The organism is Streptomyces sp. CB01201 (assembly GCF_002803085.1).
In the GTDB taxonomy this organism is placed as follows: Bacteria; Actinomycetota; Actinomycetes; order Streptomycetales; family Streptomycetaceae; genus Streptomyces; species Streptomyces hundungensis.
Map to the genome: position 1 here is coordinate 384,952 of NZ_NNBJ01000003.1, position 92,481 is coordinate 477,432.

Consider the following 92,481-nt stretch of genomic DNA (forward strand, 5'->3'; position numbering starts at 1 on the left):
TGAACAACCTCGTCAAGGACCAGGGGGGTGACTTCAAGAAGCTCGACAAGAGCCTCCAGGACCTCCAGACCAAGGCCCGGGACCTGGCCGCCAAGGCGCCGCACCTGGCCGGCGACTTGAACAAGCAGGTCGCCGACGTCAACAAGCTCAACAAGGGCGCGCACGACGTCGCCAAGGGCGCAACCGACATCCACACCGGCCTCGGCACCGCCAAGAAGGGCTCCACCGACCTCGACACGGGCGTCGGCAAGCTGGAGAAGGGCGCGGGCGACCTGGACGGCGGGATCGTGAAGCTCTCCGACGGCTCGGTCAAGCTGTCCGACGGCCTGCACGACGGCGTCGGGAAGATCCCGGACTACGACAAGCAGCAGCGCGACCAGCGCACCGAGGTGATGGCCGACCCCGTCAAGCTGGCCTCGCAGGCGATGCACAAGGCGCCCAACTACGGCACCGGCTTCGCCCCGTACTTCATCCCGCTCTCCCTGTGGGTGGGCGCGATGGTCGCGTACATGCTGATCCAGCCGCTCAACCGGCGCGCGCTCGCGGCCGGCGCCTCGGCCTGGCGGATCGCCTTCGCGGGCTGGCTGCCGGTGGCGGCCATCGGGCTCGCCCAGATCGCCGCGCTGATGGCGGTGCTGCACTTCGGGCTCGGCCTCGAAATGCAGCGCACGGCCGGGACGCTGGGCTATCTGGCCCTCACCGCCTGCTGCTTCACGGCGATCGTGCAGTGGCTGAACGCCAAGTTCGGGGCGGCCGGGCGCATCCTGGTGCTGGCCGTCCTGATGCTCCAGCTGACGTCGGCGGGCGGCACCTACCCCGTCCAGACCAGCCCGGCCTTCTTCAACGCCATCCACCCGTACCTGCCCATGAGTTACGTCGTGGACGGCCTGCGCAGGCTCATCAGCGGCGGCGACCTGGGCGTGGTGTGGCAGGGCTGCGCGGTCCTGACCGCCTTCACCGTGGGCGCCCTCGCGCTGACCGCGCTGTCCGCCCGGCAGAAGCAGGTGTGGTCGCTGGACCGGCTGCACCCCGAGCTGAGCCTGTGAGAATCGACGCCATGGAGAGCAGCAGCACCAGACGGCAGGCGACCCGGCAGAAGCTGTACGAGGCAGCCGTGACGCTCATCGCCGAACAGGGCTTCTCGGCCACCACGGTGGACGAGATCGCCGAGCGGGCCGGGGTCGCCAAGGGCACGGTCTACTACAACTTCAAGAGCAAGACCGAGCTGTTCGAGGAGCTGCTGCGGCACGGCGTGGGGCTGCTGACCGCGTCCTTGCAGGCGGCCGCGGACGAGACCGACGAGCGCGGCGGCACCAAGGTCGAGGCCCTGGACGCGATGATCCGGGCCGGCCTGGACTTCATCCACCGCTACCCCGCCTTCACCCAGCTCTACGTGGCCGAGCTGTGGCGCACCAACCGCGCCTGGCAGTCCACCCTCCTGGTGGTGCGCCGCGAGGCGGTCGCCGTCGTGGAGACGGTGCTGCGGGACGCGGTCGGCGCGGGCGAGCTGAGCGAGGAGATCGACATCCCGCTGACGGCCGCGGCCCTGGTCGGGATGGTCCTGGTGGCCGCCCTGGACTGGCAGGCCTTCCAGAGCGAACGCTCCCTGGACGACGTCCACGCGGCGCTCTCCAGGCTGCTGCACGGCAGGGTCAGCGGGCGCTAGCGGCGCTCGGCCCCCGACACGGGCGGGCGCGGCGCACGGCCGGAAGCGGAAGCACGCCGGGCCGGTGCGGCTCATTCCCCCATGAACCGCACCGGCCCGGCGCTTCCCCCGTACGTCCCCCCGTACCTCATCACGTTCGGGGAGCCGCGCCGGTTCCGCCACCCCGTGTCGGCGGTACCGGCGCCGCGCCCCTTCCGTGGTCTCCACCTTCCCGTCCCCGCAGGTGGAAGCCCATCCGCTCAGGTACTCATCTCACGTCCTGAGTACGGATACTCATACCTCCGCGGCCAAGCTCATTCGGGGGCGGCCCGATCTGGTTACCATCGCGATCGTGTCCGTACTCCCCCTCGTGTTCACCAGCGGCTGGGCGAGCGGGGTCAACGCGTACGCGGTGGTCCTGCTGCTCGGCCTCTTCGGCGCCACCGGCCTCAGCGACCAGGTGCCCGCCGCGCTTGAGCGGCCCGATGTCCTGATCGCGGCCGGCGTGCTGTTCCTGTGCGAGGCGGTCGCCGACAAGATCCCGTACGTCGACTCGGTCTGGGACTCCGTGCACACGGTGATCCGGCCGATCGCGGGCGCGGTCGTCGGGGCGCTGCTCGCCGGGCAGAACGGTTCGCTGCCCGATCTCGCGGCCGGTGCGGTGGGCGGCTCGACCGCGCTGCTGAGCCATCTGGTCAAGGCCGGGACCCGGATGGCGGTGAACACCTCGCCCGAGCCGTTCAGCAACATCGCGCTGAGCACGGCGGAGGACCTGGGAGTCGCCGGGCTCATAAGCTTCGCGATCTTCCATCCGCTCGCGGCGGCCGTGATCGCGGGCACCCTGCTGCTCATCGGCCTCGTGATACTGGTCGTCCTGTGGCGGAAGATCCGCCGGTTCAGGCGGCGCAGGGCACAGCGCCGGGAGGAGAAGCGGCTGGCGGCGGGGGTTCCGCGCCCGCCGGAGTGAGGTGTCAGTGGCGGCGGATAAAGTCGCCGGCATGGCACGGATTGCGGTGATCGGCGCCGGTGTGGGCGCCATGGCGGCTGCTGCCCGGCTGGCCGTGGCAGGCCACCGGGTGACGGTGTACGAGCGCTCGTCGACGTACGGCGGCGCGCTGGGACGGTTCGAGCGGGACGGTTTCGTGTTCGACACCGGCCCCGGTCTGCTGCGGCTGCCCGCGGTCTACCGGGACCTGTTCGTGAAGACCGGCAAGGAGCCGCTGGAGAGCGTCGTCGAGCTGGCTCCGGTCGACCCGGCCGCGCGCCACGTCTTCCCCGACGGCAGCGAGGTCACGCTGCCCAACGCCTCGCGCGCGGGCGTGATGTCCGCGTTGGACGAGGCCTTGGGCGAGGGCGCGGGCGAGCGCTGGGGAGCCTTTTTGATCCGCGCCCGCGAGGCCTGGGACCGCACGCGCAGGCCCCTCCTGGAGGAGCCGCTGTGGCCCAACTGGGAGGTGCTGGCCCGCGAGCCCTACCCCGCGCCCAGGCAGCGCAGGCTGCTGCGCGCGCCCCGGCAGGCGGCGACGCTCGGCGAGGTCGCCGCGTGGGAGCTGGGCGGCGGCCGGCTCGGCGCGCTCCTGGAGGGCTGCGCCCTGGAGTACGGCCTCGATCCGCGGACGGCTCCGGCGGCCGCGGCCGTGCTGCCGTACATGGAGCAGACCTTCGGCAGTTGGTATGTGCGCGGCGGCATGCGGGAGCTGGCGCGTGCGGTGCACGAGCGGTGTGTGGCCCGCAGGGTCGCGTTCGTCTTCGGCGCCGAGGTGCGGCGGATCGTGGAGAAGGACGGCCGGGCGGCCGGGGTGGAGCTGGCCGACGGCACCGTGGCGCAGGCGGACCACGTGGTGTGCGGCGCCGACCCGCGCGGGCTCGAACGGATGCTGCCCGGCCGGGAGTTGTGGGCGGCCGGCACGGTCCGTCCGGCCGCCGGGGTCCGGCCGAGCCGTTTCACGGTGCTGCTCGCCCTGCGCGGCGCCCGCCCGGCCGGCGCCGCGCACCGCACGGTGGTGCACTCGCCGGACGCCCCGGCCGAGGCCCGCGCGGCCTTCGCGGGCCCGCAGCACGCGCCGCCCACGGTCACGGTGCTGCGCCCCGACGACCCGGCGGTGCGCCCCGACGACGACCACGAGGCGCTGACGCTGACGGCGACGGTCGCGCCGCACGGCCCGGTCGACTGGACGGACGGGGCCCAGGTGCGGCGCCGCACCGACGAGCTGATCGCGGCCGCGGCACGGGCCGTGCCCGATCTGCGTGAGCGCCTCCTCTGGCACGAGTCCCGCACCCCGGCACACCTCGCGGACACGACCGGCGCCGAGGGCGGCTCGGTGCCCGCGCCCTCCCTTGCCGGGGCCGGGGCCGCGTTCCTGCACCCGTCCAACACCACCGCCCTGCCGGGGCTGCACCTCGCGGGCGGCTGGGCGCACCCGGGCGGCGGGCTCGCGCACACCGGGATGTCGGGCGCTCTCGTGGCCGGCCTGATCGTGGAGGGGGACGACTTCCGGGGCTCGCAGTGAGCCGTGCACCCCGCCCGGCCAACGGTCAGTAGCGGTAGGGCTGTTGCTCGGGGTGCTGCGGCGCGTCCGGGTGGTTCTGGTGGTTCTGCTGGTGGTTCTGCCGGCCCGCGTGGTTCGGGTCGTACGGCGGCTGGGCCTGCTGCTGCTCGTAGGGCGGGTAGTCGCCGTCGCGCTGCTGCGGCACCCAGACGCCACCGGGCGGGGTGTCCGTCCCGTACTGCGCGGCGAGCGGATCGGGGTAGGACTGCTGGCCGCCGAAGCTGTCGTAGCCGGTGTAAGCGCCGTACGCCTGGCCGCCGTTGCCGATGTACGGGTCCGAGTAGGCGGCGTACTGCTGCTGCCCGGCACCCGTCTCGTCGTACTGCGGGGCGTACGGGTCGGCGTACGGCTGCTGCGGGTCGTAGGCGCCGTACTGGGGCTGGGCCTCGGGCTGCTGAGCGGCGCCGTAGATGCCGTACTGGCCGGTGTCTTCGGGCACGGGCAGCGGCGCGTAGACCGAATCGGCTTGCGCCGCAAGGTCGTTGGCGTCCAGGGGGGCCGCCTCGGTGGCCTCCTCGTACTGGAGGTCCGAGACCTCCAGGACCGGCTCCGCCTCGGGGGCGCCCCGGCGGCCCGCCCTGCGGCGGCGGCTGGCGCCGGGCCGGCCGCCGATCGCCCAGCCGGTGGAGAAGCCCTTGCGGAAGGACAGGGTCACATACGCCTGTCCGACGGCGAAGGCGATCGCGCCCAGGATGATCACGAAGACGGACGGGACGAGGACGCCGACGACCACGCCGAGGAAGCCGGTGAAGGCGAGCAGCCGCCAGCGCAGCCGCGCCTTGTACTGCAACAGCACCTCGCCGAGCAGCCACAGCGCCACGATTCCGAACGCGATGTAGAGGACCGTCCAGCCCATGTACGCCCCTCATTCTCCTGCCCCGGGTACAGCTGTCCCCTGACCCGGGTACCGGTTTCCGGCTACGCCTGCTGGTGCAGGCCGAGATTCTCGTAGATTTCGAGCGTCGCCGTGGAGTTGTTGAGGGTAATGAAGTGCAACCCGGGAACGCCATCGGCGAGCAGCCGCGAGCAGAACTCGGTGGCGAACTCGATGCCCATGGAGCGTACAGCGGCCGGGTCGTCCTTGGCCGCAAGCATCCGGTCCCGGAGCTCCGCCGGGAAGACCGCGTTGCTGAGCTGCGGCAGTCGCCCCAGCTGCTTCACGCTGGTCACGGGCAGGACCTCGGGGATGATCGGGGTCTCGCAGCCGGCCGCCGCGACCCGGTCGCGCAGCCGGGAATAGTTCTCCGGCTCGAAGAACATCTGCGTGATGGCGTAGTCCGCACCGGCCCGGCATTTGTCCACGAAGTTCCGGATGTCGGAATCCCAGTCCGCGGAGCGGGGGTGCATCTCGGGGAAGGCCGCGACGCCGACGCAGAAGTCGCCCGACTCCCGGATCAGGGAGACCAGTTCGGCCGCGTAGGTCACGCCCTCGGGGTGCTTGACCCATTCGCCCATCGGGTCGCCCTTCGGGTCGCCGCGCACCGCGAGGATGTTGCGGATCCCGGCGTCGGCGTACTGCCCGACCGTGTGGCGCAGCTCGGCGACCGAGTGCCCGACGGCGGTGAGGTGGGCGACCGGCGTGAGGGTGGTGTCCTCGGCGATCTGCTGGGTGGCCTCGACGGTCCCGGTGCGGGTGGTGCCACCGGCGCCGTAGGTGACGGAGACGAAGTCGGGAGCTACCGCCTCGACCCGACGCAACGCGTTCCAGAGGTTCCGCTCGCCCTTCTCCGTCTTGGGCGCGTAGAACTCGAAGGAATACGTGGTCTCGCCGGTCGCGAGCATGTCGCGCACGGTGCGCGCGCGATCAGTCCTGGTGGAAGCAGTGCCTAGGGCCATACTGGCAGGTTAGCCACGGGGGCCCGGCACCCCAACCACGCGGGGGTGAATTGTCTCGATTGCCGGACTTCTGTCCACCCCTCGGACGGCGGACCGCTCAGCGGGCGCCGAGGCGCTCCCGGACGCGCTGCGCGAGGTCGGCGGCGGCCGCGGCCGGGTCGTCGGCCTCGGTGATCGCCCGCACCACGACGACCCGGTCCGCGCCCGCGTCCAGGACCTCGTCCAGGTTGGCCGCGTCGATCCCGCCGATCGCGAACCAGGGACGGTCCGTCGCGAGCGAGGCCGTGTAACGCACCAGGTCGAGGCCGGGCGCGTGGCGGCCGGGCTTGGTGGGGGTGGGCCAGCAGGGGCCGGTGCAGAAGTAGTCCACGCCGGGCTCGACGGCGGCCGCGGCGGCCTCCGCCTCCGCGTGCGTGGAGCGGCCGATCAGGACGCCTTCGCCCAGGATCGCGCGGGCGGCGGGCACCGGCAGGTCGCCCTGGCCCAGGTGCAGCACATCGGCGCCGATGGCGTGGGCCACGTCGGCGCGGTCGTTGACCGCGAGCAGCTTGCCGTGCCGGCGGCAGGCGTCGGCCAGGACGGCCAGGTGCTCCAGCTCCTCGGCGGCCTCCATGCCCTTGTCGCGCAGCTGCACGATGTCGACGCCGGACGCGAGCACGGCGTCCAGGAAGGCGGGCAGGTCGCCCTGGCGCTTGCGGGCGTCGGTGCACAGGTAGAGCCGGGCATCGGCGAGCTGCTCACGGGCCGTGGGCATGGAAGGTCCCCCGTTGTGGTCGTCTTCGGCCGGGCCGCGCGGTGTACGGCCGGGTGGACCGGACCGTACACCGCGCGGCGTTCGGCGCTGTCGGGTGGGCTCGGCTCAGAGAGCGAGCGCCTGGGCGCGGCGCTTCACCTCCGTGCCGCGATTCTCGCTGAGGGCCTCGGCGGGGGTGCCGGGGAGCGTCGGATCCGGAGTGAAGAGCCACTCCAGCATCTCCTCGTCGGAGAAGCCGTCGTCCCTCAGCAGCGTCAGCGTCCCGGTCAGGCCCTTCACCACCTTGTCGGTGTCGATGAAGGCGGCGGGCACCTGGAGCGCCCTGTTCTCACCGCGGCGTACGGCGATGAGCTGGCCCTCCTTGACCAGCTGCCGTACGCGCGTCACCTCCACGTCCAGCATCTCCGCGATGTCGGGGAGGTGGAGCCAGGCGGGGACGAGAGCATCAATCTTTGCGTCAATCTCGGTCACGGTCCAAGCGTGCCACCTCGCACGGGCACTCGGTACCGGGGTGACCCCTCGGGGGCTGTGCCCCCGCGCCCCTTCCTGGGGGCGGCGCCCCCAGGCCCCCGCTCCTCAGGCGCCGGAGGGGCTCCATCCGGTTCTGGCTGCGGATCGTGCGTGGTTGCTCGCGCAGTTCCCCGCGCCCCTGTAGGTGACCCGGGACCCTTGCTCGCGCCCACCGTGGCGGAGCCACGCAAATGTCACAGCCCCGCGCCCCCAACCCCCTTTCCGCTGCGGACCGTGCTCGCTTCTCGCGCCGTTCCCCGCGCCCCTGTAGGTGACCCCGGGTCCCGTTACGTCAGCGTGGCCGACTTCAGGGGGATCGATGGATCCGCCGTCTTCGACGGGTCCATGCGGGTGCTCGCGGCGATCAGTTTGCGGCCCTGGGCCAGGTCTCGGGGGCGGCCCACCGCCAGGAGCGCCACCAGGGCGCCGTCCCTGAGCCAGCAGACGGACCAGGGCGTCGAGGACGGGTCGCCGCGGTGGATCAGTTCGTCCGTGTCGGTGTGGTGGCCCGCGTACTGGACGAAGCGGCCGAACTGCTCGGACCAGAAGTACGGGACCGGGTCGTAGTCGGTGGGGGCCTCGCCCACGATGTCGGCGGCGACCGTGCGCGGGCCCTGGAGCGCGTTGTCCCAGTGGTGGACCAGGAGGCGCTCGCCGAAGCGGGCGGAGGGGAACGAGGCGCAGTCGCCGACCGCGTACACATCGGGCAGCGAGGTGCGCAGGCGGGCGTCCGCGGTGATCGCGCCCTCGGGGCCGAGCGCGATGTCCGAGCCGGCCAGCCAGCCGGTCGCGGGGCGGGCGCCGATGCCGATGACGACCGCGTCGGCCGGCAGCCGGCGCCCGTCGGCGAGCAGCACCTCGCCCGGCACGACCGCCTGGACCCGGGCGCCGGTGACGAGTTCGGCGCCGGACTCGGTGTACCAGCCGGTCATCGGGGCGGCGACCGCGGCGGGGAGCACCTCGGCCAGCGGGCGGTCGGCGGCCTCCACGACGGTGACCTCGCAGCCCGCGTCCCGCGCGGCCGTCGCGAACTCCGCGCCGATCCACCCGGCGCCCACCACCACGATCCGGTGGCGCTGGTCGAGGACCGGGCGGAGCCGGCGCGCGTCGTCGAGGGTGCGCAGCAGGTGGACGCCGGGCACCCCCTGGCTGCCGGGCAGGGTGAGCGGCTCGGCGCCGGTGGCGATGACGAGGGTGTCGTACGCCACCTCGCCCGCCTCGGTCACCACGCGGTGCTCCTCGGGGCGCACCCCGGTGACTTCGAGGCCCAGGCGGAGATCGACACCGAGTGCCTCGAAGTCCACCTCGAAGGCCGAGCCCTCGGCCTTGCCGAGCAGGACGGCCTTGGACAGCGGGGGCCGGTCGTAGGGCTGGTGGGGCTCGGCGCCGATGAGGGTGATGGCTCCGGTGAAGCCCTGTTCGCGCAGGGCCACCGCGGTCTGCACGCCGGCCATGCCCGCGCCGACGACGACCACGTGCCGCGCTTCGGATTGCGTCTGCTGTTCGCTCACCCGATCACCATAAGCAGCTGACTATTTGTCAGGTAAGGGGCCGGGCCGCGGCGGACGCCTCCCGGGCGCCCGGACGCTCCCTTACTGCACGCCGGGGGCTCGGGCTATGGTGGCAGGCGTAAAGCACTCGCGGGAGCCCGGACGCACCGGGCTGAGAGGGAGGCTGGGCGGCCTCCGACCGTACGAACCTGATCCGGGTCATGCCGGCGAAGGGAGGGGCTGGACGCCCATGCGTTCTTCACAGCGAGGGCCCGGGAACGGGTCCGACGTCCTCGTGGTCGGGGGCGGCATCATCGGGCTCGTCACCGCGTGGCGGGCCGCCCAGCGCGGAATGAGCGTCGTGCTCGTCGACCCCGAGCCGGGCGGCGGGGCCGCCCAGGTCGCGGCCGGGATGCTCGCCGCCGTCACCGAACTCCACTACGGCGAGCAGACGCTGCTCGCCCTGAACGTCGAGTCCGCCCGGCGCTATCCGGCCTTCGCGGCCGAGCTGAGCGAGGTCACGGGCCTCGACACCGGTTACCGCGCCTGCGGCACCCTGGCCGTGGCGCTCGACTCCGACGACCGCGCCCACCTGCGCGAGCTGCACGCCCTCCAGGTCCGCTGCGGCCTGGAGTCGGAGTGGCTGTCCGGACGCGACTGCCGCCGCCTTGAGCCCATGCTCGCGCCCGGGGTACGCGGCGGGCTGCGCGTGGACGGCGACCACCAGGTCGACCCGCGCCGCCTGGCCAAGGCCCTGGTAGCCGCCTGTACGGAGGCCGGGGTGCGCTTCGCGCACGGCTGGGCCGAGCGGCTCACGGTGGTACGGGAGCGGGCGGCGGGAGTCGTCCTGGCGGACGGCACCGGGCTCGCCGCCGGCCAGGTGGTCCTCGCCGCGGGCAGCCTCAGCGGGCGCCTCGCGGGCGTACCGGAGGAGCTTCTTCCGCCCGTCCGCCCGGTCAAGGGCCAGGTCCTGCGCCTGACCGTGCCGCCCGCCTGCGCGCCGTTCCTGTCCCGGACCGTGCGGGCGGTGGTGCGGGGCAGCGATGTCTATCTCGTACCGCGCGAGAACGGCGAGCTGGTCGTCGGCGCCACCAGTGAGGAACTCGGCTGGGACACCACGGTCACCGCGGGCGGGGTCTATCAACTCCTGCGCGACGCACATGAGTTGGTGCCCGGGATCACGGAGCTTCCGCTCACCGAGACCCGCGCCGGGCTGCGTCCCGCCTCCCCCGACAACGCGCCCCTGCTCGGCCCGACCGCGCTGTCCGGGCTGCTGCTCGCCACCGGTCACTACCGCAACGGCGTGCTGCTCACGGCGGTCACCGGCGATGTCATGGCACATGCCCTGGCCACCGGTGAACTGCCCGACGAGGCACGCCCGTTCACCCCACGACGCTTCACCTCCGCACCTCGGGAGCTGACGACCGCATGACCATCTCCGTCAACGGCGAGCCCCGTGCGCTCGCCTCCGGGACCACCCTCGACCTCCTCGTCGCCGCCCTCACCCCGTCGCGCTCCGGGGTCGCCGCCGCCGTCAACGAGACGGTCGTGCCGCGCAGCGCCTGGCCGACGACCACGCTCGACGACGGCGACCGCGTCGAGGTCCTCACCGCCGTGCAGGGGGGCTGACCATGGCCGACGACCTGCTGACCATCGCCGACACCACCTTCGACTCCCGGCTGATCATGGGCACCGGCGGGGCGCCCAGCCTCGACGTCCTGGAACGCGCCCTCGCGGTCTCCGGCACCGAACTCACCACCGTCGCGATGCGCCGCCTCGACCCGAGCGTGCAGGGCTCGGTGCTCTCCGTCCTGGACCGGCTCGGCATCCGGGTGCTGCCCAACACCGCGGGCTGCTTCACCGCGGGCGAGGCCGTGCTCACCGCGCGCCTGGCCCGCGAGGCGCTCGGCACGCACTGGGTGAAGCTGGAGGTCGTCGCCGACGAGCGCACCCTGCTGCCCGACCCGATCGAACTCCTCGACGCCGCCGAGGTGTTGGTCGACGACGGGTTCACCGTCCTGCCCTACACCAATGACGACCCCGTCCTCGCGCGCAAGCTGGAGGACGTCGGCTGCGCGGCGATCATGCCGCTCGGCTCCCCCATCGGCTCGGGCCTCGGCATCCGCAACCCGCACAACTTCGAGCTGATCGTGGACCGGGCGAACGTCCCGGTGATCCTCGACGCGGGCGCCGGCACCGCGTCCGACGTGGCACTGGCGATGGAACTCGGCTGCGCCGCGGTGATGCTGGCCTCGGCGGTGACCCGGGCCCAGGAGCCGGTCCTGATGGCCGAGGCGATGCGGCACGCGGTGGAGGCGGGCCGGCTCGCCCACCGCGCGGGCCGCATCCCGCGCCGCCACTTCGCCGAGGCGTCCTCGACGATGGCCGGGCGGGCCGCACTCGACCCCGAGCGGCCCGCGTTCTAGCCGCGTTCCGGGAGTTCCTCGTCACAGCTCGGCTTCAGTAGGGCCCCCGGAACGCACGCGGCGTGAAGGGGGCCGGGCGGCGCTCGTAAACTCTCCTCCGTGGATACGACCCTTCATGACCCCCTCGTCGGGCAGGTGCTCGACGGCCGCTACCGCGTCGACGCGCGCATCGCCGTCGGCGGTATGGCCACGGTCTACCGGGCCGTCGACACCCGCCTCGACCGGGTACTCGCCCTCAAGGTGATGCATCCGAGCCTCGCCGCCGACGCCTCCTTCGTGGAGCGCTTCATCCGGGAGGCCAAGTCGGTGGCCCGGCTCGCGCACCCCAATGTGGTCGGCGTCTTCGACCAGGGGGCGCAGGACCAGTACGTGTACCTGGCGATGGAGTACATCGCGGGCTGCACCCTGCGCGATGTGCTGCGCGAGCGCGGCGCGCTCCAGCCGCGCGCGGCCCTCGACATCCTGGAGCCCGTCCTGGCGGCCCTCGGCGCCGCGCACCGGGCCGGGTTCGTGCACCGGGACATGAAGCCCGAGAACGTGCTGATCGGCGACGACGGCCGGGTCAAGGTCGCCGACTTCGGCCTGGTCAGGGCGGTCGACTCAGTCACCAGCACCACCGGCTCGGTGCTCGGCACGGTCTCCTACCTCGCCCCCGAGCAGATCGAGCACGGCACCGCGGACACCCGCGCCGACGTGTACGCCTGCGGCGTGGTCCTGTACGAGATGCTGACCGGCGCCAAGCCGCACGTCGGGGACACCCCCGCCCAGATCCTCTACGCCCACCTCCACGAGGGGGTGCCCGCGCCCTCCGCGGCCGTGCCGGGCCTCGCCCTGGAGCTGGACGAGCTGGTCGCCTCCGCGACCGCCCGCAACCCGGAGGTCCGCCCGCACGACGCGGTGGCCCTGCTCGCCGAGACCCTCACGGCCCGCGCGGCCCTGGGCGAGGAGCAACTGGACGCCGTCCCGCCGGGCGCCCGTCCCGCCGCCGGTGAGTCGGGCGCCGAGGACCGGACGAGCGTGATCCCGCGCGCCCTGCCGACACCGGCCACCGCGGCGCCCGGCGCGCTGCCCGCCGACGCCGTGCCGGGCCAGGACGCCCACCGCACGACCCGGCTGCGGACCGACGAGCCCGTCAACCGCACCAGCCGGCTGATCATGCCGCAGCGCATCGACGACGAGCCGGAACCGCGGGGAGCGCGCCGAGTGCGCGAGCGCCTCGGCAGCCGGCGTGGCCCGGTCGCGGTGGTGGCTGCGCTGCTCCTGATCCTCGGGGTCGGGGCCGGGGTCTGGTACATCAACTCCGGCCAGTTCACCCGGGTTCCGGCCCTCATCGGGCAGACCGAGGACGCGGCGAAGAAGAAGCTGTCCGGTGCCGGACTCGACGTCAAGAAGGTCGACCGGCAGTTCAGCGACACCGTCGAGCGGGGCCAGGTCGTCTCGACCGATCCGGCGACCGGCGCCCGCATCCGCGGCAACGGCGCGGTGACCCTGGTGATCTCGCGCGGCCCGGAGACGGCCCAGGTGCCGAAGCTCGACGGGATGCCGCTCGACCGGGCGAAGGACGAGCTCCAGAAGGCGGGCTTCGCGCCGGGCGACACCTCCAGCGAGTTCAATGACAGCGTCGCGCAGGGCTCGGTGATCCGCACCGACCCGGCCGCGGGCATCAAGCGCCACACGGACACGGCCGTCTCCCTCGTCATCAGCAAGGGCGCCCCGGTCGATGTGCCCGGGGTCGTCGGCGACTCGGTGGCCGATGCCACCGCCGCGCTCCAGGACGCCGGGCTGAAGGTCACCGTCTCGCCCGACCAGGTCGAGTCGCAGCAGGACGCGGGCAAGGTCGCGGCCCAGTCCGCCGCCGAGCACGCCCAGCTCGCCCAGGGCGACAGCGTGACGCTGACCGTGTCCAAGGGCCCCCGGATGGTCACCGTGCCCAAGGTGACCGGCGAGAAGTCCGGGGACGCGCAGAAGGATCTGGAGAAGGCCGGCTTCAAGGTGAAGGTCGACCGCAGCTTCCCGTTCCTCAGCGACGAGGTGTCGGGTCAGTCCGTCGCCGCCGGCGCCCAGGCACCCGAGGGCTCCACCATCACCATCACCACCAAGGGACTGTAGGTAGCCACCCCATGCGCAACCCCATCGGCGGCCACGTCCCCGTGGCCGGCGGCCTCGCCACGGTCGGCCTCTCCTACGCGCGCGAGATCGGCGCCGAGACCGTCCAGGTCTTCGCCGCGAATCCGCGCGGCTGGGCCACCCCCACCGGGAACCCGGCCCAGGACGAGCAGTTCCGGGCCGAGTGCGCCGAGGCGTCGATACCGGCGTACGTGCACGCTCCGTACCTGATCAACTTCGGCTCGCACACCGGGGCGACGGTGGAGAAGTCGGTGGAGTCGCTGCGGCACTCCCTGCGCCGGGGCCGTGAGATCGGCGCGCTCGGCGTGGTCGTGCACACCGGCTCGGCGACCGGCGGGCGTCCGCGCGCGGAGGCGCTCGCCCAGGTCAGGGCGCATCTGCTGCCGCTCCTGGACGAACTGACCCACGACGACGACCCGTTCCTGCTCCTGGAGTCGACCGCCGGGCAGGGCTCCTCGCTGTGCTCGCGCACCTGGGACTTCGGCCCGTACTTCGAGGCCCTGGACTCCCACCCCATGCTGGGCGTCTGCCTGGACACCTGCCACATCTACGCGGCCGGGCACGACCTGGCCGGGCCCGGCGGGATGAAGCAGACCCTGGACCTGCTCGTGGACACCGTCGGCGAGGGACGGCTGAAACTGATCCACGCCAACGACTCCAAGGACGTGGCCGGCGCGCACAAGGACCGCCACGAGAACATCGGCTCGGGACACATCGGCGAGGAGCCGTTCCGCGAGCTGCTCGGGCATCCGGCGACCGAGGGCGTACCGCTGGTGATCGAGACGCCGGGCGGCAAGGAGGGGCACGCCGCCGACGTGGCCCGGCTGAAGTCGCTGCGCGTCTAGGCGCGGGGGCTGTTCAGCGGGCGGAGCTCAGAGCTCGGGGCCGTCCCCGGGCTCCTCCTGGTAGGAGTAGCGCTGCTCGCGCCAGGGGTCGCCGATGTTGTGGTAGCCCCGCTCCTCCCAGAAGCCCCGGCGGTCCGCCGTCATGTACTCGATGCCGCGGACCCACTTGGGGCCCTTCCAGGCGTACAGGTGCGGCACCACCAGGCGCAGCGGGAAGCCGTGTTCGGCGGTGAGCAGGTCACCGCCGTTGTGGGTGGCGAAGAGCGTGCGGTCGGAGAGGAAGTCGGCGAGCCGCAGGTTGGAGCTGAAGCCGTATTCGGCCCACACCATCACATGGGTGACATCGGCGGCGGGTGGCGCGATCCCGGCTATCGTGCGGGCGCCGACCCCGCCCCATTCGGCCCCGAGCATCGAGAACTTGGTGACACAGTGCAGGTCGGCGACCACGGTCTCGAACGGCAGCGCCGAGAACTCCTCGTGGTTCCAGCAGTGCTTCTCGCCGTCGGCGGTGGCCCCGAAGACCCGGAACTCCCAGCGCTCCGGCTTGAACTTGGGCACCGGTCCGTAGTGGGTGACCGGCCAGCCGCGCTGGAGGCGCTGCCCCGGCGGAAGCTCCGTGTGCGCTGCTCCCTGCCGCTCCCGGCTCTCCGGCTGACCCATGACTCCATGGTGACAGACCCCGGGGGGTGGTGTTGACCAGGGACGTCTCTATTCGGGCAACTCCTACTAAGCATGCACTTACTGGACGGGTCCTGATCACGGTGCGAGGATGCGCGCAACTTGCCCAGTAACCGCTTGGAAGGAGCCTCTGCGATGCAGGGCGACCCCGAGGTCATCGAATTCCTGAATGAGCAGCTGAGTGCCGAGCTGACGGCGATCAATCAGTACTGGCTGCACAGCGCGATGCAGGCCAACTTCGGCTGGACGAAGCTGGCCAAGTACACGCGTCACGAGTCGATCGACGAGATGAAGCACGCGGAGGTGCTGACCGACCGGATCCTGTTCCTGGACGGTCTGCCGAACTTCCAGCGGCTCTTCCATGTGCGCATCGGGCAGACGGTCACCGAGATGTTCCAGGCGGACCGGCAGATCGAGGCCGAGGCGATCGACCGCCTCAAGCGCGGCATCGAGGTCATGCGCGCCAAGGGCGACATCACCTCGGCGAACATCTTCGAGTCGATCCTGGCCGACGAGGAGCACCACATCGACTACCTGGACACCCAGCTGGAGCTGGTGGAGAAGCTCGGCGAGGCGCTCTACATCGCGCAGCTCATCGAGCAGCCGGAGAGCTGACGGACACCGTCGGCCACCGGGGCGGCCGCCCGGGGGCGGGCGGCCTCGTGTCAGGCGGCCTCGTCGAGCGCCGTGGCGGCGAACTCCGGCTCCGGGGCGACGGCGGTGAGCGCGGGCCTGCCCTGCTCCACCAGCTCGCGCCGGGGGCACGCGCCGCGTCCGAGCAGCGACTGGATGCGGCGCACGCAGGAACCGCAGTCGGTGCCGGCCTTGGAGGCGGACGCTATCTGGCGGGGGGTGCACGCACCGCCCTCCGCGTGCTTCTTGACCTGCTCTTCGGTGACACCGAAGCAGTTGCACACGTACACGCGGTTCACCTCCCGAGGTGATCGACACGGGGTCGATGGACATGCCGTCCCGAGCGACCGATTCCCGTTTCGTCGGTGAGGCAACCCTAACCTTACCCGGCACCCCGGAAGCGCGACAGCCCCGGTACGCCAGTGGGGCGCGGATCACATGGATCCGCGCCCCACTGTCCTGCCCCGGGGAATTACTGGTCGCGGTACATCTCGGCGACCAGGAACGCCAGGTCCAGGGACTGGCTGCGGTTCAGGCGGGGGTCGCAGGCCGTCTCGTAGCGCTGGTGCAGGTCGTCCACGAAGATCTCGTGGCCGCCGCCCACGCACTCGGTGACGTCGTCACCGGTGAGCTCGACGTGGATGCCGCCCGGGTGGGTGCCGAGGGCCTTGTGGACCTCGAAGAAGCCCTTGACCTCGTCCAGGACGTCGTCGAAGCGACGCGTCTTGTGGCCGGAGGCCGCCTCGAAGGTGTTGCCGTGCATCGGGTCGGTGACCCAGGCGACGACCGCGCCGGAGGCGGTGACCTTCTCGACGAGCTCGGGCAGCTTGTCCCTGACCTTGTCCGCCCCCATGCGGACGACGAAGGTCAGCCGGCCCGGCTCGCGGTCCGGGTCGAGGCGGTCCACGTAGGTGAGCGCCTCGTCGACGGTGGTCGTCGGGCCGAGCTTGATGCCGATCGGGTTGCGGATCCGGGACGCGAACTCGATGTGCGCCCCGTCCAGCTGCCGGGTGCGCTCGCCGATCCACACCATGTGGCCGGAGGTGTCGTACAGCTCGCCGGTGCGCGAGTCGGTGCGGGTCAGGGCCGACTCGTAGTCGAGGAGCAGCGCCTCGTGGGAGGCGTAGAACTCGACGGCCTTGAACTCGGCCGGGTCGGTGCCGCAGGCCTTCATGAAGTTGAGCGCGTTGTCGATCTCGCGGGCGAGCTGCTCGTAGCGCTGGCCCGAGGGGGACGACTTCACGAAGTCCTGGTTCCAGGCGTGCACCTGGCGCAGGTCCGCGTAGCCGCCGGTGGTGAAGGCGCGCACCAGGTTGAGCGTCGAGGCGGACGCGTTGTACATCCGCTTCAGGCGCTCGGGGTCGGGGACGCGGTCCTTCTCCGTGAAGGCGAAGCCGTTCACGGAGTCGCCGCGGTAGGTCGGCAGGGTCACGCCGTCGCGGGTCTCGGTGCCCTTGGAGCGGGGCTTGGAGTACTGGCCGGCGATGCGGCCGACCTTCACCACGGGCACGGAGGCCGCGTAGGTGAGGACGGCGCTCATCTGGAGGAGGGTCTTCAGCTTGGCCCGGATGTGCTCGGCCGAGACGGCGTCGAAGGCCTCGGCACAGTCGCCGCCCTGGAGCAGGAACGCCTCGCCCTGGGCGACGGCTCCCAGGCGGGCGCGCAGCTGGTCGCACTCGCCCGCGAAGACGAGCGGCGGATACGATTCGAGGTCCGCGATCACATCGCGCAGAGCCTCGGCATCGGGGTACTCGGGCTGCTGCGCCGCGGGAAGGTCACGCCAGGTGTTTACGTTCACGGTCACCGGACCCACATTACGGGGTCGGCCAAGCCGTCCACCCCAGCGACCACCAAATGAGACACCGGCCACGCGGACACGGGCCCGAGGACCGCGAGGGCAGTCATCCCGTCCGGGCGGTCCTGAGCGTGACCGTTCATGATCATCTCCTGTTAATCTCACGCCAGTTACTGAATTGCGGACAAAGGTGACCAGGGGTGGGCGTGAGCCGAAGCGTGACCAGCAGACAGCGGAAACACACGAAGAGGAAGCTTCTCGGGTACGGGGTGGCCGGGGCCCTCGCCCTCACCGCGCTCGGCCCGCAGGCGCTCGCGGCGCCCGCCGCCCCGCCGGCCGACGGCCCGGCAGCCTCGGGCCTACAGGGCCAATTCGCCCGCGCGGCGCGGGAGTTCAAGGTTCCGCAGAGCGTCCTGATGGCGGTCTCCTACCGCCAGACGCGCTGGGAGGACCACAACGGCGAGCCCAGCACCTCGGGCGCGTACAACGTGATGGGCCTGACCCGGGTGCTGCCCGGCGACGTCGAGCGGCCCACCGCCCAGGACCGGCTCGCGCATCTCAACCTGAGCGGCGACCCGGCCGTCATGAAGCGCTTCGACGCCAGGAAGGCGCCGGCCGCCGAGCCGTCCGTCGACACCGGCGACCCGCGCCTGCACACCCTGGACGAGGCCGCCAAGCTCATCGGCGAGCCGGTGGACACGGTCCGCACCGACGCCGGGCAGAGCATCCGGGCGGGCGCGGCCCTGCTCGCCCGCTACCAGCGCGCGGCGACCGGCTCGCTGCCGGCCGACCCGGGTGCCTGGTACCCGGCGGTGGCCCGCTACAGCCAGGCCCCCGACGCCAAGGGCGCCGACGCCTTCGCGGAGCGGGTCTTCGACTCGGTGCGCTCGGGCGAGAGCCGGGTCACCGCCGACGGCCGGCGCCTCGCGCTGCCGGCCGACCCCGGGGTGAGGCCCGCCGGGCCGACGGCGAAGGCGACGAGGGCGGCGGTCGCCCCGACCGCCTTGACGCCCGAGTGCCCCGCCGGGCTGAACTGCGACTACAAGCCGGCCGACCCGAACAACTACAACGTGGCGAACCGGCCGGACAACGGCTACGACATCCGGCAGATCGTGATCCACGACACGGAGGGGACCTACGAGGGCTCGATCAACACCTTCCAGGACCCCAAGAGCTCGGCCAGCACGCACTACATCGTCAAGGACGACGGCAGCCTGGTGACCCAGGTGGTGGCGACGAAGGACGAGTCGTACCACGCGGGCAACAAGACGGTGAACATGCACGCGCTCGGCATCGAGCACGTGGGCTTCGCGATGAAGACCGGCAGCTGGTACGGCGAGCCGCTCTACGACGCCTCGGCGACGCTGGTGAAGTACCTCGCCGACCGGTTCTCCATCCCGCTGGACCGCGAGCACATCATCGGCCACGACGAGGTGCCGGGCCCGCTGGACGGCTATGTGGCCGGGCAGCACTGGGACCCGGGCCCGTTCTGGGACTGGAACCACTACATGTCCCTGCTCGGCGCCGACGACTGCACCGGCGGCCGGATGCCCGCCGCCGGGCAGGTCGTCAAGGTCGTCCCGCCGTTCACCCCGCGCACGACGACGTACTACGACCCGGCCACCAAGACCCGCACCACCTTCGACGAGCCGGTCAACTTCGGCTATCTGTACGCCGCCCCCGCCCTGGACGCCGCCGCGCTGAGCGACCCGTACCTGGGCGAGCAGGTCGCGACCGAGGGCCCGAACTGGGCCAACAAGGTCGTGGCGGGCGACCGGTACGTCGTCGCGGACCGGCAGGGCGACTGGACCGCGATCTGGTACGGCGGGCAGAAGGCCTGGTTCCAGAACCCGGGCGGCCGCTACACCTCGGTCGTGGCGCGCTCGGCGGCCCCGGTCGTCCTGAAGGCCAAGGGCACCGCGCCGGTGCAGGTCTACGGGCGGTCCTACCCCGAGGACGCGGCGTACGCGGGCACCGGCGTGCCGGTGCAGGGCAGCAACTCGGCGTCCCTGACGAAGTACAGCATCCCCGCCGGGCAGGCCTATGCGGCCGCCGGCGACCCGGTCGCGGGCGACTACTACTACGGCGGCACCACGCTCGGCACCCTGGTCAAGGGCGCCCAGACCTTCTACCCGATCCGGTACAACCACCGGATCGCCTGGGTGAGGACGGCCGACGTCCAGGTGGTCACCCCGGAGACCCGCTAGCCATTCTCCCGATGGCACCGCCACCGGCGGTGCCATCGGGTAGAGTGCGCCGCATGTTCGCGCACTCGATCCAGAACTGGTGGTGGACCGCTCATCCGGCGGCCCGCTGATCTCTGCGCTTACACAGACTCGCGAAGGCCGCCCCGAGGGGCGGCCTTCCGCATTTCCCGGGCCGTTCCTCCCGCTCACACCGCCGGAAGGAATTCCAACTCGTGCTGATCCAGAGGCTGTTGGACGAGAACTGTCCGCCGTTCGCACTGCTGCGCCGGCGCACCCCGGGCCGCGACCACGAGGTCGTCGAGCTCCTGATCGGCGAGGTCCACGAGGCCGAGCACCTCGCCGACCTGCCCGTCCGGGACCTGCCCACGCTCGCCCTGGTGCCGTTCCGGCAGATCCGGGAGCGCGGCTTCGACGTCCGCGACGACGGGACCCCGCTCTCGGTCCTGGTCGCGGACGAGGCCCACGAACTGCCGCTCGACGAGGTGCTCGCACAGCTGCCCGCGCACGAGGTGCGGGTCGAGGGCGGTTCCTTCGACGTCGCCGACGAGGAGTACGCGGGGATCGTCCGGCGGGTGATCGACGACGAGATCGGCAGCGGCGAGGGCGCCAACTTCGTCATCCGGCGCACCTTCACCGGCGAGATCCCCGGCTTCGGCCGGGCCGACGCGCTCGCCCTGTTCCGCCGGCTGCTCGCGGGCGAGCGGGGCGCGTACTGGACGTATGTGGTGCACACCGGTGAGCGCACCCTCGTCGGCGCGAGCCCCGAGGTGCATGTGCGGATGTCCGGCGGCACCGTCGTCATGAACCCGATCAGCGGGACCTACCGCTATCCGGCCGGCGGCCCCACCCCCGAGGACCTGCTGACCTTCCTCGCCGACCGCAAGGAGACCGACGAGCTCTCCATGGTCGTCGACGAGGAGCTCAAGATGATGTGCACGGTCGGCGACATGGGCGGCGTGGTGATCGGCCCCCGCCTCAAGGAGATGGCCCATCTCGCGCACACCGAGTACGAGTTGAGGGGCCGCTCCTCGCTGGACGTGCGCGAGGTGCTGAGGGAGACGATGTTCGCGGCGACGGTCACCGGCTCGCCGGTGCAGAACGCGTGCCGGGTCATCGAGCGGTACGAGGACGGCGGGCGCGGCTACTACGCGGGCGCGCTCGCGCTGCTCGGCCGGGACGCGGGCGGCGCCCAGACCCTGGACTCCCCCATCCTGATCCGCACCGCGTACGTCTCCCCCGAGGGCCGCCTCACCGTTCCGGTCGGCGCCACCCTCGTCCGGCACTCGGACCCGGCGAGCGAGGTCGCCGAGACCCACGCCAAGGCGGCGGGCGTGCTGGCCGCGCTCGGGGTGCGCCCGGGGCGCCCGGCCGTCGAGTCCGTACGGCCCCGGCTCGCCGACGACGCCCGGGTGCAGGCCGCCCTCGACGCCCGGCGGGCCGACCTCGCGCCGTTCTGGCTGCGGATGCAGGACCGGCCGGCCGAGCCGAGCGGATCGGCCCTGGTGGTGGACGGGGAGGACACCTTCACGGCGATGCTCGCGCATGTGCTGCGCTCGGCGGGCCTTCAGGTCTCGGTCGTCCGCTACGACGCACCCGGGCTGCGCTCGCGGGTGCTGGGCCACGAGGGCCCGGTGATCCTGGGCCCCGGGCCGGGCAACCCGGTGGACGCGGCCGACCCGAAGATGCGGCTGCTCCGCCCGCTCGCGGCCGAGCTGCTGCGCTCGCACCGGCACGGGCTGCTCGGCGTGTGCCTGGGCCATGAGCTGATCGCGGCGGAGCTGGGCCTGGAGATCGTGCGCAAGCGGGAGCCGCACCAGGGCGCACAGGTGCGGATCGACCTGTTCGGGCGCGAGGAGACGGTCGGCTTCTACAACAGCTTCGCGGCGCGCTGCGAAGGCGAGCTGCCCGGCGTGGAGGTCGCCCGCGACCCGGTGACGCACGAGGTGCACGCGCTGCGCGGTCCCGGCTACGCGGGCATCCAGTTCCACCCGGAGTCGGTGCTGACCCTGCGCGGTCCGGAGGTCGTCCGGGATCTGCTCGCGGGGGTCGCGGCGCTCCGCTGAGGCCGCCGCCCGCTCACTGAGCGGCGGGGACCAGGACGTTCTCGGTGTGGCGGCCTTCGGCGTAGGCCGCCACGTTCTCCACCGTCGCCTCGACGATCTGGGCCACCGCGTCCTGGGTGTAGTACGCCTGGTGCGAGGTGACCACCACGTTGGGGAACGTCACGAGGCGGGCCAGGGTGTCGTCCTCGACGGCCTCCAGGGACTTGTCGAGGAAGAACAGGCCCGCCTCGGCCTCGTACACATCCAGGCCGACCCCGGCGAAGCGGCCCTTGCGCAGCTCGCCGACCAGCGCGTCCGTGTCGACGAGCCCGCCCCGGCTGGAGTTGACCAGGATCGCGTCGTCCTTCATCGCGGCGAGTTCCTCGCGCCCGACGATGTGGTGGGTCGAGGGCAGCAGCGGTACGTGCAGGCTGATCACGTCGGCGCTCGCGAACAGCTCGTCCTTGTCGACGTACTTCATCCCGAGTTCGACGCAGGCGGGGTTCTGTGCCACGTCCCAGCCGAGCAGGTTCATCCCGAAGCCGTGGGCGATCCGGGTGAACGCCTCGCCGATCTTGCCGGTGCCGAGCACCCCGACGGTGCGGCCCCGCAGATCGCGGCCGAGCAGTCCGTCCAGGCGGAAGTCGAAGTCGCGGGTGCGGTTGGAGGCCCGCACGATGCGGCGGTTCACCGCCATCGCCAGGGTCCAGGCGAATTCCGCGACCGAGTACGGCGAGTAGTAGGACACCCGGGCGACGGTGAGCCCCAGGCGGGCGGCCACGTCCAGGTCGATGTTGTTGAAGCCGGTGGAGCGCTGGGCGATCATCTGCGTGCCGCCGACGGCCAGGCTCTGGAGCACCTGGGCGTTGAGGTTGGCGTTGACGCTGGTGGAGATCACCTCGTACCCGGTGGCGATCGGCGCGGTGTCCTCGGTCAGGAAGACGTCCAGGCAGCGGACCTCGTGGCGGCCCTCGAAGGCCTTCTCGATCAGCGGCTTCTCGTCGGCCTGCACGCCGAATGCCAGGATTTCCACGACTCTCCCCTTCAGGGCGCTCTCTGGCGTTCGCGCCAGATATGAGGGCTATGGGCCGGATATCGCGAATATACGGCCCACAGCCCCGCCCCGCCCGGCCTGCCGACCCGGGTCGGCCCGGGACGGCAGGGGTCGGACCGAATCGACGGACTCAGCCGAAGAAGACGCCCACCTCGGCGTAGAGCGCCGGGTCCACGGTCTTCAGCTTCGCGGTGGCCTCCGAGATCGGCACCCGCACGATGTCCGTGCCGCGCAGCGCGACCATCTTGCCGAAGTCCCCGTCGCGCACCGCCTCGATGGCGTGCAGCCCGAAGCGGGTCGCCAGCCACCGGTCGAACGCGCTCGGGGTGCCGCCGCGCTGCACATGGCCGAGGACGGTGGTCCTGGCCTCCTTGCCGGTGCGCTTCTCGATCTCCTTCGCCAGCCACTCGCCGACGCCGGAGAGCCGGACGTGCCCGAACGAGTCGAGCGTGCCGTCCTTGAGCACCATCTCGCCGTCCTTGGGCATGGCACCCTCGGCGATGCAGACGATCGGCGCGTACGAGGCCTTGAAGCGGGAGGTGACCCAGTGGCAGACCTGGTCGACGTCGAAGCGCTGCTCGGGGATGAGGATGACGTTGGCGCCGCCGGCCAGGCCGGAGTGCAGGGCGATCCAGCCCGCGTGCCGGCCCATGACCTCGACGACCAGGACCCGCATGTGGGACTCGGCCGTGGTGTGCAGCCGGTCGATGGCCTCGGTCGCGATGCCGACGGCGGTGTTGAAGCCGAAGGTGTAGTCGGTGGCGGACAGGTCGTTGTCGATCGTCTTGGGTACGCCGACGCAGTTGATGCCGTACTCGTCGCTGAGCCGGGCCGCGACACCCAGGGTGTCCTCGCCGCCGATCGCGATCACGGCGTCGATCTCGTACTTGGTGAGGTTCTCCTTGATGCGGCGGACGCCGTGCTCCGCCTTGAGGGGGTTGGTGCGCGAGGAGCCGAGGATGGTGCCGCCGCGCGGCAGGATGCCGCGCACCGCCGGGATGTCGAGCTTGACGGTGTCGCCCTCAAGGGGCCCGCGCCAGCCGTCCTTGAACCCGGTGAACTCGTAGCCGTACTCCTGCACACCCTTGCGGACGATGCCCCGGATGACGGCGTTGAGCCCGGGGCAGTCACCGCCTCCGGTCAGTACTCCGACCCGCATGGAATGGTCCCTTCACCTGGGAGTGACGTACGCGGTCCACGCTAGTGGTGACGTACGTCACTCCGGGATGGGGCGAAAGGTCAATTCCCTTCACAGGAAAGGGAGTTGATTGAGCGTCGTTCACTCGTACGGGGGATGGCTCGCTCAGGCGTCGTCCAGGCCGCGCTCGATCGCGTACCGCACCAGCTCCACCCGGTTGTGCAACTGGAGCTTGCCCAGGGTGTTCTGGACGTGGTTCTGCACGGTGCGGTGCGAGATGACCAGGCGCTCGGCTATCTGCTTGTAGCTCAGGCCCTTGGCGACCAGGCGCAGCACCTCGGTCTCGCGCTCGGTGAGCTGCGGGGCCTTGGGCTCGTCCGCGGCGGCGGGCGCCGGGTCACTGGCCAGCCTGCGGTACTCGCCGAGGACGAGACCGGCCAGGCCCGGGGTGAACACCGGGTCACCCACGGCGGTACGACGCACGGCGTCGATCAGCTCCTCGGCGCCGGCCGACTTGAGGAGGTAGCCGAGCGCGCCGGACTTCACCGCTTCCAGGACGTCCGCGTGCTCGCCCGACGCGGACAGGACGAGCACCCGCAACGCCGGGTTGGCGGCGACCAGTTCCTTGCAGACCTGGGCGCCGGACAGGCCCGGCAGGTTGAGGTCGAGGACCAGGACGTCGGGCGCCGCGGCCTGGGCGCGGCGGACCGCCTGCGGCCCGTCGCCGGCGGTGGCCACGACGTCGAACCCGGCGGCCGCGAGGTCACGGGCGACCGCGTCGCGCCACATCGGGTGGTCGTCGACCACCATCACCTTCACCGCCGCGTCCGCCCGTTCCCCGTGCTGTTCCGTCATCCGTGCCGTCCTGCCTTCCCCCGTGGAACCTTCAGTTCGACTTCCGTGCCCTGGCCCGGCACGGAGACCAGCTCCGCGGTGCCGCCCAGGTCGCGCAGCCGGCCCCGGATCGAGAGGGCGACGCCCAGGCGCCCCTCCCCCTCGGCCTGGTCGAGCCGGCCCGGCGGGATTCCGGGCCCGTCGTCCCGTACCGTCACGATCACTTCGTCCCCCCAGTCCTCGATCAGGATCCAGGCCTGCGCCGAATCCCCCGCGTGCCTACGGACATTGTCCAGGGCGGCACTGACAGCGGCCGCCAACTCCCCGGCCGCGACGGGTGCGAGCGGGACCGGGGCGCCCGGCTCGGCGAAGGAGACCTTCGATCCGGCGTGCCGGGCGAGCAGCGAGCGCAGGTCGACCGAGCCCGTCCCGCCCGGCTCGTCGTCGACCTCCACCGCCCTTACGACGGCGCCGTTGGCGACGTCCTCGGAGGCGCGGGTGGGCGGCACCAGGCCGCTGGAGACCAGGGTGCGCAGCGCGACCTCCTGCTCGCCCGCCATCCGGCCGAGCTCCGCGGCCTCGCCGCCGAGCGCGCTGCCGCGGCGCTGCACCATGGCGAGGACCTGGAGCACGCTGTCGTGGATGTCCCGGGCCAGGCGCTCGCGCTCGCGGGTGGCCGCCTCGATCTCCAGCGCGCGGGCGAGCGTCGCCTCGCTGGCCCGGGCCACCTCGACGATGTAGCCGATCGCGATGGAGGCGATCCACACCAGGAGCACGTTGTGGAAGGTGTCCCGGGTGGGGTGGGCGCGCTCCACGATGTTGGCGACGGCCACCAGCGAGGAGGCGAAGGCGGCCCAGCGCCAGCCCCCCTTGATCGCGAAGGCGAGCACGGCCCCGGCCGTCGCTATCGTCGGCAGCGTCGGGCCGTCGACGTGCTGCGCGTCCATGTCGGCGAGCGGGGTCAGCAGGATGCCGGTGAGCACCACGGTGAGGTCGGCGACGAGGAAGCGCTTGGTGCAGGCGGCCGCGTTCGCGACCCGGGGCAGCGTCGCGAAGTTCCACACCACGAGCACCGCCAGGTACCCGATGCCGACCCAGGGCCGCTCGAACTTCTCGTAGCCGCTGGCGAAGATCGCGAGCGCGTAGAGCGTGGTGAGCACCCGGTAGCCGGTCAGCGCCCGCCACAGCGGCAGCTCCACCGACATCCGTACGACACGTTCGCGCTTGGCCATCTCCCCCACCCCTGACCGGCCCCCCGGACCGGACGCCTAGGCTCCGGGCTGTTCCGCCCGCTTGGCCTGCTCGGCCTCCCGGGCCCGCTCCGCCTTCTCGGCGGCCTTCTGCTCGTCCGCGACGCGCTTGGCCTCGTCGGCGATCTGCCGCTTGGCGGCGGTCGCGTAGATGTCGACGTACTCCTGGCCGGAGAGCTTCATGATCTCGTACATGACCTCGTCGGTCACCGAGCGCAGGATGAAGCGGTCGCCCTCCATGCCCTGGTAGCGGCTGAAGTCGAGCGGCTTGCCGATCCGGATGCCGGGGCGCATCAGCTTCGGCACCACCTTGCCGGGCGGCTGGATCTTCTCGGTGTCGATCATCGCGACCGGGATCACGGGGGCGCCGGTGGCCAGTGCGACCCGGGCCAGGCCGCCCGGCTTGCCGCGGTAGAGGCGGCCGTCGGGCGAGCGGGTGCCCTCCGGGTAGATGCCGAAGAGGCCGCCGGCCTTGATGACGTCGATGCCGGCGTTGATCGCGGCCTCGCCGGCCCCGCGGGCGCCCGAGCGGTCCACCGGGAGCTGGCCGACGCCCTTGAAGAACGCGGCGGTCAGCTTGCCCTTGACCCCGGGCGAGGTGAAGTACTCGGCCTTCGCGATGAAGGTGACCTTGCGGTCCAGGACGGCCGGGAGGAAGAAGGAGTCCGAGAACGAGAGGTGGTTGCTCGCGAGGATCGCCGGACCCTCGGCGGGGATGTTCTCCAGGCCCTCCACCCACGGCCTGAAGGCGAGCTTCAGCGAGCCGCCGATGGAGAACTTCATAGCGCCGTAGATCAACTCGGATGCCTTCCTGTGCTTGTCGAACAGACCTTAACCCGTGCCGGGCCCGGCCTCCCGCGCGACGGCCCTGGTCGGTGTCGGTCCGGTCGCGTACCGTGAAGTAGGACTCCCCCGCACAACCCCCGCCCCTGCTCATGAACAGGAGACCCCTGGTGCCGGTCCTCCCTGGAGCCGAGCCGTTCCGCCACGAGGGCGGAGAGGTCGGCGTCCTCCTCTGTCACGGTTTCACCGGTTCCCCGCAGTCGATGCGGCCCTGGGCCGACCACCTCGCGGAGCGCGGCCTCACGGTCTCGCTGCCGCTCCTTCCCGGCCACGGCACCCGGTGGCAGGACATGCAGCTCACGGGCTGGCAGGACTGGTACGCGGAGGTGGACCGGGCCCTGCGCGAGCTCCGGGAGCGGTGCACCCAGGTCTTCGTCTTCGGGCTCTCGATGGGCGGCGCCCTGGCGCTGCGGCTCGCCGCGAAGCACGGCGACGCGGTCAGCGGCCTGGTCCTCGTCAACCCGGGCAACAAGGTGCACGGCGCGGCCGCCCACGCGCTGCCCGTGGCCCGGCACTTCGTACGGTCCACGAAGGGCATCGCGAGCGACATCGCCAAGGAGGGCTCCACGGAGGTCGGCTACGACCGGGTGCCGCTACACGCGGCGCACTCGCTGCGCAACTTCTTCAAGCTCGTGGACGGTGAACTGCCGCAGGTGACACAGCCGTTGGTGGTTCTGCACAGCCCCCAGGACCATGTGGTGCCGCCGGTCGACTCGGCCCGGATCCTCAGCCGGGTCTCCTCCACGGACGTCGAGGAGATCCTGCTGGAACAGAGCTACCACGTGGCGACGTTGGACCACGATGCGGAGCGGATCTTCGAGGAGAGCTACTCGTTCATCGGCCGCCTCGCTCCGAGCGTCGGGAAGAAGGGGAGCACGACCGGTGGCTGAGCACGACGCGGACCGCGAACCGCAGCCGATCGACGAAGAGGCTGCCTGGGCGGCGATCGTGGCGGGATACGGCGAGGAACCGGCCGATCCGCCCGGCACCAGACCCTTCAGACCGGTGGAGGACCTGGACCTGGACGTGGCCCTGACCAAGGACGAGCCGGGTCCCGGGACGGGGACCGGGACCGGAGCGGACGGCAAGGGTGGCGGGCCGGCGACACCCGGGCCCGGCTCCGGCGGCGAGCAGGACGCCGGCGAGGGGCCTGACAAGGGGCTCGACAAGAGCGCCGGCGCCGGGTCCGACAGGCCCGCGCTCGGCAGCTCGGTGGTGTTCGCCCCCGGCGTGGGCGGCCCGCGCGACTACTCTCCCGCCGACTCTTCGGACCCCTCCGACCCCTCCGACGAAGGTCACTTCGTGCCGCCCGAGCCGCCGCCGCTGCCGGAGGCGGACGCGGCGGCCAAGTTCGCCTGGCTGGGCGTGATCGGCGGCCCGCTGCTGCTGATCCTCGCCGCGATCTTCGGCTGGGACATCACGTGGTGGCTCACCCTGCTGGGCGTGGGCGGTTTCCTGGGCGGCATCGCGACGCTGTTCGCGCGCATGCAGCCCGATGAGGAGGACGACGATCCGGGGCGCGGCGCGGTGGTGTGACCCGGGTTCGCTGCGCTGGGCTTGCGGAGTGCGGCCCTGCTCCGGCTCCAGGCGTGCCTTTCCCCGCGCCCCTGACCCCGCCTTACGCTGCGGGCCGTGCGCGGTTGCCCGCGGCCCTGACCCTGCTTTCGGCTGCGGGCCGTGCGTGGTTGCTCGCGCAGTTCCTCGCGCCCCTGATGCCGCTTTCGAGCGGGCCCCGCGCAGTTCCCCGCGCCCCTGACCCCACCCTCGTCCGCCGACCGTGGTCGCTCCTCGCGCAGCTCCTCGCGCCCCTGAAAGCCTCGGTGCCGGCCCGCATGGGCAACCCCAGCCCGTCCGGCGATTGAGGACGAGCGCCGTTCAGGCGCGAACGGGGTCCGGGGCGGAGCCCCGGGGGCTCTCCTACGGGTGCGGGCCGTGGGCGGCGCTACCCGCGCAGTTCCCCGCGCCCCTGAAAGACTCGGTGCCGGCCCGCATGGGCAACCCCAGCCCCTCAGGGGGTCGGGGTGGGGAGTCGCAGGGCGGCCAGGACCGGCAGGTGGTCCGTGGCGGTGAGCAGGTCGGCCGGCGCGGCGAGGCCCAACGGCACACCGCAGCCCAGGACTTGGACACCCCGCGTGGCGAAGATCGCGTCGATCCGCTGATGCGGATCACGCGGCGTGGACGTGAACTCGCCACCCCACGGCGCCACTTCATGGCAGTCCTGCAACGCCCCGGCGAGCCGGGCGAAGGCGCGCCCGCCGGGCCGTTCGTTCAGGTCGCCGCCCGCGACCGCGTGCTCCACGCCCATCCCGGCCAGCCGGTCGAGCAGCGCCCCCGCCTGCTCGTACCGCTCGGCCGCCTGAAGGCTGAGGTGGGCGCTGAGCACCCCGAGCCTGGCCCCACCGACACGTACCACCGCGGTCGCGAAGCCGCGCCGGTGCAGCCCGGGGGTGAGCGGGAGCAGCACGTCCTCGGTGCGCTCCACGATCGCCCGCAGGGAGCACAGCAGCATCGGGCCCGCGGCCGTGGCCCCACCGCTCAGGACCACCAGATCGGCCGCCGCCGCGAGGCGGGCCGCGGCCTTGCGCCAGCGGAAGAAGCGGGGCGCCTCCTGGATCAGTACCAGGTCGGGCTCGCAGGCCCGGATCACCCGGGCCAGCGCCGCGTTGTCGTCGCGCATCGAGCGGATGTTGTAGCTGAGGACGCGGATCACGGCCGAGGCGTGGTCGGTCGCGGACGCGGGCAGCCCGTCGGCGGGGGTCGTCATGGTCCACAACGTATGACAGCGCCCGCCGGTCCGGGGAGGACGCGGCGGGCGCTGTCGGTGGTGCGTGCGTGCGTTGCCCGAGGCGCTACATGATCGGGTCGGGCTGGCGGGCGAGGTCGGCCGCGCCGACCAGACCGGCCTTGTTGCCGAGCTGGGCCGCGATCACATCGGCGACCGGGCGCCAGTTCCCGCCGACCAGCCAGCGCCGGTAGGACTTGCGGATCGGGTCGAGCACCAGCTCGCCCTCGTCCGAGAGCCCGCCGCCGACGATGAACGCCGACGGGTCGAAGAGCGAGGCCAGGTCGGCGAGACCCGCGCCCGCCCAGCGCGCCAGTTCGCGGTAGGAGTCGACCGCGACGGGGTCGCCCTGGCGGGCGGCCATCGAGATGTGCTTGCCTTCGATGCCGTCGGGGGTGCCGTCACCGAGCCCGAGCAGGAACTCCGCGCGCTCGGGGGTGGCGTTGGCACGCTGCTTGGCGTAGCGCACCAGGGCCCGGCCGGAGGCGTACTGCTCCCAGCAGCCCTGGCTGCCGCAGCCGCACAGCAGGCCGTCCGGCACCATCCGGATGTGGCCGAACTCGGCGGCCACGCCGAAGTGGCCGCGGCGCAGCTTGTTGCCGATGATGATGCCGCCGCCGAGGCCGGTGCCGAGCGTGATGCAGATGACGTTCCGGTGGCCCTTGCCTGCCCCGAAGCGGTACTCGCCCCAGGCGGCCGCGTTGGCGTCGTTCTCGACGACCACCGGGAGGCCGACGCGCTGCTCGACCTTCTCCTTCAGCGGTTCCTGGCGCCAGTCGATGTTGGGCGCGAAGTAGACGGTGGACCGCTGCCGGTTGACGTAACCGGCGGCTCCGATGCCCACGCCCACGATCTCGTGTCCGGCGCGTGCGCCGTCCACGGCCGAGGCGATCGCGTCCACGATGGCATCGGGCGTGCCGGGCGTCGGCACCTTGTGCGTGGAGAGGATGTTGCCGTCCTCGTCGACCACGCCCGCCGCGATCTTCGTGCCGCCGATATCGACACCGATGGTGAGTCCCATGAATCCCTCAGTTCGGTCGAGCCCCGCTACGGCCAACCGTACCCGAGCCGGGGCGCCGCCCAGCGTGCCGAGCCCCCGTTCGTCCCAGAGGTCGGACGGCGGTCGGCGCTTTGTCCGCACCGGTCCGGGTCCCACGCCTCCCGGCTCCGCGCACGGCCGGCCGCGGGCCGGATCTCAGTCGTCGAGGTCGATGTGCTCGGTGGGGCCCGGCCCCTCGTCGCGCTTGCGGTCGTCGTCGGACGTCCAGCGGCGCTCGTGGCCCTCGACGGCCGAACGGTAGGCGGCGAGCAGCTCGCCGCCGGCCGCGGCGAGGTGGTCGAACACCTCGGGGTTGCGCTCGATGACGGGCTCGACGGCCGACTTCGCCTGGCTGATCAGCTGCTGCACGGCACCCTGGGCCGCCATCCCGGACAGCCCGGCGGGCCCCTCGAAGAGGCCGGACACCTTGTCGGTGACGGCTTCGAACAGCTTGCGCAGTTCCTCGGCGGCGGAGCCCGGTGGCGTTCCGTACTGCTCGCGGCGGCGCGCCTTCTCGGCGGCCAGGTCCTCTGCGCAGGCGTCGGCCCAGGCATCCGCGTCGGGTGCGGGGCGCTCGGTGGCTTCGCTCATGGCCAACTCCAGCGGCTGGTTTTCCTACGGGTCTGTTTCCTTCGACGTTACCCGAACGGGGGTACCCCGTTCAGCGGCCGCGAGGCCACAGCTCGGGATCGGGCGCGAACCGGACGTCCAGGACGCCGTCGTTGAGCCCGGCCCCGGTGACGGTGCAGCGGCGCAGCGCGGAGGGCAGCGGCACGATCCGGCGGAACGGGCCGACGGTGAGCAGGAGTTCGTCACCGCGCCGCACCAGCGCGAGCCCGTCCTTGACGGCGCCGGGCAGGGGCAGGCTCCACACCAGGACGTCGTCCTCGGCCAGCCGGTCCTCGATCTCCCACCGCGGGGCCGGGGCGGCAGCCGGGCCGGGGCCCATGACCAGGCGCTCCAGGTCGTCGTCGCCGCGCGGATCGCGTCCCAGGTGGGCCACCTCGCGCAGCACGGGGAACTCCTGCGCCAGCTCGTCCAGGTACTTGCGCTGCTGGGCGACCAGTCCGGCCAGCCAGGGATCGGGGGTCTCGGCGGGCAGCAGCCGGTTGGCGATCACCGCGTCGAGGGCGAGCCCGTGCACGGCGACGCCGAGCCGGGCGGTGCGCAGGGCTTCGGCGGCGGCGGGGCCCGGGTCCGCGACCAGCCGTACGGTCGTGCCCGGGTCCTCGACGACGGCCTGGACGGCGGCCAGTTCGAGGTCCCAGCGGGCCGCGGTCTCGTACAGCCACTGCGCGGGCATCGGCACCCCGGCGAGCTGGGCGAGGACCGGGCGCAGCGAGCGGGCGGCCTGGCGCTCGGGCGGGAGCAGCCGGCGCAGATAGCGGCGCAGCTGCTCGGGCAGGGCGAGGGTCGCGAGCGCCCGGTCGGCCGGCGGGAGGTCGACGACGAGCAGGTCCGGCCGGTCGGCCGCGGCCTCGCGCAGGGCGCTGAGCAGGGCGAGCTGTTCGGCGCCGGGGAGTTCGGTCAGCTCCTCGGCGTCCAGGCGGGAGGCGCCGAGGAGGTCGAGGGCGGCGCCCGCGCGGTCCTGGAAGGCGAGGAGTTCGGCGCGGAAGTGGGCCGCCGAATCGATTCGCCGGACGGTGACCCCGTCGAGTTCACCGGGCAGCCGGTCCGAGGTCAGCAGGGTGACCCGGGTACCGCGGCGGGCCTCGGCGAGCGCGGTCGCCGCCGCGATGGTGGTGCGGCCCGCGCCGCCGGGGCCGGTGACCAGGACCGTACGCACGGCTAGAGCTTCTCGGCCCCGTCGGCGGAACCGGTCGCGGCCTCACCCGGACCGCTCTCGACGCGCTTCTTCAGACCGGCGAGGGCGCGGTCGATGATGACCTTCTCCGCCTTGCGCTTGATCATGCCGAGCATCGGGATCTTGACATCGACGGTCAGCCGGTAGGTGACCTCGGTCCGGCCGCCGGGGGCGTCGACGAGGGTGTACGAGCCGTCGAGGGTGCGCAGCATCTGGGACTTGACCAGGGTCCAGCTGACGGTGTTGCCCTGCCAGGTGTAGGCGAGGGTGTGGTCGTCCTTGATGGCGCCCGCGTCGAGCAGCAGCCGCACCTTCTCGGCGTGCCCCTGGGCGTCGGTGGCGAGCACCTCGGCCTCCTTCACCTCGCCGGTCCACTCCGGGTAGCGGGCGAAGTCCGCGATCACCCCCATGACGTCGGCGGGGGCCGCCTCGATGGTGATAGACGAGCTGGTGTGTTCCGCCATCGTCGTGGCTCCTCCAGTGCGCGGTCCGGTGGGTCTGGGTCTCCCCGCCCGGCGCGGCCGGCAGCGGTGGAGGTGCCCGTGCAGGCTATCGCGTACGGGCCGGTCGCCGGTCCAGTGGCCTGATCACCACTCCAGGGCGAACGGCCGGGAGGTGGCCGCGAAGTGGCCGACGTTGACGCACTCGGTGCGCCCGATCCGCATCCGCCGGGCCAGCGGCTGGTGCACGTGGCCGAAGAGGGAGTAGCGGGGCCGGGTCTTCCGGATGGCCGCGAGCAGGGCGCGCGAGCCGCGCTCGAAGCGGCGGGCGACGGTGTCGTACACCAGCTCCGGAACCTCGGGCGGGATGTGCGTGCAGAGCACGTCGACCTCGCCGAGCGCCTCGACCTTGGCGGCGTACTCCTCGTCGGAGATTTCATAGGGCGTTCGCATCGCCGTGCGCAGCCCGCCGCCGACGAAGCCGAAGACCCGCCCGGCTATCTCGATCCGCCGGCCGTCCAGGACGGTGGTGCCCGGGCCCGCGTACTGCGACCACAGGGCCGGCATGTCGACATTGCCGTACGTGGCGTACGTCGGGGTGGGGAAGGCGGCGAACAGCTCGGCGTACTGGCGGCGGACCGCGGCCTCGATCGCGGCCTCCCGGTCGAGCCCGGCCCACAGCGACCGTCCCAGCTCGCGCGCCTCGTCGAAACGGCGGGCGGTGCGCAGGGCGACCAGGCGGTCGGCGTTCTCGACGCCGAAGAGGTCGGGGAAGATGCCGCGCGAGTGGTCGGCGTAGTCCAGGAAGAGGACCAGGTCACCGAGGCAGATCAGGGCGTCCGCCCCGTCGCCCGCCCTTGCCAGGCCCTCGGCGTTCCCGTGCACGTCACTGACCACATGAACTCGCATGGGGATCACCCTAGGCCGTCGGACCTGCGGTTACTTCCGAGTCCTGAAAGCGGTGGACTATCGTGCGCGAAGCAGTGTCAAAGATGTGTGACGCACCGAACATCTGGCCGGAACCCCCTATCCGGAACCGCCTACCCATGGGTAACGTCCGGGCAGTCCAGTCGTGCTCGTCAGTTCCGCCCCCCACGGATCCGCCGGGCACCTGCCCGATCTTGGACCGCAGCCGGTGCGTCACACAGAGCCGTGGCACCGGCGCCCGATGAGGAGCAGCAGTCTTGCGCGAGTTCAGCCTTCCGGCCCTGTACGAGGTCCCTTCGGACGGCAACCTGACGGATCTGATCCGCCGCAATGCCGCTCAGCACCCCGATGTCGCGGTGATGGGCCGCAAGATCGCGGGTGCCTGGGCCGATGTCAGCGCCCGCCAGTTCCTCGCCGAGGTTCGTGCCGTCGCCAAGGGCCTGATCGCCACCGGTGTCGAGGCCGGCGACCGGGTGGCCCTGCTCTCGCGCACCCGCTACGAGTGGGTGCTGCTCGACTTCGCGATCTGGAGCGCGGGCGCGGTCACCGTGCCGGTGTACGAGACCAGCTCCCCCGAGCAGATCCAGTGGATCCTCGGCGACTCCGCCGCCACCCTCGCGATCGTCGAGTCCGAGGCACACCGTGCCTCCGTGGCCTCGGTCCAGGACGCGCTGCCCGGCCTCAAGGCGATCCTGAGCATCGAGACGGACGCCGTGGCCGGGCTCACCGCGTCCGGCGCGGACGTCTCCGACGAGCTGCTCGACGCCCGGATGTCCTCCGCGCACGCCGACGACCCGGCGACGATCGTGTACACCTCGGGCACCACCGGCCGCCCCAAGGGCTGTGTGCTGACCCACCGGGCCTTCTTCGCGGAGTGCGGCAACGTGGTGGAGCGGCTCAAGCCGCTCTTCCGCACCGGCGAGTGCTCGGTGCTGCTGTTCCTGCCGGCCGCCCATGTCTTCGGGCGCCTGGTCGAGGTGGCTTCGGTGATGGCGCCGATCAAGCTCGGCTGCGTCCCCGACATCAAGAACCTCACCGATGAACTCGCCTCGTTCCGGCCGACGTTGATCCTCGGGGTGCCGCGCGTCTTCGAGAAGGTCTACAACTCGGCGCGCGCCAAGGCGCAGGCGGACGGCAAGGGCAAGATCTTCGACAAGGCCGCGCACACCGCGATCGCCTACAGCACGGCGCTCAGCACGGACGCGGGGCCGTCGATCGGCCTGAAGATCAAACACAAGGTCTTCGACAAGCTGGTCTTCAGCAAGCTGCGGGCGGTGCTCGGCGGGCGCGGCGAGTACGCGATCTCCGGCGGGGCGCCGCTGGGCGAGCGGCTCGGCCACTTCTTCCGCGGCATCGGCTTCACGGTCCTGGAGGGGTACGGCCTCACCGAGTCCTGCGCCGCGACCGCGTTCAACCCCTGGGACCGGCCGAAGATCGGCACGGTCGGGCAGCCGCTGCCGGGGTCGGTGGTGCGCATCGCCGACGACGGCGAGGTGCTGCTGCACGGCGAGCACCTGTTCCGGGGCTACTGGAACAACGAGGCCGCGACGGCCGAGGCGCTGGCCGACGGCTGGTTCCACACCGGTGACATCGGCACGCTCGACGAGGACGGCTACCTCGCGATCACCGGCCGCAAGAAGGAGATCATCGTGACGGCGGGCGGCAAGAACGTCGCCCCCGCGGTCATCGAGGACCGCATCCGTGCGCACGCGCTGGTCGCGGAGTGCATGGTCGTCGGCGACGGACGCCCGTTCGTGGGCGCGCTGGTCACCCTTGACGAGGAGTTCCTCGGCCGGTGGGCCGAGGAGCACGGCAAGTCCGTTGCCACGGTGGCCGCGCTGCGCGAGGACGCGGAGCTCCTGGCGGAGGTGCAGCGGGCGGTGGACGACGGGAACGCGGCGGTCTCCAAGGCGGAGTCGGTCCGCAAGTTCCGCGTTCTGGGGGCGCAGTTCACGGAGGAGGCGGGGCACATTACGCCGTCGCTGAAGCTGAAGCGGAATGTTGTGGCGAAGGACTTCGCGGACGAGATCGAGGCGATCTACACCCGCTGAGCCGCAGCGGCCCCGGCCTCGGATACGCCACCCTGCACTCCCGGCCCCCGGGGCTCCGCCCCGGCCCCCGGCCCGTTTGCCCACCCGCCCGCCCCTTGCCCGGGGTTGGTTGGTTTCGGTTCCCCCTGGGGCTCCGCCCCAGGCCCCGATCGCGCCTGAACGGCGCTCGTCCTCAAACGCCGGACGGGCTGAGGATGCCCGATGCGGGCCAGCACCGAAGCATTCGGGGCCACCTACAGGGGCGCGGGGAACGGCCCGAGCAACCACACACGGCCCGCACCCGAAAGCGCCCCCAGGGGCGCGGGGAACTGCGCGACCAGCCACGCACGGCGGACGGACAAAAACGGGATCAGGGGCGCCAGGAACGGCGCGAGCAACCACACACGGCCCGCACCCGAAAGCGGCCCCAGGGGCGCGGAGAACTGCGCGACCAGCCACGCACGGCGGACGGACAAGAACGGGATCAGGGGCGCGGGGAACTGCGCGAACGGCCCCCGCGGCCCGCGGAGGAAGGCCGGTTTCAAGGGGCGCGGGGAACTGCGCAAAGGCTCGCAACCGGCCCGCACCCATCCACGCACCCCACGCACCCACGCACCCACGCACCCCAGGGGAAAGCACGCACCCCCAGGGGAAAGGGGGTTAAAGCAGACCCCGGAGCTTCTCCGCCAGAAGGTCCCAGCGCCATTTCTCCTCGACCCAGGCCCGCCCCCGCTCCCCCATCCGCTCCCGAAGGCCGGGATCCTGCAACAGGGTCACGATCCGCTCGGCCGCGTCCCCGGGGGAGTCACCCCGGACGACCCAGCCCGTCTCGCCGTCGAGGACGGCGTCCGGCGCGCCCCCGGAGTCGCCCGCCACCACCGGCAGTCCCGTCGCGGAAGCCTCCAGGTAGACGATGCCGAGGCCCTCGACGTCCAGGCCGCCGCGCCGCGTGCGGCACGGCATCGCGAAGACGTCCCCCGCCCCGTAGTGCGCGGGCAGCTCCGCCCACGGCACCGCCCCGGTGAAGCGGACGGAGGCGGAGACCCCGGTGTCGGAGGCGAGCTTGCGCAGGTCCGCCTCGTACGGCCCGCCGCCCACGACGAGCAGCACCGCGTCCGGCACCCGTGCCAGGATCGCCGGGAGGGCGCGGATCAGCGTGTCCTGCCCCTTGCGCGGCACGAGTCGCGAGACGCACACCACGACGGGCCGGTCGGTGAGCCCGAGCCGGCTCCGCACCGCGTCGCCGCCCGAGCCGGGGTGGAAGGTCTTCTCGTCGACCCCGGGCGGCAGCTGGACCATGCGGGCCGCGGCCTGCTGGGTGAGCGCGCCCGCGATCCGCGAGCGGGTGTACTCGCCGAGGTAGGTGATCGTGTCCGTGCCCTCGCCGATCCGCCTCAACAGCTGCCGTGCGACGGGGAGTTGGGCCCACCCCGCCTCGTGCCCGTGCGTCGTCGCCACGATCCGCTCCGCACCCGCCCGGCGCAGCGCGGGCCCCATGAGGCCGAGCGGCGCGGCCGCCCCGAACCACACCGAGGAGCAGCCGTGTTCGCGCAGCAGGCCGACCGCGCGCCGGGTGACCCGCGGGGTGGGAAGCAGCATCGTGCTGCGGTCCCGTACGACGGTGAACGGCTGCTCGGCGTCGAACGCCGCCGTCGCCTCCACGCCCTCGCGGCTCCGCTTCCACGTCGAGGCGTACACGACGATCCGCTCCGGATCGAGGCGCAGGGCCATGTTGTGGAGGAACGCCTGGATCCCGCCCGGGCGCGGCGGGAAGTCATTGGTCACGATCAAGGTCTTGTGCATCGCCGCCGACAGTACCGAACCCGGGGCGCGCGGCCGAGGCGAGCCCGCCGGGCGGCGCCGCCGGAACGGAAAGGCCCGGCCCCGCCTTGCCGCCAACACGCCGGGGCACCCGGCATCATGGCTGGCTCCGGCCCCCGAAACGAGGACGAGACGGACATCATGCGCACCTCACGGCGCCCCTTCCCCGTGGCGGTCACCTGGGCCGCGACCCGCTATCTGCTGCTGCTCTGCGTCTTCAAGGTGCTGACCGTTCCCGGCCCGGACGTCACCAGCGACGTCCATGTCATCTACCAGGGCTGGTCGCAGGTGCTGTGGACCGGCACCTATCCACTGGACGACGTGACGTGGCAGTACCCGCCGGCCGCCGCCCTCGCGATCCTCTCCCCCGCCGCGCTGCCGTTCCTGCCGTACGCGTCGGCGTTCTTCGTACTCGTCCTGCTCGCGGACGCGCTGGTCTTCGCGCTCCTGATGTACGCGGGCGGCCGGCCGGGCAAGTCCCTGAACGGGGCCTGGGTGTGGACGCTCGGCGTGCCGCTGCTCGGCCCCACCGCGTACGCCCGTTACGACCTGATGGTGACGGCCGTCGCGGTCGCGGCGCTGCTCGCGGGGGTCCGCCATCCACGGATCCTGGGCGCGCTCGCCGCGTTCGGGGCCCTGCTCAAGGTGTGGCCGGTGCTGCTGCTCGTCCGCGCCCCGCGCCGGGCGTGGGCGGCCGCCGTCGTGACCGCGGCGGCCCTGCTTGCGGCGTGTGTCGCGGCGGCGCCGGGCGCGCTGGCCTTCCTCACCTTCCAGCGCGAGCGCGGCACGGAGGTCGAGTCGCTCGGCGCGCTGGTCTTCCAGGTGGCCCGGCACTTCGGCTGGCAGGGGCGGGTGCAGCTGAACTACGGCTCGGTGGAGTTCCTCGGCCCGTATGTGCCGGTGGTGTCCGCGCTCGCGATGGCCCTGACCGCGCTCGCGTTCGGCTGGCTGCTGCTGTGGCGCCTGCGGGTGCGGGGCCCGGGGCGTCCGAGCACGCCCGCGGACGCGGCCTTCACCGCGGTGCTGCTCTTCACCACGACGAGCCGGGTCATCAGTCCCCAGTACCTGCTGTGGCTGGTCGGCCTCGCCGCGGTGTGCCTGGCCTTCCGCCGCAGCCCGATGACCCGGCCCGCCCAACTGGTCCTGGCCGCCACGGCCGTGACGTTCCTGGAGTTCCCGATCTGGTTCTCCCACGTGGTGAGCGGCGACTGGCTCGGCCTGCTCCTGCTCGCCGTCCGCAACGGCCTGCTCGTCGCGGCCTCGCTCCTCGCCTGCCACCGCCTGTGGCAGTCCACCTCCCGCAGCCGCAACCTGCCCCCGCTGCCCGCTCAGCCCACCCGGGCGATCGCGCCTTCGGCCACCCGCTGACGGAAGACGTGGCTGGCGGAAGCCATCAAGGAGCTGACCTCGTCCTGATCAGCCGAGCTGATCCCGTACGTACGCACGCCACTGGGCCGTGAACTCCCCCGGTGTCAGGCCGAGTTGGTCGGACATGGCCTTTTCCGTGGCGCCCTCGCGATGGGACTGGTCGCCGATCTCGGTGTAGAGGCGGGCCAGTTTCGCCTCGCCCCAGCGGGCGGCGATCATGCGGCAGGCCAGCCAGCCGCCCTCGTACGCCCGCGCCAGCCGGTCGGCGCCGCCGTCGAAGCCGAAGTCGGCGTCCGAGGGGAGGCCGGCGGGGAGGTCGCCCGCGCGGACCGCCTTCTGGAGTTCGGGGGCGGCCTGGGCGGCGGTGCGGCCGGTGTCGCGGTAGCCGACCCAGTCCGCGTAGCCCTCCGAGAGCCACATCGGGGTGGCGGAGGAGGTGTGGGCGCGGGTGGCGACATGGGTGGTCTCATGGGTGAGGACGACCTCGCGCCCCAGGTCGCCGAGGACCGCGTACGCGTCCGGATTGACGATCACCCGGTCCGCCGGGGCCGCCCCGGCGCCGCCCGCCTCGCCGGTGGTCACCGCCGCGATGCCCCGGTAGGAGGCGGCGGGCGCGCCGAGCAGCGCGGCCATGGCGTCGAGCGAGGCCGGGACGAGGACGACGACGCGGCCCGCCCAGGTGCCGGGCCAGGCCTTCGACACCGCGGGCACGGCGGTGTCCTCCGCATCCGCGATCTCGCGCAGCTTCGCCGCGTCCTGGCCCACCCCGAGGATCAGGCTGCGGGCCCCGCGCACGACCCTCACCGGGCCCTGCTGCCACAGGAGTTGGGCCGCACCCTGGGCGGGCCGGTCGCCGGTGACGTACCAGTCGGCGCCGCGCCGGCCGAGGGTCAGGGTGCGGGCGGCCGTGACGGGCGCGGTGTCGTAGCCCTGGATCCGGTAGCGCAGATCCACCTTGGCGGTGGCCGTCGTGCCGTGCCGGTCGACCCCGGTGACGTGGTACGTCCAGGACGCGAGCGGTACCTGCGCCAGGTTGCCGAACTCGGCGCCCTGGGCCGCCCGCAGAGCGCTCGCCGCGGGGTCGACGGCGGCCAGATAGCCGTTCGCGTCGTGCTTCAGGACGGCGGCCGCGCGCCGGTCGAGGAGCCGCTGCACCTGGCTCGCGGTGGGGTCCGGGGCCGACCCGGGCGCCGAGCAGGCCGCGCCGAGCAGCAGCACGGCGAGCGCGCATCCCGCCGCCCGACCGCCCCGCACCCCTCGCCCGCGTCCATGACCTGCCACGCCGCCGATCGTACGGTCACACGCGCGTCACCGAGGAGATGGGCATCATGCCGACGGGGTCGTAGCGCACCGGCGCGCCGGGGTAGGGGGCGTGCACGACCTGCCCGTTGCCGACGTACATCGCGATGTGGCTGGCGTCGTGCCGGTAGGCGACCAGATCGCCGGGCCTCGCCTCGGAGAGCGGCACCTGGTGGCCCGCGTACCGCTGCTCCTGCGAGGTGCGCGGCAGGCCGACCCCGGCCCGGGCGTACGACCACTGCATGAGGCCCGAACAGTCGAACCCGGAGGGCCCGTTGGCGCCCCAGATGTACGGCTTGCCGATCGCCGAGCGGGCCGCCATGACGGCCGCGGCGGCCCGCGAGGAGGCGGCGGGCGCCGAGCCGGCGAGCGTCGGCGGCTCGGTGCGGCCGGAGCGCGAGGCCCGGTCGAATGCGGTGCGGTCGGCGGCCGGCAGCGCGTTCAAGGTGCGGCGCGCCTCGGCCAGCTTCGACTCCACGGTCCGCTTGTGCCGGGCCACCTCGGTGCGGCTGCGCTCCAGCTCGGAGAGCTTGCGGCCGGCCTCGGCCCGCTGCTGCGCGAGCCGGCGCTGCTCGTGCTGGAGGTCCTGGAGGGCGCCCGCCTGGCGCTCGCTCAGCCGGTCGAGGGCCGCGGCCTGGTCCAGGTAGGTGTTCGGGTTGGACGACAGGAGCAGCGCGAGCGCCGGGTCGATGCCGCCCGAGCGGTACTGCGCCCCGGCGATCGCCCCGAGCGCGCCCCGCATGCGGTTGATCTTCTCCTGGCCGCGCGCGATCCCGTCCTGCGCGTGCCTGACCTCGTCACGCAGTTCCTTGGCGTGCTCGTCCGCCTTGTCGTACTGCTCGGTGGCCTTCTCGGCCTCCTCGAAGAGCCGGTCGACCTTGGCCTTCCCGGACGGACCCGGCTCGTGCGGAGCCGCGCTCGCCACGGGTGCCGCAAGCGCCGCCGCGGCCGTCGCCGCGGCTGCCGAAAGGACGGTGACGCGAGCGCTCTGGGTCAGGCCCGACTGCGAAGGCCGGCGATGGGACGCCACGGATGCCGTACTCCCTTGCACTGCGTGCGGCCCCTGCCGCCCGGGCGGGCGGCGAGTCACCGGGGGAACCGCACGCCGGACAGTAACCGGACCGATACCCGTGGGCCAACGACCGCGCCGCCTACGCAAAGTGACGCCCCACCGGAGAGCACAGGTCACCGGCGGGGCGTCGCGTCAGCGCGTGTCGCCGCAGTTCGCCCGTTTGGGCGGTGTCGGCGGCCGACGAAGTCGAAGGCGGGGTCAGCCGATGCGCACACCGAACTGGAACGGCATGTTGTCCATCGACTCGTAGCGCACGACCGTGCCGGTGCGCGGCGCGTGCAGCACCATGTTGTTGCCCGCGTACAGGCCGATGTGGTGCAGGTCGCCGAAGAAGAGCACCAGGTCGCCGGGCTTGAGCTCGCCGCGCCCGATCCGGGTGCCCGCATTGGCCTGCTCCTGCGAGGTGCGCGGCAGGTTCACGCCGGCCTGGCGGTAGGCGTAGCCCGTCAGACCCGAGCAGTCGAAGGTCGCCATGCCGGTCGCGCCGTAGCTGTACGGCTTGCCGAGCTGGGTCTGGGCGGCGGCGAGGGCCGCGGCGCCGACCTGCGAGGCGGGGACGTCCTTGCCGAGGTTCGGGCGCTCGGTGGAACGGTTGGCGCGGGACTCGTCGGAGGCGAGGGCCGCCTTCTCCTGCGCGGTCAGGGAGTTGAGCAGCTTCTGCGCGTCGCCGAGCTTGCCCTGGACTTCCTTCTTCTTGTCGTCGAGCACCTTGCTGGTGTCGGCGAGGTCCTTCAGCTTGTCCTGGGCCTCCTTGCGCTGCTGCGCGAGGGTGCGCTGCTTGCCCTGGATCTTCGTCAGGGCCTCGGCCTGTGTGGCGCTCAACTGGTCGAGCGAGGAGGCCTTGTCGAGGAAGTCGTCCGGGTTGGAGGAGAGGAAGAGCGCGAGCGAGGGGTCGATGCCGCCGGAGCGGTACTGGGCCGAGGCCAGCGAACCGAGGCCCTGGCGCAGGGTGTTGAGCTCCTGCTGGCCACGGGCGACCTGGTCCTGGATCTGGCCGATCTGCTGTTCGAGCCGACCCTGCTTCTCCTTGGCGCCGTTGGCCGCCTCGGTCGCCTGCTCGGCCTCGTCGTAGAGCTTGTCGACCTTGCTCTTGACCTCGTCCTTGGTGGGCTTCGGGTCCGCCTGGGCGGCCTGCGAGGTGAGGGCCACGACCGCGGCGGCGGTGGCGCTGAGCACGGTCACACGAGTGCGGCTCGCGGGCTTCGGACGACGATGGGACCCCACGAAGGCGAGCTCCTTCTTCCTCAACCGCCGAACACTGCACACTCGACGGGACCTTCACGGACACCCCGAACGAGTGATCAACCGCATGAAGGTACGAGGCCCGACCCTAGTGACCCTTCTGTGATCAGTTCAAATCCTGATGGCAAAAAACTCGGTCACCGAGAGGATTCTTTACTGTCATCCCACGCGCAGTAGTTGGCACTTGACGGAGCGCTCGTCCGCGATCACCCGAATTCGGGCATTGAACACAGGAGTTGCAGAACGGACGCAATGCCTCAGACGCGTGAAAGCCGCTTGAGGAGCAGCAGCGAGGCGACCGGGCGGGCGCCCGCCTTCGCGACGCCGTCCGCGACTTCCTTGTCCGTGGAGACGACGACCACGGCACGCCCCGACGGCTCGGCCCGCACCAGCTGACGGATCAGCTCGTCCGCGGTCACGCCCGGCTTGGAGAACAGCACCCGTACGCCCCGGGGCGGGGCGAGCAGGACCGGGGCCGCCAGCTCCGCGCCGTCGAAGACACAGGTGACCTCGGCGCCGGTCTGCGCGGCGAGCACGGAAAGACCGCCGAGCAGCCGCAGGCGCTGCTTCTCCAACGGCATCGTGGGATAGCCGGTCTTGGTGACGTTGTAGCCGTCCACGACCAGGTGCACCTGGGGCAGCGCGAGCAGTTGGTCGAGCAGCGCCGGGTCGGTCTCCGAGAGCGCGCGGGCCGCGATGTCCTTGGGCGTCATGTTGCCGGGCGCGACCGCGTCCACGGTGTCGGCGGGGCGCACCGAGGCGGGCGGCAGGGCCAGTTCGCGCCGCAGCCCCTGGGCGCCCTCCAGGACGGTGTCGAGCAGCAGCCGCAGCCGCATGTCCTCGACGGAGCGGCCCTCGCGCACCGCCCGCCGGCTCGCCTCCAGGCCGGCCTCGGCCTCACCGAGCCGGGTCTTCAGGCGCCGGGCCTCGCTCTCGGCGGCGGCCACCTGGGCGGCCGCCTCGGACTTGATGCCGTCGATCTCGGAGGTGACCCTGCGCAGCGCGGCCTCGCCGCGCTTCACATCGCTCTGGGCGCTGCGCAGCTTGCGCTGGAGGGACTCGGTCTCCTTGCGGGCCGAGAGCAGTTCGGTGCGCAGCGAGTCGTTCTCGGTCCTGATCCGGTCGCGCGCCTCGGCGAGTTCCTCGCGCAGCCGCTCCAGCTCGCGCCGGCTCTCCTCCTCCGCGCGCTCGGCGAAGGCCCGCTGGGCCTCCTCGCCGGCCGCGGCGACCAGCTTGACCCAGCCGGTGGGGCGCAGCACATAGGCGGCGGCCGCCACGTCCACGGGGTCGGCGGCGCCGGGCGGCGCGCCCGCCTCCACGGCCGCCGCGAGCTCCGGCTGCGCCTCCCTGAGGCGCTCGCCCACGCGCTGGCGGAACACCGGGTCGCTCTCCAGGGCCGCGGCCATCGCGTTGCCGGCGAACTTGGCGCGGCGGGTGGGGGTGAACCGGGCGTACTGCCTCAGCTGGCCGGGCAGTTCGCCGACGGTCAGACCGCCGAACGCCTCCGACACGAAGGCGACGACCCGGCGCCGGACCCCTTCGGGCAGCGGGCGGTCGAGCACCTCGGCGGGGCCGTCGCCGGCCGCAGCGGCCGGTTCAGCGCCGCTTGCATGCTCCACAATCCGTCACCCCAACTGTCATCCGTACCGCGTGGGCGGCAGCCTCTCAGGAGGCGGCCGCGGAGTCGGTACCCGGCCGGTCCACTAGCTCGATCTGGTCCACCGCGTTGCACCACCGGCAGCGGACCGACTCGATGGTCTCACTGACCACCTCGCGTTCCTCCACCTTGGGCTCTCCGGCGAGGTCCAGATGGACGTACTCGACCACTTTGGACGAGCGGGTGACATCGAAACGCGTGAGGTTACCGCAGAGCGTGCAGCGCCACCGGGTCTCGGCGGTCATCTGGGGAACGGTGGTCATGTGGTGCCGCCCTCTTTTCCACTTCCATGGTCCAGGATCTCGCGGTGCGCCGTCGAACTGCGGATGTCGAACTGCGGGAGTACTGCCCGCAACCCTACGGCCTACCCGTCGGCCCCCGGCACGGCGAGGCGGTCTGTACCGAAAGCTCCCTTTAGGCCATTCTCTCCCCATGATCAAGTGGCGGGGAGCGGAGATCCTCAGGGGCGCGGTACGGGGCCCGACCGTGACGTACGGGCTGATCGCCGCCTGCTGCCTGCTGTTCATGGCCAGCCCGGTGTCCGGCCTGAATCCGGTGTACGGGACCGGCGACGCGATCCTGAGCGCGCAGAGCGACTACTTCGCGCGCTGGGGGGTGATTCCGGCGGAGCTGATGACGGGCCGCCCGCACGCCCTGCTCACGCCGCTCACCGCGCTGTTCGTCCACGGCGGCTGGCTGCACCTGCTCGGCAACATGCTGTTCCTGTACGTCTTCGGCGCGATGGCCGAGGAACGGCTCGGGCGCTTCGAATTCGCCCTGTTCTACCTGATGGCCGGCTATGTGGCCCTGCTCGGCTACGCCGTCGCGCACGCGGGCTCCGACCAGACGCTCGTGGGGGCGTCCGGGGCGATCTCGGCGGTCCTGGGGGCGTTCCTCTACCTCTTCCCCCGGGCCCGGGTCACCAGCGTCTTCCCGTTCCTGCTCTTCCTGCCGCTGCGGTTCCCCGCCTGGATCGTGCTCGTCTTCTGGTTCGCCCTCCAGTGGCTGGCGATCCGGAGCGCGTCGGCCGGACCCGGGGTGGCCTACCTGGCCCATCTGGTCGGCTTCGGCGTCGGCTTCCTCTACGCGTGGGCCCGTTTCCGCGGGCCGGATAGAGTGAAACGCCGAAAGCCCGTGAAGACCGCGGGTCCGGCCGCCACCGAGGGAGAAAGCCAGCCGTGATCACCGCGATCGTGCTCATCAAGACCAGCGTGGACCGGATTCCCGAGATCGCGGAGTCCATCGCGGCGCTGGACAGCGTCAGCGAGGTGTACTCGGTGACCGGTACGTACGATCTGATCGCGCTGGTCAGGGTGGCTCGCCACGACGACCTGGCGGACATCATCCCCGGGAGCATCAGCAAGATCCCCGGGGTGGAGGGTACGGATACGCACGTGGCGTTCCGGACGTACTCCCAGCACGACCTCGAAGCGGCCTTCGCCATCGGCCTGGACTCCTAGCCCCCCGGCCCCCTCGGGGGCTGCGCCCCCGAACCCCCGCATCCGCTCTCACCCGCGGCCGTGCGGGCCGTGCGCGCAGTTCCCCGCGCCCCTGTAAGTGACCCCGAATACCTCGGTGCTGGCCCACCCCGGGCACCCTCAGCCCGTCCGGCGTTTGAGGACGAGCGCCCTCAAGGCGCGAACAGGGGCCGGGGCGGAGCCAAGAGGCCTCGCAGACAGGTGCAGGCCGCGGTCGCTTCCCGCGCAGTTCCCCGCGCCCCCGTAGGCGACCCAGCACGTGCGCCCTCAGCCCGTCCGGCGATTGAGGACGAGCGCCGTACAGGCGCGAACGGGGTCCGGGGTCGAGCCCCGGGAAGGCTGGGTACGGCGGGGCTAGACCGCCGGGACGCAGCGGCCGGCCTCCGTGCGGTACTGCCACTTCGCGCCGTCCGACACCAACTCCCGCACCGCCCGCACAAAGCGGTCCACGTGCTCGTCCGGCGTCCCCGCCCCGAAGCTGACCCGGATCGCGTTGAGCGAGCGCTCGCCCGGCTCCGCCTCGGGCGCCCCGCACTCGCCCGGGTCCTGCGGGTCGCTGCCGAGCAGGGTGCGCACCAGCGGGTGGGCGCAGAACAGGCCGTCGCGCACCCCGATCCCGTACTCCGCCGACAGCGCCGCCGCGAAGTGCGAGCTGTTCCAGCCGTCGACGACGAAGGAGATGACGCCCACCCGGGGCGCGTCGTCGCCGAAGAGCGAGAGCACCCGCACCGCGGGAACCTCCGCCAGGCCCTCGCGGACCTTCGCGATCAGGTGCCGCTCGCGCTCGACCAGCGCGTCGAAGCCCGCCTCGGTCAGCGCCTTGCAGGCGGAGGCGATGGAGTAGACGCCGATGACGTTGGGCGACCCCGCCTCGTGCCGCGCGGCCGTGGTGTGCCACTCGACGTCGACCCCCCCGTCGGAGCGCCGGGCGACCTTCTTGGAGGCGCCGCCGCCCGCGAGGTACGGCTCGGACTCCTGGAGCCAGTCCGCGCGGCCGGCCAGCACGCCCGAGCCGAACGGTGCGTACAGCTTGTGCCCGGAGAAGGCGATCCAGTCGACGTCCAACTCCCGTACGGAGACGGGGTGATGGGGCGCGAGCTGCGCCGCGTCGAGCACGATGCGGGCGCCGTGGGCGTGCGCCGCGGCGGCGAGTTCCCTCACCGGCCACAGCTCACCCGTGACGTTGGACGCTCCGGTGACGCACACGAGGGCGGGCCCGTAGGGGTCGCGGTCGGCGAGCGCGCGCTCCAGCGTCTCGACGGCCTGCTGCGGGGTGCGCGGCGCGTTCAGGTAGGTCACGCGGGCGTCGCGCCAGGGCAGCAGCGAGGCGTGGTGCTCGGTCTCGAAGACGAAGACCTGGCAGTCGGCCGGCAGCACCTGGGCAAGCAGGTTGAGCGAGTCCGTGGTGGAGCGGGTGAAGACGATCTGGTCGCCGGGGCGGCAGTCGAGGAACTCCGCCACCGTCTCCCGGCTGTTCTCGAACAGGTCGGTGGAGAGCTGCGAGAGGTAACCCGCCCCGCGGTGCACGCTGCCGTAGTAGGGCGCGTACGCGGCCACGTCGTCCCAGACCCGCTGGAGGGCGGGCGCGCTCGCCGCGTAGTCGAGGGCGGCGTACGTCACTTCGCCGCCGGTGACCAGCGGCACGGTGACATCACGGCCGAGCACCGGAAGCGGCGCCGCACAGCAGGGGTCGGCGGACTCCACGGCGGCGGACCCGGCAACGGCGGACTCGACGGCGGCGGAACCGGCGGCGGGGGACGAAACGGCGGTGGTGACGGTGGCGGCGGGGCGTGCGGACATGGCGGTATCTCCCGGCAGGACAAGGCGAGTTGACTTCGGACCCCGGGTACGGCGGCAAGACCCTGCATCGAGCGAGAGGGTTCGACTGCGGTGCCGTGTACGGGTGTTGACCTCGGACACGCAGCCCGAAGAAGGGTGCGCGGAGGTGTGAAGAAGGGGCGGTACGCCCTATCGCATTCGCTTGCTCACGAGACTGCTCCCTTGAGGACCAGGACCCCAGGGCTGTGACATCGAAGATGTCCAGGGGTCCGCGCTTGCCGAAGGCCTTGCTGCCTACGACCTGGTCTTCACCCGGGGCACCCCGCCACGGACGGAGGGTTGCCGGACAGCGAGCCGGGGCCTAAATCGCTGTCACTCATGACCTTGAAGAGCATCCTGCCATACGTATCGACGTGCGCAAGGCGCGGTCCGCGATCTGGACTGCGCCCTGCGTCACATCGCCGCACGGGACGTACCCGTACGGCCGAGACGTACCCGTACGGCGAGGACCCGTACGAGCCAGGGTCAGGCGTTGCTGGCCGCGACCCACCGGTCGAGCGCGGCCAGGGCCGCCCCGGAGTCGATCGCCTCGGCCGTCCGTGCCATCGCGGCGCCGATCTGCTCGGCGAGCGGGCCCTGCCCCGGTTCCAGGGCGACCAGGGCGGCCGCCGAGTTCAGCACCACCGCGTCCCGCACCGGTCCGCGCTCCCCCGCCAGCAGCCGGCGGGCGACATCGGCGTTGTACGACGAGTCCGCGCCGCGCAGGGCTTCGATGGGCACGATCTCGATGCCGACGTCCCGCGGGTCGAAGGCCTCCTCGCGGACCTTTCCGTCGCGCACCACCCACACCCGCGAGGTGCCGGTGGTGGTGAGCTCGTCGAGGCCGTCGTCGCCGCGGAAGACCAGCGCGGAGGAGCCGCGCTCGGCGAACACACCGGCCACGATCGGGGCCATCCGGGCGTCCGCGACCCCGGCGGCGGTGGCCCGCACCTTGGCCGGGTTGGTCAGCGGGCCCAGGACGTTGAAGGTGGTGCGGATGCCGAGCTCCCGGCGCGCGGCGGCCACGTACCGCAGCGCGGGATGGAACTTCACGGCGAAGCAGAAGGTGATGCCGGCCTCCTCGACCACCTCCGCGACCCGCTTGGGCGTCAGCTCCAGATTGACGCCGAGCTTCTCCAGGACGTCGGACGAGCCGCTCGCCGACGAGGCGGCCCGGTTGCCGTGCTTGACGACCTTGGTGCCGGTGCCGGCGACCACGATCGCGGCCATGGTGGAGATGTTGACGGTCTTGGCCCCGTCGCCGCCGGTGCCGACGATGTCCACGCTGGGGCCCGGCACCTCGATGAGGTTGGCGTGCGCGTACATGGCGCGTACCAGGCCGGTGATCTCCTGGACGGTTTCGCCCTTGGCGCGCAGGGCCACCATGAAGCCGGCGATCTGGGCGTCGGTGGCTTCGCCCCGCATGATCCGGTCCATCGCCCAGGCGGTCACGTCCGCGCTCTGGTCGGAGCCGCCGAGCAGCGCGTCCAGGACGCCCGGCCAGGAGTGGGCCGCCACGGTGTCGCCTCCGGTGGGGGTAACAGCGCTCATGCTCGCTCCTGGTGGTCAGGGTGGATATACCGCCCGTCAGCCTATCGACAGCGGGGGGCTCATCCGTACGCGTGCCCGTAGTACGGACGGGGTCCGGTCGCGCCGGATGCCAAAAGGCTCCGGCCCGGCCCCCGTGGAGGGGCCGGGCCGGAGCCTCGGTTGTGGCGACCGACAGGTCAGGCGGGATCAGTGGTGGCCGTGGCCACTCGTGATCTCCTCGTACTCCTCGGCCGTCGGCTTGGGAATCTGGTTCCCCTCGCCGTAGTAGCCCTTGCTGAGCTTGGCGCGCAGCTTCTGGGTTCGCGAGACCTTGCGGGCGACACCGTTCTCGTCGACCTCAGGACCGATCTCGGCCGGCTTGTACTGCTCGTGCGCGGTGAGCTTGTAGCGCGCACCGGCGTCGAGCGGCTCGTGGATCTCGATGAACTCGCCGTGCGGCAGCCGCTTGATGATGCCGGACTCGCGTCCGTGCAGCACCTTCTCGGCGTCGCGGCGCTGCAGACCCAGGCAGATCCGCTTGGTGGCGATGAACGCGAGGACCGGAGCGACGAAGAACGCGATCCGCACGAACCAGGTGATGACGTTGATCGAGAGGTGGAAGTGGGTCGCCCAGAGGTCGTTTCCACCACCGATGAGCAGCACCATGTACCAGGTGATCCACGCGACACCGAACGCGGTACGGGTCGGCGCGTTGCGCGGCCGGTCCGCGATGTGGTGCTCGCGCTTGTCCCCGGTGACCCAGGACTCGATGAACGGGTACACCGCGATGGCCGCCAGGACCGACGGGAAGATGATCAGCGGGATGAACACGCCCAGGACGAGCGTGTGACCCCACAGGTTGATCTCCCAGCCCGGCATCACACGGATGAGGCCTTCGGAGAAGCCCATGTACCAGTCGGGCTGGGCGCCGGTGGACACCTGGTCCGGCCGGTAGGGGCCGATCGCCCAGATCGGGTTGATCGAGGCGATCGCCGCGATCACCGCGATGACACCGAAGACCAGGAAGAAGAAGCCGCCCGCCTTCGCCATGTACACCGGGAGCAGCGGCATGCCGACGACGTTCTTGTTCGTCCGTCCCGGACCCGCGAACTGGGTGTGCTTGTGGTAGAAGACCAGGATCAGGTGGGCCACCATCAGGCCGAGCATGATGCCGGGCAGCAGCAGGATGTGGACCGAGTAGAACCGGGCCACGAAGTCGCCGCCGGGGAACTCGCCGCCGAACAGGAAGAACGAGAGGTACGTGCCGACGACCGGCACGGACAGGATCGCGCCCTCCATGAAGCGGACACCGGTGCCGGAGAGCAGGTCGTCCGGGAGCGAGTAACCGGTGAAGCCGGTGAACATGCCCAGGACGAACAGCAGGAAGCCGAACAGCCAGTTGACCTCGCGCGGCTTGCGGAAGGCACCCGTGAAGAACACGCGCATCATGTGCACGAACATGCCGGCGAGGAAGACCAGCGCCGCCCAGTGGTGGATCTGCCGGATCAGCAGACCACCGCGCACATCGAAGCTGATGTGCATGGTCGAGTTGAACGCCTCGGACATGTGCATGCCCTGGAGCGGCACGTAGGAGCCGTCGTAGACGACCTCGTTCATGCTCGGGTGGAAGAACAGCGTCAGATACACACCCGTGAGGATGATGATGATGAAGCTGTACATGCAGATCTCGCCGAGCATGAAGGACCAGTGGTCCGGAAAGATCTTGCGCATGTTGGCCTTGGCCAGGGAGTAGATCCCGAGCCGGCCGTCCGCCCAGTCCGCGATCCGCTCACCGGCGGGCGCTTCGCGCCGTGCGTCTGTCGTGGTGCTCATCCGCGCTCCCAGAAGGCAGGACCGACGGGCTCATCGAAGTCGCCGAGCGCTTCGAGGTAACCCTCGTCATTCACGCCGATCCGCAGCTGCGGAAGGGCGTGACCGGCCGGGCCGAAGATGACGCGGGCGCCGTCGGAGAGGTCGAAGGTGGACTGGTGGCACGGGCAGAGCACGTGGTGCGTCTGCTGCTCGTACAGGGAGATCGGGCAACCGACGTGGGTGCAGATCTTCGAGTAGGCGACGATGCCCTGGTGCGACCATTCGAGCTCGCGCTTGTCCTTGATGTCCTCCGGCTTGATCCGGACGAGCATCAGGGCGGCCTTGGCGATCTGCGTCTGGAAGTCCTCCGCGTCCTCCTCCAGGCCCTCGGGCTTGGCGAAGGTGAGCGAACCGACCAGCAGGTCCTCGGGACGCAGCGGCTCGTTGGTGTTCATGTTGATCAGGGCCTTGCCCTTGGACCACATGGTGTGCCGCAGCTTCTTCTCGGGCAGCGTGCCCAGGTCGCGCAGCAGCACCACACCGGAGAGCGGCACCATGGCCAGCGCGCCGAACATGGTGTTGCGGATCAGCTTGCGCCGGCCGAAGCCGGACTCGGCCGCGCCCTGCTTGAAGTCGGCCAGGACCTGCGCCTTGACCTCCGGCGGGGCCGCGATCTCGTGCCGCTCGGCCGGCATCTCGACGTCCGACATCAGGGTGCGGGCCCAGTGGACCGCGCCCGCGCCGATGCAGAACAGCGCCACGCCCAGGGTCAGACCCAGAGCGAAGTTGAGGATGCTGACGTGCCCGAACGGGAAGATGAAGACGATCTTGTCGACCGGGAAGATCACGTACGAGGCGATGAAGCCGACCGTCGCGACCATGGACAGGAAGAACAGGAACGCGACCGCGCGCTCCGAGCGCTTGGCCGCCCGCTCGTCGATGTCCTGGATGCGCGGCTTGTGGGCCGGCAGTCCCGGGTCCGCGAACGGGTCGCCCGCGTGCTCTACCGCGCCGTGCGCGGGGGCCTGCGCTTCGGGCAGGCTCTCGGAATTCTCTTGGCTACTCATGACTTCTTGGCCTTAGCGGTGTGGGCCGCGACCCAGATGGCTACTGCGATGAGGGCACCCAGACCGAAGATCCAGCCGAACAGGCCCTCGCTGACCGGACCGAGCCCGCCGAGCTTGAGGCCACCGGGGCTGGCGGACTGGTCGCTGTTGACGGCGTGCAGGTACGCGATGATGTCCTGCTTCTGCTTCTGCGGCATCGTCGTGTCCGGGAAGGACGGCATGTTCTGCGGGCCGGTCTGCATGGCCTCGTAGATGTGCTTGGGGTCCACGTCCTCCAGGCTGGGGGCGAACTTGCCGTTCGTCAGGGCACCGCCCTCACCCGTGAAGTTGTGGCACTGGGCGCAGTTGGTGCGGAACAGTTCGCCACCCTTGGCGATGTCGGCACCGCTCGGGTTGTACTGCGACTCGTTCGGCACGCTCGGACCGGCGCCCAGCGACGCCACGTAGGCGGCGAGCTGGTCGATCTCGGACTGCGAGTAGATGACCTTCTTCTTCGGCACCTGCGCGCCGGGCTGCTGCGCCGGCATGCGGCCGGTGCCGACCTGGAAGTCCACCGCTGCGGCGCCGACGCCGACCAGGGAGGGGCCGTCAGAGGTTCCCTGACCGCCGGTCCCGTGGCAGCTGGCGCAGCCGACGGAGTAGAGCTTCTTGCCCTCGTCGATGGCGAGGGACTGGGCGGTTTCGTCAGCCTGAGCCTTGCCCGCGGGCGCGAACGCGGCGTACAGCCCCCCGGTGGCCGCCAGCGCGAGGAGTAGGACGACGACCGCCGCCAGCGGATGGCGTCGTCGTGCGGAGAGCTTTTTCACGGATTACCCCGGTGTCAGGATCTTCTGCGTCGATGGCGGATGTGGTGCGGACCTACGGGCCCGGTTACTGGATCAGGTAGATCGTGGCGAAGAGGCCGATCCACACGACATCGACGAAGTGCCAGTAATAGGACACGACGATCGCCGCGGTCGCCTGCTCGTGGGTGAACCTCTTGGCCGCGTACGTCCTGCCCAGAACCAGCAGGAAGGCGATCAGGCCGCCCGTCACATGCAGTCCGTGGAAGCCCGTGGTCAGGTAGAACACCGAGCCGTACGGATCGGAGGACAGCGAGAGGCCGTCCTTCTTCACCAGCTCGGTGTACTCGAAGACCTGGCCGCCGATGAAGATCGCACCCATCACGAACGTGATGATGAACCAGGTGCGGAGCTTCTTCACATCGCCGCGCTCCGCGGCGAAGACGCCGAGCTGGCAGGTGAGGGAGGAGAGCACCAGGATCGTGGTGTTGGTCGCCGAGAACGGAAGGTTCAGGGACGAGGCCATTTCGGACCAGTGCGCGGCACCCGTTACCGATCGCAGAGTGAAGTACATCGCGAAGAGGGCCGCGAAGAACATCAGCTCGGAACTCAACCAGATGATGGTTCCGACGCTGGTGAGGTTCGGCCGATTGACCGACGGGTGCGCGTGCCCGGTTTCTACTGTCGTTGCTGTCGCCACGACCGACATTATGTCGGTCGCTTATCCCGCCCTCACTCCGGGGGGTGCCGTTCGGTGTGTCAGCGGCGTATGCAGGGCCCGAACGGCCCATCGAAGGGCTGGCCGAACCGGTGTTGACGGGCAGTCGGACGGAGTAGCATCCGCGCATCGGTTCATGAGCCAACGTCGGCGAAAGCGCCGGACCTTCGGAGGATCCATGCAGTCGAGCGCCACGGTTCTGGTCTACAGCGACGACGCGAACACCCGCGCACAGGTGCGGCTCGCGGCCGGGCGCAGGCCCGCGTCCGACGTGCCCCCCGTGGAGTTCCTGGAGTGCGCGACGCTGCCGGCGGTCCTCAAGGAGCTGGACCGCGGCGGCATCGACGTCTGTGTGCTGGACGGAGAGGCCGTCCCGGCCGGCGGCATGGGGGTGTGCCGCCAGCTCAAGGACGAGGTCTTCCAGTGCCCGCCGGTGCTGCTCCTGATCGGCCGCCCGCAGGACGCCTGGCTGGCCACGTGGAGCCGGGCGGACGCCGCGGTGACCCTGCCGGTGGAGCCGGTCGAGTTCGCGGACGCCCTGGCCTCCCTGCTGCGCAAGCGGCTTGCCGTGGGTGCCTGACCTCACACTCCCGGCCGCAGCCGGGCGGAGTTGACCTTGCTCTGCCCGGCCTTGAGGTCGGCTTGCAGGACGCTGCCCTCGCGCCACTCGTCCCACGACACGTTCCAGTCGCCGAACCCGTTGTCGAAGGGCGTCATGTCCTCGCCGATGCTGTTGACGACCTTGACGATGTCGCCCTCGTTGATGTTCTCGAAGAACCAGGCGGCGTTGCCGGTGCTCATGCCCGTGCAGCCGTGGCTGACGTTCTCGGAGCCTTGCGAGCCCACCGACCAGGGCGCGGCGTGCACGTATTCACCACTCCAGGTGACGCGCGTGGCGTAGTAGACGGGCAGGTCGTAGCCGTCGGAGCTGCTGGACGAGATGCCGACGGTCTCCCCGCGCATGCGTACGAAGTACTGCTTGCCCAGGACCACCTTGACGCCGTTGCGGGTGGAGAAGCCCGGCTTTCCGGTGGTGACCGGAATGGTGTTGATCACTTCTCCGTTACGCTTGAACGTCATGTAGTGCCCGGCGGCGTCCGTGATGGCCTCGACGCGGTCGCCGGTGGTGATCTTCAGGGGCTTGCCGGGGCCGCCGTACAGCTTGTCGGCGATCTTCACGCCCTCCAGGTTGGACTGCGCCTCGATGGTGGCGTGGGCGGGCCAGTACTCCTTCGGGCGGTAGTGCAGGACCTTGTCGTTCACCCAGTACCAGGCGCCCTCCACCGAGGGCGTGGAGCGGACCTTCAGGGCCCGCTCGACGACGGACCGGGCCGCCTTGTCCTTGATGGGCTTGCTGAGCTGGGCCGTAATGGGCTGTCCGACGCCGTACTTGCCCGCGTCCGGGCCGAATTCGACCTCCACGGCATCCTTGGCCGCCGCCGTGTCGAACGTCAGCGTGCGCAGCCCCGGGGAGCCGTCCTCGTTCTCCGTGGAGACCTTGACGGTGTAGTGCGCTCCGGCCACCAGTGGGGCCGTGGAGTGCCAGCGGCTGCCGTCGGCGGCCAGTTCGCCCGCCAGGTAGCGCCCGTTGCCGTCGACGGCCGTGACGTCCGTGAGACGGCCTTCCTTGCTCTTGGCGGTGATCTCCAGGGGCTTGTCGGGGTCGGCCTTCTGACTGCCCGCCGGGCCGTTGTACGCGACCTGCCCGGCCGCGTCGTAGGGCTTCGCCGAAAGGGGGTTGCCGTCGGACCCGCCGCACCCCGTGGCCCCCACACCGAGGGACAGGACAAGGAGGGTGCAGCTCACTACGGTGCGGATACGCGGTGCGTGGCTCATGGTCACACGGTATGAAGAGTCGTCAGATTCGGCGCGCGCTGTGACTGCAAACGAGGGCGTATGACGGCAAAAGAGGGACCCCCCGTCCCGGATCGAGACGAAGGGCCCCTCGTGGCGCGGTGCGGCGGGCGGAACTACTGGTTCTGGTTCTCGCCGCGGTAGTACTCGAAGACCCAGCCGTAGAGACCGACCAGGATCAGCGGCGCCGAGAAGTACAGCAGCCACCAGCCCATCGCGATCGCGAGGAAGGCCAGCGCGCCGCCGATGCCGAGCGCGAGCGGCTGCCAGGAGTGCGGCGAGAAGAAGCCGACCTCACCGGCGTCGTCCGCGACATCGGCCTCCTTGTTGTCCTGGGCGCCCACGTCGACCCGCCGGGCCGTGAAGGCCAGGTAGAAGCCGATCATGACGCTCAGGCCGAAGGCCATGACGAGCGCGGTGGTGCCTGCCGCTTCCTTCGACCACACGCCGTAGACGATGGCCATCACGAGGATGAAGGCGGACAGCCACAGGAACATCTTGCCCTGGATCTTCACTTCCCGGCCTCCTTGCCACCGGACAGCATGTGGTCACCGTGGACGTCGCCGTGGTTCTCCAGCTGGTCCAGAGCCGCGATCTCCGGGTGGTGGAGGTCGAAGGCCGGCGATTCGGAGCGGATGCGCGGCATGGTGACGAAGTTGTGCCGGGGCGGCGGGCAGGAGGTCGCCCACTCCAGCGAACGGCCGTAGCCCCAGGGGTCGTCGACCTCGATCTTCTTGCCGTACTTGGCGGTCTTCCAGACGTTGTAGAAGAACGGCAGGATCGACAGACCGAGCAGGAACGAGGAGATCGTCGAGATCGTGTTGAGGGCGGTGAAGCCGTCGGCCGCCAGGTAGTCGGCGTAACGACGCGGCATGCCCTCGACACCCAGCCAGTGCTGCACCAGGAACGTGCCGTGGAAGCCCACGAACAGCGTCCAGAAGGTGATCTTGCCGAGCCGCTCGTCCAGCATCTTTCCGGTGAACTTCGGCCACCAGAAGTGGAATCCGGAGAACATCGCGAAGACCACGGTGCCGAAGATGACGTAGTGGAAGTGCGCGACGACGAAGTACGAGTCGGAGACGTGGAAGTCCATCGGCGGCGAGGCCAGGATGACGCCCGTCAGACCACCGAAGGTGAAGGTGATCAGGAAGCCGATGGCCCAGAGCATGGGTGTCTCGAAGGACAGTGAGCCCTTCCACATCGTGCCGATCCAGTTGAAGAACTTCACGCCCGTCGGTACGGCGATGAGGAACGTCATGAAGGAGAAGAACGGCAGGAGCACGCCACCGGTGACGTACATGTGGTGCGCCCACACGGTCACGGACAGGCCCGCGATCGCGATGGTGGCGCCGATCAGACCGCTGTAGCCGAACATCGGCTTGCGGCTGAACACCGGGATCACTTCGGAAATGATTCCGAAGAATGGCAACGCGATGATGTACACCTCTGGATGGCCGAAGAACCAGAAGAGGTGTTGCCAGAGCAATGCGCCGCCATTACTGGCGTCGAATACATGGGCACCGAACTTGCGGTCCGCCTCCAGGGCGAACAGCGCGGCCGCGAGGACCGGGAAGGCCAGCAGGACCAGCACACCGGTCAGCAGGACGTTCCACACGAAGATCGGCATCCGGAACATCGTCATGCCGGGCGCGCGCATGCAGATGATCGTGGTGATGAAGTTGACCGAGCCGAGGATCGTGCCGAAGCCGGAGAAGGCCAGACCCATGATCCACATGTCGGCGCCGACGCCCGGCGAACGGACCGCGTCCGACAGCGGGGAGTAGGCGAACCAGCCGAAGTCGGCCGCACCCTGCGGGGTGAGGAAGCCACCGACCGCGATCGTCGAGCCGAACAGGTAGAGCCAGTAGGCGAACATGTTCAGCCGCGGGAACGCCACGTCGGGCGCGCCGATCTGGAGCGGCATGATCCAGTTCGCGAATCCGGCGAACAGCGGCGTCGCGAACATCAGCAGCATGATCGTGCCGTGCATCGTGAACGCCTGGTTGAACTGCTCGTTCGACATGATCTGCGTGCCGGGACGGGCGAGTTCGGCGCGCATGAAGAGCGCCATGATGCCGCCGATGCAGAAGAACGCGAACGACGTGACCAGGTACATCGTGCCGATCGTCTTGTGATCAGTGGTGGTCAGCCACTTGATGACGACGTTTCCCGGCTGCTTGCGCCGGACCGGCAGCTCGTTCTCGTACGAGTCGTCTGCTGCCGCGGCACCCTGAGATTCATTGAGGATGCTCACAGTTTGTTCGTCTCCGCGTTCTTGGCGGGGTCGGTCTGGGCGATGCCCGCCGGCACGTAACCGGACTGGCCGTTCGCCGCCAGCTCCTTGAGGTGCTGCTGATAGCGCTCCGGGGAGACGACCTTCACGTTGAAGAGCATGCGCGAGTGGTCGACGCCGCAGAGCTCGGCGCACTTGCCCAGGAAGGTGCCTTCCTGGTTCGGCGTGACCTCGAACGAGTTGGTGTGCCCCGGGACGACGTCCTGCTTCATCAGGAACGGCACGATCCAGAACGAGTGGATGACGTCGCGCGAGGTCAGCACGAAGCGGACCTTCTCGCCCTTCGGCAGCCACAGCGTCGGGCCCGGGTTTCCGGTCTGCGGGTTACGGGTGCCGGGGATGCCGACGTCGTAGACACCGCCCGCGTTCGCGGGGAAGTCCTTCTTGAACCGGTCCGGAATCGCTTCCAGGTTCTTGTCCGTCTTGGCGTCGCCCTTCACACCGGGCACGTCCTCGACGTAGTTGAAGCCCCAGCTCCACTGATAGCCGACCACGTTGACCGTGTGGGCGGGCTTCGGGGACAGAGCCAGGAGCTTCGATTCGTCGCGTGCCGTGAAGTAGAAGAGCACGGAGACGATGATGAGCGGGACCACGGTGTACAGCGCCTCGATGGGCATGTTGTACCGGGTCTGCGGGGGTACCTCGACCTTGGTGCGGCTGCGCCGGTGGAAGATGACGCTCCACAGGATCAGGCCCCAGACCAGCACGCCCGTGGCGAGCGCAGCCGCCCACGAGCCCTGCCAGAGGGACAGGATCCTGGGAGCCTCTTCCGTCACCGGAGTGGGCATACCAAGTCGAGGGAAGTCTTTCCAGTTGTACGAGCAACCGGATGCTGTCGCCAGGACCAGGCCCGCAGTCAGCACCTGCGGCAGCTTCCGCCGCATCGGGCGCCGCGACGAGCGGTCGGAGCCGTTGGGACTCACGTAGCGCCTTCCCGAGAGTCTCGCCCGCGGTGGTCGGCTACGGCCGTCTCGCTGGTCGGTCGCCGCCCTGGCACACGGGCAGGGGTTTGGATGTTTATGCGGACCAAACCCTACTGGACGCTATTTGGGGTCGCGCGGGGAGGGTGCCCAACGCGCCGTCCGAGTCCCCGAAGGGGTGGAGTCGCGGTGGAATCCCGGCCTCCGCGCGCCATCTGACGGCCCCTCGCCCCGTCCCTCGCCGCTCGCGCGCCCGACCGGGGTTAGCGTGGCCGCGTGCCCTATTTCGACGCGGCCTCCTCGGCCCCCCTGCACCCCGTCGCCCGCCAGGCGTTGCAAGCCTCCTTGGACGAGGGATGGGCCGATCCGGCCCGCCTCTACCGGGAGGGAAGGCGGGCCCGGCTGCTGCTCGACGCGGCGCGCGAGGCCGCCGCTGAGGCGGTCGGCTGCCGTCCGGACGAGCTCAGCTTCACCGGTTCGGGGACCCAGTCGGTGCACTCCGGAATTTACGGATCCTTGTCCGGGCGTCGGCGTGTCGGCCGGCACCTGGTGGTGTCCTCGGTCGAACACTCCTCGGTCCTCCATTCGGCCGCCTCGCACGAGGCGGCCGGCGGTTCGCTGACCGAGGTCGCGGTGGACCGCACGGGCCGGGTCTCCCCCGAGGCGTACGCGGCGGCCCTGCGTCCCGACACCGCCCTCGCCGCTCTCCAGTCCGCCAACCACGAAGTGGGCACGCTCCAGCCGGTGGCCGAGGTCGCCGAGCTGTGCCGGGCCGCGGAGGTGCCGCTGTTCGTGGACGCGGCCCAGTCGCTGGCGTGGGGGCCGGTCGAAGGGGCCTGGTCGATCCTCGCGGCCAGTGCCCACAAATGGGGCGGTCCGGCAGGAGTCGGGCTGCTCGCGGTGCGCAAGGGCGTACGGTTCGCGCCCCAAGGGCCACCGGACGAGCGGGAGTCGGGGCGGGCGCCCGGCTTCGAGAACATCCCGGCGATCGTGGCGGCGGCCGCCTCGCTGCGTGCGGTGCGGGCCGAGGCGGAGGCGGAGGCCGCGCGGCTGCGGGACCTGGTGGACCTGATCCGGGCCCGGGTCGTGGAGGTCGTGCCGGAGGTGGAGGTGGTCGGCGATCCGGTGCGGCGGCTGCCGCATCTGGTCACCTTCTCCTGTCTCTATGTCGACGGAGAGACCCTGCTGCACGAACTCGACCGGGCGGAATTCTCCGTTTCCTCCGGTTCGTCCTGCACGAGCAGCACCCTGACGCCCAGCCATGTGCTGCGCGCCATGGGGGTGCTGAGCGAGGGCAACGTCCGGGTGTCGCTGCCCTTCGGCACCCCGGCGGAGGACGTCGACCGGTTCATCGACGTGCTGACGTGGGTGGTCACGGCCGTACGGACGAAGCTGGGGGCGCCGGCCGCGGCAGCCGGGCCGGTCACGGCCTCCGAGGCGGTCGGGGCCGGGGCCGGGGCGGCGGCCGGGACCGGGGACCTCACGGTCGACTCGCTCGGCCGGCTCTGTCCGATCCCCGTCATCGAACTCGCCAAGGCGATCGGGGACCTGCCCGTCGGCGGCGTCGTGACGGTGCTCGCCGACGACGAGGCCGCCCGTCTCGACATCCCCGCATGGTGCGAGATGCGGGACCAGGAGTACCTGGGCGAGCACCCGGTAGACGGCGGAACCGCCTACCGGGTGCGCCGCAGGAGCTGAGTGCCGCTTCCGGCGGGCGGCACTTCAGGTGGGCTCTGCTCCAGCGGGCCCTACTTCAGGTGGGCCTGGACCTCGGACGCCGCCTCGTCGCCGTACGCCTTGGTGAAGCGGTCCATGAAGTTGGCCCGGCGCAGGGTGTACTCCTGGGTGCCCAGGGTCTCGATGACCAGGGTGGCCAGCATGCAGCCGAGCTGGGCCGCGCGCTCGTGGCCCACGCCCCAGGACAGACCGGTCAGGAAGCCGGCCCGGAACGCGTCGCCCACGCCCGTCGGGTCGACCTTGGCGTCCTCCTCGGGGCAGCCCACGACGATCGGCTCGGCGCCGACCTTGTCGATGCGCACGCCGCGCGAGCCGAGCGTGGTGACCCGGTAGTCGACCTTGGAGAGGATCTCCTCGTCGCTCCACCCGGTCTTGCTCTCGATGAGCCCCTTCTCGTACTCGTTCGAGAAGAGGTAGGTCGCGCCTTCGAGCAGGGTGCGGATGTCGTCGCCGGACATCCGGGCGATCTGCTGCGAGAAGTCGGCCGCGAAGGGGATGCTCCGCGCCTTGCACTCCTCGGTGTGGCGCAGCATCGCCTCCGGGTCGTCGGCGCCGATCAGCACGAGGTCGAGGCCGCCCACCCGGTCGGCCACCGACTTCAGCTCGATCTGCCGGGCCTCGCTCATCGCGCCCGTGTAGAAGGAGCCGATCTGGTTGTGGTCGGAGTCGGTGGTGCACACGAAGCGGGCCGTGTGCAGGACCTCGGAGATCCGCACCGAGCCGGTGTCGACGCCGTGCCGGTCGAGCCAGGCGCGGTACTCGTCGAAGTCCGAGCCGGCCGCGCCGACCAGGATCGGGCGGCCGCCGAGCTGGCCCATCCCGAAGCAGATGTTGGGACCGACACCCCCGCGGCGTACGTCGAGGTTGTCGACCAGGAAGGAGAGGGAGACCGTGTGCAGCTGGTCCGCGACCAGCTGGTCGGCGAAGCGGCCGGGGAAGGTCATGAGGTGGTCGGTCGCGATGGAGCCGGTGACTGCGATACGCACGGCGAGGGCGCTCCTGGTGAGGATGGGGAGGGGCGCGCAAAGCGCTCCGATAGGGGTGGTGGCGGGAGACGGGTGGGCGTGGACGGTTCACGCTACCGGGTCGGTCCGGCTGGGCCGACCGGCGGAAACTACCCAATAGTAGGTCTTACTGCGCATGCTTCTCGGTGCGTACGGTGCGAAGCATGGAAACCAAGCTGAACAGCGGGCACGGGGTGGCGGCGGGTCAGGGCCTGGAGGAGCTGCGTGGCGACTGCGCGCGGATGGCACCGCACTGGGTCGTCCCCGCGGCGCTCGCCCCGGACCCGGTGCCGCCGTCCCTGATCCACGGTGTGACGGTTCCGCCCGCATCGGTACGGCTCATCGCGGACATGTCCGATTACGGGGACTGAAACGGCCTGATCGCGCGGGTGCGGCGCACGGGATGGAACCGTGCGCTCCCCCGCTCCGTCCAACCGGCGTCCCTCGTCAAGGGGATGCGGGATACGACTGGACAGGAGCGATCTGGTGAGCAGCGAGCACACGCAGGACGAGCCCCGGCAGCGGCGTTCGCGTCGGACTCCCTTGATCCTCGCCGCGGCGACCCTGGCCGTACTGGCCGTGGGGGGCGGTGGGGCGTACTGGGCCACGACGGCGTCCTCGGGCGGTGACAACAAGCCCGGCGCTGACGGTGCGCCTCCGCCGCTCGCCCTCGACAGCGCACCCGGCGCCCCCGGCGCCCCGAGCGGCGGCAGCGGCGGCAGCGGTGGCGGCAACGGGATCGCGCCGGGTGAGCCCGACCCCAACGGGGTGGTCTACCGGGCGTCGGTCAAGCTGCCCGAGGGGCCCGGCAAGGCGGCCGTCCATCAGCCGCGCGGCACGGTGGACGAGGCCGCGGTGAACCGGCTCGCCCGGGCGCTCGGCATCGACGGGGCGGCGCGCCTGGAGGGCGACAGCTGGAAGGCGGGTGCCACCAAGGACGGCTCGGGCCCGACCCTGACGGTCACTCAGAAGGCGCCGGGCACCTGGACGTTCGCCCGTTACGGCAGCGGCGGCACGGACAACTGCCCCAAGGGCAAGATGTGTCCGATGCACACCACCGGCGCGGACACGGGCTCCGGCACCAGCACCAGCACCAGCACCAGCACCGGCGGAGGCGGCCCGATCGGCGAGCAGGCGGCGAAGGCGGCCGCGGCCCCGGTCCTCAAGGCGCTCGGCCAGGACGACGCCAAGCTGGACGCCTCGGAGATCCTCGCCTCGGCCCGGGTGGTGAACGCGGACCCGGTGATCGACGGGCTTCCCACGTACGGCTGGACGACCGGCATCCAGGTCGGCCCGGACGGTCAAGTGGTGGGCGGAAGCGGCCAGTTGAAGACGCCCGACAAGGGCGACACCTATCCGGTGCTCAGCGCGGACAAGACGCTGGCCCAGCTCAACAGCCACCGCGAGCAGCCGAAGACCAAGGACTGCACCGGTCCGGTGCCGCTCGACGGGCAGCCCACCAAGGGGCGGCTGCCGAGCGATCCGCAGGGCAACATCCAGCCCTGCAAGCAGCCCACGCCCTCGACCGTGACGATCAGCGGGGCGACCTTCGGGCTCGCCGCGCAGTTCGTGGCGGGCACGCCGGCCCTGGTGCCGTCATGGCTGTTCCAGGTGAAGCCGGACGCGGGGCAGCCGTTCACCATCACCGCCCCGGCGCTGGCCCCCGAGTACATCGCCAAGCCGCCGAGCGGCGCCCCCGTGCCGGCTCCGTCGGGCTCGGCCACCGCGCCGGGCGCACACGGCCAGTCGCTGGAGTCGTACGCCCCGGCGCCGGACGGGCGGACCCTGAACGTGACGTTCTGGGGCGGGGTGTGCAGCACGTACACGGCGACCGCCGACGAGAGCGGTGACGGCGTGCGGGTGCGGGTGACCGGCCAGGTCACCGACCCGAAGAAGATGTGCGTCGCGCTGGCCAAGCAGCAGACGGTATCCGTGGAGCTGCACCAGGCGCTCGGGGCCCGCGAGGTCCTCGACGCGGACACCGGCAAGGAGCTGCCGAAGAAGTAGCGGTACGGCAGAACTGGCGGTACGACAGAACTGGCGGTACGGGAGAACTGGCGGTACGGGCCTCAGGGCGCCGGACACGACGAAGGCGGGCGCCCCCGGATGACCGGGGGCGCCCGCCTTTCGGCTGCCGCGAGGCCCAGCGGGCCGCCGCGACCCAGGGCCTAGCTGAACGAGTCGCCGCAGGCGCAGGAGCCCGTCGCGTTCGGGTTGTCGATCGTGAAGCCCTGCTTCTCGATGGTGTCGACGAAGTCGATCGAGGCGCCGCCCAGGTACGGGGCGCTCATGCGGTCGGTCACGACCTTGACACCGTCGAAGTCCTTGACGACATCCCCGTCGAGCGAGCGCTCGTCGAAGAACAGCTGGTAGCGCAGGCCGGAGCAGCCGCCGGGCTGAACGGCGACACGCAGCGCCAGGTCGTCCCGGCCTTCCTGCTCAAGGAGGCCCTTGACCTTGGCCGCGGCGGCGTCGGACAGGAGGATGCCGTCGCTCACGGTGGTGGTCTCGTCCGATACGGACATCTGCTTCTCTCCCGGGTTGTACGGAGACTGCTTGCCGACGGTTGCAACCGGCGGGGCCCCGGATTCATTCCGGGTCGGGTTCTTCTTCTTTCATGCTCGCACACACGGGGGCGGGCGGGAAAAGGCCTGGGGACAACTCCCCGCGCGACCGGGTGCGTCACATCGACGCTATCGCCATCGTCAAAGTGACGTGAAGCGGTTATGATAGATAGCGTCATTTAGACGAAAACCCCCGCGTGCAAGCACCTGGGGCCACTGGAGCGGCTCCGCCGCACTGCTCAGGAAACAGAAAGGGTGCGTGACGTGACCACCGCCCAGCCCCGTCAGGACCTCGCCGGACGCGTCGAGCTCGACGTGCAGCCGACGCCGCTCGCGCTGCTCCTGCTCGGCCGCGAGGCCGACCCCAAGAGCGAGCGCGGCGTGGAGTGCCCCGGCGACCTTCCGTCGCCCTCCGACCCGGACCTGGTGGCGCGGGCCCGCGCGGCCAAGGAGAAGCTCGGGGACAAGGTCTTCATCCTCGGGCACCACTACCAGCGCGACGAGGTCATCGAGTTCGCCGATGTGACGGGCGACTCGTTCAAGCTGGCCAAGGACGCGGCCGCCAAGCCCGAGGCCGAGTACATCGTGTTCTGCGGTGTGCACTTCATGGCCGAGTCCGCGGACATCCTGACCGGCGACGACCAGAAGGTCGTCCTTCCGGACCTCGCCGCCGGCTGCTCGATGGCCGACATGGCCACCGCCGAGCAGGTCGCCGAGTGCTGGGACGTACTGACCGAGGCCGGGATAGCCGAGCAGGTCGTGCCCGTCTCGTACATGAACTCCTCGGCCGACATCAAGGCGTTCACCGGCAAGCACGGCGGCACCATCTGCACCTCCTCCAACGCCGAGCGCGCCCTGAACTGGGCCTTCGAGCAGGGGGAGAAGGTCCTGTTCCTGCCGGACCAGCACCTGGGCCGCAACACCGCCGTGCGCGACCTCGGCATGTCCCTCGACGACTGCGTGCTCTACAACCCGCACAAGCCGAACGGCGGCCTCACCGTCGAGCAGCTGCGGAACGCGAAGATGATCCTGTGGCGCGGGCACTGCTCGGTGCACGGGCGCTTCTCGCTCGACTCGGTGAACGACGTGCGCGAGCGCATCCCGGGCGTGAACGTCCTGGTGCACCCCGAGTGCAAGCACGAGGTCGTGGCCGCGGCGGACTACGTCGGCTCGACGGAGTACATCATCAAGGCCCTGGAGGCGGCCCCGCGCGGCTCCAAGTGGGCGATCGGCACCGAGCTGAACCTGGTGCGCCGCCTGGCCAACCGGTTCGCCGCCGAGGACAAGGAGATCGTCTTCCTCGACAAGACGGTCTGCTTCTGCTCGACCATGAACCGCATCGACCTGCCGCACCTCGTGTGGACCCTGGAATCGCTCGCCGAGGGCAAGCTGATCAACCAGATCCAGGTCGACCGCGAGACCGAGAGCTTCGCGAAGCTCGCCCTGGAGCGGATGCTGGCCCTGCCGTAACCCCGGGCCCGGACACCGCGGAAGGCCGCCCCCTCGCAGGAGGGGGCGGCCTTCGTCGTACGGTCCGGGCCCGGCGTGGACCGGGCCCGGACCGTGCGGCCGGATCAGGCGTTGGCCCGCTCCAGCTCGTCGGAGTCCTCCGAGGTCGTGGACTCGCCCACGGGCTCGCCGCGCTTGGCCGCCTTCTTCCTGGCCCTGCGCTCCTTGCGGAGCTCGACCATCGCGTAGAGGGTCGGGACCAGGAGCAGGGTGAGCAGCGTCGACGTCACCAGACCGCCGATCACCACGACCGCGAGCGGCTGGGCGATGAAGCCGCCCTCGCCCGTGACGCCGAGCGCCATCGGGAGCAGCGCGAAGATCGTCGCGAGGGCCGTCATCAGGATCGGACGCAACCGGTGGCGGCCACCCTCGACGACCGCCTCGACCACGCCGAGGCCCTGCTTGCGGTACTGGTTGATCAGGTCGATCAGGACGATCGCGTTGGTCACCACGATGCCGATCAGCATCAGCATGCCGATCATCGCCGGGACGCCCATCGGGGTGTCGGTGGCTGCGAGCAGGCCGATCGCGCCGGTGGCCGCGAACGGGATGGAGACCAGCAGGATCAGCGGCTGGATCAGGGACTTGAAGGTCGCGACCAGGAGCATGAAGACGATCGCGATCGCGGCCAGCATCGCCAGGGCCAGGTTCTTGAACGCGTCCGACTGGTCCGAGGAGACGCCGCCGATGGTGGCGGTGGCGCCGGACGGCAGCTTCAGGGCGTCGATCTTGCTCTGGAGGTCCGTGCTGACCTTGCCGGTGTTGTCGCCGACCGGCTTGGCGGTGATGGTCGCCGAGCGGGCGCCGTCGATCCGGGTCATCGAGACCGGGCCGGGCACCAGCTTCACGTCGGCGATGTCACCGAGCTTGACCGGGCCGAGCGGCAGGTTCTTGAGCTGGTCCAGGGTCGTGGCCGGGTCGGGCGAGGTGATGTACACGTCCCGCTCCGAGTCGCCCATGATCGCCTTGGTGACCTGGGTGCCGTGCACCTGCTGGGCGACGGCCATGCCGAGCGTGGCCTGGTTGAAGCCCGCTTCGGCCGCCTTGTCGTTGGGCTGCACCGAGACCCGGGGCACGCTCTGCGCCAGGTCGCTCTGGACGTCGCTGACGTCCTTGAGGCTCGCGACGGCCTGGCGCACCTGCTCGGAGGCCTTCTTCAGGACGTCGCCGTCGGCCGCCTTCACGACCACGCTGAGGTCCTGGCTGCCGAAGCCGCCGCCGGCCGTGATGGCCGGGTTGCCGGGCTGGCCCTTGAGGGCCTTCTCCAGGCGGTCGTGCGCCTTGTCGTAGTCGCTCGCGTTCTTCAGCGTCACCGTGTACGAGGCCTGGTTGGCGCCGGTGCCGCCGCCGAAGGCCGCCATGAAGCCGGAGGAGCCGACGGTGACCTGGTAGCTCTTGACCGCCGGGTCGGCGGCCAGGATCGCCTCGATCTTCTTGGACGCGGCGTCCGCGGCGTCCAGGCTGGTGCCGGGCGCCAGTTCCTGCTTGATCGACAGGCTGTCCTGCTCGCCCTGGTCGAAGAAGTTGGTCTTCAGGAGACCGGCCATGCCGAAGGTGCCGATCAGGACGACGACCGCGATCAGCACGCTGACCAGGCGGCGCCGGGTCGCGAAGCGCAGCACCGGGACGTAGAGGCGCTGGAGCCGGGACTTGTTCTCCTTCTCCTCGGCCCTGCGGCGCGCCTCGTCCGGGTCGATGCCCGCGATCGCCTTGGGCGCGCGCAGGAACCAGTACGACAGGACCGGCACGACGGTCAGGGAGACGAGCAGCGAGGCGAGCAGGGCGGCGGTGACGGTGAGGCTGAACGAGCCGAACAGCTCGCCCACCATGCCGTTCACGAAGGCGATCGGCAGGAACACCGCGACGGTGGTGAGCGTCGAGGCGGTGACCGCGCCGGCCACCTCCTTGACCGCCGCCAGGATCGCCTCCTGGCGCTCCTCGCCGTAGCCGAGGTGGCGCTTGATGTTCTCCAGGACCACGATCGAGTCGTCGACGACCCGGCCGATCGCGATCGTCAACGCGCCCAGCGTGAGCATGTTGAGGGAGAGGTCCTGCGTCCACAGCACGATCAGGGCGAGGACCACGGACAGCGGGATGGAGACCGCGGTCACCAGCGTCGAGCGGATCGAGGCCAGGAAGAGCAGGATCACGATCACGGCGAAGAGCAGGCCGAGCGCGCCCTCCGTGGTCAGCCCCGAGATGGCCTTGGAGACCTGCGGGCCCTGGTCCATGGCGACGGTGATCTCCGCGCCGGACCCGAGGTCCTTCTTCAGGTCGGGCAGCTTGTCCTTGACGGCCTTCGAGATCGCGACGGCGCTGCCGTCGTGGTCCATGGTGGCCGTCACGGCGAGGCTGGGCTTGCCGTCGGTGCGGGTGATGGAGACGCGCTGCGCGGGCTGCTGCTTGACGGTGGCGATGTCACCGAGGCGGACCGGGGCACCCTGCTGCGGCTTGATCCGCAGGTCCTCGATCTGCTTCAGGGAGGTGTAGGGGGCGCCGACCTGGACCGTGCGGCTCTTGCCGTCCTCGGAGAAGGAGCCGCCGGGGACCGTCGCGCCGCCCGCCTTGAGGGCGTCGCCGAGCGTCATGGTGGTGAGACCGGCCGCGGCGAGCTTCTTCGCGTCCGGCGTGACATTGACCTGGAGGTCCTGGACGCCGTCGACGCTGACGCGGCCGACGCCCTTGATGTCCTCCAGGGCCGGGACGACCGTGCGGTCCAGCTGGTCGGCGAGCGCCTGCTGGTCCTTGTCGGAGGTCACCGCGAGCACCACGGTCGGCATGTCGTCGGTGGAGCCGGCGACGACCTGCGGGTCGACCTCGGTGGGGATCTGGGTGCGGGACCGGTTGACGGCCTGCTGGATGTCGGCGACGAGCTGCTTCGTACCGGTGCCGAAGTCGAAGGTCGCCATGATCACGGCGTTGCCCTCGGAGGCCGTGGACGTGATGCCCTTGACCCCGCTGACGGCCTTGATGTTCTTTTCGAGCGGCTCGACGACCTGCTTCTCGACCACATCGGGGGACGCGCCCTGATAGGGGGCGAGCACCGACACCATCGGCAGTTCGATGGTGGGCAGCAGTTGCTGCTTGAGCTGCGGAATGGCGATCGCCCCGAAGACGATCGCGACGATCGACATCAGGCCTATCAGGGCCCGTTGTGCGAGGCTGAATCTGGACAGCCAGGACATGGGTGGGGTCTCTCTTCTGTGGCGTGCGAGCGGCGATACCCAGCAGGAGGGCAGGCGGCCGGCCCGTGATCACGCGGCGCATCGTCCGGGAAGACCCGGCCCCCGCCCACAACCCTCCGCCATGGGGCGGGTTCGATTCCTCGCTCCCAGGTCCCTTTCCTTATCCCGCGCATACCGCAGCCGCAGTACGCCGCACTCCACCCTTCAGTCCACCCGTGGACGGACAAGCCCCGATTCGTAGGCGATTACCACCAATTGGGCCCGGTCGCGGGCGCTCAGCTTGGCCATCGCCCGGTTGACATGGGTCTTGACGGTGAGCGGGCTGACGGCGAGGCGCTCGGCGATCTCGTCGTTGGAGTGGCCGCCCGCGACCTGGACCAGGACCTCGCGCTCGCGGACGGTCAGCGTGGCGAGCCGCTCGCCGTGTCGTCGCGGGTCCTCGACGCCGCCGTCCCAACTGCCGCCCTGGGCAAGGAAAGTGGTGATCAGGCCCTTGGTCGCGGCCGGTGACAGGAGCGCCTCGCCGGCCGCGGCGACCCGGATCGCGCCGAGCAGCTCCTCGGGTTCGGCACCCTTGCCGAGGAAGCCCGAGGCGCCGGCGCGCAACGACTGCACCACGTACTCGTCGACCTCGAACGTCGTCAGCATCACCACGTGGACCGAGGCCAGGGCCGGGTCGGCGGTGATGGCGCGGGTGGCGGCGAGACCGTCGGTGCCGGGCATCCGGATGTCCATCAGGACCACGTCCGGCCGGGTCGCGCGGACCACGTCGACGACCGCGGCCCCGTCGGCCGCCTCCCCGACGACCGCCATGTCCGGCTCGGAGTCCACCAGGACCCGGAAGGCCGAGCGCAGCAGCGCCTGGTCGTCGGCGAGTACCACCGTGATGGTCATGACGTGCCTTCCCCCGTGGCCCCGGTCTCCGCGGCCTTGACCGGCAGTATCGCCTGTACGCGGAAGCCGCCGCCGTAGCGGGGTCCGGCGGTGCAGCTGCCGCCGAGGGCGGTGACCCGCTCGCGCATGCCGAGCAGGCCGTGGCCGCCGCCGTCGCTGTCCGCGCCGCCGGTGCCGGTGCCGTTGTCGATGACGGTGATCTCGGTGTGCGGCCCCACCCGTACGACGCTCACCTCGGCCTTGGCGCCCGGCCCCGCGTGCTTGCGCACATTGGTGAGCGCCTCCTGGATGACCCGGTACGCGGCGAGGTCGACGGCGGCCGGCAGCGGGGCGTCGTCGGTGCGGGCGAGTTCCACGGGCAGCCCCGCGCGCCGGAAGCCGCCGAGCAGGTCGTCCAGGACGGCGAGCCCGGGGGCGGGCTCGGTGGGGGCGGCCGGGTCGCCGGACTGGCGCAACAGGCCGACGGTGGACCGGAGTTCGTTCAGGGCCGAGCGGCTGGCCTCGCGCACATGGGCGAGCGCCTCCTTCGCCTGGTCGGGCCGCTTGTCCATGACGTGCGCGGCGACACCGGCCTGCACATTGACCAGGGCGATGTGATGGGCCACCACGTCGTGCAGATCGCGGGCGATCCGCAGCCGCTCCTCGGCCACCCGGCGCCTGGCTTCCTCCTCGCGGCCGTGCTCGGCCCGCTCGGCGCGCTCGCGGATCGCGTCGATGAAGGCGCGCCGGCTGCGCACGGCGTCCCCGGCGGCCGCGGCCATGCCGGTCCAGGCGAAGATCCCGAGGTGTTCCTGGGAGTACCAGGGCGGGGTACCGAAGAGCATGGCCGTGCCGGTGAGCACCACGACGCTGAGCACGCCGACGCGGTAGGTGGTGGGGCGGTCGGTGTGGGCGGCGACCGTGTAGAGCGCGACGACGGCGCTCATGGCGACGGGCGCGGGCGGGTCGCCCAGGCTCAGCTCGACCATGGCGAGCGCGCCGGTGCAGCCGAGCACCTCCATGGGCCGGCGCCGCCGCAGCACCAGCGCCCCGGCTCCCAGAACCATCAGAACGAGCGAACGGAGCCCCGGCGTACGGGTGCCGAAGGTCGGCCCGTTCGGTCCGTGCGGGTCGGCGAAGGAGCCGAGGACCATGCAGATCAGTACGCCGAGCGCGAGGGCGGCGTCCAGGGCCAGCGGATGCGCCTTGAGCCAGGGGCGGGCACGGTCGATGGGGGTCACGGTCACCTACCGTAAGGGGGCCGGGACCCCGCCCCGTCAGCCCGGGATGAGGCCGTCGTCGCCGAGCATCTCCTTGACCTCGTCCAGACTGGCGTCCGGGCTCGGAAGGATCAGCTCGGACGGTTCCAGGGAGTCGTCGGGAAGCGGCTCGCCGAGGCGGCGCACCGCGTCCAGGAGCTCGCCCAGGGTGCGGCGGAAGCCGCCCTCGTCGCCCTCCTCCATCTGAGCGAGGAGCTCGTCGTCGAGCTTGTTGAGCTCGGTGAAGTGGCCGTCCGCCAGCTTCACCTGGCCCTCCCCCATGATCCGGACGATCATGAACGTCTCCTGCCGCTCGTCACTGCTTGTCGAAGCGCGGGCTCTGCTGCGGGGCCTTGTCCTGAGGAGCGGCGGCGCCGCCCTCGATGGCCTGCTTCCCGCCGGACTCGCCGCCCATCAGCTCGGCCTTCATCCGCTGCAGTTCCAGCTCTACATCCGTACCACCGGACAGCCGGTCCAGCTCGGTCTGGATGTCGTCCTTGGCGAGCCCCGACTGGTCGTCGAGGGCGCCCGAGGCGAGGAGTTCGTCGATCGCGCCGGCCCGCGCCTGGAGCTGCGCGGTCTTGTCCTCGGCGCGCTGGATGGCCATGCCGACGTCGCTCATCTCCTCGGAGATGCCCGAGAAGGACTCGGCGATCCGGGTCTGCGCCTGGGCCGCCGTGTACGTCGCCTTGATCGTTTCCTTCTTGGTGCGGAAGGCGTCGACCTTGGCCTGGAGGCGCTGGGCCGCAAGGGTGAGCTTCTCCTCCTCGCCCTGCAACGTCTGGTGCTGCGTCTCCAGGTCGGTGACCTGCTGCTGCAACGAGGCGCGGCGGGACAGGGCCTCGCGGGCCAGGTCCTCACGGCCCAGCGAGAGGGCCTTGCGCCCCTGCTCCTCCAGCTTGGTGGACTGGTTCTGCAGCTGGTTGAGCTGTAGTTCCAGCCGCTTGCGGGAGGTCGCCACGTCGGCGACTCCCCTGCGTACCTTCTGAAGCAGCTCCAGCTGCTTCTGGTACGAGTAATCGAGGGTCTCGCGAGGGTCCTCGGCCCGGTCAAGGGCCTTGTTCGCCTTCGCGCGGAAGATCATCCCCATACGCTTCATGACACCGCTCATGGGCTTCGCGCGCCCCCTTCTGACGGACTCCAGCTCCAGCTGCTGCAACAGAACCCACAGTACGGGCCCTGCATCCATTACCGCACTGTTCGGGCGCCGATGCGCTCATCCCCAAGGACGACTGTGTCCACCGCCGATCCGGCGCAGGGAGTAGGTGAACCTCGGGGGAACAGTGCATCGGCCACCTGTGAGGACGCAAGGCGTTGTGGGATCGTTCCCCACCGGCCTGGGGTCCATGCCGGGTACCCCGTACCCTTGGGGATTGTGTTCCGTAGCCGTTCCAACGCAGAGAAGGCCCCCACCGACAAGGTGACGGCGGACCTCTCCAAAGCGCCCCGCGACCCCGAGGCCCCCAAGGGGCGCCCCACTCCCAAGCGGAGTGAGGCGCAGACCCAGCGGCGCCGTGCCTCGACCGTGCCGACCGACCGCAAGGAGGCCGCCAAGCGCCAGCGCGAGGCCCGCCGGGTCGACATGGCCAAGCAGCGCGAGGCCCTCGCCAATGGTGACCAGCGCTATCTGCCGGCCCGTGACAAGGGCCCGGTGCGCAAGTTCACCCGTGACTTCGTCGACTCCCGGTTCTCGGTGGCCGAGATGTTCCTGCCGCTCGCGGTGATCATCCTGGTGCTCTCGATGATCCGGATCGGCAGCTTGCAGAACCTCTCTCTGCTGCTGTGGCTCGTGGTGATCGTGCTCATCGTGCTCGACTCGATCGGCCTCGCCTTCCGGCTCAAGAGGGCGCTCGCCGCCCGCTTCCCGGACGAGCCGAAGAAGGGCGCCGTCGCGTACGGCCTCATGCGCACGCTCCAGATGCGCCGGCTGCGGCTGCCCAAGCCGCAGGTCAAGCGCGGAGAGCGGCCCTGAGCGGGAAGCCGTCCGGGTTCACCGGCGCCTCCGGCGCCTGGCTGAAGGGCCTCGGCGGGCTGCGCAATGTGGTCCGCCAGGAGCTCGTGGCCCGTCATCTCGACGAGCAGATAGCCGGGCGCTTCCCGGTGGGCCAGCGCCTGCGCGTCCTCGACGTCGGCATGGGCCAGGGCACCCAGGCCCTGCGCCTGGCCCGCGCCGGGCATTCGGTGACCGGGCTCGAATCCGATGCCGCGATGCTGAAGGTGGCGCGCGAGGCGCTGGCCACCGAGCCGGAGGGCATCCGTGAGCGGGTCCGCCTGATCGAGGGCGACGGCCGCGAGACCGGCGTGCACTTCCTGCCCGGCTCCTTCGACGTGGTGCTCTGCCACGGCGTCCTGATGTACGTCGAGGAACCGGACGCCATGCTCGCGGGCCTGGCCCGGATGCTGGCCCCCGGCGGCCTCCTCTCGCTCCTGGTGCGGAACGCGGACGCGCTCGCCATGCGGCCCGGGCTCGCCGGTGACTGGGCGGGCGCCCTCACCGCCTTCGACTCGGACTCGTACACCAACCGGCTCGGCCTGCCGGTGCGGGCCGACCGGCTCGCCGTGCTGACCCGCACGCTCGACGGGATCGCGGCCCCGCTGCACACCTGGTACGGGGTGCGGGTGTTCACCGACAACGTCTCCAACGCCACGGACCTTCCGGCCGCCGACGAGCTGGAGCGGCTGCTCGCCGCCGAGGACCGAGCCGGCCGCACCGACCCCTACCGCCACACCGCGGCGCTGCTGCACCTCTTCGGCGTACGGGGCTGAGCCCCCAGGCCCCGCCGGACCGGGCCCCGGCTAACAGTCTTGGGCCGGGGTATCCGCCGAACGGGCCCCGGCCCCGGGACCCCGGTACCTGATCGGGCTCACCGACAGGCCGTCATTTCGGACCAAAGGGATACTCCTGCCATGGATGCATCTCTTCGCCCCGGCCGGGTGCGCCGTGCGGTGCTGCCGCTGACCGCCGCCGTCGCCACCGTCGCCCTGCTGGGCGGCTGTTCGGGCGGCAGCACGGCCGCGGTGCCCAAGTCGGCCAGTCCGTCCGCCAGTTCCCCGTCGGCCCAGCGCAACGGCTCCGGCGTCACCGACAGCCTCCAGAGCGACTACCAGCGGGTCATCAAGAACGTGCTGCCGTCCGTCGTGCAGATCGACGCGTCCAACAGCCTCGGGTCCGGGATCGTCTACGACGACCAGGGGCACATCGTCACCAACGCGCACGTGGTCGGCAACGAGCGCACCTTCAAGGTGTCGACGTCCGGCAGCGGTACGGCGATCACCGCGCGGCTCGTGTCGTCCTACCCCGAGCAGGACCTCGCCGTCATCAAGCTCGACTCGATGCCGAGCGGGCTCAAGGCGGCGCGGTTCGGCGACTCCGCCAAGGTCGAGATGGGCCAGATCGTGCTGGCGATGGGCTCGCCGCTCGGCCTGTCCTCCAGCGTCACCCAGGGCATCGTCTCCGCGACCGGACGCACCGTCTCCGAGGGCAGTGCGGGCGGCGGGACCGGCGCCACCATCGCCAACATGGTGCAGACCTCGGCGGCGATCAACCCGGGCAACAGCGGCGGCGCCCTGGTGAACCTGGACAGCGAGGTCATCGGTATTCCGACGCTCGCCGCGACCGACCCGGACATGGGCGGCAGCGCGGCCCCCGGGATCGGCTTCGCCATTCCGGTGTCGATGGTCAAGACGGTCGCCGACCAGATCATCAAGAGCGGCAAGGTGACCGACTCGGGCCGGGCCGCGCTCGGCATCACCGGCCGCACCGTGGTGAACGCCGGCTACCAGCCCGCCGGGGTCGCGGTCGTGCAGGCCCCGGCGAACGGGGCGGCGGCCAAGGCCGGTCTGCGGGCGGGCGACATCATCACCAAGCTCAACGACACCGAGATCTCGACCATCACCTCGCTGACGGAGGCGCTGGCCGCGGACAAACCGGGCCAGAAGGTCACGGTGGCGTATACGCGCGACGGCGCGAAGAAGACGGCCGAGGTCACGCTCGGCGAGATCTGAGCGGGGCCGGGGGCGCCGCGTGCGCCCCCGGCCCGCCCGTCAGACCTGCTCGGCGTGCAGGCTCATCGGGCCGTAGATCTTGGTGCCGTCGTCGAAGAGGAACACCTGGTCGGCCCCGCCTTCGAGCAGGTCCTTCCACACCTCGCCGATCCAGGACTCCGCATCCCCCTGGGTCGTGAACTCCTCCGGCGCCACCGCCGGCTCGACCTCCGTACCGTCCGACTTCTCGAAACGCCACGTCCACGCCATGTCCGCCTCCTGGGTCACGTTGCTGCCCGCAGCGTAACCGGGCGCGCAAGAGGGCCGCCGACGCGGGAGGATCGTGGGTGTGGAACTGACTCTCCTCGGCACCGGGGCCCCCGCCGGCCTGCCGCGCCCCGACTGTCCCTGCGCCGCGTGCGCCCTCGCCCGTGGCAAGGACGCCCGCGCCGCCACCGCCCTGCTCGTCGACGGCGCGCTGCTGCTCGACCTCACCCCGGGCGCGGCGCTCGCCGCCGCGCGCGCCGGGCACTCGCTCGCCGGGGTGCGCCAGGTGCTGCTCACCCATCCGCACGACGGACCGGCCGTGGAGCTGCCCGCCGGCCTGCCCGCGGCGGGCCGGGTGCCGGACGGTCGCAGGCTGACGCTGATCAGCGGGCACCGGGTCCGCGCCGTGCCGCTGGACTCGCCGGGCACCGGCTACGAGGTGACGTCCCCCGAGGGCGAGCGGCTCCTCTACCTGCCACCGGGCGGCGCCCCCGCGGGCCCGGCCGAAGTGCGGCCGTACGACATGGTGGTGGCCGATGTGTCCGGGCGGCCGGACGCGCTCGCGCGGCTGCGGGCGGCCGGCGGCATCGGTCCGGCGACCGATGTGATCGCCGTGCACATCGACCACGACGTCCCACCCGGGCGGGAGTTGGAGCGCCGGCTCGCCGCGCTCGGCGCACGTGCGGTGCCGGACGGCACGACCCTGATCGTCGGCGAGTACCACGCGGTGCCCGATCTGCCGCGCCGCACGCTCGTCCTGGGCGGCGCCCGCTCCGGCAAGTCGGTGGAGGCCGAGCGGCGCCTGGCGGGCTTCCCCGGCGTCGTCTACGTGGCGACGGGCGGCGGCCGGGACGGCGACGCGGAGTGGGCGGCGCGGGTCGGCCTGCACCGCGAGAGGCGGCCCGCCTCCTGGCGTACCGAGGAGACCTGCGAGCTCGCGCCGCTGCTCGACCAGCCAGGCCCGCCGCTCCTGATCGACTGTCTGGCACTGTGGCTGACCGACGCGATGGACCGGGTCGGCGCCTGGGACGACGAGAAGTGGGCGGCGGGCGGCGAGCGCGCGCTGAAGGAGCGCACGGAGGAACTCGTCGCGACGGTGCGGTCCACCGCGCGGACGGTGGTGGCGGTGAGCAACGAGGTGGGCTCGGGCGTGGTCCCCGCGACCTCGTCGGGAAGGCGGTTCCGGGACGAACTGGGGCGCCTGAACGCGGCGTTCGCGGGCGAGTGCGAGCAGGTCCTGCTCGTCGTCGCGGGGCAGGCGCTCACATTGCGCGGCTGACGTCCACCCGCTGGCGGTACTGTTCGGCAAATGAGCAGGCTGAACCTGGACGACTTCTCCGATCTGATCGAACGCCCCGACAACGGCGTGCGGCGTGACGCCGAGGAACGCCGGGAGCGGCTGACCGTGCCGCCCGGCGCGCTCGGCCGGCTCGACGAGCTGGCCACCTGGCTGTCGGCGGCGCAGGACGCCAACCCGGTCCGGGCCGTCGAGCGCCCCCGCGTGATCCTCTTCGCCGGGGACCACGGCGTGGCCGGGCTCGGCGTCTCGGCCCGCCCCGCCTCCTCCGCGCACACCCTCGTACGGTCCGTCCTGGACGGCGGGAGCCCCGTCGCGGTGCTCGCCCGCCGCCAGGGCGCCTCGGTCCGCGTCGTCGACGCCGGCCTGGACTGCGACCCCGCCCTGCTGCCCGAGGACGTCGTACGCCACCGGGTGCGGCGCGGCAGCGGCCGCATCGACATCGAGGACGCCCTGACCGTCGAGGAGGCGGAGGCGGCCGTCCGGCTCGGCATGCGCATCGCCGACGAGGAGGCCGACTCCGGCACCGACCTGGTGGTGCTCGGCGACCTCAGCGTGGGCGGCACCACCCCGGCGGCGGTGCTGATCGCGGCGCTGTGCGGCACGGACGCCTCGGTGGTCACCGGGCGCGGCGGCGCCGGGATCGACGACCTGGCCTGGATGCGCAAGTGCGCCGCGATCCGCGACGCACTGCGCCGGGCGCGGCCGGTTCTCGGCGACCAGCTCGAACTTCTGGCGGCGGTGGGCGGCGCGGACCTTGCCGCCGCCACCGGTTTCCTGTTGCAGTGTGCGGTGCGCAGACTGCCGGTGATCCTGGACGGGGTCGTCTCGTCGGCCTGTGCGCTGGTGGCCCAGCGGGCGGCCTTCCGGGCTCCGGACTGGTGGCTGGCGGGCCAGTTGAGCGGCGAGCCGGGCCAGGCGAAGGCGCTGGACCGGATGGCGCTCAACCCTCTGCTCGATCATGGCGTCACAGTGGGCGAAGGAACCGGGGCATTGCTCGCTCTTCCCCTCGTACAAGCCGCGGCCGCCCTGGCCGCGGAGCTGCCCGAGCGCACCGACCCGCGCGCGGAGAGCACCGAGGAGAGCAGCGACGCGTGAGTCACGGCGGAGCCGGGGGCCTCCCCGGCTCCGCCTGCGGCCGCTGTGAAACGCTTTGCCCCCATATCATCGCGTTTCATGGGAGAAGTCCGCTTGAGCACCACTGAAGGAACGAATCGGAGCACCCCCCGCTCACGCACCGGGGCGGCGTTCGCCGTCTGGTACCTGCGCGTGGTCACGTTCATCAACTTCCTCAGTGCCGTGTGGGTGACCCTCGGCCAGGGGCTGCGGCGGCACAACACCGACGACTACTTCACGCCGTATCTGCTCGAAGCCGGGTTCACCTCCGGTGTCGTCACGCTCTTCCTCGCCGTCACCATGCGCCGCCGCAAGCGGGCCGCCTGGATCCTCAACATGGTGCTCGGCGGCCTCTTCCTGATGCTGTTCGTGTTCGCCATGACGTTCCCGGAGATCCACCGCTACGCCCAGAACTGGATCTCGCTCGTCCTGACCGCCGCGTTCGTGCTCGCCCTCCTGGTGGGCCGCCGCGAGTTCTACGCCAAGGGCGACCGCTCCAACCCGCTGGCCGCGATCGTCACCGCCGTCGGCGGCCTGCTCGTCACCTCGCTCATCGCGGCGGTCCTGGTCAGCGCCACCAACACCTATGACGGCACCGACCAGTCGACGTTCCTGCGGCGCTGGCGCTACGGCGTGATGCGCCTGGTGTTCCTCGTCCCCGACGACCGGCACACCCAGGGCGTCACCACCCCCGGCTGGGTCAACGTCACCATCAACGTGCTGGCCACGCTGCTCCTGATCGCGGTCATCTACGCGGCCTTCCGCAACCGCAGGGCCGTCGACCCGCTCACCGTCGAGGACGAGGAGAAGCTCCGGGCCCTCCTGGACAAGCAGGGCGAGCGCGACTCGCTCGGCTACTTCGCGCTGCGCCGCGAGAAGGCCGTCATCTGGTCCCCGACCGGCAAGGCCGCCGTCACCTACCGCGTCATCAACAGCGTCTCGCTGGCCTCCGGCGACCCGATCGGCGACCCCGAGGCCTGGCCCGGCGCGATCGAGCCCTGGCTGGCCGAGGCCCGCGCGCACGGCTGGATCCCGGCCGTCACCGGCGCCAGCGAGGAGGCCGGGCAGATCTACGCCCGGCACGGCCTGGACGCCCTGGAGATGGGCGACGAGGCGATCGTGGAGACCGCCGAGTTCACCCTGGAGGGCCGCGCGATGCGGACCGTGCGCCAGGCGTACAACCGGGTGAAGAGGGCCGGGTACGAGGTGCGGATCCGCCGTCATGCGGACATTCCTGCCCAAGAGATGAACGAACTCCTGCGCAAGGCCGACGACTGGCGCGACGGCGCCACCGAACGCGGCTTCTCCATGGCTCTCGGCCGGCTCGGCGACCCCGCCGACGGCCAGTGCATGATGCTCGAATGCTTCGACGGCGACGGCGAGTTGAGGGCGCTGCTCAGCTTCGTCCCCTGGGGCCCCGAGGGCCTCTCGCTCGACCTGATGCGGCGTGACCGCGACTCCGAGAACGGCCTGATCGAGTTCATGGTGATCGAACTCCTCCAGCGGGCCAAGGAGATCAAGATCACTCAGGTCTCACTGAACTTCGCGATGTTCCGTTCCGTCTTCGAGCGCGGCTCGAAGCTCGGGGCAGGACCCGTGCTGAGGCTGTGGCGTTCGCTCCTCAGCTTCTTCTCCCGCTGGTGGCAGATCGAGTCCCTCTACCGGTCCAACGCGAAGTACCGGCCGATCTGGGAGCCGCGGTTCACCTTGTTCGAGAAGAGTGCGGATCTGCCGCGCATCGCCATCGCGTCCGCGCGCGCCGAGGGATTCCTGGAGGCACCGGGCCTGCCCAAGTGGCTGCACCGCAGACATCTGGAGTCCCAGAGATGAGCACAGGGGTCCGGAGCACGGTGCTCCGGTTCGCCGAGCGCGAGTGGGGCCCCCTGTACAAGACCGTGAAGTACGCACTGCGCACCCAGCGCTGGCGGGCCATCTGGCTGACGCTCTCGGCGGTCGTCCTCACCTCGGTCTTCCAGCTCATCCAGAACCAGTCCTGGGGCTTCAGACCGATCCAGATCATCGGCTCGGTCAAGGCCGACTACCCGCTGTGGATCTCGCTCCTGCGCACCCCGTTCTCGCTCTTCGTGCCGGCCCTCGACCTGCCGGTGTGGGGAGCGCTGGCGCAGGTGCTGCTCGTCTTCGGCATCGCGGAGATCTGCATCGGGCGGGGCCGGATGCTGCTCATCGCCTACGCCGCGACCCTGGCCGGCACCCTGTACGCCCGGGTCGGCATCCACATCGGCCCCGACAGCGTCTTCGGCCTTCCCGCCTCGGCCGCCGAGATGGTCGACACCGGCCCCTCGGCGGCCGTCGTCGCCCTCGCGGTGTACGTGTGCTGGCGCTACCGGGCGTACTGGACGGCCGGGGTGGTGGCGGGCTCGATGGTCGTCGAGGTGGTGCTCAAGAACAACCTCGCGGGCAAGGAGCACATCGCGGCCCTGATCGCGGTGGCGGTGATCTGCTGGATCACCTGGGTCCGCAGGAAACGGCGGCGCGACCGCCATGATCAGGGGCGGCGCACCGGGAGCTTGTCGGGTGCGCCGCCGATCCAGTCCTGAAGGCGCCGGCGCGGCATGGACCAGCGCCGGTCGTGCCGGTAGGCCCGAAGACCCGCCCGCGCCCTGGCCCGCGGCCGTCTGCGGTAGAAGCGCTGGGCCCACGGGGAGCCGGGCCGGGCGAGCCTGATCGCGCCGAACAGCGCCACGAACGGCACGAAGATGCCGAGCACCGCCACCCTGACCTTGCCCTTGAACAGCGCGACCAGCACGAAACAGAAGTTGATCGCGATCGAGGTGATGAAGGAGGCGCGGTCCTGCCGCTCCCCTGGGCTCACGTCATTGACGCCGAGCGGTGAGAAGCCTGCCAGCACCAGCGTCATGAGGGCGGCGGTGAGCACCACGATCTCCACGCTCTTGCGCCCGTTCTCGCTCCAGTACACGTCGTCCAGGTGCAGGATCAGCGCGAACTCGTCGAGGACCAGGCCCGCGCCCATCCCGAACAGGACGGCGAAGACGGACGCCGCGATGCCGTGCCGGCCGCTGCCGACCGCGCCGAAGCCGCCGATCACGGTGAGGATGACCCCGGGCACCACGTGGTGGATGTGCAGGCCGCCGGGCCTGATGTTCCGGAAGGGGCCGCGCCCGGCCCTGATCAGCCGGGTGATGGAGCGCGTGATCAGGAACGTCAGGACGAACGCGGCCAGCGCGAGCAGCATGGGGAGCTTCCCCGGCTCGGTGATGTTGCGGTAGAACCAGTGACCCATCCCACCCGCTCCCGTTTGCTCCGATATGCGCAATTTACCGTCGGGGCCGCCCGGAGTGCTCGGGATAGCCTGCGCCGGGTGAACGCAAGCAAGGCCCTGCACGGCGTACGTTTCGCCTTCGGCACCCTCACCGTCTTCCCCGCCCGCATCACCCGGTGGGACCGCTCCGCCGCCCGCGCGGGGATGACGCTGGCCCCGCTGGCCGGGCTCGCCGTCGGCCTGTGCGCGGCCGCCGCGGGCGCGGGGCTGTGGGCGCTCGGGGCGGGGGCGCTGCTCGCGGGCGTGGTGAGCACGGCCGCGCCCGCCCTGCTGACCCGGGGCCTGCATCTGGACGGGCTCGCCGATGTCGCGGACGGGCTCGGCAGCGCCAAGCCCGCCGAGGACGCGTTGCGCATCATGAAGCAGAGCGACATCGGCCCGTTCGGCGTGATCACCCTGCTGTTCTGCCTGCTCGCCCAGATCGCGGCCCTGGCCCATCTGTACGAGCAGGACGGCTGGGCCCGGGGCGCCGTGGGCTCCGTCGTCGCGGCCGCGGTCGCCCGCACCGCGCTGACCCTGGCCTCCCGCCGGGGCGTGCCGGCGGCCCGCCCGGACGGGCTCGGCGCGATCGTGGCGGGCACGGTGCCGGGCCGGCGCGCCCTGGTGGTGGCCGCCCTGGTGACGGCGGCCTGCGCGGCCGCGGGGTGGCCGTTCGGCCCCTGGTCCGCGCTGCACTTCGCGCTCGCCGCGGCGGCCGGGCTCGCGGCGGCCGAGGGGTTCCTCGGGCGCTGCGTACGGCGGTTCGGCGGGGTGACGGGCGATGTGTTCGGGGCGGTGGCCGAGGCCTCGGCCACGGTGACCCTGGTCGCCCTCACGCTCGGCTGAGAGGCCGAGCGACCCGGAGACCCAGAGACCGAGAGGCCTCAAGGCCGAGAGGCCGGTCGCGAGGCTGCGGGCACGGCGCTCAGCAGGGGTCGCGCCACACCTGGAGGTCGTACTTCTTCGCCATCGAGCTGAGCCCCAGCTTCTTGGACTCGGCGCAGAAGCGGGCCGGGGGCAGCTCGTACTCGACGTGGAACACGGCCTTGCCCGCCGCCACGAACGGCGTGAGCCGGTCACACTCGTGGTACTGGGCGCACTGCTCGTTGACCGCGAAGTCGAAGTGGGCCAGGAGCTGCGGAATCTGGTCGAGGTCGTTCTTCAGGCCCACGGCGAGATGCCGGTCGTGGGCCAAGCGGGCGATCAGCTCGTTGTAGCGGAGCTGGTCGGCGGCCTTGAGGGGGAAGCCGGTGTCGTTGTTGTAGCCGTCCATGTTGTCCGGCTCGACGGCGTCGAAGCCCTTGGCGCGGCACAGGTCGAAGCGCTGGGCGATCAGTGGTTCCAGGACGTCGGTGCGGCGGATGTCGAGCCACTTCTCCCCGTCCCAGCCGTTGCCCTTGCCGAGCACGGTCTTCGGGAAGCGCCCGGCGTCCGGCCGCCAGTTCTCCCAGGCGCCGGTCGAGACGTAGCAGATCGCCTTGCGGCCCCTGCGGTGCAGATCGGCCACGGCCGCCGCGCTCTGGTCGAAGGCGTCGATGTCGTAGACCTGGGCGTCGACGGTCGGGTCGAGCCTGCCCTTGAGCTGCCACTGCCAGGTCAGGCCCGGCTTCGGCTGCCAGTGCGGGCCGGAGGGTGCCGGGGGCGCGGTGTCCCGGGCGTCCCCGTCCCCGCCCGGGCCGTCCGGTGAGCCGGTGCAGGCCGCGAGCAGGACCAGCGGGAGGAGCAGCCAGAGCGCGCGCCTCATCGGACGGGCTCAAGGCGGTGCGGCAACGTGCCCCAGGGGTGCGGGAGTTGACCCGGTACCAGGCAGTGGACCGGCGCCTGGGCGACCGCGTCGGGCGGGGCCTCGTACACCAGGTGGCAGGTGTCGGGCCCGGGCCGCCCGGCCGGCCGGTACGCCGACCAGGGCCCCTCGAAGGTGACCAGGAGGTCGGCGATCCGGCCGTAGCCGGGGTGCGGGACCGCACCGTGGTTCAGGACCAGCGTGACGTACGTGTCGTAGGTCGCGGCGAGCGCGGTGCGCAGGTCGGCGTAGTACGGCAGCTGACGGGCCGAGGTGGCCGCCTGGTCGAGGAAGAGCCCGTGCACCCCGTACCAGTCGTGGTGGCGAGCCGCCTCGCGCACCACCTCCTGGGGCGGCCGGCCGCCGTAGGCGGTGTCCACGTAGCCGAGCACCCGCACCCCCGCCGAGCGCAGCCGCCCGGCCACCGCCGCGAAGGCCGCGTCGGGTGAACTCCCGGGTCCGTTGGCCGGGTTGAGGACGACTCCGTACAGCGAGGGTGCGGCGGCGATCAGCGCGTCCCAGGCGTCGGGGCGCTCGGCCGGGTGCTCGTAATAGGGCACCAGCAGCTTGCTCATGTGCTTCCTCGCAGCATGCTCGGGGTACTCGGGGTGCTCCGCGACGATCTCATGGGCGGTGGGCGGTCGCCCTCCCCAGGAGGACAGGGACCAGCGCGGCCAGCAACGCGGCCGCGGCCCCCGACACCACCAGGCCGGCCGCCGGCGGCGCACCCAGCAGGAGTGCCAGGGTCTGGGCGACGGCCGCGGCGCAGCACACCAGGGCCGCGCCCGGCGCCGCCCCGAACGACTGGAGCAGCAGCCCGGTCCACAGCACCGCGCCGATCAGGAGCAGGGTGGCGAGGCGCAGCCCGCTCAGCGCCGGTGCGTCCGGCCACAGCCGGGTGCCCGCCTCGGCGAGCGCGGCGAGGAGCACCAGATAGGCGCCGAGGCAGCGGGCCACCGTGGTGACGACCGAGCCGCGGAACCCCCGTGCGCTCTGGGTGAACCGGAGGCCGGTGGCACTGCGGGCCCGGAAGCGGTGCAGCAGCCATTCGGCGGGGCCCATGCTGAGCGTGAGGGCGACCGCGGACGGCCCGGCGACGCTGCCCGTGGAGCCGTGCCGGAAGATGTCGCCGAGGGCGGCGTACAGCACGAGGACACCGGTGCCGAGCCCGAACAGGCCGTACGGGACGGACGCGGCGAGCCGGGGCGAGACGGCGCCGTGCGGGCCGGTCCCCGCCGCCTCGCGGCGCAGCGTGAGCACGGCGAGCGTGACCGCGGCGATCAGCGAGCCGAGCAGCAGCAGCGGCCCCGCGGCGGCCGGGAGCCCCGGCACGACCCCCAGGGTCAGCGGCAACAGGGCCCAGAACAAGGGGCGTTCACGCCCGAGCACGAGCAGGGCGGTCGCCGCCGAGAGGTAGCAGCACTGGCCGGCGGCGAACGCGGCGGCGGACAGTTCGCCGGGGCCGGTCACGGCGATCGCGGCCAGGGCGCTGAGGACGGCCCCGAGCGGTGCGCCGAGCCGCAGGGCGCGGACGGCGGCCGGGCGGTCGGCGAGGCTGAGCCAGGAGTGCGCGCGGTGCGAGAGCGACTGGTTCCACACCCAGCCGGTGACCGTGCCCGCGAGCAGCGGAACGGTTCCGGCGGGCAGGCCGAACGCGGCGCGGGGCCCGGCGAGCAGGGGTGCCCCCAGGACGTAGGCGAGTCCGGGCAGGGCGAAGACCAGGCCGCGCAGCAGGCACGAGCCGAGGTGGGTGTGCCAGGGCTCGGGGGGCGGGGCGGGGGGCGTCGGGTAGCGGCGCTCCACGCGGTCGTAGAGCGCCTCGGCGAGCGAGAAGGAGTCGGGGTGCCCGTAGCGGGCGGTTATCTGGGCGTCGGTCATGCCGTCGGACTCGATGATCGCGGCTATCTCGTCCGGATGCACGGCCACGGCTATCAACTCGTCGAAGCGCTCGGCCAGTTCGGACACGGGGTCGCCGCCGGCCGGCCGGGCGGGGCGCTGGCGCGGGATGAAGGGCAGGGTGTCCCGCCCTCCGGCCCCGCCGGCCCGCGGGAAACCGTTCACCGGGCGGCCCCGCCGAGGGGGGCGGCCGGGACGTCCCGGGACAGCTCGCGGCACCAGGGGCCGACGAGTTGCAGGGTCCAGTCGTCCTCGGGCGCGAAGGCGGCCGGTACGCGCTCGGGTTCGAGGTCGCCGGCCAGCTCGCGGTAGATCCGCCGGAAGCCGTCCACCGAGCGGTGCAGGGTGAACTTGTCGATCACCCGCTGCCGCGCCTCGGCACCGAGCCGGGCCCGGCGTACGTGGTCGCGGAGCAGCCCGACGGCCGCCTCGGCCATCACGGCGGGCTCGCGCGGCGGCACCACGATCCCCGCCTCGCCCGCCGCCTCACGTACGCCTCCGACATCCGTGGAGACGGTGGCGCGGCCGCAGGACATCGCCTCGATCAGCGAGAACGGGAAGCCTTCGCTGATGCTGGACAGCATCACCACACTGCCGGAGGCGTACGCGCTCGCCACATCGGTGACCCGGCCCTCGTAGGAGATGCCGTCGGTGACGCCGAGTTCGGCGGCCAGCTTCTCCAGGCGGGTCCGGTACTCCTCGCCGCCGGCCGGCACTCCCCCGTACAACCGCAGCCGGGTGTCGGGGAGTTCGGCACGGACGATGGCGTACGCGCGGATCAGGGTCTCCAGGTCCTTGATCGGGTCGATGCGCCCGCACCAGCTCAGGGTGGGGACGTCCGGGTCGGGTCCGGCGTGCGGGAACAGGTCGGGGTCGACGCCGTTGTAGACGGTACGGATGCGCTCGGAGGGGGCGCCTCCGCGCTCCTCCCAGCGGCGGTTGTACTGGTTGCACGGCGTGATGAGGTCGGCCGTGCGGTAGCCGAGCGTGTTGAGCTCCCGGTAGAAGCTCAACAGCACTGCCTTCACGGGCCAGTTGTGGTCGCCCGTGCGGTAGCCGAGGTAGCGCTCGCGCAGATAGATGCCGTGTTCGGTGAGCAGGAACGGCACCCCGTCGAAGTACTGCGCGGCGAGTGCGGGCAGCGTGGCGAGGCCGCTGCTGACCGCGTGCGCCACGCTGTCCGCCGGAATGCGGGCGGACAGCGGGCGCAGTGCGTGTTCCAGGAGGTCGGTCACCGTCAGGGCGTCGTGCACGGTGGGTTTCGCCCGGGACAGTGCCAGGTGCGGCATGGTCCAGATCCACATCAGCGACTTGAGGGCCGCCTCGGAGCGGAGCGCCGCCGAAAGCCGCCCGTCCCGGGCCAGCTCCGCCAGACCGTAGAGGGCCGAGGCGAAGTCGCAGCCGGACTCCGGGTCGAGCAGGGCGAGCAGGAAGCGCTCGTAGGTGTCGGTGAACCGGCGCCTTTCCTTGCCGAGGAGCGGCCGACGCCTGCCGGGCTGCGGCCCCCACAGGGGGAAGGCCGTGTGCCGGCGGACATTGGCCGGGAGCTCCCAGGCGACCGGCTCACGGCCGCTGCCGGTGAGGGCGACGACGGTGAAGTCGACCTCGGGCATGCCGCGTACGAGCTGGTCGCACCAGGTGCTCACGCCCCCGTGTACATGCGGATATGTGCCTTCCGTGAGCATGGTGACATGACGGCCACTGCTCGGCATGGATGTCCCCCCAGGACAAGCGGTCGTGCGGTACTGACGATCGGCCGGCTGGTCAGGCTGGCAGCTTCAGCGTGATCGCCGACTGGAGCACCTCGGGCGAGGACCAGTCGGAGCGCTCACCCGCGTAGGGCGTGCCGAACGCGGCGGTGCCGATGAACAGTTGCTTGAGCGTGCCCTGCGGTGCCGTGATCGGTGCGGCCACCCCCTTCGGAGCCTGCACGGTCACCGCGGTGCCGATCCGGTAGGCGGTCACCGAACCGGAGGCCAGCGCCTTGTCCCAGGCCGCGCGGCGGCTGAACTCGGTTCCCGCGTCCTTCTCGCGCAGGTTCACGATCGGGGCGTTGTCGGCGTACAGGGCCTTGTAGTCGGCCAGGACCTTGTCGAGCACCGGGTAGAGGATCCGCTCCTCGGCCAGGTTCGACTGGTGGACGTAGTGCGGCCGCGGGTCGTTCCACAGGACGTGGCTGAGCGCGGTCTTGGCCTCGCGGGGCACGATGTACGACTGGTAGCCGGTGGCCGTGTCCAGCGACGCGGTCATGCAGGTCGAGGCCGGGTTGTTCTCGCAGATGCCGCTTCCGCCGTTGGCCTTCGAGGTGTACAGCCAGTTGTACTCGTCGGTCATCTCGGCGGCCTTGCCGACGTTGTAGTACACGTTCATCGGGTGCCGGGGCACGGTGAGGGTCGCGCCGACCGCGCGCTGGTCCGGCTCGCGCGAGGCGTCGCTGCCCGCCCACTTGATCCCGTTGTCGGCGAAGGCGCCGGCCAGGTTCGGGTTGTCGTCGGGCTGCTGCGGCAGCACCTTCATGCCGGAGTGCTCACCGGTGACGATCTCGCTCTTGTCGACCGGGAGGCCCTTCTGGACGGCCCAGTTGTAGTTCTGCGAGATCTGGGACGAGATGTCGGCCCGGCTCATCCACTGGGTGGACCCGTCGGCGTTCTTCTTGCACACCCACGGCACCACGGTGTTGTCCTGCACACAGCCGAGGAACTCGTGCGTGTAGGTGTGGTTCATCCAGCGGAACTTGGCCTTGTCCGCGAGCAGTTGGGCCGCGAGGGCGTCGGTGCCGCCGTTCTCGGACTTCCACTCCTCGCCCGAGCCCGCGTTGAAGACCATGTCGAGCGTGAACCCGCTGGTGGCCTCCCACTGGGCCGCGTACTGGGCGTCGGCCGCGGTCATCCGGATGTCGGTGCTCGCGGTGCCGCCGTCGGGGCAGTCGAAGTCGCCCGGGGTGCAGTTGTGGACGCTGTCCCAGCGGGCGTCCGGCGCGAACACGTCGTCGACGTGCACCGAGAAGTAGTTGCGGCTCTGGCCCAGGTGCACCCCTTGGGTGACCCACTCCACCATGCCCTTGGCCAGCGCCTGGAACTGCTGCTGGTACTGGTTGTAGGCGAAGGTGACGACCAGCTCGCTGCGGCCGTCGTGGGTGTACTGGCCGAGCATGGAGCCGCCGCTCGGGGCGTCCAGGTAGCTGGTGAAGCCGGCCTGGGGGTGGGCCGCGTAGCCGTAGCTCTCGGGCACCGTCGGGTCGTTGTCCTCGAAGGTGAGCGGGCCGTCGAGATAGCCGAAGGGCCCCGCCTTGCCGGCCGCGCTGACCTGCGTCGTGACGCCGTCCAGCGGACCGGAGAAGCCGCCGGGCTGGTCGGTGTAGTCGAGCCCGACCTCGGGGTGGGCCCAGGTGTAGGCGTCGATCTGGCGGATCCCGAAGGTCTTCTCGTACGCGGCGAGCGCGGTCTGCTCGGGGGCCGCGGCGCTGCCGAACGGGATCTCGTTGGGCGCGACGACGCCCTGGAACTTGGCGTGCGGGCGGCCCGCGATGTTGTCGCTGAGGAACGCGGCGTTGATGGTCGGCCGCCCCGCGGCGCCCAACGCGACCGTCTGGTACGGCACTCCGGTGTTCTTCAGCTCGGCGACGATGGCCCCGACCGCGCTTCCGCCGTCGTCGAGCACCAGCATCTTCAGATCGATCCGCGGCAGCACCGTGGCCGCGGCGTTGGCGGCCGGTATGGCCGTGGAGAGCAGGCCGGCGGCCATCAGCGCGGTGAGCGCGACCCTCGATCTGCCCAGTTTCAAGGCCTTCGCCTTCATATGTCCCCCCTCGTAGGGTCCTCCACAAGCGGAGCGCGCATGGAGAACCTGTGGTGATGATGCAAAGGGGCGCGGTGCCCCTTGTCCTGATTGAGGTGAGTGTGACGGAGCTCTCAGCGAGCGTGCGGGCCAAACGTGAAAGAGACACCACGGATGAGTGAATTAAGGCCACCGCGATCGAACGCCGTCACCGCGCGTAGGCTCGTGACCGGTGGTCGACCCGCCCGAAATACGATGTACCGGGTCCCGGCCGGCCCATCCGACGGTCGAACAAGCCACCAGGCTTCTCAAGGAAGAGAGATCTCACCACCGTGACTGCTCTGACTCTCAGCACTGCCGGTGCGGCGACGCTGCGCGCCGACGCCCTCGTCGTCGGCGTCGCCAAGGCCGCGGGCCCCAAGGGTGGGCTGGTCGTCGCGCCCGGCGCCGAGGCCGTGGACAAGGCGTTCGGCGGGAAGCTGGCCGCCGTCCTGGAGACCCTCGGCGCCCGGGGTGCCGAGGGTGAGGTGACCAAGGCCGTGTCGCCCTCCGGCCTGAAGGCCCCGTTCGTGCTCGCCGTGGGCCTCGGCACCGTCCCCGCCGCGGACGAGGCGTACGGCGCCGAAGTGCTGCGCACCGCCGCGGGCAACGCCGCCCGCGCCCTGCACGGCCTCAAGAAGGCCGCCTTCGCGCTGCCCATCGAGGCCGCCGAGGACATCGAGGCGATCGGCGAGGGCGCCCTGCTCGGCGCGTACGCCTTCACCGCCTACCAGGACCGCGGCCCGGACGCCAAGGAGCCGCTCGCCGAGGTGACGCTGCTCGGCGCCAAGCCGCGCGACAAGGCCCACAAGGCCGCCGTCGAGCGCTCCCTGGCACTGGCCGAGGAGATGAACCGCGCCCGCGACCTCATCAACACCCCGCCGAACGACCTGACCCCCGAGGCCTTCGCCGCGGTGGTCTCGGCCGCCGGCAAGGAGCACGGCCTCAAGGTCCAGGTGCTGGACGAGAAGGCGCTGGAGAAGGGCGGCTTCGGCGGCATCCTCGGCGTCGGCGTCGGCTCCGAGAACCCGCCGCGCCTGGTGAAGATCACCTACACCCACGCCAAGAACGCCAAGCACCTCGCGCTCGTCGGCAAGGGCATCACCTACGACTCGGGCGGCATCTCGCTCAAGCCGGCCGGCCACAACGAGACGATGAAGTGCGACATGAGCGGCGCCGCCGCCGTGTTCGCCGCCGTCGTCGCGGCCGCGCGCCTCGGTCTCGAAGTGAACGTCACCGGCTGGCTCGCGCTCGCCGAGAACATGCCGTCGGGTTCCGCCACCCGCCCCGGCGACGTGCTGCGCATGTACAGCGGCAAGACCGTCGAGGTCCTCAACACCGACGCCGAGGGCCGCCTGGTCCTGGCCGACGCGCTGTGGAAGGCCTCCGAGGAGAAGCCGGACGCGATCGTCGACGTGGCGACGCTGACCGGCGCGATGGTGCTCGCCCTCGGCGACCACACCTTCGGCATCATGGCCAACGACGACGCCTTCCGCACCGCGATCCACGAGATCGCCGAGGAGTCCGGCGAGCAGTCCTGGCCGATGCCGCTGCCCGCGAACCTGCGCAAGACCATGGACTCCCCCACCGCCGACCTGGCCAACATGGGCGTGCGGATGGGCGGCGGCCTAGTGGCCGGCCTGTTCCTGAAGGAGTTCGTCGGCGAGGGCATCACCTGGGCCCACCTCGACATCGCGGGCCCCGCCTACAACGAGGGCGCCCCGCACGGCTACACCCCCAAGGGCGGCACCGGCTCCTCGGTGCGCACCCTGCTCCGTCTGGCGGAGCGCACCGCCGCGGGCGACCTCGGCTGACAGCCCGTCCACAGCCGACGCACAGGGCGGCCCCGGGCATACGCGCCGGGGCCGCCCGTGTTCACACTCCGTACCGTCACGCTTCGGCCGGATTTCGCTGTAGATGAAATCCGTACGTCTTCGCGCGGCGGTGGAGTGACGTCTGAGCGGCGCCGAGCCCGACGATCAGCCGTCTCAGACCCCGGCCCCGCGTCCCGCCTTCCGTCAACAAGTGCGAAGATGGGTTCTCGGCAGGACAGGGCCCCCACCACAGGGCCGAAGATAAGCGGCCGAACACCAGCCGCCGCCGGTCATCGACGACCGCGCCCGGCGCACATGCATGGAGGACGTGACGTGGCGAACGACGCCAGCACCGTTTTCGACCTAGTGATCCTCGGCGGTGGCAGTGGCGGCTACGCCGCGGCCCTGCGCGGAGCGCAGCTGGGCCTGGACGTCGCACTGATCGAGAAGAACAAGCTCGGCGGCACCTGCCTGCACAACGGCTGCATCCCCACGAAGGCCCTGCTGCACGCCGGCGAGATCGCCGACCAGGCGCGCGAGGCCGGCCAGTTCGGTGTCAAGGCGACCTTCGAGGGCATCGACATCAACGCGGTCCACGCGTACAAGGACGAGGTCATCTCGGGTCTGTACAAGGGTCTGCAGGGTCTGGTCGCCTCCCGCAAGGTGACCTACATCGAGGGCGAGGGACGCCTGTCCTCCCCCACCTCCGTGGACGTCAACGGCCAGCGCGTCCAGGGCCGCCACGTCCTGCTCGCGACCGGCTCCGTGCCGAAGTCGCTGCCGGGCCTGGAGATCGACGGCAACCGGATCATCTCCTCCGACCACGCGCTGACCCTGGACCGCGTCCCGCAGTCCGCGATCATCCTGGGCGGCGGCGTCATCGGCGTCGAGTTCGCCTCGGCGTGGAAGTCCTTCGGCACCGACGTCACCGTCATCGAGGGCCTCAAGCACCTCGTGCCGGTCGAGGACGAGAACAGCTCCAAGATCCTGGAGCGCGCGTTCCGCAAGCGCGGCATCAAGTTCAACCTGGGCACCTTCTTCCAGAAGGCCGAGTACACCGCCAACGGTGTGAAGGTCACGCTGGCCGACGGCAAGGAGTTCGAGGCCGAGGTCCTCCTCGTCGCCATCGGCCGCGGCCCGGTCTCCCAGGGCCTCGGCTACGAGGAGCAGGGCGTCGCGATGGACCGCGGCTACGTCCTGGTCGACGAGTACATGCGCACCAACGTGCCCACCGTCTCCGCCGTCGGCGACCTCGTCCCGACGCTCCAGCTCGCGCACGTCGGCTTCGCCGAGGGCATCCTGGTGGCGGAGCGTCTGGCCGGTCTCAAGACCGTCCCGATCGACTACGACGGCGTGCCCCGGGTGACGTACTGCCACCCCGAGGTCGCCTCCGTGGGCATCACCGAGGCCAAGGCCAAGGAGATCTACGGTGCGGACAAGGTCGTCGCTCTGAAGTACAACCTCGCGGGCAACGGCAAGAGCAAGATCCTCAAGACCGCGGGCGAGATCAAGCTCGTCCAGGTCAAGGACGGCGCCGTGGTCGGCGTCCACATGGTCGGTGACCGTATGGGCGAGCAGGTCGGCGAAGCCCAGCTGATCTACAACTGGGAGGCGCTGCCGGCCGAGGTCGCGCAGCTCATCCACGCGCACCCGACGCAGAACGAGGCGCTCGGCGAGGCCCACCTGGCGCTGGCCGGCAAGCCGCTGCACTCCCACGACTAACAGCCCCTCGGGCGCGACGACCACTTCCGCAATTTCGTAAGGAGCAACCGAAACCATGTCGGTTTCCGTAACCCTTCCGGCGCTCGGCGAGAGCGTCACCGAGGGCACCGTCACCCGCTGGCTGAAGGCCGAGGGCGAGCGCGTCGAGGCCGACGAGCCGCTGCTCGAAGTCTCGACCGACAAGGTCGACACCGAGATCCCCGCCCCCGCCTCCGGCATCCTGGCCTCCATCAAGGTGGCCGAGGACGAGACCGTCGAGGTCGGCGCCGAGCTCGCCATCATCGACGACGGCACCGGGGCCCCCGCGGCCCAGGCCGCTCCGGCCGCCGAGGCCCCGGCCCAGGAGGCCCCGGCCCAGGAGGCGCCCGCGCCGCAGGCCGCGCCCTCCACCGAGGCCGAGACCCCCGCCCCGGCCCCCACGGCCGAGGCCGCCTCCGGCGGTGGCTCCGCCGAGGGCACCGACGTCGTCCTCCCCGCGCTCGGCGAGAGCGTGACCGAGGGCACCGTCACCCGCTGGCTCAAGGAGGTCGGCGAGGAGGTGGCCGAGGACGAGCCGCTCCTTGAGGTCTCCACCGACAAGGTCGACACCGAGATCCCGGCTCCGGTCGCGGGCGTGCTGCTCGAAATCGTCGTCGGTGAGGACGAGACCGCCGAGGTCGGCGCCAAGCTCGCCGTCATCGGTGCCCCGGGCGCGGCTCCGGCCGCCGCTCCGGCTCCGGCCGCCCCGGCCCCCGCGGCTGCTCCGGCTCCGGCTCCGGCCGCCGCCCCCGCGCCCGCCCCGGCCGCTCCGGCTCCGGCCGCTCCGGCCCCGGCTCCCGCTCCGGCCGCCCCCGCCGCTCCGGCTCCGGCTCCGGCCGCCGCTCCGGCTCCGGCCGCCACCCCGGCTGCCGCCCCCGCGGCCACCTCCGGTGACGACGGCGCGTACGTCACGCCGCTGGTCCGCAAGCTCGCCTCTTAGTCCGGTGT

Annotated in this window: 83 protein-coding genes, 1 pseudogene and 2 riboswitches (1 of these 86 only partly in view); of the genes and pseudogenes, 35 read left to right on the top strand and 49 right to left on the bottom strand. The window is 71.5% G+C overall.

Annotation, left to right across the window (positions count from 1 at the left end; translation table 11 throughout):
- The 4 genes from CG740_RS09700 to CG740_RS09715 form a co-directional block, all read left to right on the top strand.
- Nucleotides 1–1,046, top strand: partial view of a YhgE/Pip domain-containing protein gene (locus tag CG740_RS09700; protein WP_100574602.1) — the 3' portion only. 1,039 nt of this gene lie to the left of the window's left edge; the window shows 1,046 of its 2,085 coding nt (coding positions 1,040–2,085); its start codon lies off the left edge, out of view; the stop codon is at nt 1,044–1,046.
- 11 nt (nt 1,047–1,057) lie between these two features.
- Entirely contained in the window at nt 1,058–1,666 is a 609-nt protein-coding gene (locus CG740_RS09705) for a TetR/AcrR family transcriptional regulator (RefSeq protein ID WP_100574603.1), read from the top strand.
- A gap of 331 nt (nt 1,667–1,997) precedes the next feature.
- Nucleotides 1,998–2,612 (top strand): DUF4126 domain-containing protein, encoded by a 615-nt coding sequence (locus CG740_RS09710; protein WP_100574604.1) that lies wholly within the window; start codon nt 1,998–2,000, stop codon nt 2,610–2,612.
- A 31-nt stretch (nt 2,613–2,643) separates the two neighbouring features.
- Nucleotides 2,644–4,155 (top strand): phytoene desaturase family protein, encoded by a 1,512-nt coding sequence (locus CG740_RS09715; RefSeq protein ID WP_100574605.1) that lies wholly within the window; start codon nt 2,644–2,646, stop codon nt 4,153–4,155.
- A 25-nt stretch (nt 4,156–4,180) separates the two neighbouring features.
- On the opposite strand, the gene CG740_RS09720 is transcribed toward CG740_RS09715, so the two are convergent.
- The 5 genes from CG740_RS09720 to CG740_RS09740 form a co-directional block, all read right to left on the bottom strand.
- A complete protein-coding gene (locus CG740_RS09720; protein WP_234376162.1) occupies nt 4,181–5,050 on the bottom strand; it encodes a hypothetical protein in 870 nt (289 codons plus the stop codon).
- Between the two features lie 62 nt (nt 5,051–5,112).
- Nucleotides 5,113–6,030 (bottom strand): methylenetetrahydrofolate reductase [NAD(P)H], encoded by a 918-nt coding sequence (gene metF, locus CG740_RS09725; protein WP_100574606.1) that lies wholly within the window; start codon nt 6,028–6,030, stop codon nt 5,113–5,115.
- 97 nt (nt 6,031–6,127) lie between these two features.
- On the bottom strand, nt 6,128–6,784 hold the full coding sequence (gene thiE, locus CG740_RS09730; RefSeq protein ID WP_100574607.1) for a thiamine phosphate synthase: 657 nt from the start codon (nt 6,782–6,784) through the stop codon (nt 6,128–6,130).
- A 105-nt stretch (nt 6,785–6,889) separates the two neighbouring features.
- Nucleotides 6,890–7,255: an Rv2175c family DNA-binding protein gene (locus CG740_RS09735; RefSeq protein ID WP_100574608.1), complete on the bottom strand. Its 366-nt coding sequence runs from the start codon at nt 7,253–7,255 to the stop codon at nt 6,890–6,892.
- A 326-nt stretch (nt 7,256–7,581) separates the two neighbouring features.
- On the bottom strand, nt 7,582–8,805 hold the full coding sequence (locus CG740_RS09740) for an NAD(P)/FAD-dependent oxidoreductase (protein ID WP_100574609.1): 1,224 nt from the start codon (nt 8,803–8,805) through the stop codon (nt 7,582–7,584).
- A gap of 119 nt (nt 8,806–8,924) precedes the next feature.
- Nucleotides 8,925–9,037, top strand: a riboswitch (TPP riboswitch).
- Between CG740_RS09740 and thiO the strand changes: the two genes are divergently transcribed.
- The 5 genes from thiO to CG740_RS09765 all read left to right on the top strand — a co-directional run bounded on the left by thiO (nt 9,035) and on the right by CG740_RS09765 (nt 14,182).
- Complete coding sequence (thiO, locus tag CG740_RS09745; protein ID WP_100574610.1) at nt 9,035–10,216, top strand: glycine oxidase ThiO; 1,182 nt, start codon at nt 9,035–9,037, stop codon at nt 10,214–10,216. It overlaps the preceding riboswitch by 3 nt.
- Nucleotides 10,213–10,413 (top strand): sulfur carrier protein ThiS, encoded by a 201-nt coding sequence (thiS, locus tag CG740_RS09750; RefSeq protein ID WP_100574611.1) that lies wholly within the window; start codon nt 10,213–10,215, stop codon nt 10,411–10,413. Before thiO ends, thiS begins: the two co-directional genes overlap by 4 nt.
- A 2-nt stretch (nt 10,414–10,415) precedes the next feature.
- A complete protein-coding gene (locus CG740_RS09755) occupies nt 10,416–11,210 on the top strand; it encodes a thiazole synthase (RefSeq protein ID WP_100574612.1) in 795 nt (264 codons plus the stop codon).
- A gap of 99 nt (nt 11,211–11,309) precedes the next feature.
- Nucleotides 11,310–13,319, top strand: a complete 2,010-nt coding sequence (gene pknB / locus CG740_RS09760) for a Stk1 family PASTA domain-containing Ser/Thr kinase (RefSeq protein ID WP_100574613.1) — start codon at nt 11,310–11,312, stop codon at nt 13,317–13,319.
- 11 nt (nt 13,320–13,330) lie between these two features.
- A complete protein-coding gene (locus CG740_RS09765; RefSeq protein WP_100574614.1) occupies nt 13,331–14,182 on the top strand; it encodes a deoxyribonuclease IV in 852 nt (283 codons plus the stop codon).
- Nucleotides 14,183–14,209: 27 nt separating this feature from the next.
- Here the strand turns inward: CG740_RS09765 and CG740_RS09770 are convergent, their stop codons facing one another.
- On the bottom strand, nt 14,210–14,842 hold the full coding sequence (locus tag CG740_RS09770; RefSeq protein WP_100574615.1) for a sulfite oxidase-like oxidoreductase: 633 nt from the start codon (nt 14,840–14,842) through the stop codon (nt 14,210–14,212).
- Between the two features lie 153 nt (nt 14,843–14,995).
- On the opposite strand from CG740_RS09770, the gene bfr reads away from it, so the two are divergent.
- Nucleotides 14,996–15,475, top strand: a complete 480-nt coding sequence (gene bfr / locus CG740_RS09775; protein WP_100574616.1) for a bacterioferritin — start codon at nt 14,996–14,998, stop codon at nt 15,473–15,475.
- Nucleotides 15,476–15,525: 50 nt separating this feature from the next.
- Here bfr and CG740_RS09780 read toward each other — a convergent pair whose 3' ends face one another.
- Together CG740_RS09780 and CG740_RS09785 are read right to left on the bottom strand one after the other, a co-directional pair.
- Nucleotides 15,526–15,792 carry a (2Fe-2S)-binding protein gene (locus CG740_RS09780; protein WP_100574617.1) on the bottom strand — a complete coding sequence of 89 codons (267 nt, stop codon included), beginning with the start codon at nt 15,790–15,792 and terminating at the stop codon, nt 15,526–15,528.
- Between the two features lie 173 nt (nt 15,793–15,965).
- A complete protein-coding gene (locus CG740_RS09785) occupies nt 15,966–17,306 on the bottom strand; it encodes a class II 3-deoxy-7-phosphoheptulonate synthase (protein WP_100574618.1) in 1,341 nt (446 codons plus the stop codon).
- 200 nt (nt 17,307–17,506) lie between these two features.
- Here CG740_RS09785 and CG740_RS09790 point away from each other — a divergent pair, with 200 nt between their 5' ends.
- The 3 genes from CG740_RS09790 to CG740_RS09800 all read left to right on the top strand — a co-directional run bounded on the left by CG740_RS09790 (nt 17,507) and on the right by CG740_RS09800 (nt 21,558).
- On the top strand, nt 17,507–19,495 hold the full coding sequence (locus CG740_RS09790) for an N-acetylmuramoyl-L-alanine amidase (protein WP_234376164.1): 1,989 nt from the start codon (nt 17,507–17,509) through the stop codon (nt 19,493–19,495).
- Nucleotides 19,496–19,548: 53 nt separating this feature from the next.
- The gene (locus CG740_RS41855) at nt 19,549–19,605 is read left to right on the top strand and encodes a trp operon leader peptide (protein ID WP_079033853.1); all 57 of its coding nucleotides are present in this window, start codon (nt 19,549–19,551) and stop codon (nt 19,603–19,605) included.
- 102 nt (nt 19,606–19,707) lie between these two features.
- Nucleotides 19,708–21,558, top strand: a complete 1,851-nt coding sequence (locus CG740_RS09800) for an anthranilate synthase family protein (RefSeq protein ID WP_100574621.1) — start codon at nt 19,708–19,710, stop codon at nt 21,556–21,558.
- Between the two features lie 13 nt (nt 21,559–21,571).
- Here CG740_RS09800 and CG740_RS09805 read toward each other — a convergent pair whose 3' ends face one another.
- The 5 genes from CG740_RS09805 to CG740_RS09825 form a co-directional block, all read right to left on the bottom strand.
- Nucleotides 21,572–22,570, bottom strand: a complete 999-nt coding sequence (locus tag CG740_RS09805) for a 2-hydroxyacid dehydrogenase (protein WP_100574622.1) — start codon at nt 22,568–22,570, stop codon at nt 21,572–21,574.
- Nucleotides 22,571–22,721: 151 nt separating this feature from the next.
- The gene (locus tag CG740_RS09810) at nt 22,722–23,750 is read right to left on the bottom strand and encodes a 6-phosphofructokinase (RefSeq protein ID WP_100574623.1); all 1,029 of its coding nucleotides are present in this window, start codon (nt 23,748–23,750) and stop codon (nt 22,722–22,724) included.
- A 144-nt stretch (nt 23,751–23,894) separates the two neighbouring features.
- Nucleotides 23,895–24,584 carry a response regulator gene (locus tag CG740_RS09815; protein ID WP_100574624.1) on the bottom strand — a complete coding sequence of 230 codons (690 nt, stop codon included), beginning with the start codon at nt 24,582–24,584 and terminating at the stop codon, nt 23,895–23,897.
- Nucleotides 24,581–25,795, bottom strand: coding sequence for a MacS family sensor histidine kinase (gene macS, locus CG740_RS09820; RefSeq protein ID WP_100574707.1), 1,215 nt, complete (start codon nt 25,793–25,795; stop codon nt 24,581–24,583). Before macS ends, CG740_RS09815 begins: the two co-directional genes overlap by 4 nt.
- Before the next feature lie 36 nt (nt 25,796–25,831).
- On the bottom strand, nt 25,832–26,611 hold the full coding sequence (locus CG740_RS09825) for a lysophospholipid acyltransferase family protein (protein ID WP_100574625.1): 780 nt from the start codon (nt 26,609–26,611) through the stop codon (nt 25,832–25,834).
- A gap of 155 nt (nt 26,612–26,766) precedes the next feature.
- Here CG740_RS09825 and CG740_RS09830 point away from each other — a divergent pair, with 155 nt between their 5' ends.
- Together CG740_RS09830 and CG740_RS09835 are read left to right on the top strand one after the other, a co-directional pair.
- Nucleotides 26,767–27,546: an alpha/beta hydrolase gene (locus CG740_RS09830; RefSeq protein ID WP_100574626.1), complete on the top strand. Its 780-nt coding sequence runs from the start codon at nt 26,767–26,769 to the stop codon at nt 27,544–27,546.
- Nucleotides 27,458–28,192, top strand: a complete 735-nt coding sequence (locus CG740_RS09835; protein WP_442802817.1) for a hypothetical protein — start codon at nt 27,458–27,460, stop codon at nt 28,190–28,192. The genes CG740_RS09830 and CG740_RS09835 overlap by 89 nt, the downstream gene beginning before the upstream one ends.
- Nucleotides 28,193–28,664: 472 nt before the next feature.
- Here CG740_RS09835 and CG740_RS09840 read toward each other — a convergent pair whose 3' ends face one another.
- The 6 genes from CG740_RS09840 to CG740_RS09865 all read right to left on the bottom strand — a co-directional run bounded on the left by CG740_RS09840 (nt 28,665) and on the right by CG740_RS09865 (nt 33,630).
- A complete protein-coding gene (locus tag CG740_RS09840; RefSeq protein WP_100574628.1) occupies nt 28,665–29,420 on the bottom strand; it encodes an endonuclease/exonuclease/phosphatase family protein in 756 nt (251 codons plus the stop codon).
- 85 nt (nt 29,421–29,505) lie between these two features.
- Complete coding sequence (locus tag CG740_RS09845; protein ID WP_100574629.1) at nt 29,506–30,459, bottom strand: ROK family glucokinase; 954 nt, start codon at nt 30,457–30,459, stop codon at nt 29,506–29,508.
- A gap of 174 nt (nt 30,460–30,633) precedes the next feature.
- Nucleotides 30,634–31,068: a DUF5304 domain-containing protein gene (locus CG740_RS09850; protein WP_100574630.1), complete on the bottom strand. Its 435-nt coding sequence runs from the start codon at nt 31,066–31,068 to the stop codon at nt 30,634–30,636.
- Between the two features lie 70 nt (nt 31,069–31,138).
- Nucleotides 31,139–32,263, bottom strand: coding sequence for an ArsA family ATPase (locus CG740_RS09855; protein WP_100574631.1), 1,125 nt, complete (start codon nt 32,261–32,263; stop codon nt 31,139–31,141).
- 2 nt (nt 32,264–32,265) lie between these two features.
- Nucleotides 32,266–32,745, bottom strand: coding sequence for an SRPBCC family protein (locus tag CG740_RS09860; protein ID WP_100574632.1), 480 nt, complete (start codon nt 32,743–32,745; stop codon nt 32,266–32,268).
- 123 nt (nt 32,746–32,868) lie between these two features.
- Complete coding sequence (locus CG740_RS09865) at nt 32,869–33,630, bottom strand: metallophosphoesterase family protein (RefSeq protein ID WP_100574708.1); 762 nt, start codon at nt 33,628–33,630, stop codon at nt 32,869–32,871.
- A 275-nt stretch (nt 33,631–33,905) separates the two neighbouring features.
- Between CG740_RS09865 and CG740_RS09870 the strand changes: the two genes are divergently transcribed.
- Nucleotides 33,906–35,699 (top strand): AMP-dependent synthetase/ligase, encoded by a 1,794-nt coding sequence (locus tag CG740_RS09870; RefSeq protein ID WP_100574633.1) that lies wholly within the window; start codon nt 33,906–33,908, stop codon nt 35,697–35,699.
- A 639-nt stretch (nt 35,700–36,338) separates the two neighbouring features.
- Here the strand turns inward: CG740_RS09870 and CG740_RS09880 are convergent.
- Entirely contained in the window at nt 36,339–37,481 is a 1,143-nt protein-coding gene (locus CG740_RS09880; protein ID WP_100574635.1) for a glycosyltransferase family 4 protein, read from the bottom strand.
- Between the two features lie 159 nt (nt 37,482–37,640).
- Between CG740_RS09880 and CG740_RS09885 the strand changes: the two genes are divergently transcribed.
- Nucleotides 37,641–38,867, top strand: coding sequence for a glycosyltransferase 87 family protein (locus CG740_RS09885; protein ID WP_100574636.1), 1,227 nt, complete (start codon nt 37,641–37,643; stop codon nt 38,865–38,867).
- A 48-nt stretch (nt 38,868–38,915) separates the two neighbouring features.
- On the opposite strand, the gene CG740_RS09890 is transcribed toward CG740_RS09885, so the two are convergent.
- From CG740_RS09890 to CG740_RS09910, 5 genes are all read right to left on the bottom strand, one after another.
- Nucleotides 38,916–40,148 carry a hypothetical protein gene (locus CG740_RS09890; protein WP_100574637.1) on the bottom strand — a complete coding sequence of 411 codons (1,233 nt, stop codon included), beginning with the start codon at nt 40,146–40,148 and terminating at the stop codon, nt 38,916–38,918.
- A 16-nt stretch (nt 40,149–40,164) separates the two neighbouring features.
- Complete coding sequence (locus CG740_RS09895) at nt 40,165–41,196, bottom strand: C40 family peptidase (RefSeq protein ID WP_100574638.1); 1,032 nt, start codon at nt 41,194–41,196, stop codon at nt 40,165–40,167.
- A 240-nt stretch (nt 41,197–41,436) separates the two neighbouring features.
- A complete protein-coding gene (locus CG740_RS09900; protein WP_100574639.1) occupies nt 41,437–42,462 on the bottom strand; it encodes a C40 family peptidase in 1,026 nt (341 codons plus the stop codon).
- Between the two features lie 275 nt (nt 42,463–42,737).
- Nucleotides 42,738–44,099, bottom strand: a complete 1,362-nt coding sequence (locus CG740_RS09905; RefSeq protein WP_100574640.1) for an NYN domain-containing protein — start codon at nt 44,097–44,099, stop codon at nt 42,738–42,740.
- Between the two features lie 46 nt (nt 44,100–44,145).
- Nucleotides 44,146–44,400: a hypothetical protein gene (locus CG740_RS09910; protein WP_100574641.1), complete on the bottom strand. Its 255-nt coding sequence runs from the start codon at nt 44,398–44,400 to the stop codon at nt 44,146–44,148.
- 169 nt (nt 44,401–44,569) lie between these two features.
- Between CG740_RS09910 and CG740_RS09915 the strand changes: the two genes are divergently transcribed.
- Nucleotides 44,570–45,319, top strand: a complete 750-nt coding sequence (locus tag CG740_RS09915; RefSeq protein WP_100574642.1) for a rhomboid family intramembrane serine protease — start codon at nt 44,570–44,572, stop codon at nt 45,317–45,319.
- Nucleotides 45,316–45,597: an Lrp/AsnC family transcriptional regulator gene (locus tag CG740_RS09920; RefSeq protein WP_053727718.1), complete on the top strand. Its 282-nt coding sequence runs from the start codon at nt 45,316–45,318 to the stop codon at nt 45,595–45,597. The genes CG740_RS09915 and CG740_RS09920 overlap by 4 nt, the downstream gene beginning before the upstream one ends.
- A gap of 372 nt (nt 45,598–45,969) precedes the next feature.
- Here CG740_RS09920 and CG740_RS09925 read toward each other — a convergent pair whose 3' ends face one another.
- The 6 genes from CG740_RS09925 to ctaE form a co-directional block, all read right to left on the bottom strand.
- Nucleotides 45,970–47,415 (bottom strand): aminotransferase class V-fold PLP-dependent enzyme, encoded by a 1,446-nt coding sequence (locus CG740_RS09925; RefSeq protein WP_234376165.1) that lies wholly within the window; start codon nt 47,413–47,415, stop codon nt 45,970–45,972.
- A gap of 245 nt (nt 47,416–47,660) precedes the next feature.
- A riboswitch (SAM riboswitch) is annotated at nt 47,661–47,778 on the bottom strand.
- Nucleotides 47,779–47,919: 141 nt separating this feature from the next.
- The gene (gene trpD / locus CG740_RS09935; protein WP_100574644.1) at nt 47,920–48,984 is read right to left on the bottom strand and encodes an anthranilate phosphoribosyltransferase; all 1,065 of its coding nucleotides are present in this window, start codon (nt 48,982–48,984) and stop codon (nt 47,920–47,922) included.
- A 186-nt stretch (nt 48,985–49,170) separates the two neighbouring features.
- Nucleotides 49,171–50,796 carry a cytochrome bc1 complex cytochrome b subunit gene (gene qcrB, locus CG740_RS09940; RefSeq protein WP_100574645.1) on the bottom strand — a complete coding sequence of 542 codons (1,626 nt, stop codon included), beginning with the start codon at nt 50,794–50,796 and terminating at the stop codon, nt 49,171–49,173.
- Nucleotides 50,793–51,842 carry a cytochrome bc1 complex Rieske iron-sulfur subunit gene (qcrA, locus tag CG740_RS09945; protein ID WP_100574646.1) on the bottom strand — a complete coding sequence of 350 codons (1,050 nt, stop codon included), beginning with the start codon at nt 51,840–51,842 and terminating at the stop codon, nt 50,793–50,795. The genes qcrB and qcrA overlap by 4 nt, the downstream gene beginning before the upstream one ends.
- Complete coding sequence (gene qcrC / locus CG740_RS09950) at nt 51,839–52,648, bottom strand: cytochrome bc1 complex diheme cytochrome c subunit (protein WP_100574647.1); 810 nt, start codon at nt 52,646–52,648, stop codon at nt 51,839–51,841. The genes qcrA and qcrC overlap by 4 nt, the downstream gene beginning before the upstream one ends.
- A 64-nt stretch (nt 52,649–52,712) precedes the next feature.
- Nucleotides 52,713–53,333, bottom strand: a complete 621-nt coding sequence (ctaE, locus tag CG740_RS09955) for an aa3-type cytochrome oxidase subunit III (RefSeq protein ID WP_053727713.1) — start codon at nt 53,331–53,333, stop codon at nt 52,713–52,715.
- 187 nt (nt 53,334–53,520) lie between these two features.
- Here ctaE and CG740_RS09960 point away from each other — a divergent pair, with 187 nt between their 5' ends.
- Nucleotides 53,521–53,922, top strand: a complete 402-nt coding sequence (locus CG740_RS09960; RefSeq protein ID WP_100574648.1) for a hypothetical protein — start codon at nt 53,521–53,523, stop codon at nt 53,920–53,922.
- A 2-nt stretch (nt 53,923–53,924) separates the two neighbouring features.
- On the opposite strand, the gene CG740_RS09965 is transcribed toward CG740_RS09960, so the two are convergent.
- From CG740_RS09965 to ctaC, 4 genes are all read right to left on the bottom strand, one after another.
- Nucleotides 53,925–55,178: a L,D-transpeptidase gene (locus CG740_RS09965; RefSeq protein ID WP_100574709.1), complete on the bottom strand. Its 1,254-nt coding sequence runs from the start codon at nt 55,176–55,178 to the stop codon at nt 53,925–53,927.
- A 134-nt stretch (nt 55,179–55,312) separates the two neighbouring features.
- Complete coding sequence (locus tag CG740_RS09970) at nt 55,313–55,711, bottom strand: cytochrome c oxidase subunit 4 (RefSeq protein ID WP_100574649.1); 399 nt, start codon at nt 55,709–55,711, stop codon at nt 55,313–55,315.
- Nucleotides 55,708–57,450, bottom strand: coding sequence for an aa3-type cytochrome oxidase subunit I (gene ctaD / locus CG740_RS09975; RefSeq protein ID WP_100574650.1), 1,743 nt, complete (start codon nt 57,448–57,450; stop codon nt 55,708–55,710). The genes CG740_RS09970 and ctaD overlap by 4 nt, the downstream gene beginning before the upstream one ends.
- Complete coding sequence (ctaC, locus tag CG740_RS09980) at nt 57,447–58,412, bottom strand: aa3-type cytochrome oxidase subunit II (protein ID WP_100574651.1); 966 nt, start codon at nt 58,410–58,412, stop codon at nt 57,447–57,449. The genes ctaD and ctaC overlap by 4 nt, the downstream gene beginning before the upstream one ends.
- A 273-nt stretch (nt 58,413–58,685) precedes the next feature.
- On the opposite strand from ctaC, the gene CG740_RS09985 reads away from it, so the two are divergent.
- Nucleotides 58,686–60,107: a cysteine desulfurase/sulfurtransferase TusA family protein gene (locus CG740_RS09985; RefSeq protein WP_100574652.1), complete on the top strand. Its 1,422-nt coding sequence runs from the start codon at nt 58,686–58,688 to the stop codon at nt 60,105–60,107.
- A 50-nt stretch (nt 60,108–60,157) separates the two neighbouring features.
- On the opposite strand, the gene CG740_RS09990 is transcribed toward CG740_RS09985, so the two are convergent.
- A complete protein-coding gene (locus CG740_RS09990) occupies nt 60,158–61,132 on the bottom strand; it encodes a carbohydrate kinase family protein (protein WP_100574653.1) in 975 nt (324 codons plus the stop codon).
- 182 nt (nt 61,133–61,314) lie between these two features.
- On the opposite strand from CG740_RS09990, the gene CG740_RS09995 reads away from it, so the two are divergent.
- Together CG740_RS09995 and CG740_RS10000 are read left to right on the top strand one after the other, a co-directional pair.
- Complete coding sequence (locus tag CG740_RS09995; protein ID WP_100574654.1) at nt 61,315–61,521, top strand: hypothetical protein; 207 nt, start codon at nt 61,315–61,317, stop codon at nt 61,519–61,521.
- Between the two features lie 115 nt (nt 61,522–61,636).
- Nucleotides 61,637–63,157: a hypothetical protein gene (locus CG740_RS10000; RefSeq protein ID WP_100574655.1), complete on the top strand. Its 1,521-nt coding sequence runs from the start codon at nt 61,637–61,639 to the stop codon at nt 63,155–63,157.
- Between the two features lie 161 nt (nt 63,158–63,318).
- Here the strand turns inward: CG740_RS10000 and CG740_RS10005 are convergent, their stop codons facing one another.
- Nucleotides 63,319–63,675 (bottom strand): HesB/IscA family protein, encoded by a 357-nt coding sequence (locus CG740_RS10005; RefSeq protein ID WP_030933606.1) that lies wholly within the window; start codon nt 63,673–63,675, stop codon nt 63,319–63,321.
- A gap of 294 nt (nt 63,676–63,969) precedes the next feature.
- On the opposite strand from CG740_RS10005, the gene nadA reads away from it, so the two are divergent.
- Complete coding sequence (gene nadA, locus CG740_RS10010) at nt 63,970–65,184, top strand: quinolinate synthase NadA (RefSeq protein ID WP_100574656.1); 1,215 nt, start codon at nt 63,970–63,972, stop codon at nt 65,182–65,184.
- 104 nt (nt 65,185–65,288) lie between these two features.
- On the opposite strand, the gene CG740_RS10015 is transcribed toward nadA, so the two are convergent.
- The 5 genes from CG740_RS10015 to CG740_RS10035 form a co-directional block, all read right to left on the bottom strand.
- Nucleotides 65,289–68,408, bottom strand: a complete 3,120-nt coding sequence (locus CG740_RS10015) for an efflux RND transporter permease subunit (protein ID WP_100574657.1) — start codon at nt 68,406–68,408, stop codon at nt 65,289–65,291.
- A 204-nt stretch (nt 68,409–68,612) separates the two neighbouring features.
- Nucleotides 68,613–69,302, bottom strand: coding sequence for a response regulator (locus CG740_RS10020; protein WP_100574658.1), 690 nt, complete (start codon nt 69,300–69,302; stop codon nt 68,613–68,615).
- The gene (locus CG740_RS10025; protein WP_100574710.1) at nt 69,299–70,522 is read right to left on the bottom strand and encodes a sensor histidine kinase; all 1,224 of its coding nucleotides are present in this window, start codon (nt 70,520–70,522) and stop codon (nt 69,299–69,301) included. Before CG740_RS10025 ends, CG740_RS10020 begins: the two co-directional genes overlap by 4 nt.
- A 36-nt stretch (nt 70,523–70,558) precedes the next feature.
- Nucleotides 70,559–70,837 carry a PspA-associated protein PspAA gene (gene pspAA, locus CG740_RS10030; protein ID WP_100574659.1) on the bottom strand — a complete coding sequence of 93 codons (279 nt, stop codon included), beginning with the start codon at nt 70,835–70,837 and terminating at the stop codon, nt 70,559–70,561.
- Between the two features lie 19 nt (nt 70,838–70,856).
- The gene (locus tag CG740_RS10035) at nt 70,857–71,651 is read right to left on the bottom strand and encodes a PspA/IM30 family protein (RefSeq protein WP_100574660.1); all 795 of its coding nucleotides are present in this window, start codon (nt 71,649–71,651) and stop codon (nt 70,857–70,859) included.
- A gap of 264 nt (nt 71,652–71,915) precedes the next feature.
- Between CG740_RS10035 and CG740_RS10040 the strand changes: the two genes are divergently transcribed.
- The 3 genes from CG740_RS10040 (at nt 71,916) to CG740_RS10050 (ending at nt 74,545) form a co-directional block, all read left to right on the top strand.
- The gene (locus CG740_RS10040; protein WP_100574661.1) at nt 71,916–72,512 is read left to right on the top strand and encodes a DUF3043 domain-containing protein; all 597 of its coding nucleotides are present in this window, start codon (nt 71,916–71,918) and stop codon (nt 72,510–72,512) included.
- A 59-nt stretch (nt 72,513–72,571) separates the two neighbouring features.
- Complete coding sequence (locus tag CG740_RS10045) at nt 72,572–73,306, top strand: class I SAM-dependent methyltransferase (RefSeq protein WP_199846397.1); 735 nt, start codon at nt 72,572–72,574, stop codon at nt 73,304–73,306.
- Nucleotides 73,307–73,447: 141 nt separating this feature from the next.
- The gene (locus tag CG740_RS10050; RefSeq protein ID WP_100574663.1) at nt 73,448–74,545 is read left to right on the top strand and encodes a S1C family serine protease; all 1,098 of its coding nucleotides are present in this window, start codon (nt 73,448–73,450) and stop codon (nt 74,543–74,545) included.
- Nucleotides 74,546–74,584: 39 nt separating this feature from the next.
- Here CG740_RS10050 and CG740_RS10055 read toward each other — a convergent pair whose 3' ends face one another.
- A complete protein-coding gene (locus CG740_RS10055) occupies nt 74,585–74,794 on the bottom strand; it encodes a hypothetical protein (RefSeq protein ID WP_100574664.1) in 210 nt (69 codons plus the stop codon).
- A gap of 79 nt (nt 74,795–74,873) precedes the next feature.
- Here CG740_RS10055 and CG740_RS10060 point away from each other — a divergent pair, with 79 nt between their 5' ends.
- From CG740_RS10060 to CG740_RS39590, 4 genes are all read left to right on the top strand, one after another.
- The gene (locus CG740_RS10060) at nt 74,874–76,070 is read left to right on the top strand and encodes a bifunctional adenosylcobinamide kinase/adenosylcobinamide-phosphate guanylyltransferase (protein ID WP_199846389.1); all 1,197 of its coding nucleotides are present in this window, start codon (nt 74,874–74,876) and stop codon (nt 76,068–76,070) included.
- Nucleotides 76,071–76,100: 30 nt separating this feature from the next.
- Nucleotides 76,101–77,186: a nicotinate-nucleotide--dimethylbenzimidazole phosphoribosyltransferase gene (gene cobT / locus CG740_RS10065; protein ID WP_100574665.1), complete on the top strand. Its 1,086-nt coding sequence runs from the start codon at nt 76,101–76,103 to the stop codon at nt 77,184–77,186.
- 78 nt (nt 77,187–77,264) lie between these two features.
- On the top strand, nt 77,265–79,034 hold the full coding sequence (locus tag CG740_RS10070) for a phosphatidylglycerol lysyltransferase domain-containing protein (RefSeq protein WP_100574666.1): 1,770 nt from the start codon (nt 77,265–77,267) through the stop codon (nt 79,032–79,034).
- Complete coding sequence (locus CG740_RS39590) at nt 79,031–79,762, top strand: hypothetical protein (RefSeq protein WP_159030263.1); 732 nt, start codon at nt 79,031–79,033, stop codon at nt 79,760–79,762. The genes CG740_RS10070 and CG740_RS39590 overlap by 4 nt, the downstream gene beginning before the upstream one ends.
- Here CG740_RS39590 and CG740_RS10080 read toward each other — a convergent pair.
- Entirely contained in the window at nt 79,711–80,466 is a 756-nt protein-coding gene (locus tag CG740_RS10080; protein ID WP_100574667.1) for a hypothetical protein, read from the bottom strand. The two genes, CG740_RS39590 and CG740_RS10080, sit on opposite strands and share 52 nt — an antisense overlap.
- A 78-nt stretch (nt 80,467–80,544) precedes the next feature.
- Between CG740_RS10080 and CG740_RS10085 the strand changes: the two genes are divergently transcribed.
- On the top strand, nt 80,545–81,330 hold the full coding sequence (locus CG740_RS10085) for an adenosylcobinamide-GDP ribazoletransferase (protein ID WP_234376166.1): 786 nt from the start codon (nt 80,545–80,547) through the stop codon (nt 81,328–81,330).
- Nucleotides 81,331–81,409: 79 nt separating this feature from the next.
- Here CG740_RS10085 and CG740_RS10090 read toward each other — a convergent pair whose 3' ends face one another.
- Genes CG740_RS10090 through CG740_RS10110 form a run of 5 tightly spaced genes read right to left on the bottom strand, consistent with a single transcriptional unit; the run spans nt 81,410 to nt 87,961 of the window.
- Entirely contained in the window at nt 81,410–82,228 is an 819-nt protein-coding gene (locus tag CG740_RS10090) for an endo alpha-1,4 polygalactosaminidase (RefSeq protein ID WP_100574668.1), read from the bottom strand.
- Nucleotides 82,225–82,842, bottom strand: a complete 618-nt coding sequence (locus CG740_RS10095; protein WP_100574669.1) for a spherulation-specific family 4 protein — start codon at nt 82,840–82,842, stop codon at nt 82,225–82,227. Before CG740_RS10095 ends, CG740_RS10090 begins: the two co-directional genes overlap by 4 nt.
- 49 nt (nt 82,843–82,891) lie before the next feature.
- Nucleotides 82,892–84,328 carry a hypothetical protein gene (locus CG740_RS40295; RefSeq protein ID WP_100574670.1) on the bottom strand — a complete coding sequence of 479 codons (1,437 nt, stop codon included), beginning with the start codon at nt 84,326–84,328 and terminating at the stop codon, nt 82,892–82,894.
- Nucleotides 84,325–85,875, bottom strand: coding sequence for a GT4 family glycosyltransferase PelF (pelF, locus tag CG740_RS10105; RefSeq protein ID WP_100574671.1), 1,551 nt, complete (start codon nt 85,873–85,875; stop codon nt 84,325–84,327). The genes CG740_RS40295 and pelF overlap by 4 nt, the downstream gene beginning before the upstream one ends.
- A 52-nt stretch (nt 85,876–85,927) precedes the next feature.
- The gene (locus CG740_RS10110; protein ID WP_234376167.1) at nt 85,928–87,961 is read right to left on the bottom strand and encodes a hypothetical protein; all 2,034 of its coding nucleotides are present in this window, start codon (nt 87,959–87,961) and stop codon (nt 85,928–85,930) included.
- Nucleotides 87,962–88,272: 311 nt separating this feature from the next.
- Between CG740_RS10110 and CG740_RS10115 the strand changes: the two genes are divergently transcribed.
- From CG740_RS10115 to CG740_RS10125, 3 genes and pseudogenes are all read left to right on the top strand, one after another.
- Complete coding sequence (locus CG740_RS10115; RefSeq protein ID WP_100574672.1) at nt 88,273–89,793, top strand: leucyl aminopeptidase; 1,521 nt, start codon at nt 88,273–88,275, stop codon at nt 89,791–89,793.
- Between the two features lie 333 nt (nt 89,794–90,126).
- Nucleotides 90,127–91,515 carry a dihydrolipoyl dehydrogenase gene (gene lpdA, locus CG740_RS10120; protein WP_199846390.1) on the top strand — a complete coding sequence of 463 codons (1,389 nt, stop codon included), beginning with the start codon at nt 90,127–90,129 and terminating at the stop codon, nt 91,513–91,515.
- 55 nt (nt 91,516–91,570) lie between these two features.
- Nucleotides 91,571–92,470, top strand: a pseudogene (locus tag CG740_RS10125) (biotin/lipoyl-containing protein); the annotation flags it as partial.
- Nucleotides 92,471–92,481: the final 11 nt, after the last annotated feature.

Excerpts from the sequence above, each read along its gene's own strand:
- CG740_RS09705 (WP_100574603.1), top strand. The coding sequence starts at position 1,058 with ATGGAGAGCAGCAGCACCAGACGGCAGGCGACCCGGCAGAAGCTGTAC.
- CG740_RS09715 (WP_100574605.1), top strand. The coding sequence starts at position 2,644 with ATGGCACGGATTGCGGTGATCGGCGCCGGTGTGGGCGCCATGGCGGCT.
- CG740_RS09720 (WP_234376162.1), bottom strand. The coding sequence starts at position 5,050 with ATGGGCTGGACGGTCCTCTACATCGCGTTCGGAATCGTGGCGCTGTGG.
- metF (WP_100574606.1), bottom strand. The coding sequence starts at position 6,030 with ATGGCCCTAGGCACTGCTTCCACCAGGACTGATCGCGCGCGCACCGTG.
- thiE (WP_100574607.1), bottom strand. The coding sequence starts at position 6,784 with ATGCCCACGGCCCGTGAGCAGCTCGCCGATGCCCGGCTCTACCTGTGC.
- thiO (WP_100574610.1), top strand. The coding sequence starts at position 9,035 with ATGCGTTCTTCACAGCGAGGGCCCGGGAACGGGTCCGACGTCCTCGTG.
- thiS (WP_100574611.1), top strand. The coding sequence starts at position 10,213 with ATGACCATCTCCGTCAACGGCGAGCCCCGTGCGCTCGCCTCCGGGACC.
- CG740_RS09755 (WP_100574612.1), top strand. The coding sequence starts at position 10,416 with ATGGCCGACGACCTGCTGACCATCGCCGACACCACCTTCGACTCCCGG.
- CG740_RS09765 (WP_100574614.1), top strand. The coding sequence starts at position 13,331 with ATGCGCAACCCCATCGGCGGCCACGTCCCCGTGGCCGGCGGCCTCGCC.
- CG740_RS09770 (WP_100574615.1), bottom strand. The coding sequence starts at position 14,842 with ATGGGTCAGCCGGAGAGCCGGGAGCGGCAGGGAGCAGCGCACACGGAG.
- bfr (WP_100574616.1), top strand. The coding sequence starts at position 14,996 with ATGCAGGGCGACCCCGAGGTCATCGAATTCCTGAATGAGCAGCTGAGT.
- CG740_RS09810 (WP_100574623.1), bottom strand. The coding sequence starts at position 23,750 with ATGCGGGTCGGAGTACTGACCGGAGGCGGTGACTGCCCCGGGCTCAAC.
- CG740_RS09815 (WP_100574624.1), bottom strand. The coding sequence starts at position 24,584 with ATGACGGAACAGCACGGGGAACGGGCGGACGCGGCGGTGAAGGTGATG.
- macS (WP_100574707.1), bottom strand. The coding sequence starts at position 25,795 with ATGGCCAAGCGCGAACGTGTCGTACGGATGTCGGTGGAGCTGCCGCTG.
- CG740_RS09835 (WP_442802817.1), top strand. The coding sequence starts at position 27,458 with ATGCGGAGCGGATCTTCGAGGAGAGCTACTCGTTCATCGGCCGCCTCG.
- CG740_RS09840 (WP_100574628.1), bottom strand. The coding sequence starts at position 29,420 with ATGACGACCCCCGCCGACGGGCTGCCCGCGTCCGCGACCGACCACGCC.
- CG740_RS09845 (WP_100574629.1), bottom strand. The coding sequence starts at position 30,459 with ATGGGACTCACCATCGGTGTCGATATCGGCGGCACGAAGATCGCGGCG.
- CG740_RS09850 (WP_100574630.1), bottom strand. The coding sequence starts at position 31,068 with ATGAGCGAAGCCACCGAGCGCCCCGCACCCGACGCGGATGCCTGGGCC.
- CG740_RS09860 (WP_100574632.1), bottom strand. The coding sequence starts at position 32,745 with ATGGCGGAACACACCAGCTCGTCTATCACCATCGAGGCGGCCCCCGCC.
- CG740_RS09865 (WP_100574708.1), bottom strand. The coding sequence starts at position 33,630 with ATGCGAGTTCATGTGGTCAGTGACGTGCACGGGAACGCCGAGGGCCTG.
- CG740_RS09880 (WP_100574635.1), bottom strand. The coding sequence starts at position 37,481 with ATGCACAAGACCTTGATCGTGACCAATGACTTCCCGCCGCGCCCGGGC.
- CG740_RS09885 (WP_100574636.1), top strand. The coding sequence starts at position 37,641 with ATGCGCACCTCACGGCGCCCCTTCCCCGTGGCGGTCACCTGGGCCGCG.
- CG740_RS09910 (WP_100574641.1), bottom strand. The coding sequence starts at position 44,400 with ATGACCACCGTTCCCCAGATGACCGCCGAGACCCGGTGGCGCTGCACG.
- CG740_RS09915 (WP_100574642.1), top strand. The coding sequence starts at position 44,570 with ATGATCAAGTGGCGGGGAGCGGAGATCCTCAGGGGCGCGGTACGGGGC.
- CG740_RS09925 (WP_234376165.1), bottom strand. The coding sequence starts at position 47,415 with ATGTCCGCACGCCCCGCCGCCACCGTCACCACCGCCGTTTCGTCCCCC.
- trpD (WP_100574644.1), bottom strand. The coding sequence starts at position 48,984 with ATGAGCGCTGTTACCCCCACCGGAGGCGACACCGTGGCGGCCCACTCC.
- qcrB (WP_100574645.1), bottom strand. The coding sequence starts at position 50,796 with ATGAGCACCACGACAGACGCACGGCGCGAAGCGCCCGCCGGTGAGCGG.
- qcrA (WP_100574646.1), bottom strand. The coding sequence starts at position 51,842 with ATGAGTAGCCAAGAGAATTCCGAGAGCCTGCCCGAAGCGCAGGCCCCC.
- ctaE (WP_053727713.1), bottom strand. The coding sequence starts at position 53,333 with ATGTCGGTCGTGGCGACAGCAACGACAGTAGAAACCGGGCACGCGCAC.
- CG740_RS09960 (WP_100574648.1), top strand. The coding sequence starts at position 53,521 with ATGCAGTCGAGCGCCACGGTTCTGGTCTACAGCGACGACGCGAACACC.
- CG740_RS09965 (WP_100574709.1), bottom strand. The coding sequence starts at position 55,178 with ATGAGCCACGCACCGCGTATCCGCACCGTAGTGAGCTGCACCCTCCTT.
- CG740_RS09995 (WP_100574654.1), top strand. The coding sequence starts at position 61,315 with ATGGAAACCAAGCTGAACAGCGGGCACGGGGTGGCGGCGGGTCAGGGC.
- CG740_RS10005 (WP_030933606.1), bottom strand. The coding sequence starts at position 63,675 with ATGTCCGTATCGGACGAGACCACCACCGTGAGCGACGGCATCCTCCTG.
- CG740_RS10015 (WP_100574657.1), bottom strand. The coding sequence starts at position 68,408 with ATGTCCTGGCTGTCCAGATTCAGCCTCGCACAACGGGCCCTGATAGGC.
- CG740_RS10020 (WP_100574658.1), bottom strand. The coding sequence starts at position 69,302 with ATGACCATCACGGTGGTACTCGCCGACGACCAGGCGCTGCTGCGCTCG.
- pspAA (WP_100574659.1), bottom strand. The coding sequence starts at position 70,837 with ATGATCGTCCGGATCATGGGGGAGGGCCAGGTGAAGCTGGCGGACGGC.
- CG740_RS10035 (WP_100574660.1), bottom strand. The coding sequence starts at position 71,651 with ATGAGCGGTGTCATGAAGCGTATGGGGATGATCTTCCGCGCGAAGGCG.
- CG740_RS10050 (WP_100574663.1), top strand. The coding sequence starts at position 73,448 with ATGGATGCATCTCTTCGCCCCGGCCGGGTGCGCCGTGCGGTGCTGCCG.
- CG740_RS10055 (WP_100574664.1), bottom strand. The coding sequence starts at position 74,794 with ATGGCGTGGACGTGGCGTTTCGAGAAGTCGGACGGTACGGAGGTCGAG.
- cobT (WP_100574665.1), top strand. The coding sequence starts at position 76,101 with ATGAGCAGGCTGAACCTGGACGACTTCTCCGATCTGATCGAACGCCCC.
- CG740_RS10070 (WP_100574666.1), top strand. The coding sequence starts at position 77,265 with ATGGGAGAAGTCCGCTTGAGCACCACTGAAGGAACGAATCGGAGCACC.
- CG740_RS39590 (WP_159030263.1), top strand. The coding sequence starts at position 79,031 with ATGAGCACAGGGGTCCGGAGCACGGTGCTCCGGTTCGCCGAGCGCGAG.
- CG740_RS10080 (WP_100574667.1), bottom strand. The coding sequence starts at position 80,466 with ATGGGTCACTGGTTCTACCGCAACATCACCGAGCCGGGGAAGCTCCCC.
- CG740_RS10090 (WP_100574668.1), bottom strand. The coding sequence starts at position 82,228 with ATGAGGCGCGCGCTCTGGCTGCTCCTCCCGCTGGTCCTGCTCGCGGCC.
- CG740_RS10095 (WP_100574669.1), bottom strand. The coding sequence starts at position 82,842 with ATGAGCAAGCTGCTGGTGCCCTATTACGAGCACCCGGCCGAGCGCCCC.
- pelF (WP_100574671.1), bottom strand. The coding sequence starts at position 85,875 with ATGCCGAGCAGTGGCCGTCATGTCACCATGCTCACGGAAGGCACATAT.
- CG740_RS10110 (WP_234376167.1), bottom strand. The coding sequence starts at position 87,961 with ATGAAGGCGAAGGCCTTGAAACTGGGCAGATCGAGGGTCGCGCTCACC.